A 115,343-nucleotide genomic window follows, 5' to 3' on the forward strand; every position below is an offset into this window, starting at 1 on the left:
TCCTAAAATAGGTTGACACAAAAAGTGTTAACAAATGAAAGAACAAGAAGTTAAGGCCTATCAGAGAAAGACCCAAAAAGATTACAGTTTATCATTTAAACTGGAGATTGTAGACGCAGTAGAAAAAGGCGAACTTACTTACAAGCAGGCGCAGTTGCGTTATGGCATCCAGGGTAAAAGCACCGTGTTGGTTTGGTTGCGAAAACATGGTAGATTAGATTGGAAAGAATCAGAAGCCATGAAAAGAGATACACCCAATAAGAAGATCCGGGAACTGGAAAAGAAGCTAAAGCGATTGGAACAAGAGAAAGAAGTTTTGAACCGAGCTATCGATATAGCCGACAGCCGGTTGAATACTGATATTAGAAAAAAGTATTTGAGCCTGTTGTCAGAAGCTACAGAACAGGCTCGAAGCGAGACCGACGAACCGTTGGATTTGTAGCTAACGTTTTAGGATATAGCCGTCAATATTTCTATAAGCACTGCAAAGAGCAGGAGCAAAAGAACGAACAGGAACTGCAAATAAAGCAGCTTGTTGACAAGGAGCGGAAAGTATTATCCCGTTTAGGTGGCAGAAAACTTCATCATCAGATCAGAGATAGCTTGCAAGCGCAGGAGATCAAGTTTGGGCGGGATAAACTGTTTGCCCTGTTAAAGAAAAATGGGATGCTGATATTGCCTAAACGCAGATACATACAAACCACCATGTCAAAGCATTGGCTAAGAAAATACCCTAACCTGGTTAAAGATATCGTTGTAAAACGTCCCGATGAGGTATGGGTAAGTGATATTACCTATCTCAAAACAGATGAGGGCAATTGTTATCTGAATATGGTGACCGATGCTTATAGCAGGAAGATAATGGATTATGCGATAGCTGATAACATGGAAGCGGCACAAATGAAGCAGGCCTTTCAAATGGCTATCAGGAACAGAAAAAACAGGCAGCACCAACTTATACATCATTCAGACCGGGGGATGCAGTACTGTAGTGCAGAATATGTAAGTATCGCAAATCAGCATCAGATCAAAATCAGCATGACTGAAAATGGAGATCCTTATGAGAATGCACTGGCTGAACGGATGAATAGAACTTTAAAGGAAGAGTTTGGCTTAGGCAACGTACTAAAATCAAAATTGCATGCAAAATTATTAACAGAAGAAGCTGTTGATCTGTACAATAATTACCGGCCGCATTTATCTTTGAAGATGAAAACACCTCAAAGTGTTTATAAACAAAAATCCCAGCTACTCACGTAACTGGGACTATCGTAAAATCTGTCAACTTATTTCAGGACGATTCAGGGATATAAAGCGTTGATTCAGAATACACAAAACATTCCGTTTGTTCTCTTCCGCTCCTGCGCCGCCACGTAGGGCTAATGCCTTTTAGGGAAGTTAGGCTTCTGAAATTGTGATATCGAGTTCGAGCATGTGATATCCAAAATTCAAATAAAATTGAATCATATTTATCAAGCAATTCTATTTCATGATCACCTAAAACCAAGCACATGCGCAATTCGTTTAACAACCGTTGTTGAAACGCTATTAGATTTTCCAAAGACTGTTTGTCACTATTAGCGCTCCTTAATTGGTCACATATCAAATGAGTAGTTACTGAAAGTTGTCGTTTTATTTGAAGTAACAAAAGATAACGCAGATCATTGCTCATAAAGCTTGTGATATTATAAAATTATTGTGTAACTATCAAAATGGCCTTTTTGATCAAATGTTATCCATCAGCCTCAAATAAATATGCTCTGTCCGCGATGTTATCTAACCGCCAATGGCCCCGTGCAACCTGCCGGGTGCTCATTTAATTTGTTCATGCTTTCATATTTACGCCAAATAACAGCCCTACTAAAGCGGATGCCCCCATCGCGAAAGTGCCCCAGATACAAATACGTATGATCGCCCGCAGGATGCCCGAGCCCCCGGTTTTTGCCGCAATTGCCCCGGAAAGCGCTAAGAAAATAATAGAACAGCAATATTGATAATACACCATTACAGATATCGGCGCAAATATCGATACCAATACCGGTAAAGCGCCGCCTGCCGTGAAAGCTAATGCAGATGCAAAAGCAGCAGTAAACGGCCTTGCCTGGGTTATTTCGTTTATCCCCAGTTCGTCCCTTGCGTGGGCTTCCAGTGCATTGTGGGCAGTTAACTGCATGGCAACTTGCCTGGCCAATTCGGGTGTCAAACCCCTTTTTTCGTAGATCTCGCTAAGCTCTTCTAATTCAGCTTCCGGCATTTCTGCCAATTCGGCCGTCTCCCGTTTAAGGTCGGAGGTTTCTACATCTGCCTGAGAACTAACAGATACATATTCGCCTGCCGCCATAGACATTGCACCTGCCACTACACCTGCTATAGCGGCCAAAACAATAGGCCCGCGGGTTTGGCTTGCAGCCGCAATACCTATTGCCAGGCTGGTTGTAGATAGTATGCCATCATTTGCACCTAATACTGCTGCACGCAGCCAGCCGCTACGCGTTATAAAATGCTTTTCTGTTGGGGTATTCATTTTTAATTTTATGCCGATAGGTTATGCGTTGAGTTAGAAATGTATTAAAAAGTTATGGGTGCCATCTGTAAATTCATAACCCAAATTCCAATTATATAGGGCGCATATATTTTTTGCTATAGTTAACCCTAATCCCGTTCCTTCCGAAAGCCTGCCCTTCCTAAACCTGTTGAAAATAGCCGAACTATCAAGCTGATTTGCAGATCCGGTATTTTGTATTTTTAACTCTTGTGCGTTCAGCCAGATGCTAATGGTTCCGCCATTTATATTGTGCCTGATAGCATTACTAAACAAATTATTCAATAAAATATCCATCAGGTATTTACTCGTCTTGATTTTTTTAAGTGATAAATTTTTATCTATAACAAGATCCTTCGCCCGCATTAGCTCTTGAAATTGCACCATCTTGTCTGCAACTAACTGATCAAGCTCAATATCTTCAACATCGGGCACAAGGTTATGCTCAATTTTCACTAATAACAACAAGGCGTGTTTCAATCTCGAAAGCTTGCTTGTAGCGCTGTAAATATCATTTATTTGATCAAGATGCTCCTTTTGCAAAGTATCGTCCTGTATAAGCGTGTCAAGTTTCGACCGAATGACGGCCAGCGGCGTCATCATCTCGTGCGAGGCATCTTCGGTAAATTTTTTAAGATTTTCATACTCGTTTTGCGCCCGCTCCACCATTGCCTCTACGGCACCGTCAAGCTCTGTAAACTCGTTAACTGCAGTTTTTGCGCGACCGTAATTACCCGAGCGCGTAATATCGAACGCTTTTAATTGGTTTAAAATACTGTAAAACGGCTGCCAGAGCCCGTTTATAAAATACCGGTTAGCTAAAAACAGTATGCCTAAAAGCACTACGGCCAATAGCAGCGTTATAGTTGTGATAACCTGAACGAGGCCCTCAGCGCCCTCACGCGATATAATGATCACAAATTTATAGCTATCCCCCTTCAAAAAAAGTTCGCCCTCTACTGCCCTACCCGCCTTGTAGCCTATTTTTTGGGGTACATGGTAAATGGTATCGAAAAAGCGGGTAGGCGTGTGCCTGTTAATGCTTTTTAGAAACTCGGTTTGGTCGTCGTCGAAATTAGAAGCCGCCGGGAGCTTTTGCTCAACATTAACAAAACTTATCAGCTCCGACACCTCTTCAGACAAATGCTCGTCGAGCATGCCGGAAGCTATACTGCTTATTGCAAAATAATATATAACTGCCCCGGTAAGCAGTACTGATACTGTAATCAGGATGCTTACTTTATTGTAATGCGAGGTTAGTTTCATTTATCAGTAAACTTATACCCGATACCATAAATCGATTTGAGGTACTCGGTTGCCTGTGCATCTAAAAGTTTCTTACGGAGATTTTTTACGTGTGAATATAAAAAATCAAAATTATCGTGCATATCCATTTCGTCGCCCCATAAGTGTTCTGCTATTGCCGTTTTTGAAACCACCTTACCCTTATTTGCAATAAAGTATAGCAGCATATCATATTCTTTTCGGGTAAGTATTATCTCGTTACCATTAATAAGCACATTCCGTCCATTCAGGTCTATTGTAATTTCGTTGAAAACTAACAGGTTGTTGTTATTGCCGGCCCGTCGCCTGAATACCGCAAAAATACGTGCCTTTAATTCGGCCAGGTGAAAGGGTTTTACCAGGTAATCATCTGCACCTATGTTTAGGCCCTTCAGCCTATCGTCTAAAGAGTTACGGGCCGAAATAATGATGACCGCTTCGCTGCGCATCTCTTTCCTTAGATAATTAAGCACTTCAAAGCCCTCGCCGTCGGGCAAGCCAATATCCAGCAAAACAAAATCGTAATTGTAGCACGATAATTTGTAAACAGCACCCGCCAGATCTGTACAAGCTTCGCATACATTATTGTCTTCGCTTAAATAACTCAGCATATTCTGCCGCAGGGCTTGCTCGTCTTCTACTATAAGTATTTTCATAAAAAAAATCGTTCCTGTATACCCGGAACAGCAGATCTACCGGACGGCTATTTTAATGAATTAATCTGAAAACAATCTGTATTTGGCTGTTCATCCTCAGAAATTTAAAGTTAAAGTACCGATCCAGTTTATATTCAGAATCACACAATAATTTTAATAAACAAAATACCAATTACCGATATGGACACTCCGCAACCTAATACTTTGATGCCCCGGGTAGCAAAAACTTATTCGGCCCCATTGCGCGCATGGCATTGGTTAAATATGCTTGTTATTACAGGCTCACTCGCCACTGTGATCATAAACGCTACCATTACCGATGATAGGGCCAACAGTACACTTATAAAAACCGAATTGCAAAGATCGGGCGCTATTATTACTGATGACCAGGCGAGGCAGGCAGCCCATGCTTTAGGTGATAGTGTATGGGGAATACACATATATTTTGGCTATGCATTAACCATATTACTGATCGCCAGGCTTGTTTTAGAATGGTTTCAGTTGGCCGACCAAAAGCTGATCCGAAAAGTCAAAACAGCTTATCATCAATATAAAACAGTAAAAGAACAGCGGCAAAGATCCCGGCACGAATTTGCTGTAAAAACCCTGTATGCTGCGTTTTACCTTTTATTGATAATTATGGCCATTACGGGGCTTTTCCTTGCTTTCGAAGACGCCCTTGCGGCTTACAGATCTATAAGACATTCGGTTAAAGAAGTACACGGCTTTTGTATGTACCTTATAATAGCATTTGTAATAGTACATATAGCGGGCGTAGTAATTGCCGAAAAAACCGATAGCAAGGGTATTGTATCTGACATGATCAATGGCGGTAATTAAATGTATTTACCTCATGCTTTGCCCCCCAATCGGTGCAAAGCCTTCTCTTTTTACTGACTTGCCGATAGCGCTGTTATTTAAACTTTAAGGCCAGCGTAACAATATTTGAAGTAAGGCCGGTAGAGCGCATATAATGGCCTGCCCTTAACTCCAACGATGTTAAATGCTGAGAACCAAACACACCATTTGGTGGCGACAGCCTCAAATTTGCACCTACAAAGTTGCTGTGCAAACTGGAGAGGTCGTAATCGCTGGTGTAATATGTAGCCGATGGGTCGTGCCGACCGTAAGGTGCAAAATACCTGGTGCCTACCTGTGTGTTATACCGGTAAAAAGGGCTTACCGAAACAAATGAAGTTAGCTTCACCGGGATCTCGACCTCTGCCGTATTGGCTCGTATTCCCCAGTTATCCATATAATACCTGTAGAAGGTGCGAATTATGAAATGATCGTCCAGAAAGTAATTGAACCGCAACCCAATAGGCAGCTTGTAACGGCTATCGGGCAAATTCTCAACTCTTACAGATCCGTCGGTAAAGTAATCGCGCTGATATTTGGTGGCCAATAAACCGTGTTGATAAGATGGTTCAACAATAAACGCCATCTGCAACCGCTGCGTTAAAACCTGCGATAACGAAAACGAAGTACTGAAAGAATTACGGGGTTTATAGTCTACCGGACGATCATCATCATGACCGGAACCCGAGCCATAACCCGCCGGCCTAAGTTCCACCGGCAATATAACCTTCCAGGTATCTAAAAACACCTGTGCTTTAAAATCGAACTGCGTATTTTTATTGTGCGATAAGCGCGTTAGGTTAATGCCACCACCAAACGACTGATAGTCGAACTCGCGCGAATAAGAACCTGTTAAACCAAAAGCATTGCCGGTTTTGTCGTTAGACACAGTCCAGTTAAGGGATGGATAGATGCGCATATCCTGCCTTGATGCGGAAGATATGCTGTTAGGGTCGATCTTGTCTGACGAAGCTGAAGTGTAATGATCAACACCTAATTCGAAATTGAAGGTATGTTTCTTGCCCGACCGGCTGTAGCGCGACATCTGCAGATCCAGAGTATTGGCAAAATCGGTTAACTTTTCGGTACCTATACCACCTGTAACAGCAGAGTTATTACCATCCTGGCTGTAATAGGCCGATACAAAATTTACTTCATCAACTTTAAGTTTACGTGCCTCATAATTGGTAGTATCTTTTACGGGCTGAGGCTTAGTTTGCGCGTGCGATGCCAATATGCCCAAATACATGGCAATTACACCTAAATATAATTTTTTCATTTTTTGCCTTAGGTTTAGTTACATCCGCATCCACCACCACTTTTGCCACCATTGGCACCCGAACCACCTTCGCGGTACAGTTGAAAACTTTGTTCGAACTTTTGCGATTTGCGGGCCGTGAGGTCCATCTCGCTATCGTTCAAACGGTTTTTCTGGTATGGCTTAACCGATACACAGGAGCAGAAACTAACCATTGCAACCAGGCAAATGATAATAGTTGATCGTAGGGGCTTTTTTATCATTTATTTAATGTTAATATTTTTTGAAGTATAGAGTTTGTTATCGTCAGTTATGATCACACACGCCACATTGTCGAGCTGATCTACAAGGTTCAATCCCACGCGGGCACCCATAACCGTAACCGGGGTGGCCAGGGCATCGGCAAGTTCAGCACTGGGGCAAATAATGCTCACGCTTTTTATCCCGCTAACAGGCAGGCCGGTTTTAGGATCGATAGTGTGCGAGTAGCGCCTACCATCAATAATTACATACTTGGCATAGTTGCCCGAGGTAGCGATAGCCATATTGCTTATATTAAGCGTAGAAAAAGGCGTGGCTTCCTGATCGGGATCGGCAATGGCTATGGTCCAAGGCTTGCCATTGGGTTGTGTACCCCAGGTAACCAGGTCGCCGGCGGCATTCACAATTCCGCTTTCAACGCCGCTGCGTTTAAGTACACTTTTTGCCATATCAGCGGCATACCCTTTTCCAATGCCGCCAAACCCAATGCGCATTCCTTTTTCTTTTAAAAACACAGTACTGTTATCCGCGTCGAGTATCACGTTCTTGTAATTGATCAGCCTTACTGATGCCGCCGCCGTAGCAGCATCAGGCAGGGCTTTCATATTCAAATCGAAGTTCCACAGGCTTTTATCTATAGAACCATAAGTAATATCGAACGCTCCTTGGGTAAGAACGGATATTCTTATCGAGCGTGCTATAAGCTCTAAAACCTCTCTATCTACCCTAACCGGTTTAATACCGGCTTTGGCATTTATCTGATTGGTTTGGCTGTCATCGCTAAATGTGGTAAGCAGCCTTTCTATCCGCTGTATTTCGGCAATGGCAAGATCTATACGGTCTTCGGCCCACTGTTTATCTGCCGACACCACGCTTATTTCGAAGCGGTTACCCATTAATTTGAGCACCCGTTTATGCACCACCATAGTAGGCGCTAACTCAATGTCCGGCATTGGTAACTTCGCTTATCTGGGCAACAAATTTATCGGGCGTAACATTAGGGAAGCCATCCCACTTCTTCAGCACCTTGCCATTTTCGTCAATGAGCAAGGTAAGCGGAAACTCCCCTTCGGGGTTATACTTATCGGCCAAGGCTTCGTTACGTTTTACCTGGTCTTTGGGTAACTGGTTCTTTTTTTGCCTCGGAAAATCGGCACGCACCAACACCAGGTGCCCGGCAGCATAATCTTCGAACGTTTTAGTCTCTAAGATCTCTTTGCGTGTACGTATGCAGGGGCCGCACCAATCGCTCCCCGAAAAATTTACAACGATGAACTTATGAGATCTTTGAGCTTCTTTTTGAGCCTCATTAAAATCTCCCGACCAGTTAACCTCCGGCGTAACAAACGCCAGCATAATTATTGCAAATAAATATTTCATGCTTAATTTTTTTATGAATACACCCTAAGTAACGTACCGGAAACGTTTGTATTATACACAGTTAAAGACCTGCTTGTGGGGCCGCCCGTTACCACACCCTTCTCGGTAAAGGTGGCGCCGTGGTTGTTGCAAAAGAAACGGGTACTGGCCGCCTGGTATACCAGGGGGGAGTTCTCATGCATACACGATTCCTGAACGGCAATGTACGCACCGGCCGCCGTGCGTGCTACCAACACACCGTGCGATATCAGGTAGCCGCCATTACTTGTTAATGTTGCATTTGCCGATGCCGTAAGATCCAATGTAAAATCTACATTGGTTGCAGCGGAGGTTGAGCCGTTTGTGGAGCTTGAACCCTTGCCGCACCCCAAACAACTTAATACGGCCAGTGAGGTGGCACCGAAACCCATAGTTGCCAAAAATTCCTTTCTATCCATTTGGTTTAATTTATTGATACTAAAATACCTTGCTGTAACAGCAAACACATTCATTATCGGCAAAAGCCATTTTTGTATCGGCTTACCGTATCATTGTCGTTACATAGCAACAATTTTAAGTGGTAAATCTGGAGGCCACATGAAAATGAGGCCGTTTAACATTTTTTAACAAATAACTTTCAAAGGCACAAAATTTAGATAGGCAATACGGAACACACATAACAAGAATATAGTTGTTCTCTAACTCAGCGCAAGAAACAAAAGAGGCTGTCTCAAAAGTGTGAGAACAGCCTCTTTTGTTGTTTTAAGGGCCTCCTTTGGGGTGCTTCACCTCATTTAAAGCCCGGCCACTGGTTTAAATATTATAGGCCTAAAGCAAAGCTATGCTTCAGGTTTCCGAATCGTTCATAATAAGCCCGCTCCAATGCTTCGCGATGATCGGGATGAGCAAGCCGAATTAAGGCTTGCGCGCGTTGCTTAAGGTTTTTGCCAAACAAATTTACTATACCATACTCGGTTACTACCCAGTGTACATGGCCGCGGGTAGTAACCACGCCCGCCCCCTGCTTTAAAAAATGTACAATGCGGCTAATGCCCTTGCCTGTTTGCGATGGCAAAGCGATAATGGGCCGCCCACCCTGAGAAAGTGAAGCCCCTCTTATAAAATCCATTTGCCCGCCAATGCCCGAGTATTGGTACGTGCCAATCGAATCGGCACATACCTGGCCGGTAAGGTCTATCTCTACAGCGCTATTAATGGCCACCACATTAGGGTTTTGCCTGATGATACTGGTATCGTTTACATAAGCTATATCCATTACACGCACGGCGGGGTTATCATTCACAAAATCGTATAGTTTACGGGTACCTGCTATAAATGCTGTTACCGAACGGCCTACATTTAATTTCTTACGGCTATTATCAATAACACCGCTCTCAATAAGGGGAACAACACCATCAGAAAACATTTCGGTATGAAGGCCAAGGTGTTTGTGATAAACAAGGTTTTTTAGTACCTGGTCGGGTATGCTGCCGATACCTAACTGTAAGGTAGCACCATCTTCTACCAACGATGCCACCTTCTCTCCTATCTTTTGAGTAACTGCATTGGCATCAGCCGCGTAATTCAATTCAGGCAGGTCGTCGGGCTGCCAAACCATAGCATCTATCTTACTAAGGTGTATAAAACTTTCTCCATGCGTGCGGGGCATTAATGGGTTTACCTGTGCAATAACATGGCGCGCAGTATCAACAGCGGCCCGCGCTACATCTACCGACGTTCCGAGCGAACAATAACCATGGGCATCCGGAGGCGATACATGAATAAGCGCAACATCAATGGGCAGCACTCTTTCCCGAAAAAGCTGCGGTATTTGACTCAGGAACACCGGCACGTAATCGCCGTCATCGCTATTGGCCACATTGCGGGTAGCTGCGGATACGAACAGCGAATTAAAAAAGAATGCTTTGCGATGTTCGGGGCGGTCGAAATTAACATTGCCGAGGGTAGTTATACTTACCAGTTCTACGTTGTGCAATTCGTTATGGCGGGCCTGCAGCGCTTCAACCAACCTGCAGGGGGTGGCTGCACTACCGTGTATAAATACCCGGTTACCGGGCTCAACAACCTTCAATGCTTCGGCAGAAAGAATATATTTGATCTGGTTCATTTAAAAAAAGGCTTAATGGGTAGGAATGGCAATATTGCCCAGCATAGCAGTTTCGGCATAAGCAAAAAGCTCATTTTTGGTCTGCTTTATTGCTGCGAACAGATCCTTTATATTGCTTTGTAAATTATTGTAGCGGTTTAGCATATCCATATCTATGGCTTTTTGCTTTTCGGTTATATATGGCGCTAAATAGCTTAGAAACTCTTGCACGGCCACCCTTGAAGCCGCCGACAGCTGATCGTTCGCTTCTATCCTGCTCCTAAAACTATCTGCTTGTACCCCGCATTTGTTAAGCACTTCTTTAAAAAACCGCTCTTCACCTTCCAGAAACAAAATATCGTCCTGTAAATGGCGGCTCATAGTATACAACTCTTGCAATTCGGTTTCAAGTTCGGTGTCGGGTGATAAATTTTTCATGCTCGTGGGTGTTTTACATTTTGCGGATCAATAGCTACACTTGTTTTGCCGTTATAAAAGCCGGCAACATTTAATGCCGTTACACCAAAATTGTGTAACGGGCGGTGTTGTAAAATTGAGTATTAGCCTCCGCATAAAATGTGACATTGATCATTCAACCAAATGATATTGAGGGCACTTATCATCATATCTTAGCACTTCATACAACATTGGGGCTTAATTTAAGGTGAATGGCCCCGGTATAAATACTCGTTTTTGAGTAAACAGATCAAATTATATTCTTTCCCGATCTGTTTTTGTACTTTGGTATCAATAGTTGATCAGCCGTTAACGTATGCAAGCAGCCCCTATCAAAAACATTCTTGTTGTTGAAGATAACCCCGGCGACTTTTTGCTTACCGAAGAATTCTTACTGGAGCAGCTTCAGTTTCCAAACATTGTGCAAGCTAAAAGTTCACAGGAGGCCAAACAGCTGCTAACGGCCCAACCGCTTGCATTTGATGTTATACTACTCGACCTATCATTACCCGATAGTAAAGGCGAAGAACTTATTAACGAAATGATGAGCGTAAGTTCGGGCACTCCGGTCATAGTATTAACTGGCTATACCGATCTTACATTTGGTGTAAAGTCGCTTGCGTTAGGCGTGGCCGATTATATTTTGAAAGAAGAACTTACTGCCATAAGCCTGCACAAAAGCATTGTTTACAGCATCGAGCGCAAAAAAGTAAGTGCCGCTCTTGAGGCATCAGAACGGACCGCCCGTAACTTTGCACAGCGGCTTAACAATGTACTTGAAGACGAAAGAGCCCGTATAGCGCGCGAATTACATGATGAATTTGGGCAACAATTGTCGGGCCTAAAAATGTCGCTATCTGCATTAAAGAAGAGTTATGAGATACCAAGCCCAACAATTGACGGTATAATTGCAGACGTAGACAACGGTATACAAACCCTACGTAAAATAGCCAACGAGCTGCGCCCGGCCATGCTTGATAAATTTGGCCTGTTTGCGGCTATTGAATGGCTTGTAACCGATCTAAAAAAGAAAACCGGCATAAAAACCGGCCTTTATATAGATGCCAGGCAACCCGAACTTGATAGCGCTACCGAAACTAACATATTCCGTATATGCCAGGAAGCCTTAACAAACGTTGTTAAACATGCCAATGCATCATTTACCGATGTACAAGTAGAAAACATAGCGGGAGAGTTATTTATCAGGATAACCGATAACGGTATTGGCTTGAGGCCGGATAACGCCGGCAACCCGCTATCAATGGGGTTGATGAATATGCAAGAACGCGCCAGGCTTATTAACGCAAGCATTACCATACGCCCGGGCGCACAAGGTGGCACCACTGTTGAACTTATTGTAAACTTAAATGGCAACAAAAATATTAATAGCTGACGACCACTCGGCCATAAGGTTTGGGGTTAAACATATTTGCGCAAGCGAGTTTCCGGCAGGTATTTTTGGCGAGGCTATTAACTATGCCGAGGTTTTTAAAAAACTGAACGAGTGCGCCTGGGATATATTGATACTTGATATTGACCTGCCCGGCCGAAACGGGCTTGATATACTAAAACAAATAAAGGCAGATAAGCTTAAAATACCGGTATTAATGTTCAGCTTCCACAGCGAGGAACAAATTGCTTTGCGGGCCATGAAGATGGGTGCTGCCGGTTACCTTTCTAAAGATGTAGCGGATACCGAACTAATAACCGCCATAACCAGGATATTGAATGGCAAAAAATATGTGTCGCAGTCGCTGTCAGAAAAGCTGCTCTCCATGCTGGATGAAGACACCAGCAAAGAACCCCACGAATTGCTGTCAGAACGCGAATACCAAACATTGCTGCACATTGCTTCGGGCAAAACCGTTTCAGAAATAGCCGATCTGCTTTGTTTAAGCATACCTACTATAAGCACGTATCGCGCGCGCGTTCTCGAAAAAATGAAGATGAAAAATAACGCCGCCCTAACCACCTACGTTATCTCCCGTAAACTCATCTGATACTCTTTTGTAGTACAAACCACTACAACACTTTCATTGCTCCGTCTATAAGCTGTCGCTCTCATAATACCCAAATTTGAATTGTTGGGCAAGAGAGGAATATGCGCTACGCTACCCTTCGTGTTTGTGGCCCGGCAACGCATTAAACCAACGTTTCGGGGCAGGCCTGCAATAGGCTTGCCCTTATTAGCAAGAGTATTTACCTGTAAACATTAATAACCATGATGCAGCTCACATTTTCATTTACCACAGCGCTAATGTTAATATGCTATTGCTATTTATTAGTGAATGCACACATCCTGCTTGCCAGGGTTGATAGAAACATACGCGTTCCGCGCAAACCAAACGGTGCCATATTGTTAAAAGACCTAAGGGTATGGTCGGCAACGCGTTTTAATAATACTCAGCCCGAGGTAAATCGCTCTATTCTGTTTTTCCGCCTGTCAAACTACATATCCGTACTCTTTATAGCTATGCTGGCCTTTAGCGCCATACATAAAATACAGCGTAACAAACAACAGCAAATTATTATAATAAATAAAACAACCTAAACCTATGACCCCACTTATTAGCACTAAAAAATACCGCATATTGGTAGTTGAAGACAACCCCGGCGATTTTGCCCTTGTTGAAGACTTTTTATGTTCTCAGCCCGACGAATTTGAGCTAACACACGCCAAAACCTACAAACAAGTGCGAGCAGCGTTAAACGACCCTCAAAAATGTTTTGACGCTATCCTGCTGGACCTTTCGCTTCCTGATATGCAAGGCATGGCACTTATATCAGAAATCTCTACGTTAGATCTGCCAATACCCGTAATAGTACTCACAGGCTACTCTGACATGAGTTTTGGCGTACGCTCGCTTTCAATGGGTATTTCCGACTATTTATTAAAAGACGAGTTAGACCCCACCAATTTGTACAAAAGCATTGTTTATAGTGTAGAACGTAAACGATCTGTATCAGCTTTAGCAACCTCACAAAAAAAATATAGCGAACTATTCCATTTAAGCCCATTGCCTATGCTCGTTTTTGACCAGGAAACATCACAAATTTTAGATGCAAACAAGGCAGCGCTAAAACAATACAGATATACCCATAGCGAACTTTTGGCAATGCACATAGAAGAACTTTATGCAACGGGAGATACAGCACCACGAGAAATGGAGCCGGAAAAGGGAAAAACCTCGTTGCAGCAACAAGGCATCTATCAGCACAGATGCAAAGATGGTAAATTAATAAAAGTTGATATTTTAAGTAACAACATCGAGTTTAAAAGCAGGCCGGCTATGGTCATTCTGGCTAATGATGTTACCGAAAGGCTCGACTATATAAAGGCTATTGAAGCGCAGAATGACAAACTGGCCGAAATATCATGGATGCAATCGCATTTGGTTAGAGCACCGGTAGCAAGGCTGCTTGCCTTAACACAACTTTTTTCCGCCAGCAAAGATGCATCCGAAAAAGAAGAGATGGCAGAGTATATTCTCAAGTCGGCGCAGGAATTGGATGAAGTAATAAAGCATATCACTATCAGTACCGGTATAGTGATAAACGACAACCTAAAGAAAAGCGAAATGCTTTCAAAAACAACCAATTAAGCGATGAAACAGGCATTTGTAACCATTTGGCTTGTAGCAATATTCGGCGCCATAGCCTCTATATTTTGGTATACCGATTTGAGGTACCAACTCCCTACTCCGATCCCCCCTAATTATAAAGCGCCGGTTATTGGGAAGTTAATAACAGAGTCCCTCCCGGTAAAAACAAGCCAGAAGCCCATAATGCTACATTTTTTTAACCCAAAGTGTGCTTGCTCGCGCTTCAATATAGCTGCCGTTAAAAAACTATACCGCCGGTATGGCTCAAGGGTAGATTTTGTGGTAGTAGTACTAAGCAATGAGCCATACACCGCAGCCCAAATACAACAAATATTGGGCTTAAGCGTACCTGTAACGTTCAACAAAGCAATAGCTGCCGATTGCGGAGTATACTCCACCCCACAGGTTGCGTTGCTCAACTGGTCGCGCAAGCTATACTATTATGGTAACTATAACCGCAGCCGTTATTGCACCGACGAAAAAACAAATTACGCCGCCGATGCAATAGCCGGTTTATTAAGTAAAAATGCCCGTTTGTTTATTAATCCGTTGGCCTTAAAGGCCTATGGTTGCAGCTTACCCACTTGCGGCAAATAATTATACACTATATGAATTCCCCCTCTATTCATGCTGATCATGCTGCCCAAACATTGCAGCAACAGGTTAAAAAGCGTTCTGATAAATTAATGAATATTTTTTTACCCTGTTACTTTATTACCGGGCTTATACTGGCGCCTCTTTACGGTACCTGGTTTATAGCCATTGCGGTAGGTAGTTTATTACTTGTAGCCTACTATTCGGCTAAGCTCTTGTTGCCGCGGTCGCCACTTTACCAATATGTACTAAGCACGGTACTGGGTATATTTATGGCACAATATATTTACCAGCTTCACGGCTTATTCGAAATGCACTTTTTCGCATTTATTGGCAGTGCCGTTTTAATCACTTATCAAAAGTGGAGCTTGCAAATACCTATGTTCATACTGGTTGTGTTGCATCATACGGCTTTTAGCTATCTGCAAAACACGGGCACACCCGGCGTATATTTTACCCAGTTAGACCAGTTTGGTTTGCAAACACTTGTTATTCATTTCGTACTTACGGCAGTTATATTTTTTATATGCGGGCTATGGGCCTTTCAATTAAAAAAATTCAGTGCGGTATTCGTATTAAAAACTATAGAAGTTGAGCAGCTGCAAAAAGAAGCAGAGCAAGCCAATGCGCTTGCAATACTCAACCACGAACTGCAACAACAAGCAAAAGAACTTGCATTCATCAATGCAGAATTAGAGCAGTTCGCCTATGCTGCATCTCATGATATGCAAGAACCCCTAAGAACCATAACATCATTCGTAACGCTTATAAATAATAAATATGGGGATGTATTTGACGATAAGGGAAGGCAGTATATCAGCCTCGTAATTGATGGCGCGCAACGCATGAGGTACATCATTACCGACCTGCTCGAATTTTCGCGTGCTGGCCGCAACGGGGGGCAATTAGAGGATGTTGATCTCGAACAGACAGTAGCCGAATTTTCTCAATTATATCATCAGCAAATAACACAGCAAAAGGCTACCATCAACTTTACAGGCCTGCCCGTAATTAGCGGTTTAAAAGTTCCGCTGAAGCAAATTTTTCAAAACTTACTATCCAATGCGCTTAAATACAGCATCCCCGGCAAAGCACCGGTAATTGATATAAAATGGTGCCAGAACAACAGCCATTGGCAATTTAGTATATCAGATAATGGCATAGGTATGCAAGCGGCCGACCTGGAAAAAATATTTGTAATATTTAAACGTTTGCACGGCTCATCTGAATACCCCGGCACGGGTATAGGATTGGCTATTACCAAAAAACTGGTAGAATACATGGGGGGGCTGATCTGGGTAGAATCGGAAGAAGGTAGAGGCAGCACTTTCCATTTCACCATTGCAAAGTACTCGGGCAAAGGCCAAATATATATGGCCACAGAACAATTTATTTCGGGATAGAAAAATTTCTATTTTTTGGAACAAGAAAAAAATCAAACACCTCATTTACAATTACTTAAATAATGGCACACCAGTTGAAAAGCACTTTTTAAAAGATTTTAAAGCCATGAGCACAAAACCATTACTAACTATTTTGATCATAAGCGCATGTTTCTTTTCGTGTAAGAAAGATACATCGTTTACTGCACCAAGCGCGCCATCTGTAAGCATTACAACGCCGGTAGACAGTACCATAGCGCCGGAAAACTTTAGCTTTAGCACAACGCACCAGGTAACTGTTGATGTGCAATTATTAACAAATAATAGCCAGCCCATCAAAGGCGTACCGGTAGATATTATGGCGAGCAATACACCCGGGACCGATGCTATAGCAACAGTGGTTAGTAACGAAAGCGGACAAGTGCACGCCGTGGTTAATTTACCACTACATACCGATACGCTGATAATTGACGCCAAATATGTTGGCTTAATGCGCAATGCTAAAGCGGTTGTAACCGGCGATGCCGTTAACGGCATAATTGGCGGCCCGGGCGGGCACAGCGGCAACATTGTTGAAAGCACCTATGCCGTAAATACGCCGGCGAGCCGTTTTACTCTCAATAGTATAGGCACAATGGCAACCAATACATCGTATTTGTACATGGGTGCTTACGACAACTCAGGCGTACCAAAATATCTTGAGCCCACACGCGATGCTATTTCTGCCGACCTGTTATCCTACATAAACGCATCATTACCCGAAACAAAAAACGTTGCTACGCTGCACCCATCGTACCTGGAGTCGTCGGCCACGGCAGATCTCAACATTACCCAAACTGCTGATGTTTGGATAACTTTTGTAAGCGAGGGAGCAGGTTATTTAAATACCCTTGGCTATTACACCTACCCTACCGGTAATGCCCCACAAAGCCCTGCCGATATAAAAACCGTATATTATATGTTCCCAAATGCCTCTCTTTCGGGCTCGGGCGGCAACCTGCACTCGGGCGACAAAGTAAAACTGGGCCGCTTTGATGCCGGTACCTCCATAGGCTTTGTGCTGCTGGCTAATGCCTGGAACGGCGGTTCTAAAACGGTTGATGCCGGTGCCCCTAAGTTTTATACAACAACTGCATGTAACCCCGAAACCAATGCAAGCCTAAAAAAACATACCGTATTGCTGTATGCCGAAAGCGAAAAACTTTACCTGATAGGCATCGACGATCAAAACCGCCAAACAGGTGGCAGCGATAACGACTTTAATGATGTGCTGTTTTACGCCACCAGTAACCCGGTAACTGCAATTTCTAACACCAACGTACAGCCTATTGACCAACCTAAAGATACTGATGGCGATGGCGTTACAGATACTTTCGACCAGTTCCCAACCGACCCAACCCGCGCCTACGTTAGCTACTATCCCTCAAAAACCACCTTTGGTAGCCTGGTATTTGAAGACTTATGGCCCGCCACAGGCGATTACGACCTGAACGACCTTGTAGTTGGTTACCGCTACAAAACCGTTACTAATGCAAAAAACAACGTGGTTGAAATGTATGCCGATTACAACGTTAAGGCGGCCGGTGCATCTTTCATAAATGGCTTTGGCGTGCAGTTTCCGTTCAGCCCTGCAGCTGTTAAAAGCGTGAGCGGGCAGAAAATGATCGGTAATTATATTCAACAGAGCGGCAACGGAACTGAAAGCAACCAATCTAAAGCAGTTATAATTCCGTTCGATAATTACCAGGCTATTATAAAACGCCCCGGCGGATACTATATAAACACGCAAAACGAGGCCCCGGTAATAAAAGGCGATACTGTTCATATATACATGAGTTTCAACTCGCCAATATCAGCGTCAACACTGGGCACTGCACCTTTTAACCCCTTCCTGATAAGCAACCAGCGCCGTGGATACGAAGTACACTTACCAGATAATGCCCCTACCGACCTTGCTGATAAAAAATTGTTCAGCACACTGCAGGATAATACTAACACAGGCCTTAACCGCACCTATAAAAGCAAAAATGCATGGCCATATGCGCTCAACTTTTCTGAGCAATTTGATTACCCGGTTGAAGGCTCGGCCATTAACAAAAGCTACAATTACTTTTTGCAATGGGCAAAATCGGGCGGCAGCTTGCATAAAGATTGGTATTTAGACGTGCCCGGAAACAGAAATTCATCTTTGATATACAAAAAATAGCCCCCAAATACCCCGCTAAGTGAGAAAGTGCCAGGCATACGCCTGGCCTTTTTTGTTTCCCCCGGTATTGATAAGCATTAATGTTAAACAAACTTTAGTAGTTATAAAGCCGGCTAATCAAACAATTTATTTACCCGAACGCTTAGCCATGGTTGATGCGGCCTGCTACGCACTTGTATAAAAAGATGATAAGCCTAACTCCGCTATTACCCAACAATTACCATAGCGGTAAACGTAACTTCTATTAAAACGCTCAGGGGCCTATATAACACATGTTAGAGGTAGCGTATACTGCTTTAAAAACCTGGCATTTGAAACAAAAGACAAGAAACCGTTGATCAATATTTCCATACGTAGTAAATAATGGCCATCATGCAACTTCCGGTGGTTTTAACACAAGCTCCCACAGCCAACAAATATCTTATATCAAGGCAATTAGAGTAATCTCTACACAATACAACCGGCTATTTAGTCTTATAAATTGCCTCGTTATTAAATTTACCCTTAGTAAAATCCCCATGCATTTACCATAATTAATGGGAGGAGTGTTCAGCGTAATAAAAAAAGGCTGCTCACAACTTGTGAAGCAGCCCCGCATGGAGAGTTTAGTTGATTGATCACTGTTTATAGCATAGACCTATTTTATTGTGCAGAGGATACGTCGCCATGAGCGGTGTGAATAAACGTTTTATTGGCACCCTTGAGTTTAAATAGTAATTTGAACATGCTGAAAAAAGCCAAGGGAAAACCCAACGCCGCCGACAGCAGTTGCCTATTAAAGTATTGGCTGGGAATGGAAATAAAAACGGCAAAAAAAGTTGCAGCGCAAAGTACTAACCAATAAACAGCAGGCAGGCCATACCCCGGCAACAACGACAAAATGAACAACATTGAGGTTACGCCAAGCATTAGCGCCCTGGGCAGCAGCATGGTTTGTACCACCTTGTCAAAAAAATCGATATTACCCTTTGTTAACTGTATAAAGCCATCGGCGATGTACCGTTGCATGTAATGTATTTGAGCCGATAGCCACCGGCGCCGCTGGTTTTCGAAATTTGCCTGCCTTGCGGCTTTTTCATCATACACAAGGGCGCGCGTAGCGTATGCTACTTGTACGCCGGTACGCAGTAGCCTTAGCTCCATTTCCTTATCAAAACCACCAACAGCCTTTATCTCGTCCATTACCGACACAAATAGCTGGTATTGCATGGCAAAACCCGAACCTATAATGGCACATGAAAGGCCCAGCGCACGATGCCCTTGCCTAAATATGTGGTTATTTACACCTTCGCTTACAGCATCTAAAAACGCGAATTTTGTATTTGTATTTTTTGCAACGCGTTGCCCCTGTACTACTTGGCAGCCTTGCTGCATTGCTTCATTCATCCGTAATAAAAAATCGGGGCTGCAAATATTATCAGCATCTAAAATCAGCGCATAATCAAACACTCCTTCCGTTTGCTTAATAGCATAGTTTAAGGCTTTAGCTTTTGTACTCTGCTCAAAGGCTACTTCAACTACCTGTAAAGGCATGCTCCGAAGTGCTGCAAGTGTAGCGGGCATCAGCTTATCGGCTATAACAACCACCCGGCGTTTACTTTGCGGGTAATCAAGCGAAAGCGCTGCAATTGCTGTATCAAGTATTACCGCATCTTCTTTATATGCGGGTATATAAATAACAAAACTACCTAATGCCGATGCAGGCGGAAAAGCAGCATTGCTTTTAAAATGCCCGGCAAGGGCAAAAATAAGCAGGTAAATGCACTGCATGGCCAGTGCAGTAAAAGCCAAGAGGCTTATAGTAAATACCAGGCCGGCTATAATATCCATAATAATAAATTTAGTTAAGTTTATACTTTAAATTCCAGGCAACGCCACTGCATATGCCCGCAGCAGCCTTCCGGTTACCCAGCAAAAGCTGCCTTATTAGGCCTGCAGGCACCGAAATAGTTAAAAAAAACACTTTACTTATAAAGCCTTTAAAGCCAAAAACGTTGCGGCGTATAAATAGCAGCCGGTTACGGTTTTGGTAATATATCTTCAGGTTGCTAAGCTTACCTACGCTCATCGATTCTTTATGAAGTACCAGCGAACGAGGTTCGTACCATACCGTGAAACCGGCACGCTGCACATGTTCTGTATAATCGAGTTCTTCGTAGTATAAAAAAAACATTTCGGGCAAAAGGCCTACTTCGTCGATCACCCGCCGGTGTATGGCCATAGCGGCCCCATGTGCCAGGTGGGTTTGTTGCGGAGTATCATGTTGCCCACGGTCTTCCTCGCCCGAGCCAATGAATTTGCCCCGTGCAGTAAAAGAATTTATAGCTTCGCCGCCGGCATACTGTATAATATTGGGCGAATGGAAGTAGCGTATTTTAGGGCTTACAATACCAATTTTATGATGGAATGAGAAAAGATCAGCAACGGGTTCAATAAAGCCAGGAATAACCTCGGTATCGTTGTTCAAAAGGAACAGTATTTCGCCGCCTGCTGCCTCTATCCCACGGTTATTCCCTCCGGCAAAACCCTCATTAACAGTATTTTTTATAAGCTTTATGTGCGGAAAATCGTCTGCCAGGTAGCTGGCATCCTCTGTAGAGGCATTGTCTACCACTATAACCTCTACATTAGGGTAGGTTATATGCCCCAGCGATTTTAACAGTTCTGCGGTTACCGCCGCTGTATTGTAATTTACGGTGATAATAGAAACCAGCGGATATTGATCGGTATTTTTCATATTGGAGGTTTAGATGCCGCGGAAATGCCGGCCGTGTAATTTTTATCCCAACGATAGGCAAGCCATATTAAGGCAAGCCCCATAAAGCATACTACACCACTTGGTGCCTGCCCTAAAATTTGATTGCCGTAGCTTGCAAATGCAATACCTACAAAGCCCGATAAAAGTGCCATGGCCATTTGCCTCAACATTTTATTGTTCTTCATTTTAAACACCAGTACAGTGCCTGTTATAATACAGGTGAATATCATACCCAGATGGACCCACAAACCCACTACCCCCGTTTCTGCCCAGATCTTCACATACCAGCTATCGGTAGGAGTTTCGGCCAAAAAAGTACCGGGGTTAAACCTTTGCCCCCACGAACCGGCCGAGCCAATGCCACCGCCAATTGGCCTGGTAGCCAGGTAAACCTTAAACTTTTTTTGGTTTTCTATACGCACCTGCAACGAAGCATCATTAGGATCGAGCGCGCTACGCATGCGCTGCACCTGGTAATTGCCGGCACCCACAGCTGTAAACTTTAATAGGCAAAAGAAAACGCCTACAATACCAACACCTACCGACAAAATTTTGAAATTGCGAGTGAGAAACAGGTAAACCATTATACCCGACAGCGGCACAAAAAGCGCCCCCCGGGTACCCGAAATGGCCATCCCCCAAAAAAAGAATACCGCCAACCCCAGGTATAGCAACCGTATTTTTGGTTTGCATGGCCCCAAAGCAAGTATTAAACACACCAGCAATATATGCCCCATTGCTGCGCCGAACTGCCCGGCATCTGAGTAAAACGAAAATGCCCTTAGCCTGCCAAACAAAACGTGGGTTTTATAAGCCCCTGCATCCAGCCAAAGCTGTTCGTAGTGGTTAACGCCCAAGTAAAGTTGCTTCATAGCCCATAAGCATGCTATTACACTCCAAATTATCCAAATATTAAAAAAGGTTTGTAGTTGCTTTTGATCTTTAAATAGCAAGGTTGTTATAATAACCAACTGCACCATATAAAGCGCCACCCCTCTAACGGCATAAAACCATGCTAACGAACTGCGCGACTCGGGGTTCACAAGTTCCATAATGCAATAGATGGCCCAACCTGCAATAGCGTATACAATGGGGTTTTTAAGATAAATGGTGTCCCTCTTTCTGGCTTTAGCAAGGGCGGCTATGAGAGTGATCAATAAAAATACATCAATGGCAAGGCCGAAAGGCGCAGTTGAGTAACGCACCGTACCGTTTACGAAGAAGCCCAGGTTAAGTACCGAATAAAGCCCTATTATGGGTTTATTGAATACAATGGTAAGGTACCAAACCACAAATGGCAGGGCGCCAAGCGCACCGGCTGCTAAAAAACCGTATACAGCTATAACATAGCCTAACAATACAGCAAAAAATATTGCAAGGCTTATCTTTAATAAAAGCGATATACCGATGCGGTTTTTCATAATGCTACAGCGCGCTGCCTGATCTTTTGTATATGTATTAAAATGCCTTCTTTAACAAATGCACTTGCAGAGAACCCACCAAGTACATCTCGCAACTGAAACCAGCCAATTACAATACCTGCTAAAAAGGTAAGCATTGATACAGCTGCTATTCCGTACAAACCATACCCAAGTTTAACGGCTGCCACATCCAGCAACACATTGGTTATAAGCATTAAAATTACTTTTACGGTATTTTTTGCCGGGCGGTTAATTGCATCTAACATTAACCCGCAGTACCTGTCAATTGGTATAAGTGCAGCATAAAGGCAAAATACCTGCAATATTAACGCCGATTGATGGTACTTAGCCCCGCCAAGCAAAGCCACAATTTGCGATGGCATAAAAAAGAAAATAGCCAAAAGGGGGATGATAATAGCCATCAAAAAACCACATTGCCCGTAAAAAAAACGTTTCAATTGTGCTTGCTGCCCGGTATTCCATAAAGTAGTTGCCTGCGGTATAGCAACCGAAACGAAAGAACGCACCGGAATTTCAATTGCCTCGATAAGCTTTTGAGGAATAGCATATGTGGCAACCGCAGCAGGCCCAAGCCAAAGCGCAATGATGAATTGATCGGAACTGCGTAACAAACTGGCCGCTATCATGGTAACCATACTAAATTTACCATAGCCGGTGAGCATTTGGCGCTCGTGTTTCAGGCTGGTAAACCAGCGGCCAAATCGCAGCCAACCAAAACAAGCACCAATAAAACCGGTTAAAAACTGCAAAACCGCATACCATAAGGCTACTGTTTCAATATCGGCTTTTAGTAACCGTTGCAACGCTAAAAGTAAAGTGAATAATACCGGGAAAGCAAGCCTCACCACAGCCAGTTTTTTAAAGCTGCTATTGGCCTGTAATTGCCACTGTAATAACTGATTTGGCAACGCTGCAAGCAGCCAAATTGGGGTAAACTGCCGGGCAAGTGTAAACGCATTATCTCCCTGCTTCACAAAAAGCATAAAAGGCAAGGCCGCCACTACCATAAAAAGCGTAAAAATTAATATTAACTGCCAGGCTGCAGCCACCAGCTTAGCACGTTGCATTTTACTGCTCGCCACAACATAAAAACGTATGAAAGGTGTTTGTATGCAGCCGCTGCGTAATAACTCCAGCATGGTGTATACCGTAAGCAACATAAACCATTTGCCTGCATCGGTAACAGAAAAAAAACGCGCTATACATGCCAGGTTAACGAAACCTAAAACTGCCGCACCGCCATTAGAGAACAGCGACAGCGAAGTATTACCGATTATTATCTTCTTCATATTAGTATTCGCTTATTTCATGCAGCTTTTGCCGCCCTGTATTTTTCTATCAGATCCTGTAATTGCTCGGCGCGCGAATGCCAGTCAGCCTGTTTGGCCAAAGCTATACGGTGCAGTTTTTCTTGTACATCTGTTTCGGCAAGCGCCTGCTCCAGGCATCTTTTAAACTTCAGGGCATTATCAGCAAATAATATTGCCTCGTCTATTTCGCCGAGCGATGCAAAAGGCGTCATCACAACCGGCAAGCCCATGGCAAGGTACTCGTTTGCCTTCAACGGGTAAATTGCGGCTGTAAGGTGGTCGCACACATAAGGTATAATGCCGGCATCAAATTTATCAAGCAGGTAGGGCACTTCTTCGGGTGCAACAGGGGGGGCAAAAAACACATTATTAAATTTGGCCAACCGAGTTTTAACCGATTCATCTGAAACTTTGCCTATAAATGCGAAGGCAGTGGTGGGCATCGTTTTTATAACCTGTTCCAATAATGCCACATCTAAACGCCCATCAATATTACCGGTGTAGCCAACTATTTTATTGCCTCCCTGCCCGGCAAATAATTTGGTTGTTTGGTTATAAAAGGCATCAAAATGCACACCATTATTCACTACTTCTACAGGTGTATCGGCAACCTGCTTACGGGTTTTCAGTTCGGCAGAAGTTACAACCCCCAACCCGGCGTGCGAAAGGTATTCGGCTTCTTCCCTGCCGGCAAAACCTTTAAAATAGGGCACCCCGGTAAACTCATCATACATGTAAAATACTTTAAAGCCAACATTCTTTAACTTCCAGTAGTTGCCCAGGAAAGGTTGATAGGCGTTAAATTCTACCACATTGGCCATTTTAAGTTTGGCTATTGCCTTATTAATAAAATAGCCGGTGATGGCCGCATTAAGCTTATTTATGGCTTTAAATATTTTATAAGATGATGTTGCAAAAGCCGGTAAAACCGGCGGTAACGATAGTAGGTAAAGGCCATTTTCGCCATTACGTTCAATAGTTTGCAGGCGGCTTTTAAAGCCCAGCACGCGTTTCCAATCAAATTTCTTTTTACCTAAAACTGCTTTAAAGCAATCAGAAATAGAGTAAGCATAATCTACATATAAAACAAGATTGGTAGCAGCAAGGCACTTCATAAGTTCAACTGTGGAGCGCAGATACTCGCCCTGCCAGGCAGGCAAAGCACAGCATACTATGTGGTTTTGTTTTTGCATTATCGTAAGTTTAAGGTTACTATCTTTTTAATTTTCCTTCTTATCCAACTGCGCTGACGGGGCAACTCCCCTACCAGGTTGTCGAGGTTACTTTCATCGGTTTTTACTAGCCAGGTATAAAGCGGCGTGCCCGAGAGCGAGGCTTTTAATTTTGCCAATAGTTCTTTATCAACCGGCAGCCAGGTATCATTTGCGTTAACAACTACAAGGCCGGCGCAAGAATTTTGTGTAAGTGCAAGTGGAAGGCTGTGCTGCGCAAGGTTTGGAGCTACGTAGACAACCAGTTTAGCGTTTTGCGCCACACTACCGGCAATTTGCCCTATGTTACTAACATTTAATAAGGCTACCGAAGGTGTATAAGCAGTATAGTTAGAAACCGGTAAAGATCTTTCGAAGGCAGGCAGTTCTGAGGCAGGTACCACCCAATTAACAGGGCCAAATAACTCTTCAAAAAGGTTATTAAAAAGTGCGATATCCTGGGGTTGGTAGGCTTCGGCCTTATTGTGCAATAAAGTGAGCTGTGCCGAACCTTTTTCGGCCATAGATGCATTAATTAACGGAAGCAAAACATTTATCATTTGCTCGGCAAGAAGTTGCCTCAGCGAAGCGTTATATGCTGATGCCCAGCTTTCGTTCACAAGCACCGAAACGCCTGCTAAAGGTAAATGCACTATTTTTTTTGCCCTTTCGGGGGTACGTATGGATGAGTCCATTAACTCGCGGCCAATAATTGAACCCGCTGTTAAAATAAAACCAACCAAAAACGCAACCATTACAAGCAATACACGGGTAGATTTCTGCGCTTTTAAAGGCAAAAACGGTTTGTCTTGAATGGCGATATTTGAATTTAACGAAAGGTTATTTTGCCTCAACCTCGCCAGTTCCAGCCCGTGAAGGATCGATAAAAACTCTTTCTCATTTATATCTATCTGGCGCTCGAGCCTTTTAAGTGTTGAGCCAAGCGGAGCAAATTCATCAAAGTTCTTCTGGTATTCACGTTTTTCGCCACCCAGCACCTTTAAGCCTGCTTTTGCATTGCCGCTATTTACGGCATTATCAACCCATTCCTGCATCAGGCTGTTGCGAGGCACAGTTTCCAGCGTATAATTTAGGTTGTTATAATCTGCAGATGCCTGTTTTATAGAATCTTCCAGTGTTTGAGTTTGTGCGGTAAGGCGTTCTATTTTACTTTTATCGCCAAAAACCTTTGCGCGCTCTAAACCTGCACTGGCATCGCTTAACCGCTGCCTCAGGTCGATCAGCTTTGTACTGTTATCTATCTGTTTATCGCGCGAATGCAGCTTCTTCTCAACCATATCCATTCCATTTGCAGCTGCATTCTGCGCAATTTTTTGCCCATAAATTTCGCGATTGAGTTGTTCGTTCTCCTGGGCTATATAGCGTGTTTGCTCGTAATAGTTAATGATATGATGCTGCCTGCCAAACTCCTTCATCTCATCTTCCGAGCGTTGCAGCTTGGCTTTCACTTCGGCCAGTTTTGCTTCAAAATACTGTACAGCACTATTGGTTTGATCGCTTTTTAAGTTGCGGTAGTTTGCTGTAAATATCTCACTGTGTATTTGCAGGGTACGCTGGCAAACAGCAGGATCTGAACAATTGTAAACTATTTGTATAATATCGCTGGTGGTAATGCGGGTAACCACAAGATTCGCCCTCAGATCATCTATATTGTAAAATGAACCGGGTTGGTTCAACAGCGCTTCTATTTTATTGTCGGGGCTGGAGCTGTAAAGCTTTTGAATGTATGCGTATATAGCAGCGCTGTTTTTTAGTTGCTGCGCCTTGGCAAGCAACTCGTGCCCGGCTGCTTTGTGTAAGTTATCAAAACCATCGGCGCCTAACACTTTTGGATCTGGCTTTTGCAATGCCAAATGCTCTGCCAAAAGGCGCAACGCCACCTGCTCTATAGTTTCGCGCGATTTTGCCGAAGCAAGCAAGTTATCAAAAGCATTATTTACGGCAAAATAGTCGAGGCGTTCGTCTTCTGTGCTTGTTATAGAATAACCACTAGCTACACCTGTATACAAAGTAGTGAAGCTCGAATATTCTTTTTTTGCCTTTCGTGTTAAAACAAACACAGTGGTGGCACAAACTACCGGTATAATTAATAGCCAGGTGATGTGTTTTAGCAAAAGTTTTATGAAATGTACCATGGCTATTATTTGCGCATTAATTGTGGAACAGATACACCAACCACAGGCTCTACTTGATAATAAGCTATGGAAAATTCGCGTTTGGCTTCTTCATAGTCGGCGCGGGCATTTACCTCAAATGTTTTAAGGCGAGAAAGTTCTGCAATGTCTATAACCCCATCTTTAAATTGCTTTTGAGCAACAGCCACCTGATTTATAGCAGATTGCTTGGCCTCGCTGCGGATATTAAGGACGTTGTTATAATACAAAAGGCTATAATAAAGCTGAATTACATTCTTCCTTAATTCCTGGATAGATTCATCGCGTTTATCAACTGTTGAGTTTAGCTGGTATTTATACAGGTTCACCCTTGCTTTACGGCCAACCAATTCGTATAAGGGTAGGTTTATTTGTACGCCCATACGGTAACCATTGGTTATGTTTGATGATGAAAGGTTACCGGCGGTTTGGCTATCAGAAGTAATGATACTTTGGTTGCCGGATGAATAGTTAACAAAGCCGGTGATGTTGTTTGTCCAAACGCGTTTGCTAAACTCCAGCTGCGATTTTGCCGCCTCTATGAGGTCGCTTTGAAACTTTACCGATGGCGAGTTTTTTACGGCAATATCTAATATATCTTCGAGAGGAAGCAGTTGGCTTTGCAGGTCTTTTTGCTCATCGGGCAATTCTGTGGGCGCAGTTTTAGCATTATTGGTTTGCCCGATCGCTTGGCCACCGAACAACATTAAGCTAAATGTTGCCAGTGCCATAATTTTAAGAGCTTTGATAATTTGCATTTTGTTTTTGGAATGATTTATTGATCTGATAGGCTAAAACGAAAAAGCGTACCAAAGCAAAAAATCAACACAAAATGCTCATTATCAACAATTTAAAATTGAAAACCTTATGCCATAATTCTAAAAGCAAGAATATTTTCCAAAATATAGAAAATGTAAGCTAAAGGGAATGCCCCGTTCATAACAACCTGGGCGATATAGCCCTATAGTGAATAAGCTAAGCCAGGTATTTCTTTAATTTAAGGAAAAAATCGTCGGGATTAAAGGGCTTAGTTACGTAATCCTGCATGCCCACCTCTAAAACTTTGTCGCGCACGTTGCTGGTAGCCGATGCCGTAAGCGCAATTATGGGTGTAGTTTTATTAAACTCTCTAATTTTTAGAGTGGCCGAGTAACCATCTAACACCGGCATTTGCAGATCCATTAGTACGAGGTCGCAATCGCGTTCTTTTAATATATCTATAGCAATGGCCCCGTTATCGGCAATTTCTACTTGCGCGTTCCAACCTTCTATTAACTGTGTTGCGTATAATACATTAAACAGGGTATCTTCAACCAAAAGTATTTTCTTGTTTTTCAGGTCGTAAGTTAATGCATCATCCTCCGCGTTTACCTGGCGCTCTTCAGGGTCGAGTTCCAATTCAAGTGTAAAATAAAACGTAGACCCTTTACCTACTACCGAAGCAACTTTTATATCGCTATTGAGCAAGTTTAATATACGTTTAGTAATAGCAAGGCCCAGCCCGGTTCCTCCGTATTGCCTTGTAATAGAAGTAGAGGCTTGCATAAACGGCAAAAATATATCGTTGAGCTTGTTGGCTGCAATGCCTACCCCGGTATCGTCTACCGCAATTTGCACTAAGGCGCTTTCTGCCCGCAGTTCTTTAAGCGTTACGTTAACTTTAATAAGCCCCCTTAATGTAAATTTTACTGCGTTAGAAATAAGGTTATTCAACACCTGCCCTAATCTTAATGTATCGCCAATAAAGGCCTTGGGCATATGCTCATCAATATAGATCTCGATCTTGTTCTCGCGCTCATTTGCTGCATTGGTGTTGGCGTTTACAAGTTCGTTAACAAGCTTTTCGATATTGAACGGCGCTTCCTCCAAATCAAGCTTTCCGGCTTCTATCTTGTTAAAATCAAGTATATCATTTATCAGTACCAACAGGTTATCTGCCGATGTTTTTAGAGTAGTAAGGTTGTGAACCTGATCGGTGCGGGGATGGTTTTTTAAAAGTAGATGCCCCATACCGATCACCGCGTTGAGCGGTGTTCGTATCTCGTGACTAATAATAGATAGAAATTCAGATTTGGCCCTATTGGCGGCTTCTGCTTGTTCTTTAGCCAGTAACAACTGCTGTTCTGTTTCTTTCCGTTTTGTTATTTCCTGATTAAGAATTTCTAAAATCGCCAGTATGTCGCCGTCAACTTCACCACTTTCGCCTGCATCATCGTCTTTGATATGATACAACGTATTCTTCAGCTTTTCTATCGATAGCTTTTTAAGGTCGCTCTCCTTTTTTAGCTGCGCATTTATTTCGGCGAATTCCTGCTCGCTTATCATGAAGGCATGGTCAGACAATTCCTTGTCTTTGTCGAACGCTTCGTATGAGTCGTTCACTGCTTCTAAAAATCGCTCAAAGTCGGGATGGGCCAGCAACTCTGTGTTGCCGTACTTTTTAAGTTGCCGGTTTAATAACTTATGATAGTTCATGTGGGGGAATATCTTCGTTAAAGGTAGTAATGGTCATGGTTTGATTGTGCAACTGGCATTGCCCGTTTTGCTGCAAGGGTGATATTTCGCCGTACGAATAAAAGCCTCCCAGCAGCGTTTCGGGGCCAAATATTTCTTTTATTGCCTCTACTTCCTCATCGATCCTTTTACCTAAAATAAGCTTGCGGCCTACGCAGCTTATCAGCAGCGCAAACTGAGGGTTGCCATGTTTTATTGACCGTAACTGGCCTGCTGTGTTAACTGCTGCAGTTGTAGCAGCATCAATAAGCTTATCAAAATTGGCTTTCATAAACCTGATGTATGACCCTTCGGGTATATCGCCGGCGAATGTCATACTTTGTTCGGCATTATCTATAGACAATATGGTACGCACAACACTATTATCGGTTCCGGCAGATCTTACATACAGCGGAAACAGCAGCGCAGAGCCGGGCAGATCGTCGGCATAGCGGCCAAGGTATTGTTTGTAAAGGCCCAGCGCACTCTTTCCGTCTATTTCGTATAAATGGTTCTCGCGCGACCTTGTAACAATTTTTTCGGGGCCAAATATTTCCCACCCACCTAAAGAGCCGTGCCCAATCTCAAGAGCATCGCCATAAAAACCAACGGCAACAACGTTACCCACAGCAGGCGCCTGGTTAAGGCCAACTAATGTATAGTTAAATTTATCAGCGTCGCCGGCCAGGCCACCGGTAACCGGTATTTTATTAATATTAACGTCCTCAATGCCTTTAACCAATTGGCTGCCGTTTACCAAGCCCCCGTCTGAGATCAACAACACATAGGCCAGCCCTGCTGTATTAAGGTTGTTAAACAGCTTTTTGCCCACATCATAACTGTTCGGGAAATCGTTTACGTTAACATTTACGGCTTTTATTGCAGTTTTTTCAAACTCTAAAGCAACTACAGAAACAGTGCCATCGCTTACTGCGCTATCGTAAATTTCGCCCGAGGTAGAGCATGTAACAATATTTGCATTAGGATATACGGTTAACAATTTATTATGGATGCCATCGGTTAATAGCAAGTTTTTATCGCCAAAGGCCAATACAAGCAAACTTGTGCTATTATTACTAACCACTCCGGAACTCTCAATAAATCTTCCGTCCTTATACAACTGTTGGGCTACTTTCATATTATTAAATTAATCGGGGTATTCGGTTTTCATTTGTTTTATAACTATATCCGTTATAGCTTCTGCCTCGCTAATTAATTCGGCAAGGCCAACGTTCTCAGTTCTTTCTTTCCCTATATTTTCGATGGACTTTACTACTTGTTGCAATTTAGCTATCTCCAAATTTTCGATACTTGGCTTTAGTTGATGCGCTATAGCCCCCATTTTCACCAGATCGTTGTTGTGGTAAGCTGAAACCATATCAGCCACGAGGCCCGGTGTTTGCGAGCAAAAAATATCAACCATACGTTTTACAAATGCCTCGTTACCTCGGCTTATCTCTTTAAGTTTATCCAGGTTATACAATTTCATCTCAAAGTGCAGTTTTTCTCCAAAAAACCAATCATTTATTGTTCTTAAAAATTCGGTTTCTTTAAAAGGTTTCGTAATATAATCATTCATGCCCGCTGCAATGCACTTTTCGCGTTCTCCTTTTATCGCGGCAGCTGTTAAAGCTATAACAGGTAGTTGATAGCCACGCTCCCGTATTGTGCGGGTAGCATCAAGGCCGTTCAAAACGGGCATTTGTACATCCATTAATACAACATCAGGCCGTTGTTGTTCTATCATCAACAGGGCTTCCTGTCCGTTTTGCGCTGTAATTACCGTCCCCCCGTAATTTTGCAGTATAATACTCGCAACCAAACGGTTTAGTTCATTATCATCGGTAACAAGCACCTTTTTCCCTGTCAAAAACCCAGGGGCAAAGCAATCGCTATTTTTTTGCGGCAAGTGCTTCTGGCTTCCGTGGCGCAGCTCCAATACAATGGTAACTTTAGTGCCGTAGCCTTTGCGGCTGGTAACTTTAATATCGCCGTTCATTAAAGCCAAAAGTTCTTTGCAAATACTCATGCCTAAACCGGTACCACCGAACTGCCTGGCCATCGATTCGTATTCCTGGCTAAATTTCTCGAAAAGTTTCTCCACAAAGGCCTGTTCCATGCCAATGCCTGTATCTTCTACTACTATTTCTATTAACTGGCTATCATACTTTTCTTGCAGCAAATTGCAGGTTAGCGAAACAGTACCCTTTTGAGTAAATTTCACTGCATTACTCAGTAGGTTTATAATTACCTGGCTTATACGGTACGGATCGCCAAGCAGAACGGGCCTAATGCTTGCCGGTGGTGTATTTATACATAAGTTAAGGCCTTTCTCTTCTGCCTTATGTGCTATTACCTGGCCAACTTGCGATATTACTTTATGCAGTTCGAAACCTATCTCTTCAATTGCAAGTTTTCCCGCCTCTATCTTGGAAAGATCCAGGATATCATTGATGATCACAAGCAAGGTATCTGAAGCAGAAAGAATAGTATTTAAGTAAAATTGCTGCTGAGCTGTTAGCGTTGTTTTAACTAACTGGTTACTCATGCCTAATATAGCATTCATGGGGGTACGTATCTCGTGGCTCATATTAGCCAAAAAGGCATCCTTTGCCTGAGCAAGTTGCTCAGCCTTTACGCGTGCGGCCACCAGTTCGGCCTCTTGTAACTTCTGGTTTGTAATATCCAGATGAATGCCCATCGAGCCAATCAGTTCGCGCTTATCGTTATACCTTGGTGCGCCGCTTATTAACCACCATCTTTTTCTACCGGCCTTGTCTTGTACTTCAAGTTCGTAAGCATCAGAAATTCCGCGCTCACGCTTCAGCTTTTTTTCTGCCAATATCTCGTCATGGCCGTTCGATAAAAATAGTTTTCCGGCATCTTTTCCCATTAGCTGTTCCTGCGTGTAGCCGCTCATATCGCAAAAGCTTTGGTTGGCATAAGTTGCCATTCCATTGCGGTCAACCTCAAGCAGGCCCAGGTTCATGTTGGCAATTATATTGCGGTACTTTTCTTCGTTGGCCCGCAAAGATGCCTCTATGGTTTTACGTTCGGTAATATCCTTCATATAGCCGGTAAATACCTTGGAGCCATTTTGCGATATATAAGAAAATGATGAATGAACCGAGTGCCATTTTGGCTTTTGTCCCGGAATAAATATCTGCGACTCGTCGTAAAAAGGCTGTAGCGTTCTTTTGCTCTGTTGATTTTTCTCCCTGATACGTTCCATATCTGCCGGCTGCACATAAGCACCATAATTCATAAAGTTTGCAGCACTTATTCCAAATACACGCTCAACGGCGGGGCTTACGTAACGCAAACCCTCGGTACCATCAGCTCTGAATTCGTATTCGTAAATTACGCCGGGGATATTTTCCGACAACGATTTGAACTGTTTAACCCTTTGCTCTAACTCTATCTCGGTTTGTTTAATAAGCGTTATATCAGTATGGGTACCAATGGTTTTAAGCGGCAGGCCTTTTTCGTTGTGCTGCAATACTACGCCTTTATCCAACACCCATTTAATGGTACCATCGGCATGCAGTATTCGGTATTCGAGGTTATGTGAGCGTATACTACCAGTTTTATATTGATGGTAATTAGTTTTAAGCAGATCGAGGTCCTCGTGATGTACATTTACCCACCAGCCCATCCTATCGCTACCTTCGGTATTGCCTTCCGCCCAAAGCTCATCTGTTGATTTATAGAAATTGGTTTTACCCGTGGTAAAATCGTGCTCCCATACATTATCGCCTATTTTTTCGAGGGCGAGTTTAAATTGCTCTTCAGACTCCCTAATGCGGCTCTGCACCTGTTTCTCGGCGGTAACATCCTCTTCGAGCGCAAAAAAGCCGGTTAGTTCTCCGTTGTCGTTGGTAATTGGCTGCCCCTGTATACGCAACCAATAGGGACTGCCCGATCGGTTATAGTTAAGTATCTCCGTACTGAATGGTTGCCCGCTGCTTATTTGATTTTTTAAATACGCTATGGTTTCTTTGTCGGTATCGGGCCCCTGCAACAAATGCCCGGGCTTGCAGCCCAAAGCTTGGGCAGCGGTGTACCCGGTAATAGTTGTGAAACTTTTATTAACCCATGTTATAACACCTTCTTTGTCGGTAATAATAACGGCATTAATGTTATTCTCGGCGATCTGCGAAAGCACTTTCAACTTCTCGTCCCGGTCTTTTTCCCGGCTAATATCTTCAACTACAGCAAAATACTCCAGTTCGCCGGCCGTATTTTGAAAGCTTTGCCCGCGCACTCTTCCCCAAAACCATGTACCGTTTTTACGGTAATGTATGAGCTCTTTATCGAAAGAACTGCAAACACCAATGGCTGCGGCTATCTCAATAAGTATAGCATTGTCGGTTAAAGGGCCGCTACAAAAATCAAGTGTTTTTTTACCCAACACCTCTTCTACAGTATACCCGGTAAGCTTGCAAAAACTTTGGTTAGCCCATAACACTTTTCCCTGCGCATCATTAAATAATACGCCGTTATCATTTGCACTGGCTACTAACGACAGGCGCGCAAACTCCTGCCGCGCTTTTTTTGCACAGGTTATTTCGCGGCCATAAACGTTAAAAAATATCTGCCCGGGTAAATACCGGCAAACAAATGAGTATTCGTTTCCGAGCGCAGAGACCTCGAAAGAGAAATTATCGGCAGTGTAATTGCCTTGTTCGGCAAAATAGCGCCAAAAGTCAGCTATAGGATAGATGGCCCCATTGAATACAAACTCATTTAACAGCGCGGCGGCGGGGTTACAGCTTAAAATGTTACCGCCTACCCCTATACAAAATAGCGGATCTGGATTTTGCTCCGTAAGCAGCGCATAGCCGTTTGTTTCAAAATCTCCCTTACAGGGTAAAGTGTCTACTTGCATTGGTGATCGGTGAACGTAATTGATTATCAGATCAGGCCATTATTAATTGCCCCACCTGGTATAATCAAAATCGTACCACGAATCTTTATATATTTAAATACCTGAAAATCAAATATTTAAAAAACAAAACAACAAAAATGATTTCTATTTTTTGGAAAATTTTCTAAAAAATAGAAATTATAAAATCTAAGACAGTTCTTTGTCCTGCATCATTTTATAAATAGTGCTCTTACCGATATCCAGCATGGCGGCCGTAATGGCAATATCGTTATTGTTTTTTTTAAGGTAAAACTTAATAATATCGCAAGTGTAAGCACGCAAGGTTTTTTGCTCAGATAAAAATTCGTCTTCGCGTTTAATAGAGTTAAAGGTTATATCGTCGGCTTTAATCTCGTTATCGTCGCACATTACAGCAGCCAGGTCAATAACAGCTTTCAGTTCACGTACGTTTCCCGGATAATTGTACTTCAACAACTTACTTTTTGCTTCCTGGCTTATATTTATAGACCCCATTTTATTTTGCCTGGCAAATTCATCAACAAAAAATTTAGCCAAAATCAGTACATCATTATTGCGGTTACGCAAAGGGGGCAATTCAATAGGTAAACCCATAAGCCTGTAGTAAAGGTCTTCCCTAAATTTTCCGTTCTTTACGGCCTCGGCCAGGTTTTGGTGTGTGGCGGTTATCAAACGTATATCAAGCTTTACTTTTTCGTTCCCGCCTATCCTTACAACTTCGCGTTCTTGTAAAACACGCAACAGTTTGCTTTGCACGGCAAGGTCAAGTTCTGCTATCTCGTCTAAAAAAATTGTACCTCCATTGGCATCTTCGAACTTACCGCTTTTGCGTGCAAGGGCGCCCGTAAAAGCTCCTTTCTCGTAACCGAACAATTCGCTTTCTACAAGATCTTTAGGTATAGCTGCCATATTAACGGGTACAAAGGTACCCTTGCGCCTGTCGCTATTGTAATGAATGGCCTTTGCCACCACCTCTTTACCCGTACCTGTTTCGCCCGTTATAGATACGTTGATGTTTGTTTTGGTAGCTTTCTCCATCATCCCAAAAATACGCTTGAGAGCATCGCTTTGCCCGATAAGTGTTTTTTCGAACGAGAATTTCTGCCGCAATTCTTCCTTCAAATGTATAACCTCGTTTTTTAAGGTTTGCGTTTCGCGTATCCTTATAATACTGTTCCACAGCAGATCCTTGGCCGCTTCGTCTTTCACCACATAATCGCTTACTCCCATCTTAAGCAGGTTTACAGCTACGGTAATATTTTGTTGCGAACTAACTACAATTACCGGTACCGTGGAATTTACTTCCCTTATTTTTTGGTAAAGCCTGTCGCCCGGCATATCGGGCAGCGAGAAATCAAGAGTAATAAGATCCGGCTGAAGGTACAGGTTATTCAAAACATCTTTTGCGTTCTCAAAACGCGTTACTCTGTAATCAGGGTTCAGGCTAAAATGGTATTCAAGGATCTCGCCATACCATCGGTCATCTTCCACAATAAAAATATTATAGGCGCTCATTTTATAATGGTTAGTTGCAGTTTAATTATACGCAATACACTCCAAATAGTTGTACAAAAAGCCTGTGGCTATTGCCTTATAAGCGCCAATATCGGTTTTTCTATTTTAGAATTTTTTCCAATAAAAAGAAATTGGCACAAATAAACAAACTGAAAATCAAATACTTAGCCAAGTGGCATATTAGTGGCATATGTGGATTTCAGTATTCACAATATAATCTAAAAATATGTTACTCGATTCAACTTTACTCAAAACACTCGAGCCTGATGAAACAAGCAACAGGCTGAAGATAGCCATTGAAGTGCAACGCATTTTCAGGCCGCATAAACATGGTATGGACGTGGTTGCCCAGGAATTGCTTAAGCGGTTGCCAATGGAAGAAGATAATATTGACTACCATGTAATGGTAAAAAGAGATTCGGACAAATGCATAAGCACTACCCAAAACAGAATAGTGCATATGTTAAGAAAGGCACCCTACTTTATTTGGGAGCAGTATTTATTACCTAAAGCCTGCACCAAAATAAAAGCTGATATTTTGCACTGCACTGCTAATACAGCCCCTTTAAATACCAACCTGCCTTTGATACTTACCCTGCACGATGTTATTTTTTTAGAGCAAAACAACTTTAAGTCGCATGCAAGCTGGTATCAACGCCTGGGTAATGTATACCGCAAACTTTTGGTTGGCCGTATAGCAAAAAAAGCGGTAAAAGTGATCACTGTATCGGCTTTTCAAAAACGATTAATTGTAGAAAAACTGGGTATACCCGCCGAGAAAGTAGAAGTAATACATAATGGAGTTGACCCGCATTTTTTTGATAAACTGAGCACCGAAACGCTTAACCGTACACTTAAACGATATGGCGTGCAAAGAGGCTACGTGTTTTTTATGGCCAATACCGATCCGCGCAAAAATACGGAGGGTGTGCTTAACGCATACGCTAAGCTATTGAAATTAAACGCATTTACACCCAAGTTGCTTATGAAAGGCATTTCTGCAGCCCATTTGCACAAATTACTTAAACAGGAGGACCTAATGTGGCTTAAAGGATATATCGACCTGGTTGATTACATACCACAAGCCGACCTTCCGGCCATTTACCAGGGTGCCAGCATGTTGTGGTTTCCTTCTTTTAGCGAAGGGTTTGGTTTGCCAATAATCGAAGCTATGGCCAGCGGAACACCGGTGGTAACATCATCAGTATCGTGCATGCCAGAGATAGCCGGCGATGCAGCTCTGCTTGCCGACCCACATAAACCAAATGAAATTGCTACTGCTGCATACCAAATACTCAACCTGCCATTGCTGGCCTATAAATTATCAAAAGCAGGGCAAAGGCGTGCCGCAGCATTTAGCTGGGACGCAACTACCCGGAAAACAGTGGCTATTTATCACGAAATAGAGAAAGCGATATAATTATGAACTTCAAAGCAAAAATATCGGCCAAGTTAGCGGTGTTAGCCAACGATTATTATGGCCGCCCCGCTCAAAATACAGCCGAGCGCCTGAATATTTATAAGGTGTTCTTTTGGGCAATGTTAAGGTATATGCTTATAGACATACCGAATGCCCGCATAAGGCTTCGCAATTGCACAATTGGTAAAATGGTAACCGTAAAAGGCAATTTGCTGGTAAACGCCAAGGGAAGAATTTTTATAGGTAATAATTGCCGTATTTGGTCGCACATAGGGCGCACGCAAATATCTGCGGGCCCGCGGGCTTTGATAGATATTGGCGACAATACTTTCATTAATACGGGCGCTGTAATTTCATCCAGAAAATGCATCCGCATTGGTAGCAACTGCCATATAGCCAACGATGTAGTAATTATGGATGATGACTTTCACGATGTAGCCTCGCATACTACCAACTCGGGGGCACAAACCATTTTCATAGGCAACAACGTATGGCTGGCTACGCGTTGTATTGTGCTAAAAGGGGTAAGTATAGGCGATGGCGCAGTTGTAGCTGCCGGCGCTGTTGTTACTAAGGATGTACCGCCTTATACCCTTGTAGGCGGCGTGCCTGCCAAACCTATCAGAAATATTAAACCTGTTGAACAAACTTTTTAAACTATAACATCATGAACTTAACAGCCAAAATTAAATCGAACCCACGCTTAAAAGCTATAGTACATAAACTTATAGTGACCGACGCCCGCCCGCGCCTTTGGGTTAGGCTATTTGCCGCACCGTTTTTTCATAAACGCGGTAAAAACTCGATCATTAGGCCAAGTGCAAGGGTGGATATATTCCCCTTCAACAAGTTTTCGGTTGGAGCGAACGCCACAATTGAAGATTTTAGCACTGTTAACAATGGCGTTGGCGATATTATAATTGGCGACCACGCCAGGGTTGGCCTTGGCAGCGTGCTTATTGGCCCGGTAACTATGGGCAACCAGGCTATAATGGCGCAAAATGTGGTATGCAGCGGGCTAAACCACGGTTACCAGGATGTTACTTTACCCATACGTATGCAAAAAGTAACAACCGCCCCCATTGTTATTGAAGATGAGGCCTGGATAGGCGCCAATGCGGTAATAACTGCCGGAGTTACCATTGGCAAGCATAGTGTGGTGGCGGCAGGTGCCGTAGTTACCAAAAGCGTACCGCCTTACTGTGTTGTAGCAGGTAATCCGGCTAAGATCATAAAACGGTACAATTTTGAGGAAAAAGAATGGCAACGTGTAGCAGCACAAAAAACTACGAACCTAAGGGATGCGGTATTAGCGTAGGGTAGCAGGTAAATATTAATTACAACAGGGCTCTACCTCCGGTCGGCAGGTATGGTTACTATGTTTATCCAAAATTCTTCAATTTTAGCCACTGCTTTTATAAAATCGTTTACATCAATCGGCTTGGTTATATAGCAGTTAACATGCCCTTTGTAAGCTGCAACTATATCATGCTGAGATGATGATGTGGTAAGCATAATTACCGGTATTTGCTTGTATTTATCGTGGGTTTTAAGGAATGCCAGCACCTCGTGCCCGCTTTTTTTGGGTAAATTAATATCAAGTAAAACCAGGTCGGGCCTTGGCGTGTCGGTTGTTAATTCCTCAAAATAATCCATGGCTGCTTTGCCATCTTTTAAAACGGTTATATCATTTATAATTTTACTATCCTCAAGGGCCTCTTTTGTTAACAGGATGTCGCCCTCATTATCTTCAACCAGCAAAATATGTATTGGTGTCATGGCCTGTTGTTTTTTAAAATGGTGAAATAAAATGTGGTACCCAGCCCGGGCTTCGATTCGAGCCATATCTTACCACCCATGCTATCGATAATTTTCTTGGAAACGGCCAGCCCCATTCCAGTGCCCGAGTATTCATCCTTGTTATGCAATCGCTGAAATATGATAAATATCTTTTCGAAATATTCATCTTCGATACCAATACCATTATCTTTTATCTTAAAACGCCAATGCATGGCATCTTCCACGCAACTTATTTCAATAATAGGCGACGGGCCGCCAGGTTCCGTATATTTCAAGCTGTTACCTATCAGGTTCTGGAATATTTGCCTAAGGCTTGTTATATAAGTATTGAGCACAGGCATCACGCCCACCTTAACCTCGGCGTGCTTTTCTTCTATTTTTTTTCTGAACAATATCAAAATATCCTGCAACAGGATGTTGACATCCACTATTTCAAGTTTATCTTCCAGTTTACCTACGCGCGAAAACTCCAACAGGTCTAAAATAATCTGACGCATACGCTTTGCACCGTCAACAGCAAAGTAAATGTACTGTCGCCCTTTATCGTCGAGCACCGTGTTGTATTTACGCTCGAGCTGGCTTAAAAAACTGGTGACCATACGCAACGGCTCCTGCAGATCATGCGAGGCCACATAGGCAAATTGCTCCAATTCGGCGTTTGAAATGGCGAGATCCTTGGCCTGTTTCTGTAAGTTCTTATTTAGCTCAAGTAGTTTTATACTATACAACTTCCTGTCGGTAATATCTTTGAAATATACTGATAGCCCCATCTCTGATGGGTAGGCGCTTACTTCATACCACTTTTCCAGCGGGGGGTAATAATCTTCAAAATGAACCGGGCTTTGGCGTTCAATGGCCGCCTTGTAATGTTTGTACGACTCAGAACCTATGGCCTCGGGAAACACCTGCCAAATATTTTTATCAAGTACTTCCTGCCTTTGTTTTCCCAGCACAATTTCAGCCACCTTGTTCCAATACGTAATTATCCAATTTCTATCGATAGCAAAAAAAGCATCGCCAATGCTTTCCAATATGGTATTCTTCTCGTTAAGAGTTTGCTGTATCTGCATCTGTGCTTTCTTCCGAACGCTTATGTCCTGGCAACTCCCATAAAGCCTTACACAAATACCGCCGGTAAACTCAGCATCGCCGATGATCCTAACCCATTTATTTATACCCGAGGGAGATACCACTTCCAGTTCTTCGTCCCATTGTTCGCCATTCTGAATAGCGTTTTGCACAACTTCAACTGCCTTATTGCGGCTTTCACCCTCCTTATATAAGGATATGCCTAACTCCAGCGTAGGTTCAAAATCAGCTTCAACTTCTAATATCTCTTTGGTAATAGCCGACCAATAAACAGACCCGCTTACGAGATCCAACTCCCAACTTCCTATTTTTGCCAGGTTGGTTGCCTTTTTCAATAGGTCTTCCAGTTCCTTCTTGTCCGTGATATCCTTTGCTACACAGAATATCAGCCCTTCTCCCGTCATAGGTGTTGTAGACCACGATAACCATTTTATTTTCCCACCTTTGCTTAAGTATCTGTTCTCTACATAAAGGTTTTCATTTATTGCGGCAAAGCTATCTAATAATCCCATCGAGAATGTTCGGTCTTCCGGATGCATAAAATCAAAAAAAGGCCTTTCCAACAATTCTTTCTCGGTATAATCAAGCAATTTGCATAATGCAGGGTTTATTTTTTTAAAATAGCCATCTAAACCAACTATGCATATCACATCGGGCGCAAATGTTACTAACTGGTTTAACTCCTGCTCCAATTGTTTTCTTCTAATTTCGGCACCAAAATACCTGCTAAAATTACTGAACAGGTCCACCAGGCCCATAGCCGGCTGCTGGTCACGATCCATCATCAACAACAAAATACCGATTACTTCTCCGTTGCAATCCAATGGTACGGCGTAAGTTCGTTTTAACCCGCATTGCCGTGCCATTGCTGCACGCATAAAATCACCATCATCACCAGTATGGTTCCAATACATCAATTGCCCGTTGGCCCAGCATTTACCCGGGAAACCCTCATTGTAATTAAAACTCCGGGGCTGTGAGCTATCGTTTAAAAACCTCTCCAGTTTACCCCCTCGTTCGCAGTGGTTTACTGCCAGTTTTACCTTTTTCCTTTCGCGGTCTACCAACCAAAACTCAGCCAATACAAAATCTCCGTAAGCTGCTATTCTTGCCAATACAATTTTAAGCGTATCCGATAACGGGGCATCCTCGCTAAAAATAAGGCTTGTTTCGGCCAATAGTTCTTTCTGCAGGTCTTCATTCTTCTTTTTGCTTATATCGCGTTCTACGGCAACCCAGTGGGTGTACCAGCCCTTATCGTTGGCTACGGGTACTATTGATATGTTCACCCAAAACTCGTCGCCATTTTTTTTGTAGTTAATCGTACTTATTTCGCAAGGTTCCCATTTTTGCATACTTGCTTTAAGCCGGTCAAGCTCGGCCCGCTTAGTTTTTGGCCCCTGAAACATTCTTGGGGTTTGGCCTATAACCTCCTCAGGCGTGTAACCCGTCATCTTAGTAAAGGCCTCATTAACATATATAATGCGCGGCCCGGGCTCATCAAACGGCTCGGCCTCGGTTACTAAAATAGAGTCTGATGTATTGGTGATTACCGATTCAAGTAGTTTAAGGTGTTTTTCTTCCTTTTTACGTTGCGTAATATCCCTTATAAAAATAGAGAGGCCATTGCCCGTTGGGTAAATACGGTTCTCGTGCCATAAGCCAAGATGCTCCTGGTAGTCTTCATTTTGCACAAACTCCTTTTTTGCAAAGGCACCCTGTATGGCATAAAAAGTTGGTGAACCTACCGCATTTGGAAAAACCTCCCACACGTTTCGGCCTACAAGCGTTTGGGGATCTACCTCTATCATTTTACCTAATTGCTTGTTTGCATAGGTATAGCACATGTTCTCGTCCAGCCCTATAAAGCCATCGGTTATGCTATCTAAAAGGTGCTCTACCTGCTCAGTCTGCTTCTTTAACGCCTCCTCAGCCAATTTCACCTCGGTTATATCATATATCAACGAATAGAAGCCGTTGACCGCTCCGCCTTGCAGATCGGGAACATATTGTGTGTAGGTATATATTTTTTTACCATCGCGCCTTATCAAAGTTCGTTCAAAGCTTTGCGGTGTACCCCTAAGTACGTTGTTGATATGTTCTTCGTGCGCAGTAAATTCTTTCTTGCCTAATAGTACTTGTTTATGTATACCATGTACCTCGTGAGGTTTTTTTTGAAACCAATCCAACAGGCCTTTATTGGCAAACAGACACTGAAGATCGGATGTCCAGTATGCTATGATAGCGGGGAGATTATCGGTGATGGTTTTAATAAAGCGGCCGTTCTCCATTACTTTTTCGTGCCGGATTTTCCGCTCGGTGATATCGCTCCTAATGGCCACATATTGGTAAGGCTTTCCCTTATTGTTCAAGAAAGGTACTATTGTAGTATCAACCCAATAAAAGCTACCGTCTTTGGCCTTGTTTTTTAATTCCCCTTTCCAAATACTGCCATTAGCTATGGTGGCCCACAACTGCTTTATAAAATCTTTATCATGATAACCCGAGTTAATGATACGATGGTCATTACCTATCAGTTCGTCTCGCGAATATTTCGAAATCCTGCAAAAATTCTCGTTAACGTGGGTTATAATACCCTTTTGATCGGTTATAGCAACTATAGCCGCCTCATCCAAAGCGTATTTATAATCTGTTAGTTCGTGAACGGTTCGGTTAAGCGCTTCTTCGATGTTTTTTTGTTCAGTTACATCTATAAAATTACAAACTATGCCCGCCACATCTTCATCGTCCAACATGTTCGTAAAAACACACTCCAGCCAAATATAATACCCCTCAAAATTCCGCGTGCGAAAAACCGCCTTCACGGGTTGCGCGGGGTAGGCGAATACCTTTTCAAAAGCTTCTTTAACAAGGGCAAGGTCTTCCGGATGAGTGAAGTTATCGATCATACCCTCGGTACCGCCGGTTAAATCCCAGCCGCTTATACCCCGTGCAGAAGGGCTACGGTATATTATTTTAAGGTTTTTATCCAGCAGCGTTATCCCCGAATAGCTATTCTCAATGAGTTTCAAAAAAAGACGATTTTCTCCCTCTAAAACCGTTTTCGAATGGTTTTCGTAAGTATTTTCATTAGCGCCGGGCTCAATCATATTACGTTGGTTTAAGGACCGGGGGGCTCCTGTGTTTAAGGTTTAAATAAAGTTACCAATTAGTATGTGTATTGCGTAGTTAAAACAACCGCAACTGAATGTTTTTTTGTTCATTTTGTTCATTTTATCACATGGCGCAATAATTTACATTTTCACGAAACTGCCACATTGCATTTGAAACTTCTATGCGTTATAAATAGGCTTATGGAGGCGTGCCGCTCATAAAATAACCGGCGAAATGCTGTTAAGAAAACGCATTATCCGCTCTTTCCATTTTAAGTTCTGAATTAGCCAAAAAGTTAAAGATGATACTAAATGTTCGATTGTAAGCCCTAACTCCAGAGTTTATGTAAACTGGCGTAAACAAACTTATATTGTCACGCTTCCCTTTAACGTCCTGACCCTTATAACACTTTAAATGATTCAAGTCTGCATAATTTCAAGGCTTGTCATTAAGGTCAAAATGGATTAGTTGCTTATCGATAGTTTGCAGTTGCTCATTTTGTTGCTCAAGGATTGCTTTGTATTCGTTCTTTAATTTTGCGAAGTCGTCATTATCTATTTTCCGTCCAGAAAATATTCCGTAGCTTTCAAAGTTGAGCCTCACGCCGCGAGATCTCATTAAGCAAAACCTTCCTCTCATCCACACATTCTTTTCGCTGGTAAAAATGTTCTCGTCTTCCAAAACGAGATCAAATAGCTCGCGGACCTCCGGTCGGAGTCAAAATGCATTTAGCATTTGTTCCTAGTTAATATTCAACATTTCAGCTCGGAACCGGCCCTCGCATTTATTTCCCATGCAATGATAATACGAGTATTTCGAACGTTTTCCCTGCGAAACGCTGCCAGTAATTCTCCCTCCACACCAGGGACAATCTGGATACAAAGAGAAACTTAAATAAAAAACTAGGAAACGTTTAAGTATCTGGTCTTATGGATAATGTTAGAAGGTCAAAATAATCATATCACTAAAGGAAACGAAAGCAAAAAATGCCAGCTTACTTTTGATTCTTCAGCCTCATCAGAAGAACTTGACGCTAAAGAAATAGATTTGATTACCCCGAAAAAATTACTTAAATTAGTAACATAAGCATTCGCGGCAATTGAATGATTTGGCAGGTGACCTATTCGGTGACCTCCAAACACTAAGAATTATAAATAGCTGATTTAGAGCACACAGATCTTCAGCATCTGTTCCCTCCCTCTCCGCAATTTATATATCGAACGATTCAAAAACGCCTTAAATGCATCATTTAAGGCGTTTTTTGTTTCCTGGCAGCACCCGTGCCCTACTCCTACCGAGTTTTCAAATTAATGCCAACGAAGGCCAAATTTAAAAGCCGCAAGAAACAAAAATGCCCTTCGCTCTTTCGAAGGGCATTGAAAATTAATCACTAACTGCTCTCATTTATCGTAATGAAAAAACGTAAAGAACGAAGAGTTTTTTGGTTAGAAGGATCTTATTTACCCGCTTCGGGTAGCAACACAAGCTTTATAAAGTTTTTACCGGTAAGGTATTTGTCTGCAGCATCCTTTATATCCGCCGGGGTTATAGCATTTACCTGTTTAATATAGTCGTCTATCTGGTGCAGGTTTTCGTTGTTTAGTAACTGCCCGCCCAGGTATCCGGCCCAAAAGCCGTTTGTTTTCAGTGCCAGTTCTATCGAGCGCTGGGTTTCGGCTTTAAACTTATCTACATTCAGCTGCGATGGGCCTGTGGTTTTAATTTTCTCCACCTCATCCAATGCCGATGCTATAAGCTTATCTACATTTTGAGGCGAACAACCAAAGGTAATAGTGGTGCTAAACCTGCCCTGCGGCAACTTAGCCGTAGCCATGCGTACCCCCGGCGAGTAAACGCCGCCTTCGTCTTCGCGCAGCCTTTCCAGCATACGTATCTGCAAAGTCTCCTTCAGCGCATCCATCTTCAGTTTGTTTTCGAAATTATAGTCGAACGGGCCGGAGAACACCAGGTTAACAGTGGCTTTTTGTTCGGTGCCTTTATAAACCATTTTTTCTATTTTACCGGCAGGGATATTGATATTCAAATCTTTTGCGGGCTCTGTTTTACCGTTTACCGGTAGGCTGGCTATATACTTAGCCAACAAGGGTTTTATGGCAACAGTATCTATACTCCCCACAAATACAAATGTGAAACCGCTTAAATTGGCAAAGCGCTCCTTAAAAATTGCATATGCCCTATCCAAATTAACCTGATCTAATTTAGCCACTGAGGGGCCTGTACGGCGAACGCTATGGTTGCCCAGCGTGGCGGATATCGTGTCCTGGAAAACGCTGTTCGGGTCGTTCTGCCGGTTGGCAAGGCCGGCTTTAGAGCGAGTTATCATCCCCCGGAACAATACCGAATCTTTGCGCGGCTCGGTAACATAGGCGTACATCAGTTGCAAAGCGCCCTCCAGATCTTTATTTACAGCACCGCCGTTGATGTTTTGGGTGCGCTCGCCTATTGACAACTGCACGCTCATTTGCTTACCCGATAAATACTTACTCAGTGCGGTTGTATTGTAATTACCCGCGCCATAAGATGGGATAATGTTAGCCGCCGATGCCGACTGGTATTCTGCATCGCTGTAAAGGGATGTGCCGCCAGGAGCAAAAGCAGTAAAGCTTACTTCATCGTTTTTAAAATCGGTAGGTTTTAGCAATACTTTAATACCGTTACTTAGCATCAGCGTGGTAACGCCCAGTTTTTCATCTTTACTTTGGCTGATAATGGTACCTGCAACCGGCTCTTTCTTCAGCAGGCTTTCGTTGCTCACTTCATCTTTAAAAGCTGTAATATTTTCGGCTTCCACCTCTTTTATCCATTTATTAAATACGGCTTCCGCAGGCAGGCTGGCTTTATCTTTTTCGGGAGCCAAAAGCAAAATATCCCTATCGGTAGTTTTCGTGGCGGTTTTTGCCAGGGTATTCAGCTCTTCCAAAGTAATACCCGGCAGTTGGCTGCTTACCAGCTTATACTCGTAATCGATACCGGGGGCAGCCGTGCCATGCAAAAAGTATTGCAGGTATTCGCTTACGTAACTGCTCGATGGCGTTTTGCTCTTTTCGCGCAATGCCGATTCTAACTGGTTTTGATAGCCGGCTTTTGCGCGGGCAAGTTCGGTAGCGGTAAAGCCGAAACGTTTGGCACGATCGTTCTCTCGCCATGCGGCTTTAAAGCCCTTTTCCAATTCGCCCGGTTTTGCGGTAACCGATATGGTGTACGCATCCAAACCGCCCAAAAAGCCGCCTATGCTGGCACCACCATTTAAATAAGGCGGATCTGCCTGCCTTGCCAATTCGGCGTAGCGGCCGCCAAGCATATCGTTATAAAGCGCCCGCACTATACTGGTACGATATTCGGCATCGGTATGCAAGGGTAATTCGGGTTGCTTTATCATTACCTGTGCACTGGTCGATGTCATCTCCGGGTCGGTCACGGCAATAAACTGATTTTTACCGGTGAGCGGCACGGTGTATTTGGTACGCGGCCTGGCGTTCGCGGGATTTTTCAGGTCGGCAAATTTAGCTTTGATGGTTTTCTCCATCTGGTCAACATCTACATCGCCCACTACTATTAGCGCCTGCAGGTTCGGACGGTACCAATCCCCATAAAAACGCCTGATAACTTCTGGCTTAAAATTCTTCAGCACCTCTTCTGTACCAATGGGTACACGGCTGGCATACCTCGAATTGTTTAGTATCAGCGGAAAGTACTTAGTGCGCATACGGTCGGCAGCGCCTTTGCCAAGGCGTTTCTCTTCCAACACAACGCCGCGTTCTTTATCTATTTCGGCTGTTTCGAGGGTTGCACCGTGTGCCCAATCGTGCATAATTTCGAGCCCGTTCTTCACTATCTCCGGGTCCGAAGGCAGCGGCAACTGGTATACCGTTTCATCGAAACCGGTATAGGCGTTAATATCGGCACCAAAGCGTACGCCTGCTTTTTGCAGGTAATTCACCAATTCGTTTTTGGGGAAATGAGCCGTGCCGTTAAAGCTCATGTGCTCCATAAAATGTGCTAAGCCGCGCTGGTCGTCGGCTTCTAAAACCGAGCCTACTTTGTTGGCGAGGTAGAAAACCACCCGGTTCTTTGGCTCCACGTTATGCCTGATGTAATAGGTAAAGCCATTAGGCAGCTTACCCGTACGCACTGCCGCGTCAAGCGGAATATTTTGGGCCTGCACCAAACTTGTAGTTAAGGCGGCCAAACCCAAAGCGAGTAATAATTTTATCTTCATTTGTTTTGTTATTGCTTGTTTATAATGGTTTTATTAGTTGCGGATGCTGTTTCACCACCTCTGATGATATCCAGTATGCCCTCGTTTTCAATAATGATCATCCCCTGCCTATCGGTAGTAATACCCTCGGTTAGCGTATAGGTATAGCGCGGAATTAAGCCATCCATTACCGTTGGCAGGTAGGTAAACCTAAAATTGTTGCAATGCTTACGCAGGCTATCGCCCACCTCAATAATGTGGGTAGAGATGATGAAAAAGCAGTTGCGGTTTTCGGAGAAAGCCTCGGTTATTGATAAGGTAGCATCGTAGGCATCCTTTACATTGGTGCCTTTAAAAAGTTCGTCGAATATCACCACCAGGTCTTTATCGGCTGCTACCTGCTGCGCAACTGTTTTTACTCGCAGCACCTCGGCATAAAAGTGGCTGTAACCCATATCCAGGTTATCGGGCACGTTGATAGACGAGTACAGCCCATCCTTAACCGAAAACTCCATATGCGATGCTGCCACCGGGAAGCCCATGTGTGCCAGGTATACCGCAATGCCGAATGATTTCATGAGGGTTGATTTACCCGCCATGTTGGCCCCGGTTAAAAATATCACGTTACATTGCTGCTGCAGCGTTAGGGTGTTGCCAACAGCGTTCTCCACCGCCGGATGGTAAAGGCCGGTCGCGGTCAGCACATTAGCATCCTTGGGGAGAGCACGGGCATAGCTGAAGCTTTTGCGGGCGGCAACCCCTGCTACAGCAATATATACATCCAGCCTGAAGATCATTTGGGTAAGCGCCTGCATTTGCAGGTTCATGCCCGTACGCAGCAGGTAGTCGTATTTTATCAGTTTCAATAATGGCAATTGCTTGGCGCCACGTTCGGCAAGCAGCCAGCTTAGTTTGGGGTCAGCAAAGGTGCTTTTGGCTTGCTCCAGTTGATCGCTGTAGGGGCTTTGTCCGGTGGGTTGTTGGTTTACAAAGTTGTAAAAGCGGTTCAGCAATTCAATGGTAGTGCATACTTCGGCATTAAGCAATTCGTAATCCTTATCCTGCGCGGCTACCTGTAAAAACTTTTTAGATATGGCACCCGCAGCAACTGTAATTATGCTTCCTCCACCCGAACTGAGGTAATTCTCCATCACCCCAAATTCCTCGCCCGTAAATGGGAAGGCAACGCCAAGCCCGGTAAAATATTGAAAAATGCTGCTCCGCTTGTTTATCTCATCGGCATTATTTAAAGGCTGCTGAAACATACCATCCATCAGTTTGCGGCCACCTGCGGTAACGGCTGCATCAAACAGGCGCGCGATAGAATTATTTTTATGCCGGCCCGGGATGTTCAGGTCTTCCAGCGTTTGTTTATCTGCAAAAAAACTCATGATGCTACCGTTTTATTTTTGCGGCTACGGATGATCTCCAGAATGCCTTCGTTGTTGATGATAACCATGCCGTGGCGGTCGGCGGTGATGCCCTGCTCCAGTTTGTAGGTGTATATGGGTGTATTTTTATCCATTTTGGTGGGCAGGTAAACAAAGTTGATATTGCTGCAGCGCTCGCGCAAAACATCCCCAGCTTCAATGATGTGGGTTGATACCACGAACATGCAGTTACGCTTTTGAGCAAAAGCTTCGGTAATGGCAATGGTGCCCTCGTAGGCATCTTTTACATTGGTACCCCTGAATAGTTCATCGAAAATAATGAAGAGGTTTTTGGCTACGCCGAGTTCTTTGGCGATCTTTTTAACCCGCAAAACTTCCGCATAAAAATGGCTGTTGCCCTGGCTCAGGTCATCCGGAAGGTTAATGGTGGTATAAATACCATCGCGTACCGAAAACTCCATATGCGAAGCCGCCACCGGAAAGCCCATGTGCGCCAGGTATAAGGCAATGCCCAACGATTTCATGAAGGTTGATTTCCCAGCCATGTTGGCACCCGTTAAAAAAACGATATTGCTTTGCGGCGTAATATGGATGGTATTGGCAATAGCATTTTTAACCAGCGGATGGTAAATACCTGTCGCCCTCACCGTGTGTTCCTGAGTTGGCAAGGCCCGGGGGAATACATAGGTTCGTTTAGCTGCAACTTCAGCAATAGAGATATAAACATCGAGCCTGTAAATGCAGGCGAGTACCTGTTTTATTTTTAGGCGGATGCCAAACCTAATGAGGTTATCATGATCAACAATATTATTGTACGATAGCTTTGCACCGTTCTTCTCTTTTAACAAAGGGCTTATTTCTTCGTCAGCAAGCAGCGCTGCCATTTCGCCCAACTCGGTAGCGAATGCTGTTTTCGCTGCGGTTTGTTTCATTCCCGTAAGCAGCGTATCCAACGCCTGCAAAATTTCTATGAGTGCGGCAATGCCGTTGGTGATGAGTTTAAGATCGCCTTCGGCAGCAATAAGGTTGCCCAGCTTGCGGCCCAGGCTGTTGTTGGTATGCGATAGCCGGGTGCGCTGGTCGGTCATACTAAGGTATATCTCCGCGCTATCCAAATACTCAGTGCGGAAAGGGAACTTCGCCTTTACACTGCCGAAATACTGTAGGGTACCGCTGCGGGTGTTTATAGCTTCAACATCTGCCAATGGGTACAAAAACATATTCTCCAATATATCCGCTCCGCCACGGGTGTGGGTATTGTTATAGAGGCTGTAAACAGAATCGGTACCGGGCTTGCCCAAAATATTCAGGTCGTCCAGGGTTTGTTTATCGGTATTAAAACTCATGTTAGCTGGTTTGGATAAGGGAACAGCATTATGGAGACGGCTGATCTAAAACCGCCTCCTTTCTGCTGCATCACTACAATTAACTATATTAACTCTCCTTTTAATTCCTTCTTCTCCTGAACAGGGTAATAGCACCCAGTATGGCTATCAGTGCGGGGATGATGCCTTTGCAAAGCCACATCAGCGCTGTAATTTGCCCGCGGGATATTTTGATATCCATATCCCGGGCATCCGGCCGGGTAACATCAACCGGGAACTTACCATCGCTAAACCATCTGAACAGGCCTTGCAGATAGTATTCGTTGTAGCGGCTGCGCGGGCGCGATAATTCGCCATTGCTCACCAAATCAGCGTCGCCGGATACAACTATCTTTTGCTGCTTACCGTTAACATTCCTCTCCATAGCTATGGATATAGGGAACACGCCCTTTTCATCACCGGTCGCGGCGTTGAAGCTTAAGTTGGCAGTTGCAAGGTCTACCGCCCCAACCGAACCTGACTGGCCCGGCGGCGTGTTTTGGGAAGGGTCGTTAGATGATGGGCCACCCACGGCAATTGCCATTACCGCGCCGCCGCTGTAAGGCATACTTGCGGGCTTCTTTTCCACTTTAGGGGTTACCGGGGTATATGCAAAGCCGGGTAATTGTTTGTTCCAGCCGCCTATCATGCTCAATAAAAGCGGTGTAACTTTAAAGCCGCCCGCTGCAGAATAATCTACAGCTGCAGCGCCTTGCACGCTTAAGCCTACCTTACCATCCTGTAACCTTTTCAGGTTAGAATCTATACCCGTTGCTTTATCAGACAGTAACGCATTGACGAAACCGGGCGTTAAATTTTTATCGGGTTTAATCAGTACCCCGGGTTTTAGCTGCACGCCCAATTGCTGCAATATTGGGTTAAGTACCTGCTGCCTGCCCGGCTCGCCGGTAATGAGCATATTGCCGCCCTTGTTAATGTACGCAGCTATTTTTTGTTGGGCATCTGCTGAATATGGCAAGGTTGGGTCGCCTATTACAACCACATCGGCATCGGCAGGTATGTTTTGGCTGTTAATGTTTATGGTATCAACATCAAAACCCTGGTTCACCAAGGCCTTACGCCTGGTTTTTAGCATGCTTATTTGCTGATAATCTCTGTCGCCACGGCTATCGGTACTGCGTTCGTTATTCCCGGTAATAAAAACAACTTTGGGTACAGCAGTCAAAAAGCGTTTCAAGGCTGCATCCATTTCTGCTTCGCTCGCATACGGGTCGTTTTCGCCCATATAGAACCTTAAAAAGGTGCTCTTACCCTTATACTCCAGCTTCCTTACCAGCAGGTTACCTTCCGGGTTCAAATCAATTTGTTTTGCTATCTCCTTAGGCGATATAAACCTGTCGCCGTCTACCCCCATTGTAGTTGCCATCTTTTCGGCAATATCATCCAATTTGGTAACGCCTTTAAGGTTGGGGTTGTACCTGTAATCGCGGTAATTACTATCTATCGGATTATCGTAGTAATACACGTATTCCACATCCATACCCGGTACAAAGCGTTTAAAGTTTTCCAGGCGGGCCAGGTCGCGGTTACGCGCTTCGGGCAATACGTACCAAAGGTGTGGGGCCAGCATATTTACGTAAGTGGTAACCTTTAGCGGACCATCAATTTTAGCTGCAAGGGCTTGACTGGTTTTAGTTATGGTAAGCGATTTTTGCGCCGTAGTATCTAAATACCCGGTAAACATAGGCCTCGAGGTGATATACCCTAAACCAAGGGCTGTGCAAATCAATGCTAAGTAGCGGCCAACCTTAACCGTCCAGGGTTTTAGTTCGCGTTCGCTTTTAAGGCGAAGTACACAAAGCGACAGGAACGAGGCGATGATGATAGTGTAGTAGAAAAGGTCCTTTGTGGTTATCATCCCCCCTACCATTTTTTCGGCACGGCCGGATATGGACAGGAAGTAAGTAAGGTCGCGCACAAAATCAATGCTCTGCCCTATCTCGCCTACGTAGCGCATCACCGCAAATACTGCAAGCGCACTAATGGCTGCAACTACCTGGTAGGTAGTAAGGCATGACATAAATAAGCCGATAGCCGCATAAGTACATATCAACAAATACAAAGCGAACAGCCCCGAGAGGATAAGCCCTACATCTACATGATCGATAAACAGGCAGCCAATTACAGCAAATATGCCCAACACTGCAATTAGCGAAAGCCCGTAAGCAATAATGGCAAAGTACTTACCCAGTATAATTTGCCTCAGTTTTACCGGCGACGAAAGCAGCAGTTTAATGGAGCCACTGCTGGTTTCGCGGCTCATGAGGCTCATAGTTAAAATAGGCAGGTACAGGTAAATGTAACCCTGCATAGCCGGGAACAAACCACCCTGCCCCGAGAACAAGCTGCGGGTAATGGGCATGGTTTGGTACCCAAGGGATAAAGATGTGCGGGTATTTTGCAGGTTCTCTAAGAACGTAATGCCGCACTGTATCATGAATATGGCGAGCACCAGCCAGGCCACCGGCGAATAAAATAGTATGGCAAGCTCTAAACGGGCTATTTTTATGATCTTTCTCATCTTGTTATTTTTTTGGCGTTTTGTTGGATAATTGTGCAAATACCTCATCCAGCGAACTTTTCTCCAGCATTATCTCTTTCAACTCCCAGCCTTGCTGTACGCTCATGGTTATTATTTTTTTTGATATATCTGCCGATGCTTTAAAGCGCATGCGTATACTTCTGTCGTTTAGTAACTCCACACCGGTAATGCCGGGTATAGCGCTCAGCTCTTCGGTTGCGGGCGGGTTATCCATAAATACCAGCATGGTATCGGGCATTATGTAGTTGTTAAAGGCGTCCATGGTGTCGGCAAATACCATACGGCCATTCTCTATCATTTTTATCTCTTTGCAAATGGCCTGCACTTCAGATAGTATGTGGGTAGAGAAAATAACGGCGCGCTCTTCGGCAATTTCTTTAATAAGCTTGCGTACTTCCAGTATTTGATTGGGGTCCAACCCGTTGGTGGGTTCATCAAGCACCACCAACTTAGGTTTGTGTATAATGGCCTGTGCAATACCAACACGCTGCCTGTAACCGCCCGATAGGTTGCGTAACAGCCTTTTGGCAAAATGGGCAACGCCGCATTTCTCCATTACTTCGGCAACGGCCTGCTTTATTTGGTGCTTATCTACGTTACGTATCTCGGCGCAATAGACCAGGTATTCCTCCACAGTAAGTTCCAGGTGCAGGGGCGCATTTTGCGGGAGAAAGCCCAGCATTTTCTTTGCCTCCTCGGGCTGCTGGCGTATGTCGATCCCATCGATATAGACATCGCCCTCGGTTTGGTTTAGCACCCCGCAAAGGATGTTCATGGTGGTAGATTTGCCGGCACCATTGGAGCCCAGCAGCCCAAGTATGCCCACCTTATCTATCTCGAAATTAATATCGCGGATGGCCCAATCACGGGTGTACCTGTGCGATAGGTTTTCAATTGTTACAATGCTTTGTTTCACTTTTTATTTGGATTATTAGGATGTAGCTTTCCAACCCGGGATGGTTTTTACGCCCGTCCCGGTGAGGTTTTTAAAGAAAAAATGCTGCTTGTTTATGGGTTATTTGCCATACCCGGATGCGCGTTTAAATAAAGGTTTGGTATACGCAAGGTTAAGCGCTCGGGCTTTAAGGTGTATTCGGCGGTAACGGCCGTGCCATCATAAACTATGTGCTTTGCAGCAGGCTGCCCGCTAAACAAAGGATCTACCGAGAGCCTGCGCATATCCCACCAGCGGTAACCCAGTTCGGCAAATTCGCGTATGCGTTCGTCAATTATAAACTTTACTAAAGCCGTTTGGTTACCGGCTATAGCTCCTGGTACACTTGCATTAGCAGCAGGCATACGGTTTTGGCGCAGGGCCTCTACGTCGGCTTTTGCGCCGGCAAGGTCGTTAGCACGGGCTCTGGCTTCTGCCCTCAACAGGTACAAATCGGGCAGTTCTAAACCAATGCGCGATATAAAGTTATAAGGCGATACAAACCTGCGCAGCCTGCCACCCGGGTTTGGCGATTGATCGGGCTGCAGATCGGTATATAAATTCAGCCGCAGATCGCTTGCGTCAAACAAAGCTTTAGTAGCCGGGGTAATGGTCAGGAAATCATTCCCGGGGCCATTGCCGTCGTAGTTACCTGCATAGGAGAAAATAGTTACTATCGATTCCGTTACATCTGTTTTGTTATTCAGCGGCGTACTGCAACCATAAATAGGGTCGCAAGGCAGGAAAGAACCGCCCGCTGCAAACTCGTTATTGTAATTATACAAGCGCGGCGGTGCGGTCATTTTAGCAATATCTGCAAAGGCGGCGTTGAACATGGCCAGGGCTTCGGTGTTTTTGCCCATAAACAAATACACCTTGCCTAAAAAACCTTCGGCAGCCGGTTTAGACCATCTGGTTGGGAACGAAGCCTGCACCGGCAAATTTGGGATAGCCGCTAAAAGATCGGTGGTAATAAAATCATACATCTCCTGCACCGTGCCGCGTTTAAAATCTGTTTGATTAATATCCGGTTCGGTAATGATGGGGAAACCAGGGTCGGTGCCGGCTGTTGAGGCCAGGTAAGGCTTGCCAAAATAATTGATCAGCTGAAAGTGAGCAAATGCACGTACCGCCATAGCTTGCGCTTTTACAGTAAGCTTCTGCTGTGCAGTGCCACCGGTAGATGCCTCCACCTCTTTAATGATCTTATTGAGGGTATACATATTACCTAAAGTAGACCTTAAAAACTGGGGATCATCTGCTGCATAAGCATTAGGGTCGGGCCGGTAAATATCATCCTTCCATTGAAAAAGCAAGTTGGCTATTTCTAAGCCCGAACCGTTTAACAAGTTATTTTCCGCGCTAACATCGTCGCCCATCATTATAGCAGGTTGCCACAGGCCTATACCTCCCGACGAATAAAATGTTGTACCATTCATGAGCAGGTCATAATCCTCATATTTGGTGGCTACAAGCTTACCCTTAGGTATTACCTCTAAAAAACCCTTTTTGCAGGATGTTGTATTTAACAGCAGCACAAGAACAGCGGCTGTGATATGAATATATTTTCGCATGTTGTTTTTGATCTATGAGGTTAAAAATTAATGTTTGCGCCCAGGGCAATAGTATGCTGGCCCACCCTGGTACCGCGCCCGCCGTATGTATAGTTTTGCAATTCAGGGTCGAGGCCCGCTTTGTTGGCAGTCCAAAGTAAAATGTTGTTTACCTGCGCCCTAAGCGATATGCTTTGCACTTTTAACCATTTTAAAAGGCGCGGATCAAGGTCGTAAGCCAATGTAGCTTCTCTTAGTTTAAGGTATGATGCGCTCACTACGTTGATATCGGCATTGGTATAATAGCCGGTGTTGCGCATAGCATAATTATAAAAATAGCGGCTGGTGTAAGCGGGGATATTGGTGGTTAACTCATCGCCGGGTTTTTGCCAGCGGTTAGCAAAATCTGCGTGAATGTTGCCGCTAAAACTTTGCGGATTGCCCGTGAGCCTGCCTACATAAAACTGGTTAACATCTTTACGCATAACGGCACCAAGGCTATAAATCATGTTTAATGTTAGTTCGAATTGCTTGTACCTAAAGCTATTGCTTATACCGCCATTAAATTTGGGCGTGGTAGAACCCATGTACACTAAATCGTCTGCAGTAGGTTTTGTAGGGTCTTTAGTAATAGTTCCATCGGCAAGCTTTATCTGCGGGTCGCCAACGTTATCTAAGCCTGCATACCGGTAAGCAAATAACGGCCTGGTTGGGTAACCAATTACATAGTTTGCAAACAGGCGGTACGAGGCCTGGTTCATATAGCTCTGCGGGGTACCATAGTCAACCAGTTTGTTTTTATTAAAGCCAAACACAAACCCGGTAGACCAGCGGAAGTTTGAGCTTTGGATATTCACACTGTTTAAGCCAATGTTTATACCATCATTGGTAAGGTTGCCAATGTTTGAAATGGCCGAGCCCTGCCCGGTGAAAATATCAAGGGGTAAACTGCCCAGTAACGATGTGGTATTTTTATGATAGTACTCAATACTACCGCTTAAACGGCTGTTAAATATGGCAAAATCGAGCCCAAGGTTGGTAGTGTGGGTAGTTTCCCAGCTCAACTTTTTGTTTGCTGCCGAACCAAGATAGTACGAAGGGCCTGCAATTTGCGGGTACTGCGTATACTGCTCGGGAGATAATATATCAAGCACCGTAGCCGACCCTACGTAAGGTGAGTTGCCCGTGATACCGTATGTTGCCCTGATGGCTAAGCCGTTTATCCAGGTAAGGGGTTTTAAAAAGCCTTCTTCGGCCAGGTTCCATTTGGCACCGAAGCTGTACACGGGTTTGTTTTGTGCCGATACATCGCTGCCAAAAAGGTTGCTATGATCTACCCTCCAGCTTGCATCTACACTGTATTTGTGATTTAACGTATAGCCTGCCAAACCAAAATACGATTTAAACCTCGAACGTATCTCCTGCACCTGGTACGGCTGGTAATAAAGGAAGCCCGCACCTGTTACCGTGCCAAACACGCCCTGGCTTAGCTTAAGGTAATCAAGCAAGGGCGCGGTTTGCAGGTCTTCATCATACCCCATCAGGTTTGTAGTAACGCCGGTGGTAAGCCTTTCATTAGCTTCCTGGCCGCCTTGCAAGGTTATCAGGTCGTTACCATCGCGGCCGCTGTAGTTATACACCAATTGGTTACGCACCGTCCAGTTGCGCTGGTTGGTAACATTATTACGGAAGTTTCCCCCTGTTGCCGGTATATAATACACCGGTACCGAGTTTACATCGGGTGCTACGGTAAAGCTAAGCAGGTTTTTACGCATGCTGTATTGCGCATGGTCGTCATAAGCCAATGTAGTTGCAGGCGATGTAAGGTAGCCAAAGGTACCGTGGTAACTAAGCCCTTTCCACAACTTAACTGTGCCATTGGCCACTGTGTTTATTGACAAGCCGTTGGTACTGCTATGCCCGTAGTTCAATTCGTCCAGCGGGCTGTAAGTTTCCAAATCTATTTTGCTAAGCGACTGGTAGTAAGCTCGCTGCTCCGACGACATACCATATATGTAAGGCATACTGATATTGCTGCCGTCGGCATTTTTAAACAACTGATAAGGCAGAAAATCGGACCCGACACTTATGGGGTGCTTGGCTCCTGATACGGCGTTTGCCAATTGGGTGCTAAGTGAAAACGAAAACCTGTCATTAGGCGTAAAGTTTTGATCGAGGTTTATGCGGTAAGTGTTACTGGTTTCGCCTATAGTGTTGCTGCGCGTATTGTTATAACCCAGCGATGCAAAGAAGCTATAGTATTTATTACCCGCCGACGCCGAAAGCGTATGGTTAGTGGTAATGGCGTTGCGGTACCAAAGGTCTTTTATCTGCTGCGTGTTATCAATGGCGGATAAACTATCCAGTTTTGCATTAGCCTGCCCGGCCGATAAAATACCCGCGTATTGATCATACAATATCTGATCGTGAGGCGCTATGTATGAACTATACAACGAGCTATACGGATTGGTAACCGGGTCAAATACCTCTTTAGCCGCCTGTATGTACTGTTTGCTGGTTAAATTGCGCTGGTACGAAAAATCGGGCTTGCCTTGAAAGTTTACAAAGCCGGAGTAAGAGATTTTTACCCGTTGGTTTTTTACGCCCGATTTGGTTGCAACCACAATTACGCCGTTGGCTGCCTGTGCACCCCAGATGGCGGCGGCGGCGGCATCTTTTAAAACGGTGATATCGGCAATGTCATCAATGTTTAAAGAACTAAAATCGGTAACGATAACGCCGTTCACCACATATAATGGCTCGGTTGGCAATTGTATACTGCTTGTACCGCGCACCAGGGCGCGGCGGGTAGACTGGCGCGTGGTGGTATTAAATATCTGGTCTTGCCCTATAGTTAACCCGGGTATTTGCCCGTCGAGCCTGGCTATAACATCCATAGTGCCCACGCGGTTGGCAAATATCTTCATATCGGGTTTAGAGAACGAACCAGTAGCGCGCTCCTTTGATAAGTTCTGATAACCCGTTTGCACCGTAACCTCTTTTAACTGGGAGGTTTCACTGTACAGGATAATGTTTAAAAAAGGCATATCCTTTTTTACCTTAAAGTGGTAAGTTTTATACCCGATGTAAGATACCGCCAGTTCGTCGCCCTCTTCTACATCCATATAAAACAGGCCGTTCTCGTTGGTTACGTAACTTATTTCGCCTACGGTAGCTATTACGGCAGCCTGGCCTGCGGGTACCACTACCGGCGCAATTGCAACCTGCTGGTTTCGCCGTTTTGTAAAGTAAACCGTGGCCCGGTTTAGTGGTATACCGGTACTGTCAGTAACAATACCTCGTATTTGTATGGGTACGGTAAACAGCTGTTTTACTTTATCAAACAGCGTGGGTGTTGCCGGCGCCAGAATTATATTTTTACCTATGATAGAATAAGATACCGGCAGGTTTTTAAAGCAGGCTTCCAATGCTTTTTCTACACTTACGTTGCTTACGTTCACGTCTATCTCGGGCACGTTAAGCTTATTTTCGTCGTAAATAAATATATAGTTGGTTTGCTTCTCTATTTTCAGCAATACCTTTTCTAACGAAGCATGTTTTTCGTAAAGGGTAACCTGGCTATACCCTTTTGCGCTTGCTTGTAAAAGGCCTATTAGTAAAATAAACGTGGACAACTTCATAACAATAAGGAGTTGTTTAAGATTTGGCCATGCCAAAGGCATAGCTATCGGAATAGCACGAAATTTCATTACATTTGTGATGTTTGGATCAATACATTAAACTCAGTTCCAATTTTGTTTATCCGCTGGTTAGCGGAAGGGTTGATCCAAAAAACTTACCGTAGCTGTGCGTCAACACATCTGCGGTTTTTTTTGCTTCACCCGCTCGTTTAAAGTGTTATTGTAAAGTATATGCCATAGTTTTCGGGGTTTAAGTGAATAGTTTTGTTATTTATTGGGGTTTTAGTTTTTCATAATTACTATCTTCTTGCCGTCGGTTTTAAATTTGATGCCTAAGTTGTTCACGATCTTTAAAACCTGCTCGGCATTGGCGGTACGCAAAACCTTACCGGTTATGGCTGCCTCGGGCACATCGCCTTCGTAAACCACCTCTACCTTATACCATCGGGCAAATTGCCGCATCACCGCCTGCAAATCGGCCCGCTTAAACCGGAACTGCCCGTTTTTCCAGGCCAGTGCGGTTTCGGTATCTGCTTGTTTTACCTGTATATTAATATTGCCTTTGGCAACTGCGGCCTGCTGCCCCGGCACCAATAGCGCTGTTTGGCGGGCGTTAGATACTTTTACACTCCCCTCCAGCAAGGTGGTTGTGGTAGTATTTTCATCACCATAGGCATTAACGTTAAAATGCGTACCCAACACCTCAACCGTTTGGCCGGCGGCGATTACTCTGAAAGGCTTCGAGCTATCGTGCGCTACTTCAAAGTAGGCCTGCCCTGTAATTTCTACTTTACGCTCGTTGCCATTAAAACTTACCGGGTAGCGGATAGACGAGGCTGCATCAAGCGATACCCTTGTACCGTCGGATAAAGTAAGGTCATAAGTACCGCCCATTGGGGTTGCCATGGTGTTGTAAATAACCGGGCCGGCGTTCGCTTTTTTGTCCGTACCCAAAAGATAGGTTACCTGCCCGTCGGCTGTTTTGGTAACGGCTATATTATTTTGGCTGGCCAATTGCCCGTTAGCAGCGCCTGTTAATATAACTTGTTTACCATCGCCAAGGGTTAATATAGCTTTGTTGCTGCCCGGCGTCAGGTTGCGGGCTATGGTTTGTATTACCTCTTGCTGGTTGGGCCCACGGTGGGTAGCGTAGTACAGCCCTGCCGAAAGAAATACCAGCAACACCGCTGCCGCAGCAATGCGGTACATCAATTTTATACGGCCGAATTTTGGCTGATTTACCGGTAAAGCATTCCAGATGGCGGCCAAATCGGCTTCGCGTTCTTCATCGGTAATATCTTTGGTATCTGCTGCCTCATATTGCAGGTACCAGGTTTCTACCAACTCTTTTTCAAAATCGGTACAGGTGCCGGTATTATATCGCTTTAAAAGGTCGTGTATTTCGTGTCGTTGCATATAATCATCAAGATTTTCATCTTCAATTATAACCAAGACAGGAAAGTGGATGGCAAGGGGTTATAAGAAATTAAAATATTTTTAAGTTTTTGAATAAAAAGCTTAAAATTTCACCAGGAGGAATATATAAAGCACCAATCCGAGGCGGACACGCAATACTTTAAGGGCATTTTTCACTTGCTTTTTCACAGTTTCTTCGGAAATATTCAACTGCTCGGCAATTTCCTTGTGCGATAAATGAGATTTACGGCTCAATTCAAAAACTTCGCGCATTTTTGGTGGCAGGGCAGCAATCTCTGTCTCAATAATAGCCATCAATTGCTTTTCGCGCACCAAATGATCGGTACCTGCTACGTAATTACTGGTATAAGCAGCAAGTGAGTCTATATATTTAGATTCTACCTGTTTGTGCTCCATCATGTTCAAAACCCGGTTACGGACAGCTGTGTACAAGTATGCCGACAAGGTTGAAATCAATACTATATCGCCGCGCCGTGTCCATAAGCTTGTGAACAACTCCTGCACCAGGTCATTAGCGGCATCTCTATCGCCCAGTTTTTTGTAAGCATGCGCATGCAACAACCATTTATAGCGGTTATAGATCTCGGTATAAGCATCCTTATTGCCTTCGCGGAGTAACGAAACGAGATCCTGATCAGAAATATCGCGCAGTGTTATCAATAATTTATATTAATCACACTAAATTAACGAAAATATCACACAATCATATTCAGAACTCAAAATATGGTAAAAAGAAATTTTACCTTAAAGCACAATCCGTCGCTATTGTGAGCGCAGCGAACATCAGCGCCTCGCGCCGATGCTTGCAGTGCAATTGAACCCGGCGCGGCAGCGCGTGGTGGAATGGAGTTGCATGCTGCAGGTACAGGCATTCAAACTTCAAGTTGTTGTTCGAATCGCAACACCTAAAATTATACTCCATCCGAAAAATGGCAGCAGATGTTACTGGCTTTAAAATCGATGTTATGGCCTTTATATATCCTATCACCATCTCTCAGTGACTTGCCGTAACAGGTTCCCTACCGCCAGGTACCCGAGTTTGATGAGTTTTTATTCATGACTTAACTTATGAAACACCTTTCACAAAAAACATGAAAGCCATTTCATAAATCAAATCATATAAATATCAGCACCTGAAAAACAAATTTAATTTTGCGGTTATGCTTTGAAAGTGTTTTTTCGACGGGCAAACTTTGGCAACCTCTCATATTTAAAAGTTTCCATCAGCATTACGCAGATCAAACCATTTTGCTCTCGAACAACTCACCAAAATTAGCGAAGGTTTCGTTAGCTGTATTAATAGCCGCGGCTTCATCAGCATTGGTTGGTGCTATGGCATTTAGTTGGGCTACAAAAGCGCCCCAAATACGTCCGGTATCGGCACCGTAGCCCGAGAAGAACGAGAATCCTTTGTCCATGCCGTGCTTTTGCAGCATCTGTACAATGTATGGCCCGCCCATAATAGATCCTTCCATTACATATAAAGCGCCCATAGCTTCAACAGCATTGGTAATAGTTGGTACGGTTACCGGTGGCAGGTCGTTCACATCTGCCCCAAGTTCCTCAATATCAGCTTTCAGGTAGCTGGAGTTACGGCGTTCGGAATAATCGGGTAAAACTTCGGTAGTGATGTAGGGCTTTATGGCAGTTTCCAGGGCGCTGAAATAGGCGTAGAAATTCTTCAATACGTTAGCATAGTCGGCATTGCTGCGAATCGACTTTAGTTGCAGTACCACCTTTTTTCGAGTTGCTGGTGCGGGATTTGTGTGGCATCTTTAATTTTTGCGCTTAACATAGTTCTTTCAGTTTTAAGTTGATGTATCCTTTAATCATTTTGTGCTCAGGTTTTGCTCCCACACTGTTGCACAAAGTAACGAAAAGCAAGATAAAGCGTGGCCCAATAAAGGCCGGTTACAGCGGGTGGGTTGCCCTGTAAATATTAATGAGTTCTAATTTAACGTATTTACCCCAACTTAATTTTACAACATAAGTACGGTTTTATTGCCTGCATAATGTGCGAGCACAGGCTATAATTATACCATCCGGGCGAATCGGCAGATGCGGCCCGCTCACTTTCGTAATGGTATATAAGGGGTATAGCAGCAAAGCCTTTTCATTTGGCCAATACAGAGGCCAACTAAATATAGATTTTCATAAATAACTGATTTAGAGACAACAGGTATTTTACACTTATCCTTATCCCCTCCGCCAAGTTCAACATTAAAACAAAGCAACCTGCAAATCAAAAACTTGCAGGCTTTTGTTTTTCATCACTGAAAAGCAGTAAACAAGTATCTGATACCGTTGTATCGAAATTATTTATTTACACGCTCAACAAAATTCCAAAAATCGTTCTCATGAAGTAATGCTATCTGGTGCCCTTGCTTTTGCAAGTTTATAGCTTGCTCAACTTTACGGCCATAGCATGCATAGGCCCAGCACGGGTTTCCACCATCGCCAATTATCAGGTAATCGGTTTTCTGTGATACGTTGTTCTGAAATTTACTGCCTAACTTTAACACTACCTGTTCAATGTCTGTCCTTTTGGCGCGTGTTGAAACACCGGTAAAGCAAAAGCTCTTGCCGGTTGCTGTAATATCAGGCGACGCTGTATAAATGCCCATTGTTGACGCCTGTTTTGTGTCCTGCTTTATTTCGGCGCTTACCCGGGTGTTATTGAGCTTTGCAAATTCATTAAAACAAGCCATTAACTGCAGCCGCTCGTCGGAGCCTATTTTACCGTCAGCCAGCACATCGGTTATTAATGCGCTTATCTCATCGTAAGGATAGTATGAGGCCAGGTGCCGATTTTCGTCCAACCACTTTTTTAATTCAAAAACCTCGGCATCGGCTACATAGCCATCAGCTAATATACCATGGCAAATACCCTGCAAAATTTGCAGGTCTGACGTGGCAGCATCATAATAATAGCTATCGGTTTCGTACTTTTGGCAAAGCCAGTAAAGGTCATTGATAATTTCAGAACGATGATCTTTTGCACTAAGCGCTTCGCTTATGCTTACCATAAACTCTTTGAAAGGGTTCCGGTTTATCAAATCGTGATGTGCAGCGCACCAGCCCATCAATTCAGCAACTTCGGCATCATTAACTTCACCATCCATATTAATACCCAAAAGGATTCCTTTTAAAGAATTGATTGCTTTATCTGCTTCACTCTTTGAAGTGAACTTCCGGAAGGCCATATCCTCATAGGGCACTTTATTAAGTGGCGCTACAAGTTCTTCGGCTGCAGCCGCCGCGGGCATATCATCAACCATATTGGCGGCAAGCTTTATCCCGCTTAAGCTTTCCGCGAACTGCAAGTCGAAATATTTTTGTTTTAGCATTGCCACCTGCATATCCAAAGGCAACCAGCCTCCCCATTTAGAAAAATCAATAATCCCGGGATTTTTTTCCACCAGGTTAAGCAAATGGCTATCGATATCCTTAAGTGATGAGGTTATATTTTGCCAGATTACATCAAACTCAGCAAATGATACACCTTGAATTGTAAAACAACTTGAACCACTGTCGAAGGTATTTTTCAAATCCGCCATATCAAACAACAATTCAATGGTCCTGTTCTCTTTACTACCACAAAATGTAAAGAGTTTCAATTGTTTCGGTTCAATAAGTAAAGGCATTTCAAGCCCGGGTTGCTTTATTTTGAAAGGGGCAAAGTCGGCGCGGAGTTCGTTTATCGTCTGCATACTCTGGGCATCCAGCATATCAAACGCCGCATCATCTAAAACAATATCGAGCATCTTTCGCCTTATACGCTGGTGAACATCAGCCGCCCCGCCAAAAAACAATGGTTTTTTCCCATCATTTGCCCTGGCCACTTCTATCCGTTTTGCTTCTAAGTCTACATATATGATCTTCCAGATTTTAGCGGCCAGCAAAATATTTTCATCTTCTTTCACCTGCGGGCTTAGCGGAATTTGGCCAATGGTAACACCGGCGTTCACCACTTTAAAGTAAATATCGGTAGTAAACATGGAGTAAAAATCCATGCTGTTCACTATCTTCTCTCCGTCAATACCTATGATCACCTCGTTCCTGATGGCTTCAAGCATACCACTCGCTATCAAGTGAGCTACAATAGTTTCAACGTCCTTTTGCGGTATTGCCCCGAATGCGAAGTTGCTTTTAAGCCGGGTGATGAGTTCTCCTTTATCAATGCCCGAATGCCCCCTGGTTATTGATAGGGCCTGGTGCAGTAACACATCATACGCCGGACCAGCCGTGGCAGGCGGCTCTACAAAGCCTTCCTGAAAAAGCAGCCAGCACGCTAATGCCTGCAGCAAACTCCATGCATCTGTAGCATATAAACACAGCAAGCTGGTAGCTCCTTCCCTGCGCCCGCTCCTTCCAATTCGTTGCACCATAGAGGCTATACTGTGTGTTGCATCTATTTGCACTACTTCGTCAACTGTCCCAATGTCAATACCAAGTTCTAAAGTTGAGGTGCATGAGATAGTAAAAGGGAAATACTTATTTGTTTTTGCAAACTCTTCGATGTATTCCCGCACCTGTTTATGAACAGATGAATGGTGTGAGAAATAATTTTTATGCCCGCTTAACCTGTCAGAAAGCTTCAGCAGTTTCACGGCCACTTCTTCGGCCCTGCCACGGTTATTAGGAAATACCAGTACCTTTTTGTTATAAGTTTGAAGATAAAGGTCCTTCATCAGCTCCAAAGGCAGGTCAGATCCTTCGCCGGGGTAATATTTAAAGTTTGCGTTAACCGGTTTTGCCGTACGGTCGAGCAACACAGTAGTTCGTTCAGGGGTCCCTGTGAAATTCTTGGCCTCAGCAAAATCACCTAACGTTGCCGAAAGGCCAACAATGCTGAAAGGCTTGCTTTGAATGGCTTGTAACCTGGCCAATAACGATTTTAGCTGTACGCCTCGATCTTGCCCTACAAAAGCGTGTATCTCATCAATAACCACATATTTAAGGTTACCAAATAAAAGCTTTACCTGGAACGGCTTGTTAACAAACATTGCCTCGATAGATTCGGGCGTAATAAGCACAATGCCCTGTGGCTCTTTTATCAACCTGTTTTTGGCTCCCTGGCTTGCCTCGCCATGCCATTTGGTAACGTCGGCATCAAGGTGTTTACAAAGTTTTTCTACACGCTCAAACTGGTCGTTTATTAGTGCAATAAGTGGGGACACATAGAGCACCTGCACTCCGGGCTCGTTGAAGTTTACTTTTGAGAGGATAGGCAAAAACGCAGCCTCCGTTTTGCCCGATGCGGTCCGGGAGGCAAGAATATAATGATCATCATTAGAGGTAATACGCTTGATGGCAGCATCCTGTATCGGGCGGAAACTCTCCCAGCCTTCCTCCCTGATGTATCGCCTTATTGGCTCCGATAAAAGTTCAAAGGCCATATTACAGCTCCTCTATACCTGCCATCAGTTCATCACTTGGCCGCTCGTCGGATATCACTATCTCGCCAAATAGCTTACGTTTATCAAATGCCGGGTTTTGGCGAAGGATATTGAGGATGTTGAGGAAATCTCTTATCACTTCTCTTGGCGTTAAAAACTCGGCAGCGCCCGGTTTATTGTATATTTCTTCCATAAACTGGGTGATGTCGTAATCATCAAAATCAATGTCGGTTTTATAGTTGATATCAAAAATTTCCTTAAGCTTTTTAAGTAATACAAATATCTCGTTATTATCTATCGGTAATAAACGTATAACCGGTTGGGCAAAATCCCGTATCTCGCTGCTCTCAAATCTATTTGCTTCCAACCTGCTTTTTAAGGCCTGGTAAGAGAATAAGCCCCTCCGTTGATTCTCTAAAAATTCTTTTGTTCCTGCAAAGTTGATGTAGAAGTTACTCACTTTGCCCTGGAAACAATCGTTATAAATGCTTAATATCTTCTCGTAATTCTTTTCGCGCATGGCCCCGGTAGATATTTTGTAGAGGTTAATAGCCTCATCAAGGTTTATAACAAACCCACTGTAGCCCATACTTACAAACAGCTTGCAAAAGTTCTTCAGCATATCATAGTAGTTGAGGTCATTGATGATTTCCCGCACCCCCAGATCCTGCCGTGCCTCTATTTTGGTAGCATACTCGCCTTTAAGCCACTTTAGCGCATTCCTACGCAGTAATTCGTCATCATTGATATACCCCTCGTAATATTTCATTACAACGGTACCAAAATCAAACCCGCCCACATCAGTAAGTTCAGCTATAGTGGCCATTATGCCGGTTTGTATCAGGCTCAAATATTGGGGCGCGCGAATTTCTGTTACCGGGATATTATTATCCTGCGCTGTTTTCATCAGTACCTGCTCCATCCATTTTTCCATGAGTGTTGGCAGCGCGCCGCCCTCGGGTTTGGTTTGTATGGCAATATTATCCATAATGGCGGCATACAAAGCCTGGCCTTTACCATCGTTGGCATACAAGCGGTTATCAGGCGTAAAATCGGCATTAGCTACCACAAACTTTTGCTTTAGCGCTACAGTGTTCAGCAAATGCAAAATGAAAGATTTGCCCGATCCAAAATCGCCTATCCAAAACTTAACCATGCTATGGCCGTTCTTCACGTCTTCTAATGCTGCCACCATCGCGTTTATCTCGTCAGAACGGCCTACGGTTATATGCTGAACGCCAATTTTAGGCACTACCCCGCCAATAAGCGAATTGATAATAGAGGTTGCTTCTTTAGGTTTAATGTTCGCTATCATTTTGCAAGTATGTTATTGTAATATTGTTGGTTAATAATATAGTGTTCTTCGTCTTCCTCTATCAGCACATCATCCAAAAGTTCATAGCATATCTCGTTAATACTATCGGTAAGGTGATTTTTAAACACGCTGTTTGCTTTGGCGAAAGCGTCTACCTCTGCGGCCGCCAGTGTAAAATTGCTTTTTTTGAACATGTTCAGCACAGCTACCTGTGTTGCCGAAAGCCCGAGCGACGCTTCATAGATGCTTGTTTGTAGCGTGTTGCTTTGGAGTGGCAATACAATATCTGCCTGGTGCGGGGCTGTTGAAGCGGTCACCGGCACAGGCATGGGGGGCTCAGGTTCTTCGTCGGCCAAATACTTATTTAACAATTCAACGGTACCCGCGTGCCGTTCGTTAATTTGGCTGATAGCCTCTTGATTCAGGATCATTTTTTTGCGCTTGGGCAGATAGATAGTTCTTACGGTCGTTAACGCAGCCTGCAGGTCTTTACTTGCGATTAGCTTGTTTATAATATCTCTGAAGTCGTTAAACTGCTCATCAGTGGCAAACAAACTTTTCTGAACCGTTTTATTCATTTGCCTGTTATCAAACACGGCCGATTGCATATCGGTAAAAACATAGTTCACAAACAGATCCAGCGCCGTAAGTTTATCTGCTTTGGCAATTGACTTTGACGCTTCGAAGTAAATCATCTCAACGGATGGGTTTTGGCTGTTGAGCCTGGCCAGCTCTAACACTGCTTGGTAAAATGCGGGGGCATTGCCGGCGTGTTTTTCACAGATTGATTGAAAGGCGGACCTCCAGCGGGTGGTGTTAAGCGCATTCAATTTTATGTTTGCCTGTTCGTCCGGCGCTTCTATCCGGGATATCCAAACAGGCAGTATCCCACCAAGCTTATCAACCACTTTCTCCTTGTAAAGGGCGTCTATTTCCTCATCATTGTAATTGACATCGGTGTTTAGCTTTCGTGCATGGCCATATGCCTGACGCACTGCATTTTCAACGTTTTTGAACAGGAAGGTATAAATATCACCTATTGCAGAAAGCATGGTGTATTTATAATTGTAATTATTGATGCCCGTACCTAATTGCTTGTGGGTAATCAGATCGGCAAGTGTATTAAACTCAACCTCAGTGGTTGCGCCTTCTTTTAAATATTTACGGTCAATAGCTTCGGTTACCAGTAAAAACAGCTTCACCGTTTCGCGAAGGCAAAATTCAATTTCGCAAAAGCTGTTATCGGGATACCATATTTTGTTTAACAGCTCTACGTCATAGTCGTTCAGCATTAACTTTTTCCTGAACCTGTTGCCAAGCTTCAAGCTGCGGTCTGTTGAAAGATGCAGCTGAAAATCGCGTATCCGGTCAATAGCAGCCCAGTCTTGTTGCTCTTCCAACACCAAGCTAAGCGCCGATAGCGCATATGCTTTTGTTTTAGGATAATTAGCGGCGAGTTCAAATATGCTTTGCTCCAGTAACCGTGTGTTGGTATGCAGCTTATAATTTTCAAGAAGATCAAAGAGCAGTATAAACGCGTAATTGTAATTCCCTTCCAGATCGAGATAGTCCTTTACCTGAAACTGCTTCTTGAAATATTGGTAAAAGGCATCCTGCTGCGCTGTAGCAGTTTGCAACTCATTGTAACTATAAATATACCTGGCTTCCCAGTACGGTATACCAGAGCCGTAGCGGCGCAGGGATCTGATATTGGCTTGATAATCGATCTTTACAGCTTCGCCGGTTACATCAACCACGCCGTTGTGTGCATCAATAGCTATTGATGAAGGATACTGGTTTTGAACTGATTGCTGGCCGGCCACGATTAATTAGGTTTAGGATGTGTTAAAATTAGTAAAAGGCTGTCTTTTTTTCAATACCTTCCAGGCAGTTTCTGCAACTTCATCGCTCCCCCCTTCATTTGTATAATCAGGCTATACAATAGTAACCAGTACCAGCCGCCCGCCCTGTTCGTTAGATAACAATACTTTTTGCCCGTTGGTAAGCACAAGCATTTCGCCAATTGCTATGGGTTTGTTTGCGGTAACATCTTTTAGCGAGGTAAGCTTTTGGTTAACCAACACCCATTGCCCATTGTGGAAACTAAAGTACCCCACCGGCTTTTTATCTTCGGCGCTTAGTGAAATATTTCTTACAACGTTGCGGTTAACGTGCCAGGGCATCAGGTACTGGTTATGATACACCATCAGGCGGTGGTCTTCGGGTTTCCAAACATCGTCTTTAAACTTATAATACAAGTCTAAAACCGGCAGCGAGCCTTGGTGCGGGGTACCACAAAAAGGGCACTTGGGTTTATAAGTATTATCAAACACATACCATTTTTGCCGGCAGGTTGTGTTTAAGCAGCGCTGCATTAAATCGGTGGTTTTTAGCAAAGCTGTCTCCCATTCATCGGCCGTTGGCCGTTGGGCGGGGTTATGCAGGCCCTTAATAAAAGCATCGTTAAACAACGACGACAGGTATGGCCCGGTAACGGTGTAGGGCAATTTGGTTACATCGGCCCAGGGTAATTCCTTTGGGTTTAGCTGATTGGTTTTAGGGCGGTTGCTAAGGTCAGTCGGATGTTCAATAAATAACGCCTTCTGGCCCATCGATAGCAGATCATCCTCTTCAGGCTCCAAAGCATGTACCTTACCGCCTTTTAGCGGATGCCTGTATAACAGGTACATATATATCATTACTGCAAGTGCATGCAGATCGGTATGCCGCGATGGCAGTTTTCTATTCGGGTCGGCAATGTTAAGGTGCTTTGTTGCCAATACCTCGGGGGCAATAAAATCGGCGGTGCCAATCACATCAGGAGGGTATAAACCGGGAACCACCAACCCGTCAATATCAATAATAGCGGCCGACTGGGTTACCGGATCTACCAGCACATTTTTATACGAAAGGTCGGAATGGGCCAAGCCGGCCGAGTGCATCCGTTTTACGCCGCGGGCAATATTAACGCATATCTGGAAATAGGCCAGCCAGTTACCCAGTTCCGATTCGTCAAGCCGCAGTGCAAAATCTTTATGCCTGAATTTTGGTGCGGCAAACCATTTGCCTTGCTTCTCCTCTCCTTTTATGAGATCGCTGGTGGCGTAGCCCTTTTGAAAAAAGAATTTAGAATTATAGGTGGGTACAATGATGCCTGTTTTGTCGTTAATTTTCACAACGTCGGTAGGCCAGCTGTATAGCTCTTTGTAATAGCTTCCGCCCTCGCGGTTAAAAAAGCTATCGTAATATTTAGTAACTATCTTGGTTAAGCGCTCTTTTGAGTTATGATCTTGAACGTTGCGAAAAAGAGCCACCACGTATGACCTGTCGGGGCTGAAATAAACATCTTTCATGCCCCCGCGCATAGGCTCGCCATTATCTACATACTGGTATTTCTTCCCGGCATCAATTATAGAAGTTACGGTAATAATGTTACTCATGGCTTAATAAATTATAGCGAGGGTCCTGTCATCGTGGTTACCGGGGCTCCAAAAGTCCATCCATTGCGAAAGTTCGTTGGCTATATTATCATTCGCAGCATCGAACACTACGCGTGTGCCGTCCGGGTTACCCCCATCCAAATCGTTGAAAAACTGTTTCCAGCGTTCAGGTTTTTCCAGGTTCGCTTCCACTTCAAATTTAGGGTCGTATATACCGTCGGTCATCATCACCAGGTACTTAAAATCGTCAACCAATTTAAAGTTAAAGCGGGTTGCGAATTTATCGCTCTTGAATACCTCGGGCATGGTAATAAAACGTGTGCCGCCGCCATATTCGCCAACATCCAGCCAGTTCATCAAGGTTACGCTCTCGTCCTTGCCTATCAAGGCAATGGGGCAATCGCCAACGCCGAACGACAGTATGGCGTAACCAAATCCGTATTTTTTAAACAGCGTGAATATCAGCGTGGTGTGCAATTGCGTTAGCGGCACCTGCATATCGGCAGCGCATTGCTCTAAATGCTTAAAGATATGAAAAGCCGCCGCTCCCAACTTTTCATACACCCACAGGTTTATTTTCCTGAGCGTTAGAGCATCAGCCGCTTGGTGCTGTTCTGCCAAAAGGCCGTCAAATTCCGCAAACGCAGCCGGATCTATCTTATTTTTGAAGTACGCTACCGCTGCCTTACAAGCCTCTTCCGATCCTTTGCGCGAGTATTCGGCGCTCCCGGCACCATCGGCCAACACAACCTGGCCCCAGCCCGAAGCATGCTGTAACCACCTGAAGCCATCGTCTCTGAAAGAGCCTTTATTAGCGTGCGATCTTCCGCGTTTTGAGGCCACAACTATTTTTTTATCGCCAAGTGCCCCAAAACTGGTAATATCGTCCTCTTTCCAATAAGTATCGTGTGTATCGCTCGGGATATTTTTCCATAACGACCGTGCATCCGGGTTAACTATCAGCGAGGCAATTTTTTCATACTGTGCCTCAACGCCCCCTTCCTGTGTTAGTTTATAGCTTATAATAAACTTGTGGTCGCCGCTGCTAACGGGCATGCCCGATATGGTATTTGTACTGCTATCAAACTGCAAGCCTATCTCATTTAAGCCGGCTATATCAACAATGGCTACATCGCTCCAGCGCAACTGCTGCCTGTCTATAACAAATTGATATGGTTTACCAACCATACCATTAGGGATGCTTAAGTTTTGGTCTTGTATATCCTGTACCCTGTTACGGATCTGCCAATTCTCCATAAGCTTTTTTTGGTTCTGCAGTATTTGCTCAATAATATTTTGATTGTGTTCCGAATCGCAAAATGTATCAAAAAATCCGCTCCGGTTGTCGGGTACGGTAATGTTATTTGCCGATAACAACGTTTTTAAATAGGCTTTTGCGCTGCTCATTTTATCCCTGCGCCCTTCCTATATCCATACTGCCATCGCCAACCCCATAGTAGCCTATGTTGCCGCACCAGGGGCATGTTTGCTGTTCACGGTCGTCAATACAATGTATCTTACCACAGGCGCAAACAGCCACGCCATAAGGGTTGGCACAGCTGGGGCAATTAGGAAAACCCACCAGCTCGCTCGAATTGATCTTGTTAGCCGCGGCTGAGCTGTCGGAGAGTTCTTCATAAGTACCATCTACCTGGTAACCGCCCACCAGGCGGTAAGATAAGGTATTGAGGCCGAGCCCCGGTATATCGCTTTCGCCAACATGTTTCCGGTACTTGATGAGGTACTGCCTCTTACTGTTCTGGCATTTGCCGGCAAGCACAACAAAATTATTATCGGTAACCGGCAGGTTTGGTTTTTCTTTAGTCAGATCGATCTTTGATAGCGGCGTTCCTTTCAGGTTGGCCAGTTCAAAATCCGAACCGCTGCTTTCAACGCTTACGCTGGTTGTTTTTATAGAATCGGTTACCCATTTAAAAAATTGCTTATATGCGTTTTGGTCTGCATTTTTAAACGAAAGAACATTCTCAGTAAGTTGAGACAAAATGTGGTTATCGGCCTCGTTACCAAAAGATACTGCCACCATATTGGCAGATCGCTGCCAGTTACGCTTCCACTCGCCGATGGCCGCAGAGCTGTCTTCTGTTGGTACGCCATCTGTAAATAAAAAAACCAGTGGCTTCCAGTCGCCTTTTTGCTCAAAAGTGGTTTTTACAATATTCTTTCGTAATTCATACATCAGGTGCCCCAGCCCCTTACTTAACGAAGTACCGCTCCCCACCGGAAACCGGGGCGGGTAAAAATTAACTATCTCTTGTAAGGGCACAAGCGTTTTTGCCTGCCCTGCGAATACGATAATTGATATCCATGCCGTTTCGATAGCATAAGGATCGGCCTTTAAGGCCTTGATAATTGTTGCCAGGCCTTCTTCCACCAACTGTATGGGCTCGCCCACCATTGATTCGGATACATCGATAAGGAAATAAACAGGTAATCGTCTCATGGAAAATAAGATTTATCTAAAATTTACCGAACTTACATACACCGCGCCCGGGCCGGCAACCCGCATCATTGAAAGGCCTTCGCCACCAAAAAAATTCGTCCCCGAAAAATGAGGCGTAAGCTGGTTGTGCATCTCTGCCCCCATAGCAATAAAGCTTTTCTCATCAATATACACCACTTCCCCCGGTTTTAGGTCGAGGGTAATTGGGGTGCCTATGGCATCAAGAAAAACGGTACAAAAGCCGGTTATTTTTTGAAGGATTGGCCCGTTACCGCCAATAAACGAGGTGATGTTGAATTTAAAATCGATATCAACCTTGCCCGAAGACGCTACGTAACTGCCTGCTTTGCATATAATACCACCGGGCAACGTTTTAAGGTTAACGGGCAACAAACCAACTTTGCCTGCCAGCACCAGTTTCTTTGGCAAGGGGTGGTTATTTACAAGGTCTACCATAAACAGGCTCTCGCCCGATAGGGTGCGTTTTATCATACCGGCTATACCGTTGCCTAATACGTTTAAGGTTGAGGCAATACCCTCTTCATAGTAAATAAGTGCGCCGCGTTCGCAGTAAAACTGTTCTTGCTTTGATAGTTCTACCTGCAGGCATTTATAATCGTGGCCTATGAGTTTTACATTCATGCAAGCTTTATATTACCAAATGTATATCCTGTGGCGGCGGGGGCAGCGAAATACTGTCTGTTGTACCCATGCTTTTATTGCCTTGCTCAATAGTGTCTGATACCCATCTAAAAAATTGCTTCAGGGTGTTGCTATCAGCGGTATCTAAATGCACAACGGTATCGGTAAGTTCCTTCAGCATCATATCATTTGCATTATGGCCGGCTGCGCAAGCTACTATGGCGCCAAAATTTAACGACTGTATCTTGGGTATCATTTCCCGGTAAAGTAATATATCCGAAGGTTTACCGTCGGTAAACAGAAACAATAAGGGTTTCCAATCTGCTTTTTGTGTGGCGGTACCTTTTTGCACCCCGGTGCGTACTTTTTCGTAAAGCATCTCTAAGGCCATGCCTGTATGTGTAGGCCCGCTTTGCGGGCAGCTTATCTCGGGCAGCTGAAAATTAACCAGTTCGGTGAGTGGCATCAGTTCGGTTATATCACGGTTGAAGGTGATCATACTTATCCATAACGAATCAAGTGCCTGGGCATCGGTACGTAAGGTGTTGATCATGCCACTCAACGCGTTATTCAACGCCTGAATGGGTTCACCAAACATGGAGCCCGATGTATCCAATAAAAAATATACCGGCAGTCTTCTCATACACGTAATTTTTTAAGGTTTCTACACCACAATGTTTAATTCGGCAGGCGGCGGTGGCAATTCATTTAAGCCAACAACCTCTTTGCCGGAGTCTTCAACTTTGGTTGATGTAACACCTATCGAGGCCGTAACCCAGGTAAAGAATTTGGCAATACTTTGGCTACCGGCGGTATCAAGGCTCACCACATTTTCTGTGATCTGCTTTAACACACCTGTATCGGCCCCATGCCCGGCCGCGCAGGCAACAGTAAATGCCACTTTGCGTTTTTTAAATTCGGTTAGTCCGGTTTGCCAGCTATCAGTAGGTATACCATCGGTCATGATAAACACCAATGGCTTCCAGTCGCCACGCTGATCCATCGTAGTTTTTGTTACTTCGGTATCTATACATTGGCTTACGGTGTTTAAAGCAGCCCCAAGTGCTGTTGTGCCGCTTGCTTTTATATCCACCATCTGGAATGAGGCCAGATCGGTAAGCGGTACCACTTGTTTGGCCACGCTATCAAAAGTTATCACGCTGATGTAAGCCGTTTCGATTGCCTGCGGGTTTTGGCGCAGCGAACTGATCATTACCTGTACGCCGTTTTTCACTGCCTCTATAGGCTCGCCGCTCATAGAGCCCGAGGTATCAAGTAATAAATAAACCGGTAGTTTTCTCATGTCGAAATATTAGTTATATTTATTCAGATAATCTTGTAAACCGCCCTTCATACCTGCACCAACGGCCTCAAAGCGCCAGGTGCCTTCGCGCTGGTATATACGCCCAAACTCTACAGCAGTTTCTATGGAGAAGTCTTCTTCCAGTTCGTATTTCAGTATCTCATGCTCGGTGGCCGAATCAAAAATACGCACAAAGGAATTGCGTACCTGGCCAAAGTTTTGCCGGCGGTTTTCGGCCTCGTGAATAGTAACTACAATGCAAATCTCTTTAACCCGCGGATCTATCTTCGAGAGGTCTACCCTAAGTTGTTCATCGTCTCCGTCGCCCGCCCCGGTTAAATTATCCCCTGTATGTTCAACAGCGCCATCCGGCGACCGTAAATTATTATAAAAAACAAAGTGCTCGTCGGTTACTAACTTCTTATTATCGCCCAGCATAAATACCGAAGCATCCAGGTCAAAATCAAACCCTGTAGATTGATTTGTATCCCAACCTAAACCAATGGTAAATTTTGGTGCATTGATGTTTTCGCGTTGCCCCTTTTGAAGATTGATGGCCATATTAGATACGTTTTATAGATGTTTATATTCCGTTTTAGTGCTACTGAATGTACTTTTTTAGCAAATCGACAAAGTTGTCGGTTGAATGTGGCTCGCCTATAGCCCGAAACTTCCACGAATTATCTTTGCGGTATGCTTCTGCAAATACCATTGAACACATGCCATTATAGGTGCTATCGCCGGATAAGCTGAATTTGGCTATCTCATTCCCCTTTCCGTCAACCGCGCGGATAAAGGCGTTTTCAACCATGCCAAAATGCTGGTTATTGGCTTTACCCTGGTATATAGCTACTACAAAAACTATTTTTTGATACTGCTGCCCCAAATCGTTAAGCTTAACTATTATCTGCTCATCATCACCATCGCCCGCGCCGGTTCTGTTATCGCCGGTTAGCCAAATATGGCCCGAGGGATGTTTCATGGAGTTAAAAAAGACCACATCGCCTTCGTAAAGCCCAATATTGCGCCCATTTGATGCCTGCACAGTTCTGCCAAGGTTGGCCACGCGGCCGTTCGCATCCAGCAAAAAAGCAATAGCATCAAGGTCATATTCTTCTTCCTGGCCGCCGCCAAAAAGTTTGCCTAAAAACCCGCTGCTTTTTTGCCTAACGTCCCATCCTAAGCCAATGGTAACCATCGAGAGGTCATAATCTCCCCCTTTATCGTTTTTGCGCAGATCAATGGTCTGCCCTTTTACCAAATTTATTGCCATAATTTATTAGTCTTTACTGCCAACTGTCCATTTAAACCCAAACTTGTAATATTCATCTGCATCCTGGTGCCCGTTAAAATAACGGGCCTCTTTCTGTATCGATAATTGGCCGTCTTTATTTTCTATAAGCGCGGCGGCACAAAATGGTTTTCCGGCACCGGCATTATCCAGTTGAAGGGTAACCTCTTCCCCGTTGCTGATTTTAAAGAACATACGTCCGTTCACCGAATTGAAGTCCTTTGCTCCTGCATATATCAAACCAAAAAACATGATGCGTTTGATCAACTCGGGTTTAAGTACATGCATATTTTCGCCGTCGGCAGCCGCACCGCTCCTATCGTCTTTATCTAAAAAGATAAATGGCAAGGCTGTTTTTGAGCCAAAACTATTACCCAAAGGTTGAATAACCCCTTTTTGTCCTGTAGTTAATTCAAACATACAACCAAGGTCAAGATCGGCCCCGGCTTTGTTAAGGAAAGAGAAAAACCCCGTCTTTTTTTCTTCCGACCAATTCAGGTTGGCATGAATATTTAGTTGTTGCCCCGGTTTGGTAAGGTCAATAGCATGCTTATCGCCGCCTTTGCTCAGGTTGATGGCCATGGTATATTATTTTATGATTTGCCCTTTAAAATATTTACCTAAAAAGAAGGCCAGGTCTTCTTTGTAACCAATACCCGAAGCTTCGAATTTCCAATTGCCATCCTTTTTATACAACCGCCCAAACTCTATCCCGGTTTCTATGGAGAAGTCTTCGTCTAACTCGTATTTGGCTATTTCGCTACCATTGGCTTCGTCAACTATACGAATATAGGCATCCCTTACCTGGCCATAATTCTGTCGCCTTGCAGCTCCATCATGAATGGTTACTACAAACAATATCTCGGTAATTCTCGGGTCTACTTTATCAAGCTCAACACTAATCACTTCGTCATCTCCACCATCGCTGTTTCCGCCGGTAGGGTCGTCGCCGGAATGCTTTAATGCACCATCCGGAGATTGGGTGTTACCATAAAAAATGAAAAATTCTTCTTCGGGGATAAGGCGTCCGGCACCAATCATAATAGCCGACGCATCAAGGTCGAAATCAAAACCGGTACCTTCATTAGGGTTCCAGCCTAAGCCCACACTAATTTTCGATAGGCCAATATTTATTCGTTGACCCTTCTGTAAATTGATAGCCATGTGAAAATTATAATATTGATATATAAATAAAGTGAAATTTTATTCGCTCAGCGGGGGATATTTGTGAATAAGGTTCCAAGGGTGAATGTAGGATTTAATTATTTCAAATTCTGTAAAATTTGAAATAATTAAATGTTAACAACTTACCGCAGTTTTAACACTCGCCCCTGTTCAGCTAAGGGCCCTAAAGGCCATCTCAACAAAATACTCGCCTGCCTCATTTTCATCTTACTTACTATCTGGCACTGCTATATCAGGAAAGCATTACCGGCCATCTCAATATCATAAAATCAAACAAACAATCCAAACAAATGTTTTAATCAAACGATTGAATAATTTTGTCGAGTAAATTTTATCAACCATGGCAGAAACGGGTTTCAGGAAATGGATCATCACCATTACCGTTGTAACAGCATCATTATTAGAGTTGATCGATACCACGATCGTCAACGTCTCTATCCCCCAAATACAAGGAAATCTTGGGGCAACCATTACCGACACCGCCTGGGTGGTTACCGGGTACAGCGTGGCTAATGTTATCATTTTACCAATGTCGGGGTGGTTAAGCAGCTTTTTTGGCCGCAAAAATTATTTCGCTATCTCTATTATCATCTTTACCATCGCATCTTTTCTTTGCGGCAATTCGCAAACGCTTACCGAGCTTTGTGGCGTTCCGCATTTTGCAGGGTTTGGCGGGTGGTGGCCTATTGTCTACGGCGCAAGCTATCTTACTGGAAACATGGCCGCCCGAGCAAGTGGGTACCGCCACGGCCATCTTCGGGTTGGGGGCAGTTTTTGGTCCTACCGTTGGCCCTACCATCGGCGGGTATATCAACGATCATGCATCGTGGCAATGGATATTTTATGTTAACATCCCCGTGGGTTGCCTGGCGCTTGTTGGGACGCTGATGTACATCCGGCCAACCCCATCAACCGGGAAAGACGAGCCTATAGACTGGTGGGGCATTGCGTTGTTAGCCATTGCTGTGGGCAGCCTGCAAACAATACTCGAAAAAGGCGAAGACGAAGATTGGTTCGCACAACCTTATATCATTGTGCTAACCGTGGCAGCGGTTATAGGCACGTTGCTGTTTATCTGGCGCGAGCTTAGTACCGACCACCCCATTGTTAATTTCAAGATCATGCGACACCGCAGCTTCTCTATGGGGATGATCACCTCGTTTGTGCTGGGCCTTGGCTTGTATGGGTCAAACTATGTGTTTCCGCTGTTCACGCAAAGCTTGCTGGGTTTTTCGGCGCAGCAAAGTGGCGAAATACTGTTTCCGGGTGGTTTGTTCACCGTATTTTGTATGCCCTTTGTGGGTATTATGCTGAATAAAGGCGTACCCGCACAGTTAATGGCTGTTACGGGGATGATCTTGTTCTACATATGTTCTATCATGCTAAGCCACTCCACGTTATCATCCGGAACCGGCGATTTCTTTTGGCCGCTGGCCATACGCGGTATAGGTTTAGCCTTGCTATTTGTGCCGTTGACTACCTTGGCCATAGGCAGCCTTCGCGGTGCCGAGATTGGGCAGGGCGCGGGTTTAAATAACATGATGCGCCAATTGGGCGGCTCCTTTGGTATTGCCGGTTTAAATACGCTCATTCACATCAGGCAAGCCGTGCATCGCAATAACCTGCTGGTGAATATCACACCTTACAATTCGGCACTCACAGAAAGGCTGAATATACTGGTACAGGGATTCCGGGCTAAGGGCCGCTCGGTTATGGATGCCACGCAAATGGCCTACGCCGCCATAGAGCGTTCGGTGCAAAAACAAAGCCTGCTTTTGAGTTATAATGATGCCTACTGGATAGTTGGCATAGTGATGCTCTGTGCCATTCCGCTGGTTTTTCTACAGCCCTTTGTGAAGGGCCAGAAAGCCGTTGCCGATACGCATTAACACTTACCGAATTTATTTGTAAAGCATTTTTTTAGCTTTACAAATAAATTCCTGTACAAATGCCCATTGATAGCGGAGCGTCGACTGAAGAAAAGATAAAGGCTGCGGCCAGAAAGATATTTACGCAAAAAGGGTTCTTATCCACCACCGTACGTGATATTGCGGCCGAGGCGGATATCAACCTGGCTTCTGTAAATTACTATTTCAGAAGCAAAGAAAAGCTTTTCGAATCCATTATGGATGAAACCATTAGTGCGCTATTCGCGAGGATAGAGCCGGTGCTGAATGACCGAAACAAGTCCATTTCGGAAAAGCTGGAGATATGCGTGAGCTATTACATTGATAACATGCTGCAAAACCCCGACTTTGTTTTTTTTACCGTGGGCGAGATCATGAGCGGCCGGCTGGAAAACCCGGGTATGGTTAATAAGATAAAAACATTGGAACAAACGCACTTTGCACAGCAACTTAAAGACCTTGGCACCGAGGGTAAGATCAGTTTCCACCCTATAAATTTGCTTTGGAATATTACCGGCATGACCTTTTTCCCCTTCCTAACGCGCCCGCGATTACTGGAATCGGGCTATTTTAACTCGGAGGAATTTGCGGCATTGATACAAGAACGTAAAAAATGGGTACCTATTTGGATAAGCCAAATGATTGGCAACTGATTAATTCCCCAAATGGATTCACTAAACCATGCAATATACGCTACAGGTACAACTAAGCGCCCGGGTTATAAATAACGTATAAGCGCCTCCAACAACTGTTCTTTATCCGATTCGGCCTCTTTTAAATTATCTTTCAGAAGCGATTCAATATCCGCTACTCCAAAACTCTTGGTTACGATTTGCATTGACCTGTAAGATGCTGCCGATACGCTTGCGGCCATGTATAAACGGCTGATATTTTTCATATCATCGTCCGGTGTATCGTCTGTTGGGGTAATTGATGTTTCGGTATCGTCGGCGTAGAAAGTGGCTGGATTTTGATCATTATCCGCAAAAGTTGAACCGCCTAAAATAGCGAGCATTAAAATTATGCCGCCCAATTGTTGCCTGATATATCGTGCTGTTTTGGCAATGGCTTTCTTCGCACCCGGCAAATGGGATTGTCGAGCAAGGCGCGGCAGAGCAGCCTCGAGGTTGGTTTGTACCATATAAACCTTCCCGAGTTTTTTTATCAAAAGCTCCCTTACTTTGTCCCCGCCGGGAATTTGACCATGTTCCATTTGCCCACGTTTTCGTTCACACTTTATAATAGGCTGAAACAGCATCATGGCATTTATTCCGATGCTGTATCGCTCATCTTTGTATATAAAGATAATAAACTAAATCGATTTTCAACGCATCCGCACGCTTCCTGAAAGGTTTTATGTGTTTTCAACACGGGATGGGCTCCTTTGGCATCAAAACAGTAAGGCCCCGTTTGCAAGGTACCGCAGCGATATTAAATGCCCTTAATTAATTTATAGGTTTTAACCGGTGCACGCTTCCCGACTTTAAAACTACAGGGCCTTTCTCAGAAAACACCTCTATACGGTCAAAAGGTTCGGTAGGATAAAAGGTATCGGTAAATACAACTTCGCCGTTAGCTGCAAATAACTCCAGCGAGGCTACGTCAATTAAGATGTGCCAGTCGATATCCTTGCCTTTACTTTTATACGAGGCTTTTTGTACCGAGGCGTAACGCCCGTGAAACTTAATACCGGTAGCGTTGGTACGGTCGGCAAAAAACTGTTGGGTGTTGCTGTCGTAGTAAACGGTTATGTGTTCGTTCAACTTGTTTTTAAACCTGATGCCATATTTTGCAGGCAGGTGTTTCCCATCAAATACCAGGCGTATATCAACAGGCGATTTTGCAAAAGAAAAGCCTGAAGATAAATTGAAAACAGTATCAACAACCGTTTTTTTCACTTTAAACTCATCGCCATACAAATTTGAAAGTTCGCTAACCGGTTGTGTTTTTATCCGGTAACCTTCAGCTGTTTTTATCACGCTCAGTTCCCGGGGGAAGGTGGCTGCACCGGCCCAGGTATGGGTAATGGCGTTATGTACTGCGCCACCGTACTGGTGCGATTGCATCCACCCCACAAATATCCGCCGGCCGCCGGACACATTATTAAAGATATTGCCTGCGTAATTATCCTTCCCGTGGTCGAGCCACAAAGTATCTTTCTGATCACTTGTAAAACTTTTGCCATCAAAATCGCCAATGAAATATTGAGTGGCCGTAGCCAGCCGGTCTATACCATTGGTGAGGTCCACTACACTTACCAAAAGCACCCATTTCATTTCGTTGGTTCCGGCAACTTTCACCGGGAAAAGGTCCGGGCATTCCCATGTGCCTATATGGTTACCTTTCCCTTCGCCAAAATCATTCAATACTGTCCAGTGCAAGCAATCGGGAGAAGAATAGAATTGTATTACCTTGCCAGCAGCAAGTGCCATTAGCCAGCTATTGGTTTTCTCGTTCCATAAAACTTTAGGGTTGCGGAAATCTTCCAGCCCGGGGTTCTTGATAATGGGGTTACCGGCATATTTTTTCCAGGTTCGGCCCTTGTCTACGCTATATGCCAGGGCCTGGGTTTGCTTCAGTTGTGCTTTAGGATCGTGGTAAGTAAAAATTGCCAGCATAGGTGGATTTTCTGCTGTGCCCAATCCCGATGTATTTTTCAGATCAGCTACACAACTCCCAGAAAATATATAACCAAGGCTATCAGGCGCCAATGCAACGGGGAGGTGCTCCCAGTGCATCAGGTCCTTGCTAACAGCATGCCCCCAATGCGGTCCGTCAGGGCCACCTTTGATTACGTGCTGATAAAACAAATGGTACTCCCCGGCATAGTAAACCAATCCGTTTGGGTCGCTCATCCAATCTTGTTTCGGCGAAAAATGCACCTTTGGCCTAAAAGCTTCCGTTTTTTTATAAATATCAGAAACCACCTGTGCATCAAGCAAATGCGGGGCTATCAAAAATAGAACGATAACTATTATTTTGTTCATCATGTTTTTTAATTGCCCCGCGCTTACTCAAATATTTCGGAGGGCCGATATATATCCGGATTCTAATAAGTATTAAGGCCAAATAGATTTCACAGTGTAAACCTCGAGATTCTTGATATCGATATTGTTACCCCAAAAATGAAGCCCTTCTGTATTTTTTGCATCAGGCTTCCTGCTCATCGAATACGAATAAACCCCGCCGTCAATAAATACTTCAATGGTAGTGCGGTCAATATAAATATCAGCCGATATCTCCATACTCGTCATATCCTCGGGCGAGTAAAAGGTGCCGTTCACCAGGTTGGCATTCATATCATAATCAATAATGTGCTGCCCAAACAGGTTCAACCCGGCGCTGGTGGCATGCGAAAGTTTGATAGTCGTTTTAATGCGCAGGCGGTCGGCATCTTTATACTGCTTCAACTTTTCGTTGGCATCATTCTGTTTAATGTCCGCCCATTGGTTCGCTTTATCAAACAATTGCGCGGTTTCTTTAACCGGCTGGCTAAATAACCTGATGCCGTCTTTGGTGGTTTTCAGCGTAAGCTCGGTTGGCAACAACATCATACCATTAAACGGCATGCCCGGATGCGATACGCGCGACCAGCCTATTTGTATGCGGCGGCCATCTGCTTCAGGGATGTTGGTGTAGGTTTGGGCGGCGTAAATAGTGCCCGTGCTAAAAAAGTGCTTGCCCGATTCGGGGGTAAACTTTTGGCCATCAAAAGAGCCTATCATGTAGGTGTTAGATGCACCATACATTACCCATTTGGTTTTGCTTTTATCGCCATCAACAGGCAGTTCGAACAGATCCGGGCATTCCCAAAAACCGGTGGTGTGGCTCTTAAATTCCCAATCTTTAAGGTTGGTGGAGTTGTAGATAGAGTGCCCGTCGCGCTCGTTCAATACCAGTACCCAATGCTTACCGGGTGCATACCAAAATACACGCGGGTCGCGGGTATCGTGGCTGTTCCATTTAGCTTTTGAGTCTATCAAAGGGTTCTTGCTGTACTTTGTCCAGGTACGCCCTTTATCAAGGCTATAGGCCATACACTGTACTTGTTTTTCTTCAGAGTCAACAGTGTAAGTGGCTATCATGGCCGGTGTATTTCCTTTATTGAAGCCCGCAGTATTGTTATAATCTATTACGGTAGAACCTGAGAACATAGTCCCCAGGTTATCGGGGCGCAGGGCATCGTCCAATTCGTCCCAATGTATCATATCCTTGCTTACTGCATGCCCCCAGGTCATGTTCTCCCATTCTTTTTCGTAAGGGTTATGCTGGTAAAACAGGTGGTACTCGCCTTCATAAAATATAAGGCCGTTAGGGTCGTTTATCCAGCCGCGGCGGGTAGTGAAGTGGAACTGCGGGCGGTTCTTTTCGTGATACATCGAATCCTGTCCGGCAATTTTATCGTCCTGGTAAATTTTTGATAGCCCGGCACCATCGCCATCGTAGCTTATGGTAATGGTTTTGCCTTTTAAAGCAGTAACATCGTTAAATACCCAATAATCCGGCTCCCCGGTGGCCAGCCTTATTTTGAAGTAACGCTCTTGCTTACCCCCTATTTTAAACTGCATATTGCCCCTGGCCTGCGCCTGCGCCACGGGTAGGTTAAGGTAACGCTTGGTTATTTTGATATTAATATCGGCCGCAAGCGCCGGTATAGAAGTACATAGCAGCAAGCCGGCCGCTACAAATGTTGTGAATTTACCTTTCATAATGGTTTTTGTTCTATTAAAGTTTTTGATCCTTTTTTGCCGTACCAATAGGTGGTGGCCGCAAAGTCGGCGCTGCCATTTTCCCAGCCCAGCGTTTCTACATTGTATCGAAAATGTTTTGTAAAAGGCACGGCATCTAAATTACGCGTGCGTGTAAAAGTGTTTTCGCCGAACGAGTCTTCGTTATCGGCCCTTGTGGCATTAGCAAAAGGAGTTTGGTACAACACCACCGGTGCCCACGAAGTATTGTAATAATCTTCCAGCCCGGTGCCAAACTCTGATGGAAAATCTTCGCCATCTACCCAAAGTTTCTGGTCGCCCTCGCCATACCATTTATGCATATGGTTATTTACGGCCAGCGTTTCTCCAACAAATACCCCCTGCCCTTGTATGTTATTTAAGTCCCATTCGGTAGGTTTATCCTGTTCAGTGCGTTTTATGGCAACATTCTTTTCTAATCGCCAGTCGGCATGAAAATACAGGCTTCGGGCCGTCCAGGCACATGGCTTTGTAGAGAGGGTAAGTGTAATATCAAGTGCGGTAGCATTTTTATTCACCAAAGATATCTTCCCCTTCCGCTGATACGGCATAAACCAACGCGCTATCATTTTATCCTGCGGAATAACGATGCGGTACCAGCTATTTACAGCATTGTTGCCTGCACCGCTTCCGAAAAAATCGCTTACCGGGCAGTAAACTGTGCGTTCGCCGTCAAAGTCAGCAGCCAAAAACAAACCTCTTAATACCTCATCGCTAAAACTGCCGGCACCGTTAAGTTTCAATTCCAAGTAAGTAACAGCATGGCTACCTAAGGGCAATGTTAAGCCGGCTTCACTATTAGGTGCTACTGTAAGCTTGGTAGTATTCTTTTTTGCCGCAGCGTTGTGTTTAAGCGGGTTTAGTAAATAAGCGTCAATTTTTGCCAGCAAGTTTTTGTTAGCTTCAAATGCTGCGGTAGTAAAGGTTTCTACAGGCGTACCCGCAGCGTATTTTCTAAAATTGATCTGGTAGTAGCGCTTTTCAACAATATTCTTTTCAGGGTCTTCCCAGGTTACCTTACAGTGCTTTTTGTAGGGCAGCGGTAAATACAGAGTACTGCCGCCTTTTGCCTCTGCCTCGTAGCTCGAGTGCGGCGCAAGTAGGCCTCTACCCAAAGCTAAAGGGAACTTCATCAGGTCGTACCCCGGTATTACTATTTGCGCTGTTCGCTCGTTATCAAAATATATGCGCAGGGTACCGGGCCGTTTAAAAGTTGTTTCCCAAAAACGCACTATGGCACCGGAGCCAGCTTCGTCCATCATCACATACTCTGTACGGCCATTGTTTACTTCAGTCCTCAGAAAATTAGTATGATCTTCATTAGCGAACCATCCGGGTTGCCTGGGCGCAACAGAGTGCCTGTCGTAACTGCTAACCTGTTTCAATACATAGGATGGGTTTGGCAGGCTGGCCACCGAAGCCGGGTTAGTAAGCTCGGTAAGCAGCGTAGTAAGCGATACCTTGCTTTGCGCCTTGCAAACACAAGCGGCAAGCAATAAACAGCAAACTAAATTTAGCTTTCTCATCTATCGTATATTAATTGTTAGGTAGCCTGTTTGGGTTTATATAAGTTCAAATATAGTGGTTCCTAAACCGATTTTGTACGCTTACTCGTATGCCGGTTAATGCCATCATACTACTATATTAACAATGTAAGAAAGCGCCCCTGCAAGGGGGCACTTCTTACTAACCAACAACCGGTCTCGTATCCGGAATATTTTTAAAAGGTTGTTACCACCCGGTATTTTGTTTGTAAAGCCCTTTACTAAAGTTGATCTGGTTTAAAGGGATCGGCAAATACTCGTCGCGGTTCTTTTTAAACAAGGCATCGTTTAAATGGGTAACGCGGGTTTTCTCTTTAGTAAAATAAGCGTTTAAGTACTCTGCTGCTATACCCCAACGCACCAAATCGAAAAAGCGGTAGCCTTCCATTGCAAACTCCAGCCTGCGCTCAAAGCGTAATGCCTGCCTTGCGTATTCGTTTGTCCAGGTGCAGTTTACGCCTGGTTGGTACGTGCTCACGCCATAGTTAGAGGTAAAGCTGCCATCGGTCATTTTCAACATCGATGTGCTGTTTGCTGCGCGGGTGCGTATGGCGTTAATTAAAGGCACAGCCTCCAATTCGCGCCCTAATTCAATTAAAGCCTCAGCTTTCATCAGTATCACATCGGCATACCTGATCACCATCCAGTTTTTAGCGCTCGACATAAACGGCGGGAAACGTTTAAATGCAGGGTCGTCAAAAAGTACGGTTTCTTTCATGCTTAGCATTGGGCCATAAATTTGCGGCGCGCGCGACCATGAGTTTTGATAGATAAACGATGGCCTGTATTTATACGGGTGCCCCGGTATTGCGGCGGTATGATCCATACGCGGGTCGAAGGTGGATGTTTTATAATCGCCTGTTTTGGCAATTTCTTTGTCATTATACCCGGCAAAATCCGGCAAGCCTTGCGATGTTGTAGCAAACGCGTTAATTAAGTTATAACTCGGCACATGAAAACCGCAGCAGCCGTACTCTTTATTCATGGGGTAATTTAACGAGTGCCCGTTATCTATACGCCCGAATGGTGTATTATCATTGATAGAGTACTGTATAGCAAAAACCGACTCGCTGCCATTATCAAATTGCGACAGAAAATTATTTGCATAATCGTTATAAAGCGAATAACCGCCAGCCGCTACTTCGTCGCACAAGGTAACAACTTCGGCAAGTTTGGTTTTATCGGTGCCGGTTACGTTATTGTTCTCATCCTGCGTGTAGGCCTGGTAAAGCAATGTTTTGGCGAGGTAGGCTTTTGCCGCATATTTATTTATCCTGCCTTTATCGCTCTGGGTTGCCGGCAAAGCATCCGCAGCCGAACGGAAATCGTTAGCTATTTTAGTCCACAGCTGGTCGCTCGAGTAGCTTCTGTTAGATACGGTATCGTACCCTACTTTCGGGATATTCTCATCAATGTACGGCATGTATTTATACATGATCTTGAGCAAAAAGTAGAAGTGCGCACGCAGGAACTTCGCTTCGGCCTGCCTTTCCTTTTTATTAGGGTAAGTAGCCTCAGGCATTTCGTTTATGCGCCTAAGGGCATCGTTGGCCCTGCCCACACCTATATAGAGCCTAAACCAGGTTTGGTCAGATGCGCCCAAATCCACACGGTTCAATGCAAAAGTTTCGTAAGCATGAAAATCGCCCACATCACCGGGGCCATCGCCACCTTTGTAAGCATCGCCGCTTCGTACGCTACCGTACGACCATAAGTCGCTATACGGCGCCACAAAAGCATCGTTACCTAAGGCCGAATAGGCCGAGATGAGCATTTTATCTACGTTTTCGGGCGTGTTCAGGTCATTGTCAGACACCGTGCCCTGCGGTTGTTCGTCCAGGTATTTTTTGCAGCTTGTTGCTAAAAAACAGCAGGTAAGCGCAAGTAAAATATATTTTTTCATGTTAATGAGTATTAAAAAGATACGTTAAGGCCAATTGAGGTAATTACAGGTATCGGGAAGCCGTTACCGGGGTTTTCCGGATCAGGTGCCGTGTACGATTTTGATTTGATGTTCAACAGGTTACTTGCCTGGAAGTAGATGCGTGCGTTTTGCACTTTGTATTTACTTAAAAGCCCTTTTAAGTTGTAACCCAACTGCACGTTCCTCAATTTAAGGTATGAGCCTTTTTCGATAAAGTAAGTTGAAAAACGGCCTTCGTTATTCCTGTCCACAGTAGTAAGCGCAGGTATAGTTGACGAAGTGTTTTGCGGAGTCCACGCGGTTAGTACCCTCGAGCCCCAGTTAGCACCCGGCTGCAGCGATGAAAAATCGGTTAAGCCTTTATAGGTATTGTTAACATCGTTACCCTGTACGCCTTGCAGGAAGAACGAGAAATCGAAATTCTTGTAAGTGATATTGGCGTTAAAACCGTACAGGAAGTCCGGGTCGCCCGAGCCTATGTAGTCGCGGTCTTTATCGTTAATAACGTTATCGCCGTTAAGGTCTTTATAGCGTATGCGGCCAACACCTTTACCCGGCTGTGCAGCGGCTGCATCAACTTCGGTCTGGTTTTGGAAAATACCATCAGCCACGTACCCAAACATCGAGTTAACCGAACGGCCAAGGATGGTTTTATCGGTTCCGTTACCGGGGTACGAGGTAAGCACCTCTGATGGCAGGCTGGTAATTTTATTTTTGTAGGTAGAGAAGTTGCCCGATAGTTCAAACTTCCAATCGTTATTAATAACGGTAGAATAGTTCAATACAACCTCTAAACCTTTGTTGGCCACGGCAGCTCCGTTAGCAAAGCGGGTACCACCATCGCCTTTTACAGCAAGGTAGGCAGGGCTTATTAATATACCGGTGGTGTTTTTTGTAAAGTAATCTACGGAACCGCTGATCTTATTATCGAACAAGCCGAAATCGATACCGTAGTTGTTTTCGGTTTTCTCCTCCCACCTGATGTCGGGGTTGCCGGTTTGTATCAGCACGTAGCCCGATTGCAGCTGGCCGGTACCGGTGCCGCCAATGTCATAAGCTGTACCACCATCAAAAGCACCGGTTGGGTTGGTACCATAAATTGGCGAGTACAACGAATAGCTTGCGTAGTTACCAATTTCCTGGTTACCTGTTTTACCCCAGCCGTAACGTAGCTTAAGGTCTGAAATGAAAGGAAGATTTTCTTTAACGAAGCTTTCTTCACTTGCACGCCAGCCAATTGATGCCGCCGGGAAGGTACCGTAGCGGTTGTTGCTACCAAAGCGCGAAGAACCATCGCGGCGCAGGGTAACCGATGCTATATACCTGTCGTTATAAGAGTAGTTCACCCTGCCGAATACCGACAGCAGCGCATTACCCGAGCCGCCACCGCCATTGGCAATATTGGTAGAGCCTGCATTAAGGTACGCATAGTTGATGTTTTCTAACGCATACCCCTGCCTGCTGCCCGAGAGCGAACGATTCATTACCTTTATCTGCTCGTGCGCGGCAAGCACGCTAATTTTGTGTTTATTAAGGTTTAAGCTGTAGGTCAACTGGTTTTTCCATATCAGGTTACCATCGTAAGAGGTATTGGCCGATACGGCGTTAGAAGGGTCTACCAGGTAGCCCGATACGTACGATTTACGCAGGCTCCTGCTGAAGTTGTTCGCATAATCGATACCGTAGTTGGTAGATAGGGTAAGGTTTGGCAATATGGACAGGTCGGCATAGGCGTTACCGAATATACGGCCCAGGTGGTTAATGTTTTGTTTGTTATCCTCTATCAGCCTAACGGGGTTTTGCCTGTCGGCCATACCTGCCGATGGGCCGCCCCAGCCACCATCAATAGTGTGCACCGGTATTATCGAAAAATCTATCAGCGATAATATGGTGATATCGCCCAGTGGCAAGCTTGGGCTGCGTATGTACGATGCCGAGAAGTTTTCGCCAATTTTTAACCTGCCGTTGAATAACGAATAATCGGAATTGAACCTGAGGGTAGTTTTTTGGTTACGGGTTTGCTTGATGATACCCTTGTTGTCATAGTAGCTAACAGAGAAGAGCGAGTTGCTGCGTTCGTTACCGTTAGATACGTCTAAACTATACTGTTGTATTAACGATGTTTGCGATATCTCATCAAACCAGCGGGTATTTGCAGGTTTCATGGTTTTTGCCGCATCTAAAAATTCGGGCAGTATAACGCGGTTTAGTACCGGGTTGTTAAAATCGTTATTCCAATCGTATTGGTAAGTTGAGTTGAGGTTAGGGTTTTGCTTATCGTTAACGGCCGCCTGCCAGTATGCCCTGCCGCGCTCGTCGGTATTCAATACATCAAGTTTAGAAGTATTAAATTGCAGCGAGCTTGATGCGTTGAAATTGATACGGCTTTGGCCGCTCTTGGCTTTTTTAGTAGTAACAATGATAACGCCGTTAGCTGCCCTCGAGCCATATATCGAAGCCGACGATGCATCTTTAAGCACCTGGATAGATTCGATATCGTTTTGGTTAAGCTCTTGCAGACCACGGGTGGTTGGCACACCATCTATTACATAAAGCGGGTCGTTATTACCCAAGGTACCAATACCCCTTATCCTTACGGTGGCGCCGCCGCCCGGGTTACCATCGGTGGTAATGTTTACACCGGCAATACGCCCCTGCAAAGCTTTAATGGGGTTACCCAATGGTACATCCTTTATATCTTTGGTATTTACTACCGATACCGCTCCCGTCAAATCCTTCTTTCTTTCTTTTTGGTAACCTGTAACAACCACCTCATTCAGCTCGTTGCTGCCGGGCTGAAATTGCACATCAAGCGGCGCGCCGGTATCACCAACTTTCAGGTCGATGGTTTTATAACCCACGAACGAAAAGGTTAATGTTTGGCCCGCAGAGGCCTTAATTTTGAATTTACCGTTTACATCGGTAAAGGTTGAGGTTTGCGTGCCGGCCACCACAACGGTAACGCCGGGCAAGGGCTTTGCCTCGTGGTCTTTCACCACGCCGCTCAGTTCTTTGGTCTGAGCAAAAGCTCCGCTTGCCAGTATGACAAGCAAGGAACAAAAAAGTAGTAGTTTTCTCATTTGTGTATTTATTAGGTTTGTATTTGATTCAATTGTGTTGTGGTTTTTTCAAACCCGGGCGGGGTTACCGCCTTATCATATTGCTTTGCAGCGCCCACCGCCGCCGGCATTATTAGTGCATTACAAAACTTGTTTCTATCTGCTCCAGGCTACGGCCTTTGGTTTCGGGCATAAACTTCCATACAAAAACAAGCTGGCAAACCATCATGATACAGAAGAACGAGAAGGTGATAGCGCCCCCTAACGATTCGGCCAGGTATGGGAAGCAAAAAGCGATGATGGCTGCCATAAGCCAATGGGTAGAGCTACCGAGCGTTTGCCCTTTTGCGCGCACCTGGTTGGGGAATATCTCTGAAATAAATACCCATATAACCGCGCCTTGCGAGAAAGCGAAAAACGCGATAAACACCATCATATACATAGGGATAGAAAAACCGCTGAGGTGCCCTAAATGAAAGGTAATGGCTACCAGGAAAAGCGATGCAATAAGCCCGAACGAGCCCACCAGCATTAATATGCGGCGGCCAACCTTATCTATTATATTGATACCAAGCAGGGTAAACACAAAATTGACAAGCCCGATACCCACGGTAGACAGAAGGGATGAATGTGCGCCCAGCCCGGCCATCTCGAATATGCGCGGCGCGAAATAGATAATGGCGTTAATACCCGATACCTGGTTAAAAAAAGCGAACAGCACGGCCAGTATCAACGGCGTTTTATACTGCCCCGAAAAGAGGCTCGCAGCGGATGCGCCCTGTTGCAATGCCGAGTTTTTTATCGACTCGAGTTCTTTCTCGCACTCCAGCGGGTTAATAATGCGCAGTATCTCCAGTGCTTTTGCGGTTTCGTTCTTTTTAAGCACCAGCCAGCGCGGGCTTTCGGGTATAAAATAAATGAGGCAGATAAACAGCAGCGACGGAAATGCCTGTACGCCCAGCATCCAACGCCATGATGCCTCACCTACCTGGCTAAGCAGGTAATTTGACAAGTAAGATACCAGGATGCCCAGCACTACATTGAACTGAAACAGGCCCACCAAGCGCCCCCTTCTATCGGCCGGCGATACCTCTGATATATAAATGGGTGCAGTTACTGATGATACGCCAACACCCAAACCGCCAAGCAGCCTGAAAATGAGGAATACATACCAATCATGCGCAAGGGCGGTACCTACTGATGATAGAAGGTAGGCAGCGGCTACAAAATAAAGTGTGTTTTTACGCCCGAACATATCTGAGGGCCGGGCGCCTAATAAGGAGCCTATAACTGTACCGATAAGAGCTATTGAAATAGTGAGCCCGTGCTGAAATACCGACAAGTGCCAGAATTGTTGAATAGATTTTTCTGCGCCTGATATTACTGCGGTATCAAACCCGAACAGGAACCCACCAAGGGCCACGACCATGGACCACGCCAGGACGGAATGTTTTCTCATAAAATTTATTGAAGGGTGTTATTGGTTTTAACTATCGCAAAGTAGGGCGATATGCCGGGTGGCCGTTATTGGTTTTATACCAAAAATGTATAAATATCAACAGGTAATTAATAAATTGATTTTCAGCCAAATAAAATTAAGCGTTACAACACAGGCTTATTTAACCTTTGGTTATGTTACACGCTATTTACAGTTTTGATACATGTTTGAAGCAAATTTGAACACGCTCCGACAAGCCTATTTGCTCTGTAAAATAATTTATTTATACTTTTGATTAACCAGTTGTGCAAAACCAGTTTCAACAAAACATCTATTTATTATTTAACAAAGCATTATGGCTTTAATGCAGAAGCTGCGTATTGCAGCCTTATTTGCTATTATAACTTTATTGTGCCTGCCCGGTTGTAAAAACACCAAAGATGCGTCGCTATACACCATCGGCTTTTCGCAGTGCATAGGGTCCGACCTTTGGCGCCGCAACATGCTCGATGAGATGAAAATGGAATTATCCTTGCATCCCGGAGCTAACTTTATTTATGCCGATGCCGATGGCAACAGCAAAAAGCAGGCAGAGCAGGTAAAAAACATGCTGAACAAGGGCATAGACCTGCTGATAATATCGCCCAACGAAGCACAACCCCTCACCGGTATTGTAGAACAAGCTTACAATAAAGGTATCCCGGTTATAGTGATCGACCGTAAAACTGCTTCGGCACAATACACTGCCTATGTGGGTGCAGATAATTACCAGGTGGGCAAAATTGCCGGCGAATACATGCACACCATATTAAAAGGCAAAGGCAAGGTTGTTGAGGTAATGGGGCTACCCGGTTCATCGCCCGCCATTGAACGCCAGCGCGGCTTTTACGATGCTTTAGCACAATACAAGGGTATACAAATAACAAAACAAGTTTATGGTGACTGGCTGAAAGAAAATGCGCAAAAGCAACTGATGCAAATACAGCCCGAGCTTAAAGATGCCGACGCCGTTTTTGCCCATAACGATGTTATGGCTACGGGCACGCGCGAGGTGCTGGATAAACTAAAGCTGAGCAAAAACATAAAAGTTTTGGGTATAGATGCCCTGCCGGGTACCGGCGGCGGGTTGCAAATGGTATCGGCCGGTGTGCTTGATGCCAGTGTTGTTTACCCTACAGGTGGTAAAGAGGCCATCATGACCGCCTTCCGCATATTAAATAAGGAGCCCTTTAGCCGCGAAACCATTCTACAATCGTTGGTTATTGATTCTACCAACGTGCAGCTGATGAAATTGCAATGGGGCAAAATAAGCAGCCAGCAAAAAGATATTGAGCGGCAACAAGCGCTGATTGCCGAACAGCGCGATATTTATAATAACCAGCAAATGGTGCTCAACATTATTGTGATAACACTGGTGTTGGCGATAGTATTTGGGGGGCTGGCATTTTATTCGCTTACCGAAAACCGCAAGACCAACAAAAGCCTCGAGGCGAAAAACAACGAGATTTTGTTGCAGCGGAACCAGTTGATAGACATGTCGGCAAAGGCCGAGGCAGCCACCGAAGCTAAACTGAATTTCTTTACCAATATATCGCACGAGTTCCGCACACCGCTAACGCTCATCTTATCGCCTGTGGAAGATATGATGCGGAACGAGAAGCTGAACACCACGGCAGGTAAAAACCTGTTGCTCATCCACAAAAATGTATTCAGGCTGCTACGGTTAGTAAACCAACTGATAGACTACCGCAAAATAGAATACGATAAGCGGCAGGTAAGCGTATCGCACAATAACCTGGTGGCCTTTGCTAAGGATATAGTAAATAGTTTTCTGCATAACGCAAAAAAGAGGAACATCAGCCTAAGCCTTAGCAGTAAAGAGCCGGTTATAATGGCCTGGTTTGATACCAATTTGCTTGATAAGGTATTTTTCAACCTCATATCTAACGCCCTTAAATTCACTAACGATAATGGGCGTATTCAATTGCTATTATCAAGCAATAAAAACGTTATAGAAATATCCGTTCAGGATAATGGCGTAGGTATGGAACCTACCGAAGCGGAGCACGTGTTCGATCAATTTTACCAGGCAGATAACGGCATGGCAAAAGGCTCGGGCCTTGGGCTGGCATTGGTTAAACAAATTATAGGGCTGCACTTTGGCACCATAACCGTTACCAGCAAAAAATGGCAGGGAACTACATTTTGCATAACCCTGCCCGCCGATAGGGATAGCAGTTTTGCAACGCAGCAAAACAACGCTACTCCCACCCCTATTGAAGAACGCGCCAAAGTTTACACAACCGACCTTGACGAACTACCCGTTGTTGAAAACCGGGAAGCATTTGACCCGCTAAAAGAGCACTCGATATTAATTATTGAAGACAATACCGACCTGCTGAATTACCTGGGCGAAAAACTTGGCGCCGGGTATGAGATTTTTTTAGCAGATAACGGCACACAAGGCCTTAACGACGCATTCCAAAACGTGCCTGACCTTATTATCTCCGACGTGGTGTTGCCGGGTTTATCGGGCAAGGCCATTGCCGAAACTTTAAAAACAGATATGCGTACTTCGCACATCCCTATTATACTGCTTACTGCCCAGGTAAGTATGGAACAGCAGATAGACGGTGTAAAAAGTATGGCAGATGCCTATATAACCAAGCCTTTTAACTACGAGTATTTACTGGCAACCATTGAAAACCTTATACACAATAGGGTTATATTAAAAGAGCACTTTACCAGCGATGTAAGCCATGGCACAATGCCGGTATCTAAAACGCTGGATAAAAAATTCCTGAACGATTTTTCGGGCATTGTGGAGCAAAACCTGGCAAACGAAAATTTCAATGTAGACGATATTTGTAAAACACTCGGCATATCCCGCGTGCAACTCTACCGCAAAGTAAAGGCCCTGCTTGGCTGCAGCATAACAGATTATATTTTGAATCGCCGCCTTAAAAAGGCCAAATACTTGCTTATAAACGAAAGCTATTCTATCTCCGAGATAACTTACATGGTTGGTTTCTCCAGCCCCAACTATTTCTCAACAGTATTTAAGGCAAAATATAATTGCACCCCAAGCGAGTTTAAAAAACAACAGGTGCAGTAATATCAAAGGGTTGATGTGCCGGCCCTAATCAAGGAATCTGCCTTGCTCCAAAATACACATTAAAATATCAACATAAGGCTGCACCATCATCTATGGCGCAGCCTTTTTACTTTGGCAAATACTGAGTTTTTATCGCTCGCCATGGTAATTTATCATTCTCCATAACCCTGATTATCAACCTTGACGACTAAGATATGATAGGCGAATAGGAAAATATTCAGCATTAGGCGCAAATTTTGGCAAGTAGCATAAGCTTAAGCGAACTCAAGTATCGCGCATTCTCCCCTCTACATATTATATCATATTTTCCACAAAAAATATCTATCAATAAAACCCGGTTGTTTTACAAACATATTGCTGTAGATTTAAAAAGTTAACCAAAACCAACAGCGCAATACGCTCTGCAGTTAATTATAAACTTATAAACAAATTTTCCTAAACCTTAACAACATCTACTTAATATGGGTGACAATTCCGCCTATGGCAAACCTTTTGTCGAAAAACAACTCCAAACCTTAGCAAACCATCTATTATTAACATCAGAAAACATACCGGAAATTGGATTATACAAAGGAAAAACCGGCATTTGCCTTTTCTTTTACCTGTATTCATCCTATTCAAAAACTGAATTTTATGATAATTCAGGCGGCGAGCTGCTCGAACTGATATTTGAGCAGGTACCTGCCGAAACCGATATCAGTTTTGCTACCGGACTGGCGGGCCTTGGCTGGGCAATAGAATTTTTAAGCCGGAGAAAATTAATTGATGCCGATACCGACGAGGTATTGGCCGATATAGATGAAGCACTGCTTGAGTGCTATACCGGGAAAAGTTCAACTGCTGATGATGATTCGATGTTGCAAATAGTACCGTATTTATTGATGCGGGAAAGCAGCAAACCGCGCGTTGAAGATGATGCCTGTTTAAAAATACTCCGGCAGTTAAAATGGCTGGTTGATTTGCAAATTCAGTCGATATTCCAAAACAGGGATGCTAATTATCAGCATCGCCTATCGATAGATAACTTGCTGAATGTTTTATACCATTTAATCGCAAACCCAAATGCCGGCGGTAATAATTACGCATTCCTGTTACCCACACTAAATGCAGTAACGCAAATTAATAACGACAACCTGCTTGCAGAATTTACAAAACTTACACACCTGTTACTGGCACTGCAAACCAGGGTGAGCGATCCTCAAATCCACCATCAATTCCAATTAATAATTCAACTGCTTAGAAACCAAACCGCGGCAATAAGTAACCATCATGGGTTTGCAGCTGAAGTAAACTCTATAGCGAAAAAAACTTCAATTGACCTAATATACCAACTACCACTGCACCTACAGCCTGAGCACAATGGCCCGTATCAATTAAGCGACGACACATTTTGGCACGGCATAGTTGAAAACATAAATAAGCATAAACCCGGGCTTGACGGGCTTGCCGGTTTGGGGCTACATATTTTAAACCGGGCATCATAACCTTATCATCATCACCCTATGTCTGTAGAAAAAAAGATAATAAAGATAATCAGAAAGTTTATAGGTTACCACAATGTGCCTGTTACAACTGCTAATATTAGCGACGTTTTACTTACCCATCCCGATTTCCCCGATCTGGTTAGCATTTCTGATGCTTTCGATGAATGGAAGATAGACCACGCAACGTTAAAGGTAAAACCCGAGCAGCTTGTTGATATTGAAACGCCATTTATAGCAAGCCTAACCGACCCCGACGACTACCTGGCCATAGTTAAAGAGGTTAGCAACGATTATGTGATTTACGAAGCAGGGAACGGCCAAGACCTTAAAATTGATTTTGTGGGTTTCCTGGAGCGATGGAGAGGTGTTGTTATAGCAGTATCGCCGGATGAAAATTCGGGCGAGGCCGATTACCCGGCCAAGTACAAGGCTCAAAAAATAAATGCTTACAAGTGGGGGCTTTCCGGCTTAATTTTAATTACGCTATTAGCAGTTTTAATAAAGCTAAGGCTTGATACCACAGAGGCCCGGTACCTGGCGCCACTGCTTACCGGGCTGCTGTTTGCAGGCCTTGGTGTAATACTGAGCGCGCTTACCTATAGTTACGATAAAGGCTCGGCGCCCGAGTTTGTAAAAGAAATATGCGGCGCCGTATCCGGCAAAGGCTGTAAGGATGTTATTGCATCAAATGCATCAAAAATAATTGGCAACATAACTTTATCAGAAATAGGCCTCGCCTATTTTTTCGGGGTATTTATACTGCTGTTGCTGCCAACGGCAAATACCATAACCGCGCTGAATATTGCAGCCCTGCTTAATTTGTGCACACTGCCATTTACTGTATTCTCTATATACTACCAGGCCAAAGTAATGAAGGCAATGTGTGTGCTTTGCATATGCGTGCAGGTATTGTTATGGGTGCAATTCTGTATAGGTTACAGCTATGGTTTATTATTTATAGGCAACTACGATATTACCGGCCTTGCCGCGGCTTTGGTCAGCTTCAGTATCCCTGCATTCGCGCTAATGCTTTTACGTTCGTTTTTTGATAAGCAAGAGCAGGTGGGTACTTTAAAAAAAGCGCTTAAGCGTTTTAATAAAAACCCCGAAGTGTTTAACGGTATGCTTAAAAACGGGCGCAGTATTGATACCGGCAGCGGCGGTAGTTTTATAATAGGCAACCCCGATGCCGAAATAACGCTTACCATAGGCACAAACCTTTTTTGCGCGCCCTGCGCAAACTTACACCCGGTAATACATTCACTTATCAATAAACACGAAAGCCTGGTAAAAATTCAGTATGTGTTTCTCATCCCGCCCGATGATGCCGAACAATACGCCCTGGTAGATTATCTGCTGGCTATTTACAACCAACACGGGCCATCTGCTGCAGCATATGCGCTTAATTATTGGTTTGAAACTTTTGACCTACCCGGCCTAAAACAGCAAATACCCACGCAAACAGATGCTTATAAAACACAGAAGTTTATAAACGAGCATAGGGATATCTGCAATCTTTTTGAAATAGAACATAGCCCTGCAGTTTTTATTAACGGGCAAACCTATCCCTGGATATTTAAACTGAAAGAAATAGCTACCTGGATACCCTACTTAGAGCAGTACTAACCATCTATTATATTAATTACTAAAACAAAGAAGATGAAAACAATTCCTAAATTATCATTGAATGCATTAAAAAAAAATGCCGACAGCATCATGACCAAAGATGAGCTAAGAAGCGTTAAGGGCGGATTTCAAACCTGCCAAAAAACTCTGCCCGATCCCGGTAGCTACTTTTGTCAAAGCAACCCCGGCCACCCTGACTGCAATCCGAACTTACCAAGAACGGTAACCGGTTATTTATCAAATTGCTACAATTCGTCGGGTTCGTATATCGGTACTGCCTGCCATGTTAATGGCCCATGCGGGCAAAATTATGTAAACGTAACATGCCAATACGCCTACCCATCAAACGGCAGTTCAGGCGCATGTATTTAAGGTAACATTATTTAACTAACGTACTGCTAACAATAGTTATCGGTTAGCCGGTAACTATTGTTCCTACACAACTAAACAACCTCGCTATCAATAATATAAAACAACGCAACTACCTGCTTCCCTTGCTCCAGCGTAGTAGGTTAACAACAACAATCCAGGTGAAACAAAGGAAAAAACTACAGGCTACTTGATATTAACACAGCAATGCAATTTTCATTAGCGGGCAAACCTATACATGGGTATTTAAACTAAAAAAATTGCGCCCGCATATCCAACCCGGAGCAGTACTAAACATCTATTATATCAATTACTAAAACAAACCAGATGAAAACAATTTCTAAATTATCATTGAATGCATTAAAAAAAAATGCCGACAGCGTAATGACCAAAGATGAGCTGAGAAGCATTAAAGGCGGCTTTCAAACCTGTCAAAAAAACTTACCCGATCCTTATGGCAATTACTGCCTGTATCAACACCCTTCCGACCCTGATTGCCAGCCAAACATGCCAAGAACCGGCGTGGGTTATTTATCAAATTGCTACACTTCGTCGGGCTCATACCTCGGCACTGCCTGCCATGTTAATGGCCCATGCGGGCAAAATTACGTAAATGTAACCTGCCAGTACGCATACGGATCAAATAACGTATTTGGTTCTTGCATTTAAGTACCATTATTAATTAACGTGCTGCTAACAATAATTACCGGCTTGCCGGTAATTATTGCATAACCTGCTCAAATACAAATAAATAGCCTCACAGGCAACACTTTACAACCAACAAAACAATCTATCTGAAATACTAAACCGAATGAGTAAGGCATTCCCCATATATAAACAACTTGACGGTATGGACTGCGGCCCCACCTGCTTACGAATGATATCGCAACACTATGGGCGTAAATATTCGGCCAGGTTTATAAAAAAGCGTTCAAATATTTCGAAGGGGGGCACTTCGTTACTTGGAATTAGCGATGCTGCCGAGAATATCGGTTTCAGGACTATTGGGTTAAAACTTGATGCCCAAAGTTTTTACAGCGATGTGCCCCTACCCTGCATTGTACATTGGAACTTAGACCATTTTTTAGTTGTACATAATATAACGCCTAAAAAGAACACCGGCGGTAAAGGCTTTGTAATACATGTGGCAGACCCTGCTAAAGGCAAAACTAAATACAACGACAAAGAGTTTGAGCACGGCTGGATAAGCACCCTTAAAAACGGCCGCGAAACCGGCCACTGCCTTGTGTTAGAGCCTACACCCGAATTTTACCGGGCAGAAGACGAGGTTATTGAAAAACGCACCAGTTTGTTTGATATGGCAGCTTACCTGCGGCCATTCAAAAAACTTATTGTACAACTCATTTTATGCTTTGTAACGGCAAGCCTGCTGCAATTGTTTTTCCCGATAATCTCGCAATCGATTATAGACAAAGGGGTTAACAAAAATAACCTAAACCTGCTTACCCTGTTGTTGATAGCACAGCTTACGTTATCTTTTGGCCAAACATCGGTCACCTACATTCAAAGCTGGATAACTTTACATTTAACCACCCGTATTGATATAGCCCTTATAACCGATTTTTTAGCGCGGTTAATGCGTATGCCCCTATCGTTTTTCGACAGCAAACTGGCAGGCGATGTTTTACAGCGCGTAAACGATAATAACCGCATACAGGGTTTTCTTACATCAACATCAATCAACTTACTTTTTGCAGTAGGCAACTTTATAGTTTTCAGCTGTATAATGCTGTATTACAACGCATTGATTTTTTTAATATTCATTACCGGGAGTGCCGTTTATGTTGCCTGGATAACTGGTTTTTTAAAATACCGGCGCGATTTAGACAACCGGAATTTTGTGCAGGGTGCCGGCTATCAAAACAATATGATAGAAATGATTAGCGGTATGCAGGAAATAAAACTTAACAATTGCGAAAAACAGAAAAGATGGCAGTGGGAGCGCATACAGGTTAAACTTTTTAAAATACGCACAAGGGGCCTAATGATAGGGCAATACCAACAGGGAGGCGCATTTTTAATAAATAGCGCCAAAAACCTATTCATTTCATACTTCACCGCCAGGTCTGTTATCGAGGGGCAATTATCCGTAGGGGTTCTATTTTCAATCCAATACATTATAGGGCAACTAAACTCCCCTATAGAACAGTTTGTATCGTTTTCTCAATCGTTGCAGGATGCACAAATAAGCCTGGAAAGGCTCAGCGAAGTAAAACACGAAGAAACGGAAGATAAATTTGATGAGTTTACCATTCACGAACTTCCGGCACAAAAAAATATAACTATAACCGATCTTACCTACAGGTACGAAGGCCCCGCTTCGCCCGCCGTGCTCGACAATGTAAGTTTAACTATTCCCGAAAACAAGGTAACGGCTATTGTAGGCGTTAGCGGCAGCGGCAAAACCACGCTTTTAAAAATGCTATTGGGTTTTTATAAACCCGAAAAGGGGCATATTATGGTTGGCGACGCCCCCTTCGAGCACATCAATTGTAAAGTTTGGAGGCAAAATACCGGCACCGTTTTGCAAGACAGCTTTATTTTTTCTGATACCATAGCTAACAATATAGCCATTAGCGATGAGTCTGTTGACCGGGATAAACTATTGCACGCTGTAACGATGGCTAATATTAAAGAATTTATAGAATCGTTGGCCTTACGGTACAATACCCAAATAGGCGCTGCAGGGCATGGTATTAGTCAGGGCCAAAAACAACGCATGCTAATAGCAAGGGCCATATACAAAAACCCTCAGTTTATATTTCTGGATGAGGCCACAAACTCCTTAGATGCCAATAACGAAAAAGTTATTATGGATAACCTGAATAAGTTTTTTAAAGGTAAAACGGTAGTTGTGGTAGCACATAGGCTAAGCACCGTAAAAAATGCGGATAAAATTGTGGTGATAGATAAAGGAAAGATAGTAGAAGAAGGCACTCACGATGAGCTAAGCAACCTAAAGGGCCATTACTATAACCTCGTAAAAAACCAACTCGAATTGGGGAACTGATATGGAAAACGCCGTGGAAAACAACATCGAAATTTACTCGGATGAGGTGCAGGAGCTAATGGAGGCCCCGCCTGCCTTGATCATAAGATATGGCATAACCGGCATTTTGGTTAGCATTTTAGTATTAATAGCACTAACCTTTTTTATTGATGATAACCGCGACGTGGCTGTAACAATAACGGCTTTGCCCGGCACAGTGCCTGCAACGATAACAACCGCTGCTAAATATAAAATAATACAGCCTACGGTATTAGAAAACCAGCTGGTACATAAAAACCAGGTGCTCGCCCTAACAGATAATGATACGCTCAACTACGCATCAGTTATCAGTATTAAAAATTACACACACCTGCTCGATTCGGCACTGGGGATTGATAAGGTATCTTTTGCGAAATTGCCGGTAATGTTTGGGCTACGGCAGCTCGGGGGTATGCAACAACCCTTTTTTAATTTACGGTGGCATGTTATACAGGCAAAATACGAAGCGGACCGCAGCCCCGGCTCCTATTACAAACATTTAGCTACCCTCGAAAAGGCCGTTGATGAATTTAAGCGAAACTTAACGGATTGGGAAAGCACCCACGTTGTAAAATCACCAATAAAAGGGCTGGTTTCTATAGGCAGATTTTTCACCGCAGCTAATGGCAATACGGGTTTCAGGTTAACAATCAGCCCCGACGATCGGGTTCAAAAAGCGGGCTTCGACTCGTTATTGCTAACAACAGCCGTTCCGCTGCCATACGGTAAGGTAATAAGCTTTAAACTGATTGATACAGCAAAAAGTGCCCCGGCAACGCTGTTACAGGGAATGCTGCTACCCTCCAACAATACCGGCAAAAACTTCCGGGCTTATTTAAAAATGTCAAAACCGCTTGACGCACAAACAGCAGCTATGCTTACCGATAATTTGGGGCCTAATGCAGTGGTAACTGTACGTAAGGGATCGCTCGGCGAAAAAATATTTCGCGAAGTAATAAACCTTAATAACAAATGATGCACCTTATTTTTTAGTGATATGGATATTTATAACGGCGTAACGGTCATCATGCCAACATACAGGCACCAGGCATTTATACTACGGGCAATAAAAAGTTTGTTGCTGCAAACCTTTACCAATTGGGAGTTGATAATTATTAATGATGCATCGCCGGATGATACCGAAAGCGTTATTAAGCATCATTTAAATAACCCCCAGATACGATATTACCGCAACAGTGAAAATGCAGGCTTAGGGGCTTGCTTAAATATGGGCATAAAACTGGCATCGCACAACCTTATCGCCTACCTCCCGTCCGACGATTTTTATTACACCCAACACCTGCAAAACCTTATAGATAAAATAAACGCAGTGCCCAATTGCGTGCTGGCTTATACAGGCATCAAATATCATACTTACAGCTCTGTAACAAGTAATAAAACCTTGCTTGCCAATGGGCAGGTACCGGGCTTTTATTTACAACTGGCGCAGGTAGCCCACATTAAAAACCAGGAACGCTGGGTGGAACGCGATGAACTGGTAACCCACGACCTGTTTACTATGTACTGGAGCAAATTATTGGATAAGGGGATTTTTGCACCAACAAGTAAAGTTACGTGCGAATGGTGCGCGCATCCGGAACAGCGGCATAAAATAATAAACCAGAAACTGGGCGGCGGCTTGTGTTATTACCGCAGTTACTACCAGGTAAAAGGCCCCATAAGGTTTAAATTACCCACAGGGACCATACATAACGAAGAGGAAATTTACACCACCCCTGCGGCATCTGTACCTTTATCGGGTTTAAAAATACTGCTTGTTGGCGAATTGGCCTACAACCCCGACCGTATTTTGGCATTTGAAGAGCAGGGGCATAAATTATACGGACTATGGTTGGACAAACCCATGTTCTCAAACTTTGTTGGCCCGCTGCCATTTGGAAACGTAACCGACATTAGCCCTGCAAATTGGGTTGAAGAGGTAAAAAAAATAAAGCCCGATATTATTTACGCCCTATTAAATTCAGAAACGGTTCCGTTTGCCTACCGGGTGTTAACCGAAAACCCGGATATACCGTTTGTATGGCATTTTAAAGAAGGGCCCACGTTTTGCCAAATTGCCGGCCACCAAAACCAATTGATGGCTCTTTACAGCCTGTCAGACGGGCAGATATTTATAAATGACGAGGTGAAAGCCTGGTTTGGTAATTACCTCAACCTAAATGATGATACCACGCTTATACTCGACGGCGACCTCCCGAAGAATAATTATTTCAAGGGAACGCGTTCGGCCTTATTATCTGATTTTGATGGCCAAATACATACCGTACTACCCGGCCGCCCAATGGGCATTGTGCCCGATGATATAGCAGTTTTGGCGGGGCAAAAAATACATGTGCATTTTTATGGTAACTACCAGGATGTATGGAAAGATTGGGTTAACGATTGCATGCAAGCCGCCCCGGGCTATTTTCATGTTCATGAAAATTGTGCACCTGATAACTGGGTGAGCGAGTTTTCTAAATACAACGCCGGCTGGCTGCATCATTTCAAAAGCCAAAACAATGGCGAGTTAATGCAAACCGTGTGGGACGATTTAAACCTGCCGGCCCGCATTACAACACTTGCCGCGGCCGGGCTGCCCATGCTTCAGTTTAACAACAACGGGCACATAGTAGCTTCGCAGGCGCTGTTGCAAAGGTATGATATAGGTGTTTTGTACGATAGCTTTGAGCATGCCGCGCAGCTACTAACAGATAGTGCATTGATGCGCCGACTGGCAAACAATGTATGGCACCACCGCGATGAGTTTTCGTTTGACCACCATGTACCGGGCCTTATCGCATTCTTCAATAAAATAATAGCCGGCAAGCAAAGTAACAAGGCTTTACATCATACTTATGCAAATGGCAGCTACTAACCCTCATTACGATTACCTGATAGTGGGGTCGGGCTTATTTGGGGCCGTGTTTGCATATGAAGCAACCCGGGCCGGTAAAAAATGCCTGGTGATTGATAAGCGCAATCACCTTGGCGGGAACGTATACTGCGAAAACATAGCCGATATAAATGTGCATGTTTATGGCCCGCATATTTTTCATACCAATAGCAAACGCATTTGGGACTATGTAAATCAATTTACCACGTTTAACAGGTTCACCAATAGCCCGCTGGCTAACTATTATGGCGAGTTGTTTAACCTGCCCATAAACATGAATACATTTTACCAGTTTTGGAAAATTACTTCGCCAACGGAGGCCAGGCAAAAAATTAGCGATCAAATAAGTAAACTTCCGTTTAAAAAAGCCGGCAACTTACAAGAGCAGGCATTGCTAATGGTAGGGCCCGAAATTTATGAAAAACTGATAAGGCATTATACCGAAAAACAATGGGGAAGGGATGCTACACGGCTGCCTGCTTCCATCATAAAAAGATTGCCCGTAAGGTATAATTACGACAATTGCTATTTCGACGACACCTACCAGGGCGTGCCTGTAGGCGGCTACAACAAACTCGTAGCCAAACTATTGGCCGGCATCGACTTCAAAACAGGCGTTGATTTTAACACCAACAGGTATGAACTTACCGCGCTTGCCAAAAAAGTAATTTACACCGGTGCCATTGATGCCTATTTTGATCATTCGCACGGGCATTTAGAATACCGCAGCCTGCAGTTTAAAACTGAAGTGTTGGATATGGAAAACTTCCAGGGAAATGCGGTGGTTAATTACTGCGACCCCAAAAGTAAATTCACCCGGATTGTAGAGCACAAACATTTTGAGTTTGGCAGGCAAAGTAAAACCGTTATAACCCGCGAGTATCCGGTAATGGCCGATAAAAACGTTGAGCCCTACTACCCTATTAACGATGACCGCAACAATGCCATTTTAAAAAAATACCAAACAATGGCTGCGCAAAACCATAATGTTGTTTTTGGCGGCAGGCTTGCCGAATACAAATATTACGATATGCACCAGGTAATTGCATCGGCGCTAAAAGTGTGCAACCGCGAGTTATATACCGCCTTTGAAGTCGAAGTTTAAACAGCTTTAGTTTAACATTTCAAAAAAATCAATTCTCTATAAACCAACAGTTTATATATTCCCTACCTAAAAGAAGCGCGTGCTACATTTCACAATCAAACAGATAAACACCAGCCTTTATGGTTAACACGGTATCATTGTTTTCCGAGTTATGCAAACCATAGGCAGATTTACTTTGTACCATTTTGCCATTTACTCTTACCGTTTTTCGTTTTGTTGTTGGCAAATAAACGGTTGCGGAGGTTCCGGTTGGTACATTAAGCTTCAACGTAAAATGCCTTGCGCCTGTTTTATGCCATTCGGCAGCAATATTACCCAAAACGGTGCTCACGGTGCCTTTGGCCCATTGCAGATCACCGATAACAGGTTTAACATTGACTGTTTTCCAGCCATCGCCGGTAGGCTCTATCCCCACTATCTTTTCGGTTAACAAGGCCGTAGGCCCCGACGACCAGGCGTGCGAAGTTGAGCCCCAATCAAGGTCCCAGCCCTCGTGCCATGCACCGTTGAAAGATGATAGTTTCATTTGTGCACCCCAGTTTTTGCGCATATAGTCAAGCGCCCACTGCTCCTGCCCGTGGGCGAACATTGCCTTTAGCACCCGATAGGCAAATGATTGTTCGCTGGCTTTGCCTGCTGCGGTTATTACGTTTGTCATGCTGCTTTCTTTTGCCTTATCGGCCAAGCCGTATTCCATAGCGTAAACCTGCGATTGCTGCTGAATTTTGGCTCCCCCGTAACTATCCAAATAAGCCCCATCCTTTGCCGACCATAGGTAGGTATTGATCCCTTCTTTAATTTTTGCTGCCTGCTGCCTCCATTCTTCGGCTTGTTTAGGGTCGTGGCCAAAATCGGCCGCCATTTCTGCCGCGGCGTTAAGGGCGCCGTAATACAGGCAATTGGTACCGGTTATAATTTTCTTTTGCTCAATGGGGTAAGTGCTGGGCCAATCTAAAACTATCCAGCCGGGTAAGTTGGCCAGCAAGCCCGTTTTAGCGTCAATAAACTGGCGGTAATAAGCCATGGCCTTCTTGAGGATGGGGTAAAGCGCTTCAATGCGCTCGTCGCGGCCGTAGTACAGGAAGTACTCGCGCATCATCAGCGCCCACTCCAGTTGATAATCCACCAAATAAACCGAACTGCCGGGCTGCATAAAATAATCCGTTGGGTAGCGGCTGCGCACAGCACCATCATCGCGCCAGCGCTGCGACTGCGCCCCCGAAAGCAGGTTGTATGCCGACAACAACCTTGAACTTTTGCCAAAAGCATAATTGCCGAATAGCTGCATATACCGCGAATCGCCGGCAATGTATTGCGTATGCTCTCGCCAAGGGTCCTGGTAAGTATCTATCGAATTGATGCGCATGGTATGGCGGCCAACTTCCCAAAACTTATTCAGCAGTGTATCCGAACAGGCAAAGGTGCTCTCCATCTCATAATCGTAACAGGCGAACTCGGCGTCTACATTTACCACCTCAACATCCTTATTGGCATCTATGGAAAAATACCTGAACCCGCTCCAGGTATACGGCCGCCAGCTTTGTAGCCCTTTGCGAGTGATGTAGCGTTCCGAATGGTCGCTGCTAACCCGAAGCAAGGGTGCACCATCTTTATCCAACCGCTCTCCCGTCCCTATCTCTAACTCAACACCCTCTGTTTTTGAGTTGATGGTAAATTGCGGGTAGCCCGCTATCTCCACACCAAAGTCGTAAACCAGTTTATTCCCGCTTCGCCATTGCTTTACCGGTTTTACAATTTTTCGGCTGAGGCGCGGGCGTTCAATTACGGTAATACCATTCCATGGCGCAACGGGCGGCACACCTATTATAGTGGCGTTCTCCCAAGCAGCATCGTTGAAAGCTGGGCTTTCCCAATTTTGCGGCCACAGCCGTGCGTCGAACTTTTCTAAAAAACCTATCAGGTGGGCGTTGGTATCTCTAAAGGCAGTTTGGGTATCCCATGCTTTGGCCTGTGTAACTTTCCAGGTGTTGTCGCTCAAAATATCTATCGACTTATCAGGGTAGCTCAGTTTACACTGAAAAAAGAACCCGCCGCGCGCATTCATCTGCGAGTGCAGCCCTACCCCGAAGTTTTGCACAACAGCAGTTATGGTGTTGTCGCCTTTCTTCAGGTAAGCAGCAATGTCGAATTTATCGTAATTCTGGTATTCAGGGTCGCTGTTTACCGGGCAACGTTCGAAAAGCTTGCCGTTGATATAAACATCGGCATAAGCAAAGGCAGATATATAGGCTATGGCACTGGTGGGAAGCCTATCCAACTTAAAGGCTTTTCGCGCCAGCAAATAATAATTGCGCGGGTTAGGCTCTCCCGAATCCCATATCCATTGCGCTAATGGCTTCACGCCATCAAGCGTTTTTGTGGTTACCGAGATATAAGCACTTTTGCCCCATCGATATTTTGACGAAGCGGTTTGGCCAAAAGCGGCTATGTTAAAACACAATAACACGGCAAGAGTTATGTTTAATGGCAGGTATAGGTTCTTTCTCATATCGATAAGAATTGGGCGCGCACAATAGCAGCCTAATTATTTATAAAACGTTTTAGCTTATTGGTATATTGGTCTAATAATTTTTAAATATACCATGCCTATCCGTTTAAAAAGTGTGTTTTTTGATATTAGAAAAATACTTTTTGTCCGCTATGTAAGAGAGGTTTTGGGCTACAAAAGTGCAGTTATGTGTGAAGAATTTGATCTTAGTTGTTCGTTTTTTGCTATTTGGGCGTTACCGGCAAAATTTCTTCGATATTAGGGTTATCGGTTATAAATAATTGTGATGAAGAATTTTTATAAATACCTCCCCATCTCGGCGCAGGACGAAAACTGGGGCTTGCAGGTTTTGCATGCAGGTTACCAGGAATATGCCCCCGGCGGGCAATACCCCGATGCCGAACACCCCAAGCACCATACCTTTAGCTGGGAGAATGGGCGGGTACTGCAAGAGTATTCGCTGGTATATGTAACCGAGGGTAGCGGCGTATTCAACAGCCAGGCCACCGGCGATATCCCTATCACGAGCGGATCGGTAATAGCTATATTCCCAAACGTAAGGCACCGTTATCGCCCTAACTTAAAAACAGGTTGGAAAGAATACTGGATAGGCTACCAGGGCGCATTTATGGCCAATTTGGTAGATAAGGAGTTTTTTGACCCGGAACACCCCGTGGTTAACGTTGGCTATAACCAAAACATGATAAGCCTTTTTAACGAGGTAATAGAAATTATAGATAAAGAAAAACCTGCCTACCAACCGCTGGTATCGGGTGCCGCCATTTATCTTTTGGGGCAGATATACAATTCATCCAAACAAAAATCCTTCGGGCAGGATGATGTGGAGAACATTATCAACCGCGCCCGCTCCATCATCAGGGACAACCTGGAAAGCAAACTCTGCCCCAACGACATTGCCGACCAATTACATATCAGTTACTCGCGCTTCCGTAAACTTTTTAAGGGTTATACCGGCATGGCGCCCATACAATACCAAATACAGCTTAAACTGGAAAAAGCGAAGGAAGAATTAGTGAACAGCACACGCTCGGTAAAAGAGATAGCGTTTTCGTTGAACTTCGAATCCACTCAGTACTTCTCTAACCTCTTTAAAGAAAAAACAAAGCTCACACCGTTGGAGTTCCGGAAGAGTTTCGCTAAGAATGCGGGTACTTTGGACAAATAGTTTCGCACCTGGCGGCGCGATACTTTGTGATTAATTATAAGCTACCAACATTACGCACCTATGGCGCGCCCGATCTAAAACATAAAAAAGCGGCCGGTTAACCAACAAACCGGCCGCATTGCATTAGAAGTACCGGGGATTAATTATACCCCGGGTTTTGTACCAGCTTAGCGTTCTTGTTCATTTCAGATCGTGCTATTGGCATAAAGTAGGCTTTCGGATCCCATGTGCCCGTTGTTATTTGTACCGGGGTTACGGTAGGGATAGTAGCCGTGGTTTTATCGGGGTTTAGTTTGTAAACCACATCCACCCCGTGCATATTATGGTACGCATCGGCACCGATCATCCACCTGCGCACATCAAAAAAGCGCTGGTTCTCAAAAAGCATCTCAATGCGCCTTTCGTTTTGGTAGCGTTTTTTCAAAGCATCGCCGGATTCTGTAACATCAGGCATGCCCGCCCTTTTCCTTATCATGTTCATGTAGGTACGCGCCTCGGCATCCTGACCCAATTCTATACAAGCCTCTGCATAGTTCAGTATAATTTCCGAGTAACGGATGTAGCGCCAGGTAAGGTCGTCCTGGTGGTTCACATACATATCGGTTTTGCGGTTGATGAACTTCAGCATAGAGGTACCGGTGTTGTTATAACCACCGCCATAAACGGCACTATTGCGGCTATCTAAACCATATACATAAGTTACCTTACCGGCAGATGCATCCCATTTTTCCCAGGTACCCACCTGCAGCACGCCTACCGGGTCGGTCCCTACAAGGTTTGATGCCCTTGGGCGGAATTTTGCACCTTCATACAAAATAGTGGCATAAAAGCGTGGATCGCGGTTTTTGTATGGCTCCAGGTTTTGTGCAGCATTGCTTCGCGAAAATGTTGTTCCATCAGCCATTTCGTAAGCATCAACGGTTTCGCTGGTTGCACCGTTATACTCTATACCGCCGAAACCATTGGGGAACACTGTCCAAAAATCGGCACCTAAATTTGCGGCTACGCTGAAATACCTGATGAAGATATCCTCGCTGCTCTCCTTTGAGGTAAACAGGTCCTCGTAATTTTGGGTGGCCTGCGCCGGCGTTGCCGGGGTTGGCTGATAAAGGCTGTAAACACCAAGGTCTATCACCGCTTTAGCCGCATCTTTAGCTGCCTGCCAGCGCTGGTTCTTATCGCCACCGGTGTAGCCCAATAATTCAGGATTAGAAAAACCCGAGAACTTACCCTGGTAATGTAATTCGCTGGCGGCATACAGTAAGGCTCTCGATTTTAGCGCCAGCGCCGCGCCTTTGGTGGCCCTACCCTTGCTATCGCCCGAGTTAGTAGTTGGTAACAAGGCCGCTGCCTGGTCGCATTGCTCGCTGATGAATTTAACGCACTCTTCATAAGTGTTTCGTTGTGCAGCAAAATCATCCGTCAGCACGTATGATTTGGTTACCAGCGGCACGCCGCCAAAATAGCTTACCAGCATTTGGTAATACCAGGCGCGTAAAAATATAGCCTCGCCTTTTAGCCTGTTCTTTAAGGTTACACCATCGGTAAGCGATGGGTTATCGGGCAGTTTATCTATATTCTCTAAAAACACATTGCAATCGCGTATAGCGCGGTACTTGCCGTTCCAGTCGCCCCAGCCGGCGTTATCAGGAGATAACAGCATATTGCTCATGTTGTAGTCGGCGCCGCCATCGTAAGAGCGGGCCTCATCAACAGATAGCGATGTAAGGTAAAAGTTCCAGGGGTTTTGGTTATAAATGCTGTTGATATTCAGCTGCACCAGGTTAGGGTCCGACCATACATCCGATTCGGCGAATTGCGTAGAGGGTTTGGTATCCAAAAATTCTTTCTTGCAGGAACCCAGCGACAGTGCCGTGAAAAGCACCGACGTACCTATTATTTTGATTTGATTACGTTTCATTTTTCCTTGATTTAAAAGGTTACTGATAAGCCCACATTTATTGTTTTATTGAGCGGGTAAACCTGGCTGTTCACCCAGATAGAACCCGGAGCAGTATCCGGCGATTCGGGGTCGAAATCCTTCATTTTGGTGAAGGTTAGCATATTCAGGCCGCTTGCAAATACACGCATAGTTTGTATACCCATACGTTTGCTAATAGAGGACGACAGCGTGTACCCCAACTCGAAGTTCTTCAGCCTAAGGTAATCGCTGCTGCGCACGAAATAGGTATTGTTAGGCATACCATCGGTCATCCAGTAGGCACCACCGCGTTCCCAGGCGCGCGGGTTGGTAGAGCTTGGGTTCTGCGGTGTCCAGCGGTCTTTTATCAGGTTATACATAAAGTTACCTACACCCGGGCCGCCTGAAAACGCCGTGTAAGCACGCTCTGCCCCTGCTGCTCCCTGGAACAGTATGCTGGCATCGAAGTTTTTGTATTGCAGGTTAATGTTAAGCCCGCCTGTAAACGTAGGGATAGATGTTTTTTTGCTGCGCACCTGGTCGAGGCCGTTTATCACACCGTCGTTGTTAACATCCTTAAAAATGATATCGCCGGGGCGGGCACCAGGCCAGTGCGGATAGGCATCAACAGCTGCCTGGTCTTTAAACACGCCCATGGACTGGTAGTATAAATTGGCGTTCATTTGGCTGCCGGTAGAGCGCTGGTAATCGGGTACGCCGGGTGTTTCGTCCCAGTATTGGATGTGGTTTTTAGAGTAAGCGCCGTTTGCCGATACGCTGTACACAAAGTCGCCGGCGCGGTTTTGGTAACCAATTTGCAACTCGAAACCTTTGTTAACCACCTTGCCTATATTTTCCTGCGGAAGGGAAAGCCCTGCCGAGCCCGGTACCGACGCATTGCGGTAAGCCAGGATGTTAGAGCGCAGGTTATAAAAATAATCGCCGCTGATGGTTATTTTACCATCCAGCAATTGGGCATCTAAACCGATGTTGGATTGATTGGCCACCTCCCAGGTAACACCTGCGTTAGGTATGCGTAAGGCGGTAAGCGTTTGCTGTACGGTGCTCTGGTTAAACACATAGGCGCCGTTGTAGCCGTAGGTGGTCATGTATTGGTATGGGCCAATACGGTCGTTACCGGTGCGGCCCCATGACCCGCGCAGCTTAAACTCGTTGATGAATGATAGGTTCTCTTTCCAGAATTTCTCGTTAGAGATACGGTAACCCAACGAAACGCCGGGGAAGAAACCGAACTGCTGGCCATTAGGGTCGAATATGTACGAGCCATCGTAACGCCAAACAAATTCGGCCAGGTACTTAGAATCGTAGGCGTAGCTAACGCGGCCAAAATAATCGAGCCTGCGGGTCACGCCCGAGTTGCCACCATTATCTTTAAGGGCGTTGCTGCCCAAGTCCAGTTCGGGCAGTATATCGCTGGTATAGTTGCGCCTGAACGCCCAGAAATACATATTATCGCCGCTGATGCGCTCGGTGGCGGCCAGCACCTTTAGGTCGTGTTTGCCAAAGGCGCGGTCGTAGTTCAGCAATGCGTTTAAGGTAGTAAGGCCCACTACGTTGCTCGATTGATATACGCGCGGGTCGGTGTTACCGCTTTTGCTGGCCAGTAACAGGGGCTGGTTATTTGCATCATAGGTAACTTTATCCCAGGTATATAAATTCCATGGTTTGCGGAATTGCTTGTATTGCACAAAAGTTTTATCAACCGCGGCGTTACCGGTTAGCGATAGGCCCTGCACCCATGGTATATTGATCACCAACCGCATGTTGCTCTGGAAAACGTAATCGCGCTGGTGGGTGTAACCTGTTTTATCGGTTACCAGTACCACCGGGTTGGCGCCGTACTCAATAGCCGGGCCGGGCAGGCCGTTTGGCCAATAGGCAGGTGTTGTAGGGAAAGCCCTGTTCAAGGCCCAAAAAATGTTCTGCGCTGCATCGGTACTACCGCCGTTATTACCACCGCCTGAGTAATTACGGTTCTCCTGCCTGCCGGTAATATCAAAGCTCAGGCGGATATCTTTTGATACGCGTGCATCTAAATTACTCTGAAAGTTGGTTTGCGAATAATTGATATTACTGTTACGGAACATCCCATCGGTAAAGTTAGAGCCCAGTGATGTGAAGTATTTTACCGCATCCGACCCGCCCGAAAGGGTAAGGTTGCCATAGCGCTGCGGCGAATTACTTTTAATGGTTTCTTTAAACCAATCGGTATTGGGGTGGCCCCATGGGTCGCTGCCGTTGGCATATTTCTCTATATCCTCTGCCGAGTAAGGTAGCGGGCTGCCCGGGTGGTAAGCTTCCGAAATTTCGTTCTGTAATTGTGCATAAAGCGGCGCGTCGGCCATTTTAGGCAATACGGTTGGTGTGTTCCAACCCTGGTTCAAATTAAGCTGAATAGTAGGTTTGCCGCTGGTACCGCGTTTGGTGGTAACCAATATAACACCGTTGGCGGCCTGCGCACCGTAAATAGCTGCCGAGGCATCTTTCAGAACCGTAACCGATTCGATTGTGGAAGGGTCCAAACGCTCCAGGTTACGGTTGGCTATACCATCAATAACCACCAGCGGCGAGTTATCGCCAAGGGTATTGGCACCGCGTATACGCAGGGTAGAGCCATCGTTACCGGGTTCGCCGGTGCGGGTTACGGCAACTAAACCGGGTAAGCGGCCGGCCAGCGAGTTAGACACGTTGCCTGCCGGCGATTTGGCAACCTCCGAACCCTTTACCGAAGCTATGGAACCGGTGAGGGTAGCTTTTTTACGGGTACCGTACCCTACTACTACCACCTCGTTCAGCGAGCCTTGTTTCGCTACCAACTGTACGTCGGCACGGGCGGCGGCTGTTCTTTCTATGGGCTCAAAACCGATGAAGGAATATTGTAATACGGCATCCTGGGGTACGGTGAGCTTATAGCCACCGTTCACATCGGTTACGATGCCGTTAGTGGTGCCTTTTACCTTAACGGTAACACCGGGCAGGGGCTTGCCGGTGGCCTGCTCGGTAACCACACCTGTTACATTGATAGTTTGCTGGGCCTGTGCTTTAAGTATAAACAATAAAGCCAACACCCCTATGCAAACAAAGCGATGAACGCTTTTTAGTAAATATCTTTTCATATATGGGCGAGTTTGTGCAATTGCCTCTTTTGAGGGCATTACTTATTGGGTTAATAATTGTTGTTTGTAGTTCTGCAACCGCGGGCATTAATGCTGCGCAATTGCGGACGTACCGGGTTTATTTTTTACACGGCCCGTTTTTTATGGAGTGTTTTTAGTGCTGTTATTTTTCTCATTGATGAAGGCTTTAAACATCCGGCAGCAGAAAACAACAGATGCATCAAGCGCTTGATCACCGGAAGTATTTTGCAATTGGATGCAGGGGTAAATAATTGGTTATACTGGTAATCATCCTGTGGCAGCTTATTGCAATTTCAACTGCACAGTGATGACGATACGAAAGTATTTGGCGCCGGAAAAACCCTGTTGCACATTTTGACCTTTGATGTAA

General features: G+C 44.4%; 82 protein-coding genes and 2 pseudogenes. 26 read left to right on the forward strand and 58 right to left on the reverse strand.

Going from position 1 to position 115,343, the window contains the following annotated elements:
- Positions 1-34: 34 nt before the first annotated feature.
- The gene (locus BC343_RS27850; RefSeq protein WP_078348609.1) at positions 35-442 is read left to right on the forward strand and encodes a hypothetical protein; all 408 of its coding nucleotides are present in this window, start codon (positions 35-37) and stop codon (positions 440-442) included.
- A gap of 32 nt (positions 443-474) precedes the next feature.
- Positions 475-1,260 (forward strand): annotated as a pseudogene (locus BC343_RS27855) (IS3 family transposase); the annotation flags it as partial.
- A 565-nt stretch (positions 1,261-1,825) separates the two neighbouring features.
- Here BC343_RS27855 and BC343_RS27860 read toward each other — a convergent pair.
- The 3 genes from BC343_RS27860 to BC343_RS27870 are packed head-to-tail and all read right to left on the reverse strand — an operon-like array spanning position 1,826 to position 4,482.
- Entirely contained in the window at positions 1,826-2,524 is a 699-nt protein-coding gene (locus BC343_RS27860) for a VIT1/CCC1 transporter family protein (protein WP_078351101.1), read from the reverse strand.
- A 33-nt stretch (positions 2,525-2,557) separates the two neighbouring features.
- Positions 2,558-3,808, reverse strand: coding sequence for a sensor histidine kinase (locus BC343_RS27865; protein WP_078351102.1), 1,251 nt, complete (start codon positions 3,806-3,808; stop codon positions 2,558-2,560).
- Complete coding sequence (locus tag BC343_RS27870; RefSeq protein ID WP_078351103.1) at positions 3,805-4,482, reverse strand: response regulator transcription factor; 678 nt, start codon at positions 4,480-4,482, stop codon at positions 3,805-3,807. The genes BC343_RS27865 and BC343_RS27870 overlap by 4 nt, the downstream gene beginning before the upstream one ends.
- Positions 4,483-4,662: 180 nt before the next feature.
- Here BC343_RS27870 and BC343_RS27875 point away from each other — a divergent pair, with 180 nt between their 5' ends.
- Positions 4,663-5,322: a cytochrome b/b6 domain-containing protein gene (locus BC343_RS27875; RefSeq protein WP_078351104.1), complete on the forward strand. Its 660-nt coding sequence runs from the start codon at positions 4,663-4,665 to the stop codon at positions 5,320-5,322.
- Positions 5,323-5,395: 73 nt separating this feature from the next.
- On the opposite strand, the gene BC343_RS27880 is transcribed toward BC343_RS27875, so the two are convergent.
- The 7 genes from BC343_RS27880 to BC343_RS27910 form a co-directional block, all read right to left on the reverse strand.
- Positions 5,396-6,619 (reverse strand): DUF3570 domain-containing protein, encoded by a 1,224-nt coding sequence (locus tag BC343_RS27880; protein ID WP_078351105.1) that lies wholly within the window; start codon positions 6,617-6,619, stop codon positions 5,396-5,398.
- A 14-nt stretch (positions 6,620-6,633) separates the two neighbouring features.
- The gene (locus BC343_RS27885) at positions 6,634-6,861 is read right to left on the reverse strand and encodes a DUF4266 domain-containing protein (protein WP_078351106.1); all 228 of its coding nucleotides are present in this window, start codon (positions 6,859-6,861) and stop codon (positions 6,634-6,636) included.
- Complete coding sequence (locus tag BC343_RS27890) at positions 6,862-7,812, reverse strand: FAD:protein FMN transferase (RefSeq protein ID WP_078351107.1); 951 nt, start codon at positions 7,810-7,812, stop codon at positions 6,862-6,864.
- Entirely contained in the window at positions 7,799-8,239 is a 441-nt protein-coding gene (locus BC343_RS27895; protein ID WP_078351108.1) for a thioredoxin family protein, read from the reverse strand. Before BC343_RS27895 ends, BC343_RS27890 begins: the two co-directional genes overlap by 14 nt.
- 11 nt (positions 8,240-8,250) lie before the next feature.
- Positions 8,251-8,676 (reverse strand): QcrA and Rieske domain-containing protein, encoded by a 426-nt coding sequence (locus tag BC343_RS27900; RefSeq protein WP_078351335.1) that lies wholly within the window; start codon positions 8,674-8,676, stop codon positions 8,251-8,253.
- A 362-nt stretch (positions 8,677-9,038) separates the two neighbouring features.
- Positions 9,039-10,346 (reverse strand): acetyl-CoA hydrolase/transferase family protein, encoded by a 1,308-nt coding sequence (locus BC343_RS27905; protein WP_078351109.1) that lies wholly within the window; start codon positions 10,344-10,346, stop codon positions 9,039-9,041.
- Between the two features lie 12 nt (positions 10,347-10,358).
- Positions 10,359-10,763, reverse strand: coding sequence for a hypothetical protein (locus BC343_RS27910; RefSeq protein WP_078351110.1), 405 nt, complete (start codon positions 10,761-10,763; stop codon positions 10,359-10,361).
- A gap of 334 nt (positions 10,764-11,097) precedes the next feature.
- Between BC343_RS27910 and BC343_RS27915 the strand changes: the two genes are divergently transcribed.
- The 7 genes from BC343_RS27915 (at position 11,098) to BC343_RS27945 (ending at position 18,565) form a co-directional block, all read left to right on the forward strand.
- Positions 11,098-12,174: a hybrid sensor histidine kinase/response regulator gene (locus tag BC343_RS27915; RefSeq protein WP_078351111.1), complete on the forward strand. Its 1,077-nt coding sequence runs from the start codon at positions 11,098-11,100 to the stop codon at positions 12,172-12,174.
- Positions 12,149-12,781 (forward strand): response regulator transcription factor, encoded by a 633-nt coding sequence (locus BC343_RS27920; protein WP_078351112.1) that lies wholly within the window; start codon positions 12,149-12,151, stop codon positions 12,779-12,781. The genes BC343_RS27915 and BC343_RS27920 overlap by 26 nt, the downstream gene beginning before the upstream one ends.
- Positions 12,782-13,002: 221 nt before the next feature.
- The gene (locus BC343_RS27925; RefSeq protein ID WP_078351113.1) at positions 13,003-13,332 is read left to right on the forward strand and encodes a hypothetical protein; all 330 of its coding nucleotides are present in this window, start codon (positions 13,003-13,005) and stop codon (positions 13,330-13,332) included.
- A gap of 4 nt (positions 13,333-13,336) precedes the next feature.
- The gene (locus tag BC343_RS27930; protein WP_078351114.1) at positions 13,337-14,383 is read left to right on the forward strand and encodes a response regulator; all 1,047 of its coding nucleotides are present in this window, start codon (positions 13,337-13,339) and stop codon (positions 14,381-14,383) included.
- Between the two features lie 3 nt (positions 14,384-14,386).
- The gene (locus BC343_RS27935; RefSeq protein ID WP_078351115.1) at positions 14,387-14,980 is read left to right on the forward strand and encodes a TlpA family protein disulfide reductase; all 594 of its coding nucleotides are present in this window, start codon (positions 14,387-14,389) and stop codon (positions 14,978-14,980) included.
- Positions 14,981-15,069: 89 nt separating this feature from the next.
- Positions 15,070-16,380 (forward strand): sensor histidine kinase, encoded by a 1,311-nt coding sequence (locus BC343_RS27940; protein ID WP_162276960.1) that lies wholly within the window; start codon positions 15,070-15,072, stop codon positions 16,378-16,380.
- A gap of 106 nt (positions 16,381-16,486) precedes the next feature.
- Entirely contained in the window at positions 16,487-18,565 is a 2,079-nt protein-coding gene (locus tag BC343_RS27945) for an LruC domain-containing protein (RefSeq protein WP_078351117.1), read from the forward strand.
- 642 nt (positions 18,566-19,207) lie between these two features.
- Here the strand turns inward: BC343_RS27945 and BC343_RS27950 are convergent.
- The 11 genes from BC343_RS27950 to BC343_RS28000 form a co-directional block, all read right to left on the reverse strand.
- Positions 19,208-20,395, reverse strand: coding sequence for a glycosyltransferase (locus BC343_RS27950; protein ID WP_078351118.1), 1,188 nt, complete (start codon positions 20,393-20,395; stop codon positions 19,208-19,210).
- A gap of 10 nt (positions 20,396-20,405) precedes the next feature.
- Positions 20,406-21,302: a glycosyltransferase family 2 protein gene (locus BC343_RS27955; RefSeq protein WP_078351119.1), complete on the reverse strand. Its 897-nt coding sequence runs from the start codon at positions 21,300-21,302 to the stop codon at positions 20,406-20,408.
- Positions 21,299-22,744, reverse strand: a complete 1,446-nt coding sequence (locus tag BC343_RS27960; RefSeq protein WP_202909878.1) for an O-antigen ligase family protein — start codon at positions 22,742-22,744, stop codon at positions 21,299-21,301. The genes BC343_RS27955 and BC343_RS27960 overlap by 4 nt, the downstream gene beginning before the upstream one ends.
- A complete protein-coding gene (locus tag BC343_RS27965; protein ID WP_078351120.1) occupies positions 22,741-24,054 on the reverse strand; it encodes a lipopolysaccharide biosynthesis protein in 1,314 nt (437 codons plus the stop codon). The genes BC343_RS27960 and BC343_RS27965 overlap by 4 nt, the downstream gene beginning before the upstream one ends.
- Before the next feature lie 17 nt (positions 24,055-24,071).
- Positions 24,072-25,268, reverse strand: coding sequence for a glycosyltransferase (locus BC343_RS27970; protein ID WP_078351121.1), 1,197 nt, complete (start codon positions 25,266-25,268; stop codon positions 24,072-24,074).
- Entirely contained in the window at positions 25,268-27,442 is a 2,175-nt protein-coding gene (locus BC343_RS27975; protein WP_078351122.1) for a GumC family protein, read from the reverse strand. Before BC343_RS27975 ends, BC343_RS27970 begins: the two co-directional genes overlap by 1 nt.
- Before the next feature lie 5 nt (positions 27,443-27,447).
- A complete protein-coding gene (locus tag BC343_RS27980; RefSeq protein ID WP_162276961.1) occupies positions 27,448-28,191 on the reverse strand; it encodes a TolC family protein in 744 nt (247 codons plus the stop codon).
- Positions 28,192-28,435: 244 nt separating this feature from the next.
- Positions 28,436-29,935, reverse strand: a complete 1,500-nt coding sequence (locus BC343_RS27985; protein WP_078351124.1) for a response regulator — start codon at positions 29,933-29,935, stop codon at positions 28,436-28,438.
- Positions 29,922-31,091: an FIST signal transduction protein gene (locus tag BC343_RS27990; protein WP_078351125.1), complete on the reverse strand. Its 1,170-nt coding sequence runs from the start codon at positions 31,089-31,091 to the stop codon at positions 29,922-29,924. Before BC343_RS27990 ends, BC343_RS27985 begins: the two co-directional genes overlap by 14 nt.
- A gap of 9 nt (positions 31,092-31,100) precedes the next feature.
- Entirely contained in the window at positions 31,101-34,841 is a 3,741-nt protein-coding gene (locus BC343_RS27995) for a PAS domain-containing hybrid sensor histidine kinase/response regulator (RefSeq protein WP_078351126.1), read from the reverse strand.
- Between the two features lie 186 nt (positions 34,842-35,027).
- Positions 35,028-36,374 (reverse strand): sigma-54-dependent transcriptional regulator, encoded by a 1,347-nt coding sequence (locus BC343_RS28000; protein ID WP_078351127.1) that lies wholly within the window; start codon positions 36,372-36,374, stop codon positions 35,028-35,030.
- 226 nt (positions 36,375-36,600) lie between these two features.
- Between BC343_RS28000 and BC343_RS28005 the strand changes: the two genes are divergently transcribed.
- The 3 genes from BC343_RS28005 to BC343_RS31905 are packed head-to-tail and all read left to right on the forward strand — an operon-like array spanning position 36,601 to position 39,112.
- A complete protein-coding gene (locus tag BC343_RS28005) occupies positions 36,601-37,794 on the forward strand; it encodes a glycosyltransferase family 4 protein (protein ID WP_078351128.1) in 1,194 nt (397 codons plus the stop codon).
- Positions 37,795-37,796: 2 nt separating this feature from the next.
- Complete coding sequence (locus BC343_RS28010) at positions 37,797-38,450, forward strand: acyltransferase (RefSeq protein WP_078351129.1); 654 nt, start codon at positions 37,797-37,799, stop codon at positions 38,448-38,450.
- Positions 38,451-38,461: 11 nt separating this feature from the next.
- Positions 38,462-39,112 (forward strand): acyltransferase, encoded by a 651-nt coding sequence (locus BC343_RS31905; RefSeq protein ID WP_078351130.1) that lies wholly within the window; start codon positions 38,462-38,464, stop codon positions 39,110-39,112.
- A 32-nt stretch (positions 39,113-39,144) separates the two neighbouring features.
- Here the strand turns inward: BC343_RS31905 and BC343_RS28020 are convergent, their stop codons facing one another.
- The 27 genes from BC343_RS28020 to BC343_RS31740 form a co-directional block, all read right to left on the reverse strand.
- Complete coding sequence (locus tag BC343_RS28020; protein WP_078351131.1) at positions 39,145-39,573, reverse strand: response regulator; 429 nt, start codon at positions 39,571-39,573, stop codon at positions 39,145-39,147.
- Complete coding sequence (locus tag BC343_RS28025) at positions 39,570-43,715, reverse strand: PAS domain S-box protein (protein WP_162276962.1); 4,146 nt, start codon at positions 43,713-43,715, stop codon at positions 39,570-39,572. Before BC343_RS28025 ends, BC343_RS28020 begins: the two co-directional genes overlap by 4 nt.
- Before the next feature lie 517 nt (positions 43,716-44,232).
- Complete coding sequence (locus tag BC343_RS28030) at positions 44,233-44,478, reverse strand: hypothetical protein (RefSeq protein ID WP_143822391.1); 246 nt, start codon at positions 44,476-44,478, stop codon at positions 44,233-44,235.
- Positions 44,479-45,253: 775 nt separating this feature from the next.
- Complete coding sequence (locus tag BC343_RS28035) at positions 45,254-48,037, reverse strand: M16 family metallopeptidase (protein ID WP_078351134.1); 2,784 nt, start codon at positions 48,035-48,037, stop codon at positions 45,254-45,256.
- 8 nt (positions 48,038-48,045) lie between these two features.
- Positions 48,046-49,407 carry a MutS-related protein gene (locus tag BC343_RS28040; protein WP_078351135.1) on the reverse strand — a complete coding sequence of 454 codons (1,362 nt, stop codon included), beginning with the start codon at positions 49,405-49,407 and terminating at the stop codon, positions 48,046-48,048.
- Entirely contained in the window at positions 49,404-50,753 is a 1,350-nt protein-coding gene (locus BC343_RS28045; RefSeq protein ID WP_078351136.1) for a MutS-related protein, read from the reverse strand. The genes BC343_RS28040 and BC343_RS28045 overlap by 4 nt, the downstream gene beginning before the upstream one ends.
- A 100-nt stretch (positions 50,754-50,853) precedes the next feature.
- The gene (locus BC343_RS28050) at positions 50,854-53,313 is read right to left on the reverse strand and encodes a Gldg family protein (RefSeq protein ID WP_162276963.1); all 2,460 of its coding nucleotides are present in this window, start codon (positions 53,311-53,313) and stop codon (positions 50,854-50,856) included.
- Between the two features lie 4 nt (positions 53,314-53,317).
- Positions 53,318-54,250, reverse strand: coding sequence for an ABC transporter ATP-binding protein (locus BC343_RS28055; protein ID WP_078351138.1), 933 nt, complete (start codon positions 54,248-54,250; stop codon positions 53,318-53,320).
- 92 nt (positions 54,251-54,342) lie between these two features.
- Positions 54,343-55,842 carry a RagB/SusD family nutrient uptake outer membrane protein gene (locus BC343_RS28060; protein ID WP_078351139.1) on the reverse strand — a complete coding sequence of 500 codons (1,500 nt, stop codon included), beginning with the start codon at positions 55,840-55,842 and terminating at the stop codon, positions 54,343-54,345.
- Between the two features lie 20 nt (positions 55,843-55,862).
- The gene (locus BC343_RS28065) at positions 55,863-59,462 is read right to left on the reverse strand and encodes a SusC/RagA family TonB-linked outer membrane protein (protein ID WP_162276964.1); all 3,600 of its coding nucleotides are present in this window, start codon (positions 59,460-59,462) and stop codon (positions 55,863-55,865) included.
- Positions 59,463-59,744: 282 nt separating this feature from the next.
- The gene (locus BC343_RS28070) at positions 59,745-60,878 is read right to left on the reverse strand and encodes a FecR family protein (RefSeq protein WP_078351337.1); all 1,134 of its coding nucleotides are present in this window, start codon (positions 60,876-60,878) and stop codon (positions 59,745-59,747) included.
- Between the two features lie 102 nt (positions 60,879-60,980).
- On the reverse strand, positions 60,981-61,559 hold the full coding sequence (locus BC343_RS28075) for an RNA polymerase sigma factor (RefSeq protein ID WP_078351141.1): 579 nt from the start codon (positions 61,557-61,559) through the stop codon (positions 60,981-60,983).
- 578 nt (positions 61,560-62,137) lie between these two features.
- Positions 62,138-62,635, reverse strand: a complete 498-nt coding sequence (locus tag BC343_RS28080) for a biliverdin-producing heme oxygenase (RefSeq protein ID WP_238381888.1) — start codon at positions 62,633-62,635, stop codon at positions 62,138-62,140.
- 579 nt (positions 62,636-63,214) lie between these two features.
- Positions 63,215-66,298 (reverse strand): DEAD/DEAH box helicase, encoded by a 3,084-nt coding sequence (locus BC343_RS28090; protein WP_202909880.1) that lies wholly within the window; start codon positions 66,296-66,298, stop codon positions 63,215-63,217.
- 1 nt (position 66,299) lies between these two features.
- A complete protein-coding gene (locus BC343_RS28095; protein ID WP_078351142.1) occupies positions 66,300-67,613 on the reverse strand; it encodes an ATP-binding protein in 1,314 nt (437 codons plus the stop codon).
- Complete coding sequence (locus BC343_RS28100; protein WP_078351143.1) at positions 67,610-69,436, reverse strand: tellurite resistance TerB C-terminal domain-containing protein; 1,827 nt, start codon at positions 69,434-69,436, stop codon at positions 67,610-67,612. The genes BC343_RS28095 and BC343_RS28100 overlap by 4 nt, the downstream gene beginning before the upstream one ends.
- A 111-nt stretch (positions 69,437-69,547) precedes the next feature.
- Complete coding sequence (locus tag BC343_RS28105; protein ID WP_078351144.1) at positions 69,548-71,053, reverse strand: helix-hairpin-helix domain-containing protein; 1,506 nt, start codon at positions 71,051-71,053, stop codon at positions 69,548-69,550.
- Positions 71,054-71,056: 3 nt separating this feature from the next.
- Positions 71,057-72,460, reverse strand: a complete 1,404-nt coding sequence (locus BC343_RS28110; RefSeq protein ID WP_078351145.1) for a PP2C family serine/threonine-protein phosphatase — start codon at positions 72,458-72,460, stop codon at positions 71,057-71,059.
- Position 72,461: 1 nt separating this feature from the next.
- Positions 72,462-73,514, reverse strand: coding sequence for a TerY-C metal binding domain-containing protein (locus BC343_RS28115; RefSeq protein ID WP_078351146.1), 1,053 nt, complete (start codon positions 73,512-73,514; stop codon positions 72,462-72,464).
- A gap of 12 nt (positions 73,515-73,526) precedes the next feature.
- Positions 73,527-74,156 carry an AIM24 family protein gene (locus tag BC343_RS28120; protein WP_078351147.1) on the reverse strand — a complete coding sequence of 210 codons (630 nt, stop codon included), beginning with the start codon at positions 74,154-74,156 and terminating at the stop codon, positions 73,527-73,529.
- Between the two features lie 7 nt (positions 74,157-74,163).
- Positions 74,164-74,799: a vWA domain-containing protein gene (locus BC343_RS28125; protein ID WP_078351148.1), complete on the reverse strand. Its 636-nt coding sequence runs from the start codon at positions 74,797-74,799 to the stop codon at positions 74,164-74,166.
- A gap of 21 nt (positions 74,800-74,820) precedes the next feature.
- On the reverse strand, positions 74,821-75,459 hold the full coding sequence (locus BC343_RS28130; protein ID WP_078351149.1) for a vWA domain-containing protein: 639 nt from the start codon (positions 75,457-75,459) through the stop codon (positions 74,821-74,823).
- Positions 75,460-75,468: 9 nt separating this feature from the next.
- Positions 75,469-76,020 (reverse strand): TerD family protein, encoded by a 552-nt coding sequence (locus tag BC343_RS28135; RefSeq protein ID WP_078351150.1) that lies wholly within the window; start codon positions 76,018-76,020, stop codon positions 75,469-75,471.
- Positions 76,021-76,060: 40 nt separating this feature from the next.
- A complete protein-coding gene (locus BC343_RS28140) occupies positions 76,061-76,732 on the reverse strand; it encodes a TerD family protein (protein WP_078351151.1) in 672 nt (223 codons plus the stop codon).
- Positions 76,733-76,738: 6 nt separating this feature from the next.
- On the reverse strand, positions 76,739-77,332 hold the full coding sequence (locus BC343_RS28145) for a tellurium resistance protein TerA (RefSeq protein WP_078351152.1): 594 nt from the start codon (positions 77,330-77,332) through the stop codon (positions 76,739-76,741).
- A gap of 6 nt (positions 77,333-77,338) precedes the next feature.
- Entirely contained in the window at positions 77,339-77,914 is a 576-nt protein-coding gene (locus BC343_RS28150; protein ID WP_078351153.1) for a TerD family protein, read from the reverse strand.
- A 282-nt stretch (positions 77,915-78,196) separates the two neighbouring features.
- Entirely contained in the window at positions 78,197-78,457 is a 261-nt protein-coding gene (locus tag BC343_RS31740; RefSeq protein WP_238381896.1) for a hypothetical protein, read from the reverse strand.
- On the opposite strand from BC343_RS31740, the pseudogene BC343_RS32025 reads away from it, so the two are divergent.
- The 3 genes and pseudogenes from BC343_RS32025 to BC343_RS28160 all read left to right on the forward strand — a co-directional run.
- Positions 78,441-78,545, forward strand: a pseudogene (locus tag BC343_RS32025) (hypothetical protein); the annotation flags it as partial. The gene BC343_RS31740 and the pseudogene BC343_RS32025 sit on opposite strands and share 17 nt — an antisense overlap.
- Positions 78,546-78,579: 34 nt before the next feature.
- The gene (locus BC343_RS28155; RefSeq protein ID WP_238381889.1) at positions 78,580-79,824 is read left to right on the forward strand and encodes a DHA2 family efflux MFS transporter permease subunit; all 1,245 of its coding nucleotides are present in this window, start codon (positions 78,580-78,582) and stop codon (positions 79,822-79,824) included.
- A 59-nt stretch (positions 79,825-79,883) separates the two neighbouring features.
- The gene (locus BC343_RS28160) at positions 79,884-80,495 is read left to right on the forward strand and encodes a TetR/AcrR family transcriptional regulator (protein ID WP_078351154.1); all 612 of its coding nucleotides are present in this window, start codon (positions 79,884-79,886) and stop codon (positions 80,493-80,495) included.
- A 65-nt stretch (positions 80,496-80,560) separates the two neighbouring features.
- Here BC343_RS28160 and BC343_RS28165 read toward each other — a convergent pair whose 3' ends face one another.
- The 7 genes from BC343_RS28165 to BC343_RS28195 form a co-directional block, all read right to left on the reverse strand.
- Positions 80,561-81,103 (reverse strand): DUF892 family protein, encoded by a 543-nt coding sequence (locus tag BC343_RS28165; protein WP_078351155.1) that lies wholly within the window; start codon positions 81,101-81,103, stop codon positions 80,561-80,563.
- A 184-nt stretch (positions 81,104-81,287) separates the two neighbouring features.
- Positions 81,288-82,832, reverse strand: a complete 1,545-nt coding sequence (locus tag BC343_RS28170) for a glycoside hydrolase family 32 protein (RefSeq protein WP_078351156.1) — start codon at positions 82,830-82,832, stop codon at positions 81,288-81,290.
- 69 nt (positions 82,833-82,901) lie between these two features.
- On the reverse strand, positions 82,902-84,551 hold the full coding sequence (locus BC343_RS28175) for a 2,6-beta-D-fructofuranosidase (protein ID WP_078351157.1): 1,650 nt from the start codon (positions 84,549-84,551) through the stop codon (positions 82,902-82,904).
- On the reverse strand, positions 84,548-86,116 hold the full coding sequence (locus tag BC343_RS28180; RefSeq protein WP_078351158.1) for a glycoside hydrolase family 172 protein: 1,569 nt from the start codon (positions 86,114-86,116) through the stop codon (positions 84,548-84,550). The genes BC343_RS28175 and BC343_RS28180 overlap by 4 nt, the downstream gene beginning before the upstream one ends.
- 205 nt (positions 86,117-86,321) lie before the next feature.
- Positions 86,322-88,037 carry a RagB/SusD family nutrient uptake outer membrane protein gene (locus BC343_RS28185; protein WP_078351159.1) on the reverse strand — a complete coding sequence of 572 codons (1,716 nt, stop codon included), beginning with the start codon at positions 88,035-88,037 and terminating at the stop codon, positions 86,322-86,324.
- An 11-nt stretch (positions 88,038-88,048) separates the two neighbouring features.
- Positions 88,049-91,138 (reverse strand): SusC/RagA family TonB-linked outer membrane protein, encoded by a 3,090-nt coding sequence (locus tag BC343_RS28190; RefSeq protein ID WP_078351160.1) that lies wholly within the window; start codon positions 91,136-91,138, stop codon positions 88,049-88,051.
- 112 nt (positions 91,139-91,250) lie between these two features.
- The gene (locus tag BC343_RS28195; protein ID WP_078351161.1) at positions 91,251-92,576 is read right to left on the reverse strand and encodes a sugar porter family MFS transporter; all 1,326 of its coding nucleotides are present in this window, start codon (positions 92,574-92,576) and stop codon (positions 91,251-91,253) included.
- Positions 92,577-92,910: 334 nt separating this feature from the next.
- Here BC343_RS28195 and BC343_RS28200 point away from each other — a divergent pair, with 334 nt between their 5' ends.
- The 9 genes from BC343_RS28200 (at position 92,911) to glf (ending at position 106,199) form a co-directional block, all read left to right on the forward strand.
- Complete coding sequence (locus BC343_RS28200) at positions 92,911-95,670, forward strand: substrate-binding domain-containing protein (protein ID WP_238381890.1); 2,760 nt, start codon at positions 92,911-92,913, stop codon at positions 95,668-95,670.
- Between the two features lie 461 nt (positions 95,671-96,131).
- Positions 96,132-97,154 carry a lanthionine synthetase LanC family protein gene (locus BC343_RS28205; RefSeq protein WP_078351162.1) on the forward strand — a complete coding sequence of 341 codons (1,023 nt, stop codon included), beginning with the start codon at positions 96,132-96,134 and terminating at the stop codon, positions 97,152-97,154.
- Positions 97,155-97,172: 18 nt separating this feature from the next.
- Entirely contained in the window at positions 97,173-98,780 is a 1,608-nt protein-coding gene (locus BC343_RS28210; protein WP_078351163.1) for a vitamin K epoxide reductase family protein, read from the forward strand.
- A gap of 33 nt (positions 98,781-98,813) precedes the next feature.
- Positions 98,814-99,152 carry a hypothetical protein gene (locus BC343_RS28215; RefSeq protein ID WP_078351164.1) on the forward strand — a complete coding sequence of 113 codons (339 nt, stop codon included), beginning with the start codon at positions 98,814-98,816 and terminating at the stop codon, positions 99,150-99,152.
- 324 nt (positions 99,153-99,476) lie between these two features.
- Complete coding sequence (locus tag BC343_RS28220) at positions 99,477-99,818, forward strand: hypothetical protein (protein ID WP_078351165.1); 342 nt, start codon at positions 99,477-99,479, stop codon at positions 99,816-99,818.
- A 142-nt stretch (positions 99,819-99,960) separates the two neighbouring features.
- Positions 99,961-102,180 carry a peptidase domain-containing ABC transporter gene (locus tag BC343_RS28225; protein WP_078351166.1) on the forward strand — a complete coding sequence of 740 codons (2,220 nt, stop codon included), beginning with the start codon at positions 99,961-99,963 and terminating at the stop codon, positions 102,178-102,180.
- A 1-nt stretch (position 102,181) separates the two neighbouring features.
- Positions 102,182-103,174, forward strand: coding sequence for an HlyD family secretion protein (locus BC343_RS28230; RefSeq protein WP_078351167.1), 993 nt, complete (start codon positions 102,182-102,184; stop codon positions 103,172-103,174).
- 21 nt (positions 103,175-103,195) lie between these two features.
- Positions 103,196-105,076, forward strand: coding sequence for a glycosyltransferase family 2 protein (locus BC343_RS28235; RefSeq protein ID WP_078351168.1), 1,881 nt, complete (start codon positions 103,196-103,198; stop codon positions 105,074-105,076).
- Entirely contained in the window at positions 105,063-106,199 is a 1,137-nt protein-coding gene (gene glf, locus BC343_RS28240) for a UDP-galactopyranose mutase (RefSeq protein ID WP_078351169.1), read from the forward strand. The genes BC343_RS28235 and glf overlap by 14 nt, the downstream gene beginning before the upstream one ends.
- Before the next feature lie 82 nt (positions 106,200-106,281).
- Here glf and BC343_RS28245 read toward each other — a convergent pair whose 3' ends face one another.
- Complete coding sequence (locus tag BC343_RS28245; RefSeq protein ID WP_078351170.1) at positions 106,282-108,708, reverse strand: family 78 glycoside hydrolase catalytic domain; 2,427 nt, start codon at positions 108,706-108,708, stop codon at positions 106,282-106,284.
- A 286-nt stretch (positions 108,709-108,994) separates the two neighbouring features.
- Here BC343_RS28245 and BC343_RS28250 point away from each other — a divergent pair, with 286 nt between their 5' ends.
- A complete protein-coding gene (locus BC343_RS28250; protein WP_078351171.1) occupies positions 108,995-109,894 on the forward strand; it encodes an AraC family transcriptional regulator in 900 nt (299 codons plus the stop codon).
- 139 nt (positions 109,895-110,033) lie between these two features.
- Here BC343_RS28250 and BC343_RS28255 read toward each other — a convergent pair whose 3' ends face one another.
- On the reverse strand, positions 110,034-111,815 hold the full coding sequence (locus tag BC343_RS28255) for a RagB/SusD family nutrient uptake outer membrane protein (RefSeq protein ID WP_078351172.1): 1,782 nt from the start codon (positions 111,813-111,815) through the stop codon (positions 110,034-110,036).
- 11 nt (positions 111,816-111,826) lie between these two features.
- Positions 111,827-114,952 carry a SusC/RagA family TonB-linked outer membrane protein gene (locus tag BC343_RS28260; protein WP_202909881.1) on the reverse strand — a complete coding sequence of 1,042 codons (3,126 nt, stop codon included), beginning with the start codon at positions 114,950-114,952 and terminating at the stop codon, positions 111,827-111,829.
- Between the last annotated feature and the right edge of the window lie 391 nt (positions 114,953-115,343).

The sequence above is a fragment of the Mucilaginibacter pedocola genome, assembly GCF_002013915.1.
GTDB lineage: Bacteria > Bacteroidota > Bacteroidia > Sphingobacteriales > Sphingobacteriaceae > Mucilaginibacter > Mucilaginibacter pedocola.

Excerpts from the sequence above, each read along its gene's own strand:
- BC343_RS27850 (WP_078348609.1), top strand. The coding sequence starts at position 35 with ATGAAAGAACAAGAAGTTAAGGCCTATCAGAGAAAGACCCAAAAAGAT.
- BC343_RS27860 (WP_078351101.1), bottom strand. The coding sequence starts at position 2,524 with ATGAATACCCCAACAGAAAAGCATTTTATAACGCGTAGCGGCTGGCTG.
- BC343_RS27865 (WP_078351102.1), bottom strand. The coding sequence starts at position 3,808 with ATGAAACTAACCTCGCATTACAATAAAGTAAGCATCCTGATTACAGTA.
- BC343_RS27870 (WP_078351103.1), bottom strand. The coding sequence starts at position 4,482 with ATGAAAATACTTATAGTAGAAGACGAGCAAGCCCTGCGGCAGAATATG.
- BC343_RS27875 (WP_078351104.1), top strand. The coding sequence starts at position 4,663 with ATGGACACTCCGCAACCTAATACTTTGATGCCCCGGGTAGCAAAAACT.
- BC343_RS27880 (WP_078351105.1), bottom strand. The coding sequence starts at position 6,619 with ATGAAAAAATTATATTTAGGTGTAATTGCCATGTATTTGGGCATATTG.
- BC343_RS27885 (WP_078351106.1), bottom strand. The coding sequence starts at position 6,861 with ATGATAAAAAAGCCCCTACGATCAACTATTATCATTTGCCTGGTTGCA.
- BC343_RS27890 (WP_078351107.1), bottom strand. The coding sequence starts at position 7,812 with ATGCCGGACATTGAGTTAGCGCCTACTATGGTGGTGCATAAACGGGTG.
- BC343_RS27895 (WP_078351108.1), bottom strand. The coding sequence starts at position 8,239 with ATGAAATATTTATTTGCAATAATTATGCTGGCGTTTGTTACGCCGGAG.
- BC343_RS27900 (WP_078351335.1), bottom strand. The coding sequence starts at position 8,676 with ATGGATAGAAAGGAATTTTTGGCAACTATGGGTTTCGGTGCCACCTCA.
- BC343_RS27905 (WP_078351109.1), bottom strand. The coding sequence starts at position 10,346 with ATGAACCAGATCAAATATATTCTTTCTGCCGAAGCATTGAAGGTTGTT.
- BC343_RS27910 (WP_078351110.1), bottom strand. The coding sequence starts at position 10,763 with ATGAAAAATTTATCACCCGACACCGAACTTGAAACCGAATTGCAAGAG.
- BC343_RS27915 (WP_078351111.1), top strand. The coding sequence starts at position 11,098 with ATGCAAGCAGCCCCTATCAAAAACATTCTTGTTGTTGAAGATAACCCC.
- BC343_RS27920 (WP_078351112.1), top strand. The coding sequence starts at position 12,149 with ATGGCAACAAAAATATTAATAGCTGACGACCACTCGGCCATAAGGTTT.
- BC343_RS27925 (WP_078351113.1), top strand. The coding sequence starts at position 13,003 with ATGATGCAGCTCACATTTTCATTTACCACAGCGCTAATGTTAATATGC.
- BC343_RS27930 (WP_078351114.1), top strand. The coding sequence starts at position 13,337 with ATGACCCCACTTATTAGCACTAAAAAATACCGCATATTGGTAGTTGAA.
- BC343_RS27935 (WP_078351115.1), top strand. The coding sequence starts at position 14,387 with ATGAAACAGGCATTTGTAACCATTTGGCTTGTAGCAATATTCGGCGCC.
- BC343_RS27940 (WP_162276960.1), top strand. The coding sequence starts at position 15,070 with ATGAATATTTTTTTACCCTGTTACTTTATTACCGGGCTTATACTGGCG.
- BC343_RS27945 (WP_078351117.1), top strand. The coding sequence starts at position 16,487 with ATGAGCACAAAACCATTACTAACTATTTTGATCATAAGCGCATGTTTC.
- BC343_RS27950 (WP_078351118.1), bottom strand. The coding sequence starts at position 20,395 with ATGGATATTATAGCCGGCCTGGTATTTACTATAAGCCTCTTGGCTTTT.
- BC343_RS27955 (WP_078351119.1), bottom strand. The coding sequence starts at position 21,302 with ATGAAAAATACCGATCAATATCCGCTGGTTTCTATTATCACCGTAAAT.
- BC343_RS27960 (WP_202909878.1), bottom strand. The coding sequence starts at position 22,744 with ATGAAAAACCGCATCGGTATATCGCTTTTATTAAAGATAAGCCTTGCA.
- BC343_RS27965 (WP_078351120.1), bottom strand. The coding sequence starts at position 24,054 with ATGAAGAAGATAATAATCGGTAATACTTCGCTGTCGCTGTTCTCTAAT.
- BC343_RS27970 (WP_078351121.1), bottom strand. The coding sequence starts at position 25,268 with ATGCAAAAACAAAACCACATAGTATGCTGTGCTTTGCCTGCCTGGCAG.
- BC343_RS27975 (WP_078351122.1), bottom strand. The coding sequence starts at position 27,442 with ATGGTACATTTCATAAAACTTTTGCTAAAACACATCACCTGGCTATTA.
- BC343_RS27980 (WP_162276961.1), bottom strand. The coding sequence starts at position 28,191 with ATGGCACTGGCAACATTTAGCTTAATGTTGTTCGGTGGCCAAGCGATC.
- BC343_RS27985 (WP_078351124.1), bottom strand. The coding sequence starts at position 29,935 with ATGAACTATCATAAGTTATTAAACCGGCAACTTAAAAAGTACGGCAAC.
- BC343_RS27990 (WP_078351125.1), bottom strand. The coding sequence starts at position 31,091 with ATGAAAGTAGCCCAACAGTTGTATAAGGACGGAAGATTTATTGAGAGT.
- BC343_RS27995 (WP_078351126.1), bottom strand. The coding sequence starts at position 34,841 with ATGCAAGTAGACACTTTACCCTGTAAGGGAGATTTTGAAACAAACGGC.
- BC343_RS28000 (WP_078351127.1), bottom strand. The coding sequence starts at position 36,374 with ATGAGCGCCTATAATATTTTTATTGTGGAAGATGACCGATGGTATGGC.
- BC343_RS28005 (WP_078351128.1), top strand. The coding sequence starts at position 36,601 with ATGTTACTCGATTCAACTTTACTCAAAACACTCGAGCCTGATGAAACA.
- BC343_RS28010 (WP_078351129.1), top strand. The coding sequence starts at position 37,797 with ATGAACTTCAAAGCAAAAATATCGGCCAAGTTAGCGGTGTTAGCCAAC.
- BC343_RS31905 (WP_078351130.1), top strand. The coding sequence starts at position 38,462 with ATGAACTTAACAGCCAAAATTAAATCGAACCCACGCTTAAAAGCTATA.
- BC343_RS28020 (WP_078351131.1), bottom strand. The coding sequence starts at position 39,573 with ATGACACCAATACATATTTTGCTGGTTGAAGATAATGAGGGCGACATC.
- BC343_RS28035 (WP_078351134.1), bottom strand. The coding sequence starts at position 48,037 with ATGAAGATAAAATTATTACTCGCTTTGGGTTTGGCCGCCTTAACTACA.
- BC343_RS28040 (WP_078351135.1), bottom strand. The coding sequence starts at position 49,407 with ATGAGTTTTTTTGCAGATAAACAAACGCTGGAAGACCTGAACATCCCG.
- BC343_RS28045 (WP_078351136.1), bottom strand. The coding sequence starts at position 50,753 with ATGAGTTTTAATACCGATAAACAAACCCTGGACGACCTGAATATTTTG.
- BC343_RS28050 (WP_162276963.1), bottom strand. The coding sequence starts at position 53,313 with ATGAGAAAGATCATAAAAATAGCCCGTTTAGAGCTTGCCATACTATTT.
- BC343_RS28060 (WP_078351139.1), bottom strand. The coding sequence starts at position 55,842 with ATGCGAAAATATATTCATATCACAGCCGCTGTTCTTGTGCTGCTGTTA.
- BC343_RS28065 (WP_162276964.1), bottom strand. The coding sequence starts at position 59,462 with ATGAAGTTGTCCACGTTTATTTTACTAATAGGCCTTTTACAAGCAAGC.
- BC343_RS28070 (WP_078351337.1), bottom strand. The coding sequence starts at position 60,878 with ATGCAACGACACGAAATACACGACCTTTTAAAGCGATATAATACCGGC.
- BC343_RS28090 (WP_202909880.1), bottom strand. The coding sequence starts at position 66,298 with ATGGCCTTTGAACTTTTATCGGAGCCAATAAGGCGATACATCAGGGAG.
- BC343_RS28095 (WP_078351142.1), bottom strand. The coding sequence starts at position 67,613 with ATGATAGCGAACATTAAACCTAAAGAAGCAACCTCTATTATCAATTCG.
- BC343_RS28105 (WP_078351144.1), bottom strand. The coding sequence starts at position 71,053 with ATGAGTAACATTATTACCGTAACTTCTATAATTGATGCCGGGAAGAAA.
- BC343_RS28110 (WP_078351145.1), bottom strand. The coding sequence starts at position 72,460 with ATGAGCAGCGCAAAAGCCTATTTAAAAACGTTGTTATCGGCAAATAAC.
- BC343_RS28115 (WP_078351146.1), bottom strand. The coding sequence starts at position 73,514 with ATGAGACGATTACCTGTTTATTTCCTTATCGATGTATCCGAATCAATG.
- BC343_RS28120 (WP_078351147.1), bottom strand. The coding sequence starts at position 74,156 with ATGAATGTAAAACTCATAGGCCACGATTATAAATGCCTGCAGGTAGAA.
- BC343_RS28125 (WP_078351148.1), bottom strand. The coding sequence starts at position 74,799 with ATGAGAAGACTGCCGGTATATTTTTTATTGGATACATCGGGCTCCATG.
- BC343_RS28130 (WP_078351149.1), bottom strand. The coding sequence starts at position 75,459 with ATGAGAAAACTACCGGTTTATTTATTACTTGATACCTCGGGCTCTATG.
- BC343_RS28135 (WP_078351150.1), bottom strand. The coding sequence starts at position 76,020 with ATGGCCATCAATCTTCAAAAGGGGCAACGCGAAAACATCAATGCACCA.
- BC343_RS28140 (WP_078351151.1), bottom strand. The coding sequence starts at position 76,732 with ATGGCAATAAATTTGGTAAAAGGGCAGACCATTGATCTGCGCAAAAAC.
- BC343_RS28145 (WP_078351152.1), bottom strand. The coding sequence starts at position 77,332 with ATGGCCATCAACCTGAGCAAAGGCGGCGATAAGCATGCTATTGACCTT.
- BC343_RS28150 (WP_078351153.1), bottom strand. The coding sequence starts at position 77,914 with ATGGCTATCAATTTACAGAAGGGTCAACGAATAAATATTGGCCTATCG.
- BC343_RS31740 (WP_238381896.1), bottom strand. The coding sequence starts at position 78,457 with ATGATAACATTAGCCACGCTGTACCCGGTAACCACCCAGGCGGTGTCG.
- BC343_RS28160 (WP_078351154.1), top strand. The coding sequence starts at position 79,884 with ATGCCCATTGATAGCGGAGCGTCGACTGAAGAAAAGATAAAGGCTGCG.
- BC343_RS28165 (WP_078351155.1), bottom strand. The coding sequence starts at position 81,103 with ATGATGCTGTTTCAGCCTATTATAAAGTGTGAACGAAAACGTGGGCAA.
- BC343_RS28170 (WP_078351156.1), bottom strand. The coding sequence starts at position 82,832 with ATGATGAACAAAATAATAGTTATCGTTCTATTTTTGATAGCCCCGCAT.
- BC343_RS28175 (WP_078351157.1), bottom strand. The coding sequence starts at position 84,551 with ATGAAAGGTAAATTCACAACATTTGTAGCGGCCGGCTTGCTGCTATGT.
- BC343_RS28180 (WP_078351158.1), bottom strand. The coding sequence starts at position 86,116 with ATGAGAAAGCTAAATTTAGTTTGCTGTTTATTGCTTGCCGCTTGTGTT.
- BC343_RS28185 (WP_078351159.1), bottom strand. The coding sequence starts at position 88,037 with ATGAAAAAATATATTTTACTTGCGCTTACCTGCTGTTTTTTAGCAACA.
- BC343_RS28190 (WP_078351160.1), bottom strand. The coding sequence starts at position 91,138 with ATGAGAAAACTACTACTTTTTTGTTCCTTGCTTGTCATACTGGCAAGC.
- BC343_RS28195 (WP_078351161.1), bottom strand. The coding sequence starts at position 92,576 with ATGAGAAAACATTCCGTCCTGGCGTGGTCCATGGTCGTGGCCCTTGGT.
- BC343_RS28200 (WP_238381890.1), top strand. The coding sequence starts at position 92,911 with ATGGCTTTAATGCAGAAGCTGCGTATTGCAGCCTTATTTGCTATTATA.
- BC343_RS28205 (WP_078351162.1), top strand. The coding sequence starts at position 96,132 with ATGGGTGACAATTCCGCCTATGGCAAACCTTTTGTCGAAAAACAACTC.
- BC343_RS28210 (WP_078351163.1), top strand. The coding sequence starts at position 97,173 with ATGTCTGTAGAAAAAAAGATAATAAAGATAATCAGAAAGTTTATAGGT.
- BC343_RS28215 (WP_078351164.1), top strand. The coding sequence starts at position 98,814 with ATGAAAACAATTCCTAAATTATCATTGAATGCATTAAAAAAAAATGCC.
- BC343_RS28220 (WP_078351165.1), top strand. The coding sequence starts at position 99,477 with ATGAAAACAATTTCTAAATTATCATTGAATGCATTAAAAAAAAATGCC.
- BC343_RS28225 (WP_078351166.1), top strand. The coding sequence starts at position 99,961 with ATGAGTAAGGCATTCCCCATATATAAACAACTTGACGGTATGGACTGC.
- BC343_RS28230 (WP_078351167.1), top strand. The coding sequence starts at position 102,182 with ATGGAAAACGCCGTGGAAAACAACATCGAAATTTACTCGGATGAGGTG.
- BC343_RS28235 (WP_078351168.1), top strand. The coding sequence starts at position 103,196 with ATGGATATTTATAACGGCGTAACGGTCATCATGCCAACATACAGGCAC.
- glf (WP_078351169.1), top strand. The coding sequence starts at position 105,063 with ATGGCAGCTACTAACCCTCATTACGATTACCTGATAGTGGGGTCGGGC.
- BC343_RS28245 (WP_078351170.1), bottom strand. The coding sequence starts at position 108,708 with ATGAGAAAGAACCTATACCTGCCATTAAACATAACTCTTGCCGTGTTA.
- BC343_RS28250 (WP_078351171.1), top strand. The coding sequence starts at position 108,995 with ATGAAGAATTTTTATAAATACCTCCCCATCTCGGCGCAGGACGAAAAC.
- BC343_RS28255 (WP_078351172.1), bottom strand. The coding sequence starts at position 111,815 with ATGAAACGTAATCAAATCAAAATAATAGGTACGTCGGTGCTTTTCACG.
- BC343_RS28260 (WP_202909881.1), bottom strand. The coding sequence starts at position 114,952 with ATGAAAAGATATTTACTAAAAAGCGTTCATCGCTTTGTTTGCATAGGG.